The sequence below is a fragment of the Pelagicoccus sp. SDUM812002 genome, assembly GCF_031127835.1.
GTDB lineage: Bacteria > Verrucomicrobiota > Verrucomicrobiia > Opitutales > Opitutaceae > Pelagicoccus.
The window spans coordinates 114,687-208,615 of sequence record NZ_JARXHX010000009.1; the positions used below are offsets into that span (position 1 = coordinate 114,687).

Annotated in this window: 76 protein-coding genes (1 of these 76 only partly in view); 43 read left to right on the forward strand and 33 right to left on the reverse strand. The window is 54.0% G+C overall.

The features are described 5' to 3' along the window. On the reverse strand, positions 1–157 hold the start of the coding sequence (locus QEH53_RS14225) for a TonB-dependent receptor (protein ID WP_309023876.1). It extends 1,349 nt beyond the left edge of the window; the window shows 157 of its 1,506 coding nt (coding positions 1–157); it begins with the start codon at positions 155–157; the stop codon falls past the left edge of the window. Between the two features lie 208 nt (positions 158–365). On the opposite strand from QEH53_RS14225, the gene QEH53_RS14230 reads away from it, so the two are divergent. From QEH53_RS14230 to QEH53_RS14245, 4 genes are all read left to right on the forward strand, one after another. Then, complete coding sequence (locus QEH53_RS14230; RefSeq protein WP_309023877.1) at positions 366–2,246, forward strand: carbon starvation protein A; 1,881 nt, start codon at positions 366–368, stop codon at positions 2,244–2,246. A gap of 135 nt (positions 2,247–2,381) precedes the next feature. Beyond that, on the forward strand, positions 2,382–4,178 hold the full coding sequence (gene sppA / locus QEH53_RS14235) for a signal peptide peptidase SppA (protein ID WP_309023878.1): 1,797 nt from the start codon (positions 2,382–2,384) through the stop codon (positions 4,176–4,178). A 26-nt stretch (positions 4,179–4,204) separates the two neighbouring features. After that, the gene (locus tag QEH53_RS14240) at positions 4,205–4,738 is read left to right on the forward strand and encodes an iron-sulfur cluster assembly protein (protein ID WP_309023879.1); all 534 of its coding nucleotides are present in this window, start codon (positions 4,205–4,207) and stop codon (positions 4,736–4,738) included. A gap of 252 nt (positions 4,739–4,990) precedes the next feature. After that, positions 4,991–8,155 (forward strand): TonB-dependent receptor, encoded by a 3,165-nt coding sequence (locus QEH53_RS14245; protein WP_309023880.1) that lies wholly within the window; start codon positions 4,991–4,993, stop codon positions 8,153–8,155. Positions 8,156–8,283: 128 nt separating this feature from the next. Here the strand turns inward: QEH53_RS14245 and QEH53_RS14250 are convergent, their stop codons facing one another. After that, positions 8,284–9,336, reverse strand: coding sequence for a LacI family DNA-binding transcriptional regulator (locus QEH53_RS14250; RefSeq protein WP_309023881.1), 1,053 nt, complete (start codon positions 9,334–9,336; stop codon positions 8,284–8,286). Positions 9,337–9,560: 224 nt separating this feature from the next. On the opposite strand from QEH53_RS14250, the gene QEH53_RS14255 reads away from it, so the two are divergent. Genes QEH53_RS14255 through QEH53_RS14285 form a run of 7 tightly spaced genes read left to right on the forward strand, consistent with a single transcriptional unit; the run spans position 9,561 to position 19,259 of the window. Next, a complete protein-coding gene (locus QEH53_RS14255) occupies positions 9,561–11,318 on the forward strand; it encodes a sodium:solute symporter family protein (RefSeq protein ID WP_309023882.1) in 1,758 nt (585 codons plus the stop codon). Next, entirely contained in the window at positions 11,315–12,391 is a 1,077-nt protein-coding gene (locus QEH53_RS14260) for a class I mannose-6-phosphate isomerase (RefSeq protein ID WP_309023883.1), read from the forward strand. The genes QEH53_RS14255 and QEH53_RS14260 overlap by 4 nt, the downstream gene beginning before the upstream one ends. 10 nt (positions 12,392–12,401) lie before the next feature. Continuing rightward, positions 12,402–13,412 (forward strand): hydroxyacid dehydrogenase, encoded by a 1,011-nt coding sequence (locus QEH53_RS14265; RefSeq protein WP_309023884.1) that lies wholly within the window; start codon positions 12,402–12,404, stop codon positions 13,410–13,412. Between the two features lie 16 nt (positions 13,413–13,428). Beyond that, positions 13,429–15,375 (forward strand): DUF2264 domain-containing protein, encoded by a 1,947-nt coding sequence (locus tag QEH53_RS14270; RefSeq protein WP_309023885.1) that lies wholly within the window; start codon positions 13,429–13,431, stop codon positions 15,373–15,375. A gap of 20 nt (positions 15,376–15,395) precedes the next feature. Next, the gene (locus QEH53_RS14275; RefSeq protein ID WP_309023886.1) at positions 15,396–16,163 is read left to right on the forward strand and encodes an SDR family oxidoreductase; all 768 of its coding nucleotides are present in this window, start codon (positions 15,396–15,398) and stop codon (positions 16,161–16,163) included. Further along, positions 16,153–18,441 (forward strand): heparinase II/III family protein, encoded by a 2,289-nt coding sequence (locus QEH53_RS14280; protein ID WP_309023887.1) that lies wholly within the window; start codon positions 16,153–16,155, stop codon positions 18,439–18,441. Before QEH53_RS14275 ends, QEH53_RS14280 begins: the two co-directional genes overlap by 11 nt. Then, complete coding sequence (locus QEH53_RS14285) at positions 18,438–19,259, forward strand: sugar phosphate isomerase/epimerase (protein ID WP_309023888.1); 822 nt, start codon at positions 18,438–18,440, stop codon at positions 19,257–19,259. Before QEH53_RS14280 ends, QEH53_RS14285 begins: the two co-directional genes overlap by 4 nt. Here QEH53_RS14285 and QEH53_RS14290 read toward each other — a convergent pair. After that, positions 19,234–20,307 carry a LacI family DNA-binding transcriptional regulator gene (locus QEH53_RS14290; RefSeq protein WP_309023889.1) on the reverse strand — a complete coding sequence of 358 codons (1,074 nt, stop codon included), beginning with the start codon at positions 20,305–20,307 and terminating at the stop codon, positions 19,234–19,236. The two genes, QEH53_RS14285 and QEH53_RS14290, sit on opposite strands and share 26 nt — an antisense overlap. Before the next feature lie 338 nt (positions 20,308–20,645). Between QEH53_RS14290 and QEH53_RS14295 the strand changes: the two genes are divergently transcribed. The 5 genes from QEH53_RS14295 (at position 20,646) to QEH53_RS14315 (ending at position 29,600) form a co-directional block, all read left to right on the forward strand. Beyond that, positions 20,646–23,048 (forward strand): TonB-dependent receptor, encoded by a 2,403-nt coding sequence (locus QEH53_RS14295; RefSeq protein WP_309023890.1) that lies wholly within the window; start codon positions 20,646–20,648, stop codon positions 23,046–23,048. Between the two features lie 279 nt (positions 23,049–23,327). After that, positions 23,328–24,911, forward strand: a complete 1,584-nt coding sequence (locus QEH53_RS14300) for a DUF4955 domain-containing protein (protein WP_309023891.1) — start codon at positions 23,328–23,330, stop codon at positions 24,909–24,911. A gap of 5 nt (positions 24,912–24,916) precedes the next feature. Continuing rightward, on the forward strand, positions 24,917–26,674 hold the full coding sequence (locus tag QEH53_RS14305) for a sodium:solute symporter family protein (RefSeq protein WP_309023892.1): 1,758 nt from the start codon (positions 24,917–24,919) through the stop codon (positions 26,672–26,674). Positions 26,675–26,695: 21 nt separating this feature from the next. Next, the gene (locus QEH53_RS14310) at positions 26,696–27,706 is read left to right on the forward strand and encodes a hydroxyacid dehydrogenase (protein ID WP_309023893.1); all 1,011 of its coding nucleotides are present in this window, start codon (positions 26,696–26,698) and stop codon (positions 27,704–27,706) included. Between the two features lie 40 nt (positions 27,707–27,746). After that, positions 27,747–29,600 (forward strand): DUF2264 domain-containing protein, encoded by a 1,854-nt coding sequence (locus QEH53_RS14315; protein ID WP_309023894.1) that lies wholly within the window; start codon positions 27,747–27,749, stop codon positions 29,598–29,600. A gap of 47 nt (positions 29,601–29,647) precedes the next feature. On the opposite strand, the gene QEH53_RS14320 is transcribed toward QEH53_RS14315, so the two are convergent. Further along, a complete protein-coding gene (locus QEH53_RS14320; protein ID WP_309023895.1) occupies positions 29,648–30,709 on the reverse strand; it encodes a tRNA-dihydrouridine synthase family protein in 1,062 nt (353 codons plus the stop codon). Positions 30,710–30,756: 47 nt separating this feature from the next. After that, a complete protein-coding gene (locus tag QEH53_RS14325; RefSeq protein ID WP_309023896.1) occupies positions 30,757–31,173 on the reverse strand; it encodes a DUF1801 domain-containing protein in 417 nt (138 codons plus the stop codon). A 164-nt stretch (positions 31,174–31,337) separates the two neighbouring features. Between QEH53_RS14325 and QEH53_RS14330 the strand changes: the two genes are divergently transcribed. From QEH53_RS14330 to QEH53_RS14370, 9 genes are all read left to right on the forward strand, one after another. Continuing rightward, on the forward strand, positions 31,338–31,994 hold the full coding sequence (locus tag QEH53_RS14330) for a hypothetical protein (protein ID WP_309023897.1): 657 nt from the start codon (positions 31,338–31,340) through the stop codon (positions 31,992–31,994). Continuing rightward, entirely contained in the window at positions 31,928–33,025 is a 1,098-nt protein-coding gene (locus QEH53_RS14335; RefSeq protein WP_309023898.1) for an NAD(P)-binding protein, read from the forward strand. Before QEH53_RS14330 ends, QEH53_RS14335 begins: the two co-directional genes overlap by 67 nt. Before the next feature lie 18 nt (positions 33,026–33,043). After that, positions 33,044–34,129, forward strand: a complete 1,086-nt coding sequence (locus QEH53_RS14340; protein WP_309023899.1) for a 3-oxoacyl-[acyl-carrier-protein] synthase III C-terminal domain-containing protein — start codon at positions 33,044–33,046, stop codon at positions 34,127–34,129. A gap of 13 nt (positions 34,130–34,142) precedes the next feature. Continuing rightward, a complete protein-coding gene (locus QEH53_RS14345; RefSeq protein WP_309023900.1) occupies positions 34,143–34,733 on the forward strand; it encodes a YceI family protein in 591 nt (196 codons plus the stop codon). 322 nt (positions 34,734–35,055) lie between these two features. Continuing rightward, on the forward strand, positions 35,056–36,144 hold the full coding sequence (locus QEH53_RS14350) for an AI-2E family transporter (RefSeq protein WP_309023901.1): 1,089 nt from the start codon (positions 35,056–35,058) through the stop codon (positions 36,142–36,144). A 154-nt stretch (positions 36,145–36,298) separates the two neighbouring features. Next, positions 36,299–36,898 (forward strand): phospholipid scramblase-related protein, encoded by a 600-nt coding sequence (locus QEH53_RS14355; RefSeq protein WP_309023902.1) that lies wholly within the window; start codon positions 36,299–36,301, stop codon positions 36,896–36,898. A 190-nt stretch (positions 36,899–37,088) separates the two neighbouring features. Next, positions 37,089–38,801, forward strand: a complete 1,713-nt coding sequence (locus QEH53_RS14360) for a response regulator (RefSeq protein WP_309023903.1) — start codon at positions 37,089–37,091, stop codon at positions 38,799–38,801. Between the two features lie 56 nt (positions 38,802–38,857). Then, positions 38,858–39,409, forward strand: a complete 552-nt coding sequence (locus QEH53_RS14365) for a hypothetical protein (RefSeq protein WP_309023904.1) — start codon at positions 38,858–38,860, stop codon at positions 39,407–39,409. Then, entirely contained in the window at positions 39,402–39,587 is a 186-nt protein-coding gene (locus QEH53_RS14370; protein WP_309023905.1) for a hypothetical protein, read from the forward strand. The genes QEH53_RS14365 and QEH53_RS14370 overlap by 8 nt, the downstream gene beginning before the upstream one ends. 51 nt (positions 39,588–39,638) lie before the next feature. On the opposite strand, the gene QEH53_RS14375 is transcribed toward QEH53_RS14370, so the two are convergent. Then, the gene (locus QEH53_RS14375; RefSeq protein WP_309023906.1) at positions 39,639–40,847 is read right to left on the reverse strand and encodes a phosphoribosyltransferase family protein; all 1,209 of its coding nucleotides are present in this window, start codon (positions 40,845–40,847) and stop codon (positions 39,639–39,641) included. A 747-nt stretch (positions 40,848–41,594) separates the two neighbouring features. On the opposite strand from QEH53_RS14375, the gene QEH53_RS14380 reads away from it, so the two are divergent. From QEH53_RS14380 to QEH53_RS14400, 5 genes are all read left to right on the forward strand, one after another. Continuing rightward, positions 41,595–43,061, forward strand: coding sequence for an alpha-L-arabinofuranosidase C-terminal domain-containing protein (locus QEH53_RS14380; protein WP_345785726.1), 1,467 nt, complete (start codon positions 41,595–41,597; stop codon positions 43,059–43,061). 136 nt (positions 43,062–43,197) lie between these two features. Then, the gene (locus tag QEH53_RS14385; RefSeq protein ID WP_309023908.1) at positions 43,198–46,611 is read left to right on the forward strand and encodes a HEAT repeat domain-containing protein; all 3,414 of its coding nucleotides are present in this window, start codon (positions 43,198–43,200) and stop codon (positions 46,609–46,611) included. A gap of 221 nt (positions 46,612–46,832) precedes the next feature. Further along, entirely contained in the window at positions 46,833–47,552 is a 720-nt protein-coding gene (locus tag QEH53_RS14390; protein ID WP_309023909.1) for a sugar phosphate isomerase/epimerase family protein, read from the forward strand. Between the two features lie 110 nt (positions 47,553–47,662). Next, the gene (locus QEH53_RS14395) at positions 47,663–48,421 is read left to right on the forward strand and encodes a ThuA domain-containing protein (RefSeq protein WP_309023910.1); all 759 of its coding nucleotides are present in this window, start codon (positions 47,663–47,665) and stop codon (positions 48,419–48,421) included. 234 nt (positions 48,422–48,655) lie between these two features. Continuing rightward, positions 48,656–49,108 carry a glycine zipper domain-containing protein gene (locus QEH53_RS14400; RefSeq protein ID WP_309023911.1) on the forward strand — a complete coding sequence of 151 codons (453 nt, stop codon included), beginning with the start codon at positions 48,656–48,658 and terminating at the stop codon, positions 49,106–49,108. Positions 49,109–49,233: 125 nt separating this feature from the next. On the opposite strand, the gene QEH53_RS14405 is transcribed toward QEH53_RS14400, so the two are convergent. From QEH53_RS14405 to QEH53_RS14415, 3 genes are all read right to left on the reverse strand, one after another. Then, complete coding sequence (locus tag QEH53_RS14405; RefSeq protein WP_309023912.1) at positions 49,234–49,728, reverse strand: TspO/MBR family protein; 495 nt, start codon at positions 49,726–49,728, stop codon at positions 49,234–49,236. 110 nt (positions 49,729–49,838) lie between these two features. Next, the gene (locus QEH53_RS14410; protein WP_309023913.1) at positions 49,839–49,994 is read right to left on the reverse strand and encodes a hypothetical protein; all 156 of its coding nucleotides are present in this window, start codon (positions 49,992–49,994) and stop codon (positions 49,839–49,841) included. Between the two features lie 71 nt (positions 49,995–50,065). Next, complete coding sequence (locus QEH53_RS14415) at positions 50,066–50,575, reverse strand: DUF2062 domain-containing protein (protein WP_309023951.1); 510 nt, start codon at positions 50,573–50,575, stop codon at positions 50,066–50,068. A 211-nt stretch (positions 50,576–50,786) separates the two neighbouring features. Here QEH53_RS14415 and QEH53_RS24205 point away from each other — a divergent pair, with 211 nt between their 5' ends. Further along, on the forward strand, positions 50,787–50,999 hold the full coding sequence (locus tag QEH53_RS24205; protein WP_345785724.1) for a DUF2945 domain-containing protein: 213 nt from the start codon (positions 50,787–50,789) through the stop codon (positions 50,997–50,999). A gap of 53 nt (positions 51,000–51,052) precedes the next feature. Further along, the gene (locus tag QEH53_RS14420; RefSeq protein WP_309023914.1) at positions 51,053–52,309 is read left to right on the forward strand and encodes an ADP-ribosylglycohydrolase family protein; all 1,257 of its coding nucleotides are present in this window, start codon (positions 51,053–51,055) and stop codon (positions 52,307–52,309) included. Positions 52,310–52,415: 106 nt separating this feature from the next. On the opposite strand, the gene QEH53_RS14425 is transcribed toward QEH53_RS14420, so the two are convergent. Next, complete coding sequence (locus QEH53_RS14425) at positions 52,416–53,309, reverse strand: histone deacetylase (RefSeq protein WP_309023915.1); 894 nt, start codon at positions 53,307–53,309, stop codon at positions 52,416–52,418. Between QEH53_RS14425 and QEH53_RS14430 the strand changes: the two genes are divergently transcribed. Beyond that, positions 53,308–53,652: a YheU family protein gene (locus QEH53_RS14430; RefSeq protein ID WP_309023916.1), complete on the forward strand. Its 345-nt coding sequence runs from the start codon at positions 53,308–53,310 to the stop codon at positions 53,650–53,652. The genes QEH53_RS14425 and QEH53_RS14430 overlap by 2 nt on opposite strands. Positions 53,653–53,740: 88 nt before the next feature. Here the strand turns inward: QEH53_RS14430 and QEH53_RS14435 are convergent, their stop codons facing one another. Beyond that, positions 53,741–53,950 carry a hypothetical protein gene (locus QEH53_RS14435; protein WP_309023917.1) on the reverse strand — a complete coding sequence of 70 codons (210 nt, stop codon included), beginning with the start codon at positions 53,948–53,950 and terminating at the stop codon, positions 53,741–53,743. A 20-nt stretch (positions 53,951–53,970) separates the two neighbouring features. Beyond that, positions 53,971–54,555 carry a nucleoside hydrolase gene (locus QEH53_RS14440; RefSeq protein ID WP_309023918.1) on the reverse strand — a complete coding sequence of 195 codons (585 nt, stop codon included), beginning with the start codon at positions 54,553–54,555 and terminating at the stop codon, positions 53,971–53,973. 118 nt (positions 54,556–54,673) lie between these two features. On the opposite strand from QEH53_RS14440, the gene QEH53_RS14445 reads away from it, so the two are divergent. Then, positions 54,674–55,084, forward strand: a complete 411-nt coding sequence (locus QEH53_RS14445) for a hypothetical protein (protein WP_309023919.1) — start codon at positions 54,674–54,676, stop codon at positions 55,082–55,084. Positions 55,085–55,437: 353 nt separating this feature from the next. Continuing rightward, positions 55,438–57,912, forward strand: coding sequence for an ATP-binding protein (locus QEH53_RS14450; protein ID WP_309023920.1), 2,475 nt, complete (start codon positions 55,438–55,440; stop codon positions 57,910–57,912). Between the two features lie 82 nt (positions 57,913–57,994). Here the strand turns inward: QEH53_RS14450 and QEH53_RS14455 are convergent, their stop codons facing one another. The 4 genes from QEH53_RS14455 to QEH53_RS14470 all read right to left on the reverse strand — a co-directional run bounded on the left by QEH53_RS14455 (position 57,995) and on the right by QEH53_RS14470 (position 61,445). Continuing rightward, positions 57,995–59,137, reverse strand: a complete 1,143-nt coding sequence (locus tag QEH53_RS14455) for an endo-1,4-beta-xylanase (RefSeq protein WP_309023921.1) — start codon at positions 59,135–59,137, stop codon at positions 57,995–57,997. Between the two features lie 76 nt (positions 59,138–59,213). Continuing rightward, positions 59,214–60,134: a glutathione S-transferase family protein gene (locus tag QEH53_RS14460; protein WP_309023922.1), complete on the reverse strand. Its 921-nt coding sequence runs from the start codon at positions 60,132–60,134 to the stop codon at positions 59,214–59,216. 244 nt (positions 60,135–60,378) lie between these two features. Next, complete coding sequence (locus QEH53_RS14465; RefSeq protein ID WP_309023923.1) at positions 60,379–60,789, reverse strand: hypothetical protein; 411 nt, start codon at positions 60,787–60,789, stop codon at positions 60,379–60,381. Then, positions 60,780–61,445, reverse strand: coding sequence for a hypothetical protein (locus tag QEH53_RS14470; RefSeq protein WP_309023924.1), 666 nt, complete (start codon positions 61,443–61,445; stop codon positions 60,780–60,782). The genes QEH53_RS14465 and QEH53_RS14470 overlap by 10 nt, the downstream gene beginning before the upstream one ends. Positions 61,446–62,542: 1,097 nt before the next feature. Between QEH53_RS14470 and QEH53_RS14475 the strand changes: the two genes are divergently transcribed. Then, entirely contained in the window at positions 62,543–63,538 is a 996-nt protein-coding gene (locus tag QEH53_RS14475; RefSeq protein WP_309023952.1) for a S8 family serine peptidase, read from the forward strand. 1 nt (position 63,539) lies between these two features. Then, positions 63,540–64,115 (forward strand): S8 family serine peptidase, encoded by a 576-nt coding sequence (locus QEH53_RS14480; RefSeq protein ID WP_309023925.1) that lies wholly within the window; start codon positions 63,540–63,542, stop codon positions 64,113–64,115. A gap of 151 nt (positions 64,116–64,266) precedes the next feature. On the opposite strand, the gene QEH53_RS14485 is transcribed toward QEH53_RS14480, so the two are convergent. Together QEH53_RS14485 and QEH53_RS14490 are read right to left on the reverse strand one after the other, a co-directional pair. Next, positions 64,267–65,841 (reverse strand): hypothetical protein, encoded by a 1,575-nt coding sequence (locus QEH53_RS14485; protein WP_309023926.1) that lies wholly within the window; start codon positions 65,839–65,841, stop codon positions 64,267–64,269. Positions 65,842–66,337: 496 nt separating this feature from the next. Then, positions 66,338–68,044: an MATE family efflux transporter gene (locus QEH53_RS14490; protein WP_309023927.1), complete on the reverse strand. Its 1,707-nt coding sequence runs from the start codon at positions 68,042–68,044 to the stop codon at positions 66,338–66,340. Positions 68,045–68,135: 91 nt separating this feature from the next. Here QEH53_RS14490 and QEH53_RS14495 point away from each other — a divergent pair, with 91 nt between their 5' ends. Both QEH53_RS14495 and QEH53_RS14500 read left to right on the forward strand, forming a co-directional pair. Further along, positions 68,136–68,555, forward strand: a complete 420-nt coding sequence (locus tag QEH53_RS14495) for a hypothetical protein (RefSeq protein WP_309023928.1) — start codon at positions 68,136–68,138, stop codon at positions 68,553–68,555. Between the two features lie 92 nt (positions 68,556–68,647). Next, complete coding sequence (locus QEH53_RS14500) at positions 68,648–68,782, forward strand: hypothetical protein (RefSeq protein WP_309023929.1); 135 nt, start codon at positions 68,648–68,650, stop codon at positions 68,780–68,782. Here the strand turns inward: QEH53_RS14500 and QEH53_RS14505 are convergent. Continuing rightward, a complete protein-coding gene (locus QEH53_RS14505) occupies positions 68,779–70,143 on the reverse strand; it encodes a HAMP domain-containing sensor histidine kinase (protein WP_309023930.1) in 1,365 nt (454 codons plus the stop codon). The genes QEH53_RS14500 and QEH53_RS14505 overlap by 4 nt on opposite strands. After that, positions 70,136–71,002 (reverse strand): response regulator transcription factor, encoded by an 867-nt coding sequence (locus tag QEH53_RS14510; RefSeq protein ID WP_309023931.1) that lies wholly within the window; start codon positions 71,000–71,002, stop codon positions 70,136–70,138. Before QEH53_RS14510 ends, QEH53_RS14505 begins: the two co-directional genes overlap by 8 nt. Positions 71,003–71,026: 24 nt before the next feature. Here QEH53_RS14510 and QEH53_RS14515 point away from each other — a divergent pair, with 24 nt between their 5' ends. Then, positions 71,027–73,426, forward strand: a complete 2,400-nt coding sequence (locus QEH53_RS14515) for a TonB-dependent receptor (RefSeq protein WP_309023932.1) — start codon at positions 71,027–71,029, stop codon at positions 73,424–73,426. A gap of 118 nt (positions 73,427–73,544) precedes the next feature. On the opposite strand, the gene QEH53_RS14520 is transcribed toward QEH53_RS14515, so the two are convergent. From QEH53_RS14520 to QEH53_RS14535, 4 genes are all read right to left on the reverse strand, one after another. Then, a complete protein-coding gene (locus QEH53_RS14520; RefSeq protein WP_309023933.1) occupies positions 73,545–74,063 on the reverse strand; it encodes a YeeE/YedE thiosulfate transporter family protein in 519 nt (172 codons plus the stop codon). A 16-nt stretch (positions 74,064–74,079) separates the two neighbouring features. Then, entirely contained in the window at positions 74,080–74,664 is a 585-nt protein-coding gene (locus QEH53_RS14525; protein WP_309023934.1) for a YeeE/YedE thiosulfate transporter family protein, read from the reverse strand. Continuing rightward, positions 74,661–76,079, reverse strand: coding sequence for an MBL fold metallo-hydrolase (locus QEH53_RS14530; RefSeq protein WP_309023935.1), 1,419 nt, complete (start codon positions 76,077–76,079; stop codon positions 74,661–74,663). The genes QEH53_RS14525 and QEH53_RS14530 overlap by 4 nt, the downstream gene beginning before the upstream one ends. A gap of 342 nt (positions 76,080–76,421) precedes the next feature. Continuing rightward, positions 76,422–76,868 carry an STAS/SEC14 domain-containing protein gene (locus QEH53_RS14535; RefSeq protein ID WP_309023936.1) on the reverse strand — a complete coding sequence of 149 codons (447 nt, stop codon included), beginning with the start codon at positions 76,866–76,868 and terminating at the stop codon, positions 76,422–76,424. Between QEH53_RS14535 and fdhF the strand changes: the two genes are divergently transcribed. Both fdhF and QEH53_RS14545 read left to right on the forward strand, forming a co-directional pair. Continuing rightward, complete coding sequence (gene fdhF / locus QEH53_RS14540; protein WP_369426447.1) at positions 76,822–79,206, forward strand: formate dehydrogenase subunit alpha; 2,385 nt, start codon at positions 76,822–76,824, stop codon at positions 79,204–79,206. The genes QEH53_RS14535 and fdhF overlap by 47 nt on opposite strands. After that, positions 79,206–79,670, forward strand: a complete 465-nt coding sequence (locus tag QEH53_RS14545; RefSeq protein WP_309023938.1) for a DUF1641 domain-containing protein — start codon at positions 79,206–79,208, stop codon at positions 79,668–79,670. The genes fdhF and QEH53_RS14545 overlap by 1 nt, the downstream gene beginning before the upstream one ends. Before the next feature lie 688 nt (positions 79,671–80,358). On the opposite strand, the gene QEH53_RS14550 is transcribed toward QEH53_RS14545, so the two are convergent. The 9 genes from QEH53_RS14550 to QEH53_RS14590 all read right to left on the reverse strand — a co-directional run bounded on the left by QEH53_RS14550 (position 80,359) and on the right by QEH53_RS14590 (position 93,393). Next, on the reverse strand, positions 80,359–81,180 hold the full coding sequence (locus QEH53_RS14550; protein WP_309023939.1) for a hypothetical protein: 822 nt from the start codon (positions 81,178–81,180) through the stop codon (positions 80,359–80,361). Between the two features lie 16 nt (positions 81,181–81,196). Further along, entirely contained in the window at positions 81,197–82,081 is an 885-nt protein-coding gene (locus QEH53_RS14555) for a DUF488 domain-containing protein (RefSeq protein ID WP_309023940.1), read from the reverse strand. 235 nt (positions 82,082–82,316) lie between these two features. Next, positions 82,317–83,966: a MobV family relaxase gene (gene mobV / locus QEH53_RS14560; RefSeq protein ID WP_309023941.1), complete on the reverse strand. Its 1,650-nt coding sequence runs from the start codon at positions 83,964–83,966 to the stop codon at positions 82,317–82,319. A 365-nt stretch (positions 83,967–84,331) separates the two neighbouring features. Next, entirely contained in the window at positions 84,332–85,318 is a 987-nt protein-coding gene (locus tag QEH53_RS14565) for a DUF3644 domain-containing protein (protein WP_309023942.1), read from the reverse strand. 4 nt (positions 85,319–85,322) lie between these two features. Then, on the reverse strand, positions 85,323–87,164 hold the full coding sequence (locus QEH53_RS14570) for a DUF262 domain-containing protein (protein WP_309023943.1): 1,842 nt from the start codon (positions 87,162–87,164) through the stop codon (positions 85,323–85,325). 19 nt (positions 87,165–87,183) lie between these two features. Next, positions 87,184–88,488: a restriction endonuclease subunit S gene (locus QEH53_RS14575; protein WP_309023944.1), complete on the reverse strand. Its 1,305-nt coding sequence runs from the start codon at positions 88,486–88,488 to the stop codon at positions 87,184–87,186. Position 88,489: 1 nt separating this feature from the next. Continuing rightward, positions 88,490–89,929 (reverse strand): class I SAM-dependent DNA methyltransferase, encoded by a 1,440-nt coding sequence (locus QEH53_RS14580; RefSeq protein ID WP_309023945.1) that lies wholly within the window; start codon positions 89,927–89,929, stop codon positions 88,490–88,492. 299 nt (positions 89,930–90,228) lie between these two features. Then, the gene (gene hsdR / locus QEH53_RS14585; RefSeq protein WP_309023946.1) at positions 90,229–92,616 is read right to left on the reverse strand and encodes an EcoAI/FtnUII family type I restriction enzme subunit R; all 2,388 of its coding nucleotides are present in this window, start codon (positions 92,614–92,616) and stop codon (positions 90,229–90,231) included. 243 nt (positions 92,617–92,859) lie between these two features. Next, positions 92,860–93,393, reverse strand: a complete 534-nt coding sequence (locus QEH53_RS14590; RefSeq protein WP_309023947.1) for a hypothetical protein — start codon at positions 93,391–93,393, stop codon at positions 92,860–92,862. Positions 93,394–93,536: 143 nt separating this feature from the next. Here QEH53_RS14590 and QEH53_RS14595 point away from each other — a divergent pair, with 143 nt between their 5' ends. Next, positions 93,537–93,884 carry a CHC2 zinc finger domain-containing protein gene (locus tag QEH53_RS14595; protein ID WP_309023948.1) on the forward strand — a complete coding sequence of 116 codons (348 nt, stop codon included), beginning with the start codon at positions 93,537–93,539 and terminating at the stop codon, positions 93,882–93,884. Positions 93,885–93,929 lie beyond the last annotated feature (45 nt).

The window sequence follows — 93,929 nt, forward strand, 5'->3', positions numbered from 1 at the left end:
TGGTGCCGGCGGCACCACCTGCTTGGAAGAAATTGCGGCATGTCTCTTGTCCGGCTCCGATTTCGGCGAAGGTACCGTATTTGGCGTCGTCCAAGTTGATAGAAAGCGCCTTGCGGTTAGTAGTGAGGAATTCTTGTGGTTCCGAGTGGGTGTCCATGAGGGATGTCTTAAGTCGTCGAGTAGCTTGGTAAGAGGAGGGAATTTCTACTGGGGGTTGGGTTGAGTCAAACTGCGATCCGGAATGCAGGCTACAATTGAGCGACGCGGTGGCGTCCCGGCGGCTCTATTAAAGGATTGCCTACAGGACTGCTGGAGATTGGATAACTGGGCTTATCGCTTTTTGAACTAAGCCCCTTGTTTGCCCTATGTCTACGCTTCTGATCGCCCTTGGCGTCGGTGTTCTTTACCTCGTCGTCTACCACACCTACGGCCGTTTTCTCGCTCGCAAGATTTTCGAGTTGCGAGACGACGTGGAGGTGCCGAGCGTAGCTCTCAACGATGACGCTGATTTCGTACCCACCGACAAGTTCGTTGTGTTTGGTCATCACTTCACGTCCATAGCAGGAACGGGGCCGATCGTGGGGCCGGCGATCGCGGTCATATGGGGCTGGGTACCGGCTTTGCTTTGGGTTCTGTTCGGCTCGATCTTGATGGGGGCGGTGCATGATTTCGGCTCCCTCGTGGTATCCATGCGAAATCGCGGACAAACGGTGGGCGAAATCTCGGGCCGTGTATTGAACCCGCGAATACGGTTTTTGTTTCTATTCATACTCTTTCTCGCCCTCACGATCGTGCTGGCGATTTTCGGTTTGGTTATCGCGGTGGTTTTCAAGAACTATCCCGGAGCAATCTTTCCCTGTCTCGTGCAGATCCCTCTGGCTGTGGCGATTGGGGTATGGCTACATCGCAAAGGGATCGGATTGCTAGTGCCCTCTCTGTTGGCCCTCGCCTTGATGTATGTCTCAGTGGTCTTCGGTGACAGGGAAGGGTGGATACACAGTTTCAACATGACGCTTGCGGACTGGCCGATCGCTCATTGGGTGGCGATCCTGCTGCTGTACTCTTACATGGCCTCGGTGCTGCCAGTCTGGTCGCTGTTGCAGCCGCGCGACTTCATCAACAGTTTGCAGCTCGTAACGGCGCTGGCTTTGGTGCTCCTGGGGTTGGTAGTGGCGGCGTTTGTGGGCGGAAGTCCGCTTGGCGATTCCGAGTTACGTCCGAGCTTGGAGATCGCGGCTCCAGCATTTCGTAGCGGAGTCGAGGGCGCGCCGATGATGTTTCCTTTTCTCTTTATCACAATCGCTTGCGGGGCGATCAGTGGATTTCACTGTTTAGTATCCAGCGGAACTTCCAGCAAACAGTTGCGTTGCGAGACGGACGCGCAATTCGTGGGCTTCGGGTCGATGCTGCTGGAGGGCTTTTTGGCGACCTTGGTCATCCTTGCTTGCGTGGCCGGCTTGGGACTGGGGATTCAAGGGGGAGGAGGAGAGTTTTTGCTGGGCGAGGCAGCCTATACGGCCCGCTACGAATCTTGGGCGTCAGCAGGGGGCTTGGCTGCCAAGGTGGGTGCCTTTGTGGATGGAGCGGCGAATTTCCTGAAGGCCTTAGGGTTGGCTCCGCAATTCGCCATCGCCCTGATGGGGGTGCTGGTGGCTTCGTTTGCGGCGACTACCCTCGATACGGCCTGCCGCTTGCAGCGGTATGTGGTGCAAGAACTCGCTGGTACTTTCGTGGCGAAGAATGGCCGCGGGAAATCTACGCTGTCCGCCAATCCGCTTTCTTGGCTGAGCGACAAGCACGGGGCTACTATTTTTGCGGTGATCGTGGCGTTCTGGGTGGCTGCGGTTCCGCCGACCGGAATGGAGTGGACATGGGGCAATGTCGGCAAGGGTGGCTTGATTCTGTGGCCGATGTTCGGGGCGACGAACCAGTTGCTCGGTGGCTTGGCGTTTTTGGTGATCGCGTTCTGGATGTGGCGGCGCCGTTTGCCGGTGTGGTTCGTGGTGGTTCCCACTGTATTTATGCTGATCATGCCAGCTTGGGCGATGGGCTACCAATTGTTTTCTGAAGGCGGTTGGCTGTTGGCTGAGACGAAGAGCTGGCCTCTGATCTTGATCGCTGCCGCCACGATGGTTTTGGAAGTTTGGATGGTGGCAGAGGCTATTCTTTGCTGGCCGAAGGCAAAAGGCGTCTTGGAGGAGGCTCTCGAGCCTTTGGGCAGTGGCAAGTCGTCCGCGGGTGGGTGACTTGCGTAGGCATGGGGTGTAGCCAGCGAACCGGCCGGCAAGCGAACTGCGCGCGACAGATCGTGGAGTGGCAGTTTAGGTTTGCGGCGAGGGGTCGATGAAGGTGTCTAAGTTAATTGTAATCTGACTGTAGCTATGAAGGGATTTTTTAAGACGTTTTTCGCGTCCTTGTTGGCGATCGTTTTCGCCGCTGGTGGCTTGGCGCTTTTCGTGATGATCTTGTTCGGTGTGATCGCATCGATGAGCCAGCCTGTTCCGCAGGTGACGAAGGGGAGCGTGCTGGTGTTCGACATGTCGGCTTCGGTCCAAGATCGTCCGGTAGGCATGAGTCGTGACGCGCTTATCGACGAAGCGATGGGAGGCGGTCGCGCTCGCTCTCTTTCGCTGCTCACCTTAAAGAGGGGGTTGGAGGCGGCTGCTGAGGATGACCGTATCGAAGGGCTATTGTTGATCGGTTCGTTCTCTGCCGACGGCTATGGATCCGGATTCGCGGCCCTGAAGGAAGTGCGAGAATCGATTGAAATCTTCAAGGCCACCGGCAAGGCGGTGGCGGCTTACCTGGTGTATCCAACCGCTCGAGACATGTACGTCTCGTCGGTTGCGGACTCGATGTACATGAATCCAGAGGGTGTGATTTCGGATACGGGAATGTCGATGAGCTACCCGTATTTGGGTGGCTTTATGAAGAAGTACGGTATTGGCGTGCAGGTCACGCGGGCCGGTGAATACAAAGCAGCGGCAGAGAGTTTTGTGCTCGAGGGTATGAGCGATCCCTCGCGCGAGGCCAACGCGGCGGTACTGGAAGATTTTTGGGCGGAATACTTGGATGTCCTCTCCGAAGGTTCTGGTGTAGAGCCGGACCGATACGAAGCGAAGCTGAACGAACTCGGAATGCTGGTGGCCAAGGATGCCCAGGAGCTGGGCTTGGTTGACGAGCTGTTATACACTGACGAGCTGATTGCGAAGATGCAGGTGGTTTCAAGTGTGGATAAGGAGTCGAACTCTTTTGTGCAGACCTCGCTAGACGACTATTTGCTAGAGGCGGTTCGACCCGAGTATTCAAGCGATGGCTTCGTGGCGGTGATCTATGCCGAAGGCTCTATCGTCAATGGTGAGGGCAAGGACGGACAGATAGGCGGAAGCTCCTTGTCTCGCGAGATTCGTAAGGTGCGGCAGAACGACAAGGTGAAGGCGATCGTATTGCGCGTGAATTCGCCTGGGGGAAGCGCTTTAGCAAGCGAGGTGATCCAGCGCGAGTTGCGTCTGGCCAAGGAGAAGATGCCTGTGGTGGTGTCTATGGGCTCGTTGGCGGCATCTGGCGGGTATTGGATTTCTGCATACGCCGACAAGATCTACGCTCAGCCTAATACGCTTACTGGTTCGATTGGAGTGATTGGCGTTTTCTTCAACTACGAGGAACTGGCTTCCACGCACGGCGTAAATTTCGATACGGTCAAGACGACCCAGCATGCCGATTTGATGGGAATGTTTCGGGCTAAGACAGATCGCGAAATGGAGCTGGTGCAACGTCAGGTGGACATCGTCTACGAGTCTTTTCTCGCTAAAGTCGCCGAAGGCCGGGGCCTGGAGCTAGCTGAAGTGGCGAGAATCGCGGAAGGCCGGATATGGTCGGGTGTCGATGCCTTGGACCTCGGCCTGGTTGACGAACTAGGAGGACTGAGTGACGCGATTGCTTACGCCGGTGGTGAAGCAGGTCTGGGGCAGGACCCGGCTGTTATGGAATTGCCGAAAGCCAAGAACTTCCTGGATGAACTATTCCAGAACGTTTCCAAGAAAACTGCGGACGCGTCTACGAATGTCGCTATGCAGCCTTTGGTTGACCTCTATCGTGAAGCTAGTGAAATGACCTCTCGCTTTAATGATCCGAAGGGCGTGTATGCCGTATTGCCGTACACCGTGAAGATCGACTGACTTTTACCTGCTAGACGAATAATAGAATGGAAACGGTACTTACAAGAGACTGCAGCGCCACAGCGATCCCAGCAGGGAACGCAGTGACTCTGGAAAAGGGAACGGGCGTCTTGATTACGCAAACACTGGGTGGAAACGTTACGGTGCGCACCGATGGCGGTCTCTTTCGTATCGCGAGTTTTGATGTGGACGCTCTCGAAGAAGTAGAGCTCGGCGAATCGAAACCAGAAGTCAGCGAATCGGGAGAGTCCTTGGAGGACCAGGTTTGGGGCGCGTTGCGCCAGTGCTTTGACCCAGAGATTCCGATCAACATCGTCGATCTCGGGTTGGTTTACGATTTGCGTATCGAAAAGGCCGACTCCGGTCAGGCCGAAGTCTTTGTCAAGATGACGCTCACTGCCCAAGGCTGCGGCATGGGACCGGTCATAGCGGAAGATGCCCGGACGCGCATCCAACTCTTGGACGAGGTTTCGGAAGCTTCGGTTGATATCGTCTGGGATCCAGTCTGGAACCCGCAGATGATTTCAGTGGAAGGCCGCAAGATCTTAGGAATCACCTGAAGTTAGGGCAGTTACGTATTTTGAAAGCGTCTCATCGGAAGATGAGGCGTTTTTTTGCGTAGGAGCGGTATGCCCCAGAAATGGGTGAAATGCGTGGAAATCGACTAATACCTATAAGCTGTATGTGGTTATAAATATAATCTTTAATTGACATTCGCGGGTTGCTTATAGTTATTAGTTCCTGTTCCAGTCGGATTATGTCGCGTCCGGCTCTTCGGATTACCCCCCAAAGAACCCAAACCTTATCGACTTATGAAACTATCTTCTCGCATGAGAATTTCGCGAGTTTCTGCTAGCGCTCGTGCGTTGCCTCGCTTTTTAACCCTATTCGTCGCCGTATTGGCTTCGGGTATGAGCGCCTTTGGCCAGGAAACTGGCCGTATTACAGGGCGTGTGCAGGATGCCGCGACTGGGCGGTACATGGAAAATGTCACCGTTACGGTAAACGAGACGGGCGATTCCGTGCGATCGAGCCCCGACGGGACTTACCGGCTCACGGGATTGCCCGTAGGAACCGTTTCCCTCGACTTCGAGCACTTGGGCTATTTCACGCGTTCGGCGATGGTCGAGGTCGCTGCGGGGCAAACCGCTTCGCCAGCCACCATCGCTTTGAAGAGTAGCAACACCTTTGACGACGAGGACGAGGTTTTCGACTTGGACGCCTTCGAGGTCAAGAACGAGGTCGATGCCTATAGTCGCGCCATCAACCAACAGCGTACTTCCGACTACAACGTGAACGTGGTGGACGCGGGAACGTTCGGAGATGTGACGGAAGGCAACGTGGGCGAGTTCGTCAAGTTTCTCCCCGGCGTCAACATCAACTATGTCGCAGCGGACGCTCGTACGATCACGGTTCGCGGCATGGCGGACAACTTCACTACGGTAACGGTGGACGGCAACCGCATGGCCAGCGCCTCTTCGGGAGCCAAGGCCCGTGACTTCGAGCTGGAGCAGCTTTCCATAAACAATGTCGAACGCTTGGAGGTCGTGAAGGTTCCGACTCCGGACCTGTCGGCGGACTCGCTCGGTGGCGCAGTCAATCTCGTCAGCAAGAGCGCCTTCGAGCGTGACGGGCGCGAGATCAAGTATCGTGTATACGTGAGCGCCAACAGCGAGGACTTGACCTTCAGTTCCACGCCTGGGCCTGGCGATTTCAACAGCAGCAAGATAAAGCCGGGAATAGACCTCTCGTACTCGGATGTATTCAAGGAGGGGACCTTGGGAGTGATCTTCAACTACACTAGCTCGAATCAGTTCAACGAGCAGCACCGCGCTCGCTTGCGTTGGGTTACGGACAATGATTTCGATGACGAAGGGGTAGGGACTCCGATCTTGCGTCGATACCAGATTCAGGATGGTCCGAAAATCACGAATCGGGAATCGTTCCACCTGAAAACCGATTACAAGCTGGGAGAAAACACGATCCTCTCCGGCAGTCTCCAGTTCAACGATTACTCTTCTGAGTTCCGGAACCGGAATATAACATGGGATACGAATATCACTGAAGTTGATGACAGCGATGGAAACGACGCGGATGCTGTGATCTCTCCGACATATATGCTGGGAGACGTGGGACGTGGAGATATCGACTTGGGAGGCTCCTACCGCGACAAGTATGGCGACACGTGGCATGGGGACTTTTCCATCAAGCATTATGGTGACGTCTGGACCTACGAGGCTGGTTTCGCTTCCTCCACTTCGACCAACTACTATAGCGACTTCTCACGTGGAATGATCATGGCGGTTATCGGGGACGACGACTACGGGGGCCGTTTCGAATTCAGCGACATTTCGGATCCGATAAGTGGCGGCGTTCTTGAGTACACTCCGACGCTGACGCTCTATGATTCAGCTGGAAACGTAGATCCGACCTTCGGCGTCAGCAGCTTGACAGGGTTTGACCTGGACGAAGTGCAGACGCGCGAGCAAGACGCCCAGGACGAGTTTACCAGCGTAAACTTCGACATGAAGAGAAACATTCGAGTAGGCGAGTCCACCGGTTACATAAAGCTTGGTACGCGTTTGCAAAAGCAGGAACGTAGCGCGGACCGTGACCGTACTCGCATCATCCATGCGGCAAACGTATATGACGACACAGGGCTTCCGGCAGAGGAATACTATTCCGGAGAAGATGCGTTGCATATCGGACCGGGGGTTATCGCTTGGCCAGACTACGTCGATATATACGATTACTTCGCCGCGAATCCGGATAACTTTGATTTCAACCATCCGAGCCGATTTGAGGAAAATATCGTGGGCGCCGCGAACGACGTCTTCGCTGTGGAGGAAAAGATTTCAGCTGCCTATATCATGGCTCAGCTCAAATTCCTCGAGTCCAAGCTAAGGGTAACGGGCGGCGTCCGTTACGAAAAGACGGACGTTGTAGGCGAAGGCGGCTACTTCGATGAGAGTTTGGGTAATGGAATCGAAGATCCTGTCGAGCAGTTCGCTGCGCAGTGGAGCCAGAGAAAGGTCTCCGAGGCGTCCTACGACGATTTCCATCCGAGCTTGCATTTCGTCTATGATGTAACGGACCGCTTTACCGTTCGTTTAGCATACGCCAATACTATCGGCCGCCAGGATTTTGGCTCGATTGTCCCTTATCTTGATATTGACCGTCCCGGCGAAGAAGAAGGCGCGGCCTCTGGACAAATCGAGTTCAACAATACTGGCTTGCTGCCTCAGAGTTCCGACAATTACGACCTGACTTTCGAGTATTATCCGCAATCAGGTGGTTCGATCACCGCTGGTTTGTTTAAGAAGAAGATCAGTAACTATATCGAATCTTTCTCGGGAACGATCGACCAGCTATCCGCCGCGGAATTTGAAACGTTTGACCTTCCCGCCTTTCTGCTGGACGTACCGGAGTACGGCTATACGACTGACCTGAACTCTGGGACCGCTACGGTTGACGGTTTAGAGATTGGTTACTTCCGCTCCTTGGAGGGCGCTGGCCTGCCAGATTGGTTTTCGGCCTTTAGCATTAATGCGAACGTGACCTATCTGGATGTGGAGCGAATTGATGACGACGGGGTCGTCTTTGACGAGCTCGCTGATATGGTGGAGGAAAGTTATAACCTAGGTATCACTTACGACCGCAAGCCGCTGAAAATTCAGCTCAAGTTCAACAGCAAGGGCGAACAACTGTTGGAGAACTTCACTGACATGCGGACGTATCATGTTTTCGGAGAGCCAGAGTATACGGCATTCCAGCTCTACCGCGACAAGCTAGAGCAAGTGGACCTGAACGTAGACTGCAAGATAAACGAAAAAACCACGATCTTCGTGAGCGGTCGTAATATCTTTAACAAGGAACAGAAGCAGTTTATTGCCAACGCGGACCGCAGCATCGTGGTTCCTGAGCGTATCGAAGAATTCGGCGTGCAATGGGCCTTGGGCGTAAAGGGCAGGTTCTAGGTTCTCCGCTTCACCCGCAGGGAGTATCTCGTTTATGAATACAAGCGCGTAGCCCGAGAGGACTGCGCGCTTCTTCGCGATTTGAAGTGTTCGTGTAGTTCCGGCAGGCGCTAGCTTGACGAAACCGTTTACTCTTTCGGCGCGGGGCCAGTCGACTCGCGCACTATCAGCTGCGCCGGTAGGGTGAGGTCGGTTAGTGCGGCCGAGTTCGCTTCTATGGATTGGGTCAGTATCCTGCCTGCCTCGCGTCCCATCGCCTCGGGGTCAGCCCCGGCGGAGGTGAGGGTGGGGTGTTCCTCCTCGCAAATCCGCGTCATGTCGAAAGCTGCCACGCTAATGCGTTTGCCGATTTCGACTTGATGCTGCAGGAGTCGGTTTATGGCGCCTCGAGCCATGAGGCCGTTGAGGCAAATCCAAGCGGTAGGCACCTCCTGTTTTTGCTCGAGGATTTGCTTGGCCGCTAGGTAGCCCTCGTTGCGGTCCGCACCGTCGAGGGTCGCTCCTGCTGCATGTTCTAGCTTCAGGCTTCTTTTCGAAAGAGCCATTTCTACGGCTCTGAGTCGATCGTCGTGTCGTCCCTTGGGCTTGCCGCCGCCAAGCCAGGCAAATCTGCGGTGCCCGAGGTCATAGAGGTGTTTAACGAGCAGCTCTCCAGACTCATGCTCGTTAGACAGGATGGAGTGGCATTGGCCGGATGCTCGAGCGGAGATGTAGACGAGCGGACGGGCGGTTTCGAGGACTTTGCTCAGGAAGCTGGGGGCAACCTCTCCCATGATGGCGATGCCCCTAACGGAATTGGAAAAGTGGGATGAGAATGTGCTCCCTGGATCGCTTATGTCGTCCTCGGAGCCGAGATAGACCGTCTTGAGTTTGTGCTCTTGCAGATGTTCGTGGAGCCCTTGATGGATGTGGCTGAAGAAATTGCTCTTGTTGGCGAGCTTGAGCGGAGAGCGAAGGATGTACCCGATCGTGCGTTGCTGGAGCTCGCCGAGGCTCGCTTCGATTTTCATTCCCTTCGGCGCGTAGCCTTGCTGAGCAGCGAGTTCGCGAATCGCGTTGTAGGTCTTTTCGGAGATGCCTTTCGTGTGCCCGTTGAGGGCCATCGATACGAGGGCTTGGGAGCAGCCGATCTCCTTTGCTATTTGGGCCTGTGAGATGCGTCTCTTTTTGGGTGGGGTCATGGAAGCGGGAGCAATTTATCAGTTAACCCTTTATATGTATCAGAAGTGCGTAATGTGAAGCAACAAATTGGGTGATGCCCTACCCGATACTCTCTGATTTCGAGTAATTTGGTTGACTCATATAGGAGCTGATAATTATAAGTTTCTTGTTTTTAAGCGAAACCCCGATTTGACCTTTCGATTCAGCCTATGGCTGTCGCGGGGTCTCAATACTTATCAGCACTATGGACGTTACCCTTACTGATTTCGACTATGGCGTGGTTGCCTTCTACTTTTTGTTCATGCTGGCGATTGGCCTGCTTTTTCGAAAATTCATCGGAAATACCAGCGACTTTTTTCGCGGAGGGGGGCAGATGTCGTGGTGGATGGCGGGCAGCAGCGCCTTTATGGTGCAGTTTAGCGCCTGGACGTTTACGGGGGCGGCAAGCAAGGCCTACCAAGACGGTCTCTTGGTGCTAGTGATCTTCTTTGGCAACGCCGTCGGCTTCTTGTGCAACTACTGGTATTTTGCGGCGAAGTGCCGGCAATCGAGAGTGGTGACGCCGGTCGAGGCGATGCGTATCCGTTTTGGCAAGACGGCTGAGCAGGTCTTTACGTGGCTGCAGTTGCCGATCGGTACGCTCTATGCGGGTATTTGGTTAAATGGTCTCGGCGTGTTTTTCAGCGCCGTATTTGGATTCGACATCGAGACGACCGTCCTAGTAACGGGCTTGGTAGTGCTCATCCTCTCAGTAACAGGAGGGAGCTGGGCGGTCGTCGCTTCGGATTTCATGCAAGTTTTGGTGCTCATGCCGATCAGTGTGGTTGCTGCCTTTTTCGCGTTGAAGGAAGTGGGTGGCATTGGCGAACTGGTGGAGCGATTCCCTGCCGACCGGTTTCTGGGCGGCGACACGAACTACTCGACCCTGATTTGGATTTGGGTGGTAGTGATCTTGCTCAAGCAATTTGCGTCGACCAATAACTTGATGGACGCATCGCGCTACCTTTGCGCTCGCGATACCAAGGAGGCGAGGAAGGGAGCCTTGCTCGCTTCGGCCCTCTTCATTATCGGACCGGTAGTCTGGTTCGTGCCGCCAATGGCGTCTGCTATTCTGTATCCAGATCTTGGAGAGATGTTTCCTCAGCTTAAGAATCCGGAGGAAGCGAGCTATGTGGCAATTTGCATCATGACCTTGCCGGCCGGCATGCTGGGATTGTTGATGTCCGGCATCTTTGCGGCGACCATGTCGTCAATGGATAGCGGCTTGAATCGCAATGCGGGCATTTTCGTGAGAAACTTTTACTTGCCGATCCTCCGTCCTAAGGCCAGCGAGAAGGAACTGCTGCTGGCGGGCAAGATTTCTACGGTAGTGTTTGGTCTTTGTATCATCATGGCCGGCATCCAGTTCAGCCAGTTGAAGGATATCGGACTGTTTGATTTGATGCTGCAGTTCGGCGCCTTGGTGGCCATCCCCATGCAGGTGCCCCTGATTTGGGGTATCATAGTCAAACGCGTTCCAGACTGGGCGAGCTGGGTGACGATCTTGGTGGGTCTTTGTGTTTCCTTGGTCATTAAAACCTGGATGACGCCAGAGTGGGTGCAGGGCACTCTTGGATTGGATGCTGAGTTCTCAGGACGTGAGAGCAGCGACCTTTCGTTGATCCTAGGAGTGGTGATCAACTTGACGATCGGGTCGGCGGTCTATCTCGGGTCCACCGTTTTCTACAAGGATCAATCGGAAGAGCGAAAAAAGGAGGTCGATGCGTTCTTCGTCGATTTGAATACGCCGGTAGAGGCTAGCGAGACGGGGTCGGCCGAACGTGACTCGTCGCAAGGCAAGGCTCTCGGAATCTTGTCGATGATATACGGTGGCTTCGTGTTTCTCTTGGCGGCGATTCCCAATCCTCTGCTCGGTCGCTTCGCTTTCATGTTTTGCGGTTTGGTGTTGTTGGGAATTGGATACGCGCTGACGCGGCAAGGTAAGGGGAAGGCGCCCGCATGATAACGCAACGAAGCAGTCTCTTGCCGCTGCGGGCGAACCGAGTTTGGCGAAGTTATTTGGGAGGGCGAACGCTTGACCGCATCGCTGGCGAGTCTGAACCCACGGATAGCAATTTTCCCGAAGACTGGATCGCTTCGCTGACGCTAGCGAACAATCCCCTGCAGAACGATCCGTACGAGGGGGTGGCGCGGGTGCGCGGCGTTGACGGCGAGCTTGTGTTGTTCACGGATTTGGTGGAGAGCGAGCCGGAGTTCTACTTGGGCAAGGAGCATGTCGCTCGTTACGGCGCGGACATGAGGATCCTCGCCAAGTACCTAGATTCGGCGACTCGCTTGCATTTCCAGGTTCACCCAACAGCGGCCTTCTCGGCCAAGAAACTCGGCGTAAACATAGGCAAGACCGAAGCTTACGTCATCTTAGCTATTCGCGACGAGATCGAGATTCCCTACATTTATGCAGGTTTCCAGCGTCCACCGAGCAAGGACGATTTGAAGCGTTGGATCGAGACGCAAGACATCGCCTCCCTGGAAGCATGTTTTGACAAGATTCCAGTTAAGGTGGGCGACGTCTTTTTGATTCCTGGCGGTTGCCCGCATGCCTTGGGTGAGGGTATCTTGATGGTGGAGCTTATGGAAGCGAGCGATCTCGTGGTACGATTCGAATTTGAGCGCGGTGGCTTCGTGCTCCCGGAGGAGTCTCGCTTTATGGGCCGCGGGCTCGACTTTTGCCTGAACGTTTTTGATTTGGAGCCGAAGGCTGTTGAGGGTTTCGTCTGCCAGCCGCGTGTGCTGCGCGAATTCTGCGACGGTTCCACGCAAAAGCTGCTCGTGGGGTCGGACCGGACGAGTTGTTTCGAAGCCCGTTCGACGCGTATCGAAAATTCGGTTACGAAGAGCGAGAATGGATTCTACATCTTGGTAGTGACCGATGGAAACGGCTCGATGGAAGAGGGCGGTCAACTCTGTGAATTGAAGCCGTTTGACCGAGTGTTCGTTGCTGCAGAGGCGGGCGAAGTAACCTTCAAAACCCCAGATGGGCTCGAGTTCCTGGAACTTGCGGGCCCGGCGCTCTGAGACGTTTACGATGTCATCTACTAATCTAATTGTTGTGACGCCGGTCGAGCGAGACACCTTCCTGGTGGATGGTCGGCTCGAGGCGTTAAAGTCGTTGATCGCTCCCTGTCGCGTCGTCGATGTGGAATCTTATTCGGAGGCGTCGTGGATCGAGCTCTTGCAGGAGACGAATCCTAGGATTCTTGTTGCGGGTTGGAAGGTTAAGCCTTTGCCGGCTGACGTTCGCTCTGAGGTGGCTCCGGCTCTCGAGTACGTCTGCTACCTGCCTGGGTCGATTCGGCATTTTGTTCCGAGGGATTTGATCGAGCAAGGGGTGTTAGTTACGAATTGGAGCTCCTCGATCAGCCGCATCGTAGCGGAATGCGCGTTGCTGCTGAGCCTGGCTTGCATGCGGCGGGTGGCTCACTGGTCTCATCAGATGCACGACGAAGGCGGCTGGAAGGATCTCACGACGGTGACTCAATCCTTGTTCGACCGCCGCGTCGGCATCCATGGGTTTGGGGCGATCGCCAAGGAGTTGCTGCCTCTCCTGCGACCGTTCACGAATAAGATTTCGACCTATACGGAAGGGGTGCCGGAAGAGGTGTTCGAGGAGTTTGGCATTCGCAAGGCGGATAGCCTGCCGCAACTTTTTTCGGAGAACGACCTCATCATCGAATTGGAGGCCTTGACGCCAGCTCGCGAGATGATCGTAGACGAGGCGTTGCTCAGGAGCATTCCGGAGGGGGGCGCTTTTGTGAACGTAGCTCGTGGGGCGCTTGTCGACGAAGAAGCACTGCTTCGAGTCGCTCAGGAAGGGCGAATACAGGTGGGCTTGGATGTTTACACCGTGGAGCCATTACCGGCCGACCACCCGTTCCGCGGGTGCCGCAATATCAATATGCTGCCGCACTTGGGAGGACCCTCCACGGACCGTCGCCGTGACGCTGCTGATCACAGTTTGGAAAATGTTCGCCGGTTCAAACGCGGTGAGCCGGTCGAAAGTCCGATCACGCTAGAAATTTACGATCGCTCGACGTGAAGAAAATTACTGAAAAATGGATACGAAAGAATTGAAACCACGCTTTTTTGAGTTCGCAGGGCCGCGTCGGGATACGGTGCCGTCGACCTATCGGACTTGGCAGAACCATGCACGCTCCCTGATCGAGCCGTTGGTGGTATTGATGGAGGAGGGCAAGGCTCAGCTCGACATCGAAGGAATGGCCAGCGATCATGACGCCAATGCGGATCGATTGGAAGCGTTGGCCCGTCCTTTGGTGCTGTTTTGCCATTGGGAGCGATCCACGCAGGTTTACCAAGACGAGAGGGACGCTGCGTTGCTGGAGAAGTCGAAGGCTTGGTTCAAAGATGCGCTGCTACTCGGTAGCGATCCAGTATCGGATCAGTTTTTTGGATACTCGGCTAATTTTCATCAGCACTCTGTGGAGATGGGACTGATGGTGATCGGTCTGGAGCTGAGCCGCGACTGGTTTTGGGATGAGCTGCAGGATGCGGAACGGGAGAGGATTCTGTCTTGGCTCGAGTCGGATGTAGGCAATGGCCACCATTGGAACAATCACATGTTCTTTGGCATCTTTGTCTTGGAATTTCTGCAGCGTGAAGGTCGCCGCCGCGAGGCGTATCGAGGCGTGGTAAACCGCTGGTTCGAGGAACTGGAAGGCATGTACGCGGATGAGGGTTGGTACATGGATGGGATGAACCAGGCCTTCGACTTCTACAACGCCTATGCATGGCATTACTATAGCATGTGGTGGGTGGGATTGTATGGTGAATCGGATACGCGACGGTGCGAGCGCTTCAAGGCTCGCACATACCGCTTCCTGCAAGACTATCCCACTTTCTTCGCAAAAAGTGGAGAGCACCCAGCTTTCGGTCGATCGATAGCCTACCGCTTCAATGCGACGGCTCCGTTCGGCTTGGCCCAAGCCATGGGAGCTCTCCCCATGGAGGGTTCTAAGGCCCGTGGGCTTTGCCAAAGAAGTCTGGAGTTTTTCCTTTCGAAGCCGATTTCGCAGGACCAAGGCTGCTTGTCGCTCGGCTGGTACGACGAATTCTTGCCTATGGTGGAGGTGTACTCGACCGGTGGCTCTCCTTACTGGGCTGCCAAAGCGTTCTCGCCATTGCTGCTTTCGCCCGACGATACGTTTTGGCAGGAAGACGCTGCCGCTTCCGTAAGCGAGGAATCGAATCGCGTCGTAGCGCTGAAGGCTCCCTGCTTGATTGTGCGCCAGATCGATGGCGAGGCGGAGATCATTAATGCAGGTTCTCAGATCGCTTCTACGAACACGCGCTTCGGTCCGCACAAATGGGGCCGTTTGAGCTATAAGAGCGCTTGGGGCTTTGCCTTGGCGAAGGAACCTTCGATGTATCCATTTGATGGAGGCCTGACCGCTCAGAAGATGGGATCGGAGGTTGTTTACGGTCGCCATTACACGGCGCCGTTTGCGATCGAAGAAGAGCTCATGGGCTGTCTCTACAGCCTCGGTGGAAAGCTCGAGCAGTTTCAAGTCTCGGTGGAAACGCGGGTTTGGTGGAAGGGGAATTGGCATCTGATCGTTCATCGCGTGCTCGCCAAGGACGCCGCTACGCTGCGACACGGAAGCTATGCGCTTCCGATTTCGGCGGATCAGGAGGCAGAAATTAAGGATGGTTTTCCTTTTCCATCTGCGAGCAATGGCAAGCAATCGGTTGCCGTCCAGGCGGTTTGTGGATTTACGCGGAGCGCCTTTGACAAACGCCTTAACGACGAGGAGGGTCCACGTCGTCATATCCAAACCCCTTACCATGCTACGGCTCTTTTGGAAACGGAACTCGGTGCCAACGAAACGCGCGATCTAGCAGTTTTGAATTGGGCCGGTATACGCTCGGAAGAAGGGCAAGCATGGAGGTTAGACTCTCTCGAAAAAGGAGCCTGGGCTATGAGTCACCCTGTGCACGGCAAGTGGAACATCGAAGACGAGTCGCTGCGGAAAGTAAGTGAATAGCTGATACGCAATAAACGAGAATGAATTTCGAGAAACTAGAGAATAAGCGCGTTTTGGTAACGGCAGGCGCTCAGGGTATAGGTGAAGCGATTTCGCGACACTTCATCGAGGCGGGCGCCCATTTGGCGATCCACTATTTTTCCAGCGACACTGTTGCCACGTCACTTGTCGAGCTCGCGGAGTCGAGGGGCTTGAGAGCGGTAGCGGTTCAAGGGGACCTCTGCAAGCGAGAGGATGCCGAGAAGGTGGCGGCAAAAGTGGAGGATGCTTTGGGTGGCCTAGATGTGCTGGTAAACAATGCCGGTTCGCTAATGGGTCGTCGTGAACTGTCGGATATCGAAGACGCGTTTTGGAGGTCGGTTTGGGACGTGAATTTAACTTCAAATTTCCTCATTACCCAGGCAGTTCTTGATCTGCTGGTGGCAAACGAGAACAGTAGCATTGTGAACCTGTCTTCGCTCGCGGGCCGCAAGGGCGGACATGCCGGGTCCGTTGTTTACTCGGCCGCAAAGGGTGGAATTCTTACTTGGAGCCGATCGCTGGCGACGGAACTGGGGCCGAAGGGCGTTCGAGTGAATGCCATCGCTCCCGGTTTGATTTTGGGAACGTCGTTCCATAACACGCACACCACTGAGGAGTCGGCAGCGGCGACCATTGCTTCCCTTCCTCTCGCGCGAGCAGGTACCCCGGACGATGTTGCCCGTGCGGTACTGTTCTTGGCATCTGAATACGACGGCTTTATCAGCGGGGCGACCTTAGATATCAACGGAGGCGTTTATGGCTGCTAAATTTATGTCATTGGCGCTCGCCGGTGTGATTGTCGCAGGTGCGGCGTTCGGATTGGACGAACGCGAGTTCTATCACACTTACAATGGCTTCGAGCTTCCGAGCGAGGTAACCATGCCGTCGTCGGAGGTGCATCCGTCGCTTTGGTTTTCAAAAGGGGAAGTGGGTGCGTTGCGCGCTAAGAAGGACGCTGATTCCGTTGCGGCGGTTTATTGGCAAGATGTGCTTGCTAGCGAATTTGTCCTAGCAGAGCTTCCGCCGGTTCCGAAGCTCGATGACGACAAGAAGATTGTCCACAAGTACTACGGAACTCTCACTCAGGTGGCCGCCTATAACGCGTTTCTGTATCAGGTATCCCAAGACGGTAAGAAGTCCGCCTACCTCGAAAAAGCGGTTGAAGCCTTAAAGCGTGGATACGAGGGGCCACTCTACCAATTGGATCCGATCGTCAAGGGAAGCGCGGTGGACGAGATCTACCAAGGAGTTTGGGCGCAAAGCATGGCTGCCGCTTACGACTGGGTGCAGCCAGCTCTTTCCGATGAGGACGATGCGATTATTCGGGCTCATCTAGTGGAGCATGCCCAGTACATGCATGAAAACCTTTGGTCCTGGGCGGGCAGTCCGCACAACCATTTGTCCAAGCCCGCGTGGGGACTGGGCAGCTTGGCCCTTTGCTTGTCGGATCATCACGAAGCGAAAGCTTGGCTCGAGCGGGCGGTGGCCGCTTCGAACGCAAACACACGTTACTTTTTCAGCCGAGACGGCGTTTACCGAGAAGGTGCCTTTTACTTCCTTTTCTCCTTCATCAATTTTGTCCCGTTTCTTTACCACTATGAAAACACCACCGGTTTTGACGGCTTTTCGGTCTTTCAACCCGCCTTTGAATGGCCGATCGTGACTCGCAACGGCAAGGGGTGGACGCCGAACATCGAAGACAGTTTCATCAAGCCTTATCCGTCGCAGCTAGTTGCGGGAGCCTTCCGTGATAAGCCAACGAGCCTGCATAGGAGCGCCCCGTTCTCGGAGGTGCTGCAATGGAATTTTCTGAACACCGACTACTCCGTATTTGTTAAGGCTGAGGAGAAGACGGGGTACAACTACACGGGTGCTAGTTGGGATTATCCAAAGCCATTGATGGAGTACTTGTGCTATCAGCCTGATATCGTAGCCACGGAGCCCAATGTTGCTCCTGTACTGTTTCTTGAATCCGGGCAGAGCGTGTTTCGCAGCGATTGGAACTACAACGATCCCAAGTCTCGCACGCTTTTGTTTCAAGGGGTTGCGGAGGCCGACAATCACGAGCACTACGATCACTTGAGCTTCATCCTGCAGGCAGAGAACCAAATGATGTCATCGGACGCTGGATACACTCAAGCGAGTTATGGTCAAGCGATACGCCGGGAATGGTATCTGACCGCCGAAGCTCATAACGTTGTCCTAGCCGATGGCGAGGCGCCTAGCGACAAGGCACCGAACCTCGCTCCGTTTTCCCGTTCGCGTTTGTTATCGCCGTTTTTCTCCTGCGAGATCAAGGCCGCACCGTACGCTGGTGGCGGCGAGCACCAACGCTTGGTCGCGATGCTGGAAGGAGACCGATTCGCCATTTTTGATCAAGTCGACCTGCCGGTCGCCGGTGATCTGGAGATCGTGATGCACGGGGGGCGAGCGGATCTGGAGATAGAGGGTGACCTGTTAAGTTGGACGTATCAGGAAGATGATTACGGACCCGCTGCGGGACTTCGCCAATGGTTTTGGGGCAACGGCTTCGAGACGAATGAATTGTCGGGAGAGCTCACATACATAAAGGGCGACTTTGCTTCCTTTCCTTACGTGAAGCACACCAAGACCGGAGCGAATGCCCTAGGATTGTCCTTGCTTGATCCAGTGGCAGTTGGAGAAGCTGGCGAGGCGTACTCCTACGAGCGCAAGTCGGATACGGCTGTAGTGGTACGCAATAGCAGTGGCAGCGAATGGGTCGCTGCCAATCGTACGGGTAAGGCGATCAGCGAATCGAATTGGGAATCGGACGCTTTGTTTTCCTACTTCAAGATAGCTTCAGCCACCAGAGTGAGGGCTGCTGCAGTAGAGGGAAAAACGATGCGTGTCGGCGAGGATATCGCCTTCGAGTTCAATGGCTCTGTCACGTTTGCATTCGAAGCCACCAATAGCGGTATGTATCTCTACTTCACTACGCCTCTTCCCGTACAGGGGTTCGCTCGGTATGCGGGAAAAGTTTATCGACTCGATCTATCCGATAGTGGGATGATCGTTTTCCGATGAAGTTATCATTTACCACATTAGCCTGCCCTGACTGGGATTTAGAAACGATTATTCGGAAGGGCGCGGAGTTTGGTTTCGATGGTGTCGACTTTCGTGGAACGAGCGAAGGAGTAGACATAACGACGCAACCCGCTTTCACCTCGGCGATGGCGTCGACTCAAGCTCTGGTAGCTGAAAGCGGTCTACTGGTGAGCGGCGTAAGTTCCAGTATTCGCATTTGCGAGACGGAAATGTTTTTGGCTAACCTCGAGGAGGCGAAGCGGACTATCCCGGTAGCGCTTGCTTTGGGAGCCAAGCAGGTTCGGGTTTTTGGGTACGGTGACGAGGGCGCTACGCGGCGAGAATGGTTGGAGCAGGGCGCTCATTGCGTGCGAGCTATTCTGAAGTTGGAAGGAGCTGATCAGATCGATTGGCTCTTGGAGATGCATGACAATTGGGTGGATTCGGCGGATTGCCGTTTGTTGATCGATACGGTGGCCCATCCGTGTTTCAGGATTCTCTGGGATATCGGGCATACGACGCGGATCGGGACGGAGTCGCCGGATGAGACTTTTAAAGCTCTTGGCTCAATGACCCCTTGCGTGCACCTGAAGGATGCGGTTTTCGAGGAGAGCCATGAGTTCGCCATGAAGGACGGTTGGCGTTATGTGCTGCCTGGCAGAGGGCAATTACCGCTGGAAGATGCAGTCTCGATCTTAAAGTGCAGCGGCTTTGGTGGCTGGTATGTATTTGAGCACGAAAAGCGTTGGCATCCGGACTTGGAGGAAGCGGAGGAGGCTTTGCCGGCCTACGTCAAATGGATGCGGTCACTGGCTTAGCTGCAGCTGTGGTGTCGCGTACGCAGAGGTAAGTGGGGAGGGTTAGATCGCAGAGCGATTCTGTTTCCTCCTCGATCGCTTGCAGGATGATGCGTCCCGCTTCCCTGCCGATTTTCTCGGGGTCTGAACCTGCGGATGTGATTTCTGGGCGTTCTTCGGTACAGACCCGCGTCATGTCGAAAGCAGCGAAACTGATATCGCCCGGGATGCGGAATCCGTTTTGGAAGAGGTAGTTGATAGCGCCGCGGGCCATTAGCGCGTTGAAGCCGATCCAGGCGGTCGGCATGGGAAGTCCTTTCGATGTCACAGTTTCGTGGATACGTTGGGCAGCTTCGAAGCCTTGGTTTCGGTCGGCTTCGATGGTAGCGATGTCAAACTCCGGCTCGAGTCGCAGCTCACGTTGCTCGAGTGCGGTTTTCAACGCGCTCAAGCGCTCCTCCCGTCGCCCGCTTGGTGTGCCGCCGATCCATGCGAATGAGCGATGGCCCAGTTGGTGCAGGTGGTCGACTAGCAGTTCGGCGGAGTCGGCTTCGTTGGAGAGTACGGAATGGCATTTGCCAGTCGCTCGGGCAGAAATATAGATGATCGGTTTTCCCGTGAGACGGAGCTCTTCGAGAAGGTGTGAGTTGACTTGGCCCATGACTGCTACTGCTTTGATGGTCTTGGGTAGGTGTTCGCTGACCGATTGCGTATCGTTTTGGAAGTCGTCCTCCGAGCCGAGGTAGACGGTCTTGATTTGCCGTTCACTCAGGTGCTCGTGCAGGCCTTGGTGTATGTGGCTGAAGAAGTTGCTCTTGTTTGCGAGCTTCAGGGGAGATCGGAGTATATAGCCTACCGTCTTGATATGCTCGGAGCTGTTCAACTCGTCTAGCTTCATGCCTCGCGGCGAGTAACCATGCTGAGCAGCGATCCGTCTAACATTCTCGAGCGACTTTCGAGCGATGCCTTTCGTCCGGCCATTGAGTATGAGGGATACTAGAGCCTGCGAGCACCCCGCTTCTCGGGCGATTTGGGCCTGTGACACGCGTTTCTTGGGTTCGGGGCTCATAGTAGAGTTCTTATAATACCTATGAAATTATTAGAGGCAAGAAGTAGTTAATAAATCATTCCTGTAGGCGTAACTTCCAGAATGCTAGGAACTAGTGTTATTAACGATTAGCTTTTTTGAAAGGATCGTGTTTAATAATATGAACTAAAAATTAATAATTATGAATTTAGAATTGACGAACGAGGTTCTTCTCGACGAGTTTGGTCGAGTCGGCGCGATCAGTCCCGCCGTCGTCTTATCCTACAAGAGGAGTGGCTCGAATGCGCTACCTCGGTCGTCATCAGCAGGCGGGGGCCTGTTCGTCGACTCACTAGAATACCCCAACCCTATAGCTCATTATGAAATTGAGTCCCCTTGAGAACATCGCCCCTCGCGGGTCCACGCTAGGAGCGGCAGTTGTCGGTTCTATGATTGCTGCTTTGGCGGCTACTCCTGTATACGCCCAAGAAGGAGAGGAAGAAGTCTTTAACCTGAGTCCATTTTCAGTAACCTCTACCGACGAGAGCGGATATTCAGCAGCGGAGTCGATAACCGGTTCGCGTATTCGTACCCGCATCGCGGAGCTTCCTTATTCGGTGAATGTCGTGACAAACGAGTTTCTCGAAGACTTCAACGCGGATTCCCTCGATGACCAGTTTGCCTACGTAAGCTCCTTTGCGGGCGACGAAGTGGAAGGATGGTATCAGCTGCGTGGATTCAAGCAGCAGAACCAGCTACGCAACGGATTCTCCCGTCTAGGGCTCATCGACCGAGTGACAGTTTCTCGAGCAGAGGTGATCAAGGGCCCTGCCGCAGGTTCCTACGGTAAGATCAATCCGGGTGGTATTATAAACATCGTTACGAAGGTACCTTCAGCCACGCCTGAACAGGAAGCCTCGATAGAGCTGGGTACGGGCGACTACAAGCGTATCGCTCTAGGCACTACAGGTAAGATCACTGAAGATGAGAAGTGGCTCTATCGTTTTGACACCTCGTGGCTTGACCGTAACGACTTTGCCCACACAGGTCGCGACCAGACCGCGTTTTCAGGTGTGCTCGAGTTTAACCCGACGGAGAAGACGAAGATCACCCTGGAGAAGGAGTACCTCGAGCGTTCGCAGAATCGTGGGCGTGGCTTGCTGCCGATACGTGATGACCAACAGCCAGACGATTCCGAATACCTTCGCCTTGCGACCGAGCTGCACGACTTCAGTTTCCTCGGGCCGGGAGATTTGAACGAGCGCGACATCGACACCACGGACCTTCGCATTTCGCATCAGTTCAGCGACACGCTCTCCATTCGCGCCGCTTTCAACAAGTATGATCGCTACTACGACCAGTACACTGGCTACCCGGGAGAAGTCCGCATTCGTCTCGGCGACCGTACGCTCGATGATATCACTCCTGAAGTGGTCATGGAAGAAGGCGTCATTCGTGACGTCGATCCCCGCGACTATCAAATTTGGGAGCGCGGAGAATCATTCCAAGTGGACCTGCTCAAGGAGTACAACACTGACGCTTTCGAAGGCCGTTTTCTCGTGACCTTCGACAAGAACGAGCAACGCGACGTCCGTTATCGATTGCGTCTCAACCGCAACACGACGCCTGAGCAAATAGCTGCTCTGGAGGATCGCTTCGGTATCGAAATCAATCACAAGGAGCTGCGTCGCAATTCCTTTTTCAACTCCGCGAATAACACGGATGCTCGCACCTACCTCGTATCCGATCCGGACTACAGCTGGTTGGACGACTCTTCCCGCGAGCTTCTAAACGATGTCGAAGCAGGGATCGGAGAAGTCGAGGTTAACTCGGACCGAATCGTCGACGTGCAGGGTATCTACGTCGCTAACCAGTTGAAGATGCTGGATGGGGACCTAAACATCAACCTCGGCGTGCGTTTCGACGAGGTGACCACCGATGCAGCCAACCAAGTTTGGGGTTTGACCGATCCAAGTTTAGGAGCGGCTCTTAGCAACGAAAAGACGTCCCAGGAGACGTATCAATTCGGAGTAAACTACCGTCTCGTCGAAGGGCTGTTGGCATACGCCAATACGAGCACGTCTTTCAACCCGAGCCGTGACACGAACGATCGTGATCCGCTGACTGGCGAGCTGCTTCCGGCGATCCAAATCTTTGAAGCGGAGCAGGGCGAGGGGTACGAGTTCGGCCTAAAGGCAGATGGCCTCGATGGTAAATTGAGCTTCACCCTCGCTTACTTCTCGATCGACCGCGAGGACGTGGTGATCTCTCAGTCCGGAACCGACAGCGACGGCTTCGACTTCACCTACAAGAGCCAGAACGGTCTCGAAACTGCGTCCGGTTACGAGTTCGATTTCAACTACAACTTCAACAGGGAGTTCAGCATCTCCGGCGGAATAGGCTTTATCGATTCGGAAATCGTAGAGTCTAGCGATCCGGCTAATGCCCGAGGCCCGATTCTCGAAGGTCTCCCTGTGGCTGAAATTCCAGACTACAGCGCTAACGTGGTTATGAAATACGGCAGCGGCGATGGCATGTTCTATACCCTAGGGATCCGTAACGTGGGAGACTCTCGTTTCTCGAACTCCGACCGTGGTCGCTGGAAACTCTATCAAGAAGGCTACACAGTAGTGGAAGGCGGAGTGGGCTACAAGTGGGGCGAAGGTGCGAAGCAGACGCTGCAACTCACCGTGAAGAACGCCTTCGATGAAGAGTACACTCGTGCCGCGGCCAAGCGTGGAGATCCGCAGCGCTTGATCCTTCGTTACCGGATAAAGATGTAGGTAACTCTTTGACTCGGAAACGTTGAGGACGGGCGCACTTCCCGCCCTTTTTCGACCGCCCAGACTTTCTGATAAAACGTGATTCGTCTTCGCAATTCGAGGTTTGTGTTAGCCCAAGATCGTCGGGTCCCGACTTATCGCTGCAATAGCGAGGTTTGGACTGGCGGTCTCTCAACTTTAGATCGTTGCGCTTTCTCTCCCTTTGAGTGCTACATGCTCTTCTCAATTCCTCGAATGAGTGGCACCACATTACCCCTTCGGCGCTATGGCCAAAACAAAATGAAGTATCCCTTCCCGAAACTATCTCTATGCATTGCTCTCTTGCTTCCTGCCTGCTCGAGTTTTGGCGAAGAATCTGCCTTGTGGCAGGACTTTGTCTCTGCCAAGGCGAATGGAACGGATGCGATCTTGGCTGACTATTCCTACGCGGGCTATGACTTCATGGAGTCGCCAATTCCTGAGGGTCCAGCAACTGTTTTTGCGGTGGAAGAGTTTGGAGCGATCGCCGATGATGGGATTTCCGACCGCGATGCGGTACAGGCTGCATTGGATGCTGCTTCCGAGTGGGGAGGGGTGGTTCGATTCAAGGAAGGTCGTTATTTATTGAATACGATTGATGGCGAGGAAGCTCCATTGATGTTGAGTCGAGGGAATGTGGTGATCCGGGGGACGGGATCGGGCGAAACCGGAACTCACCTCGTTTTCGAGCGTCATCTGGAGCCAGAGTTTCCTGACCGTATGTATTCGACTCCGTTTATGCTGCATATCGAGCCTGTGGATACGGAAGAAAAATTCCTCTCCAACGTTACTGGTGTAGCTCGAAGTGGCAGTTTCGCGATAACGGTAGAGGATCCGGGCAGATTCGCAGCAGGGGATTGGATTACGCTTCGCCTTTTGGACCCTAAGGCAGTCCCTTCGTTCTTCGAGGAACGTCCGATACGTCCAGAATGGAAACGTTTGCACACATTGGGTATAGGAATCTCTGAGCGGCACCAAGTTGCATCGGTTGAGGGTAACACTCTCAACTTGCGTGCACCGTTGCAAGTAACGGTCGATTCGCAGTTCAATTGGTCTGTCTGCGACTATCCGGGGATCGAGGAGGTCGGAGTCGAAGCCTTGCGCTTTGTAGGTGGTTGGAAGGGTGACTTCGTACACCATCGGAGCGCCTTGGATGATGGTGGATGGAGCGGCATACGGGTGAGAAATGTTCGGAATGGTTGGATACGAGATGTCGTCATGAACGACTGGAATTACGGTATACGCATGGATGATTGCTCGGCCTTCAGTGTTCTTAGGTTGCGTCTAGGTGGAACCCTGGGGCATCATGCGGTCCACACTCGCGGAGGTTACGGCGTCTTGTTTGGGCTCGTTTCGGATACGGCGGGCCATTACCACGGGCCTGGAGTCGGATACATGAGCGCTTCGACAGTGTATTGGCGATGCAAGCACACTCCAAAAAATTCGTTCGACGCTCATTCGACTGGACCCTATGCAACCTTGCTCGACTCTTGTAGTGGCGGTTGGATGTATGGGCACAGCGGAGGTCCTTTGGTCGGGATGCCTAACCACATGCATGGTTTAACGGTATGGAATTTTGAACGCACGGGTGGTACCGAGAAAGTACTAGATTTCTGGAGACAAGGTTTTAATAAGCGTGACCTGTTTCTGAACGCGATTTTCGTGGGTCTCCACGGTATTGAAACTCAATTTAACGAGGCGAATCTCGGCGTGGTCGAGAGTCTAGGTACACCAGTCCAGCCGGAGTCCCTCTTCGAAGCTCAGCTTTCCCTGCGTAAAGGTGGGCTGCCTGATCATTTAACGCAGGAGCTCGAACGTTGGCGTGAGCTCTCGACGGAAAATTAAATCTAATGGATTTTTCCTTAACTCACTTCGACTTCGGAGTCGTTGCGTTTTATTTCCTGTTCATGTTGGCGATCGGGCTTCTCTTTCGGAAGTTCATCGGGAACACTAGTGACTACTTTCGCGGGGGAGGTCAGATGGCCTGGTGGATGGCTGGGAGCAGCGCTTTTATGGTCCAGTTCAGCGCCTGGACGTTCACGGGAGCGGCCAGCAAGGCCTACCAAGATGGGCTCCTCGTTTTGGTGATCTTTATTGGCAATGCGATTGGCTTCCTCGGAAATTACTGGTGGTTTGCGGCTAAGTGCCGTCAGTCGCGAGTAGTGACCCCCGTGGAGGCGATGCGTATCCGTTTTGGAAAGACAGCGGAGCAAATGTTCACTTGGCTACAACTTCCAATTGGTACGCTCTACGCTGGGATTTGGTTGAATGGGCTCGGGGTCTTTTTTGCTGCAGTTTTCGGCTTTGATATAGAAACGACTGTCTTGATTACGGGCTTGGTCGTGCTCTTTCTCTCAGTTACCGGGGGAAGCTGGGCGGTCGTCGCTTCGGACTTCATGCAAGTACTCGTGCTGATGCCGATCAGCGTGGTGTGCGCTTTTTTCGCCTTGAAGGAAGTGGGAGGAGTCGGAGCTTTCATAGAGCAATTTCCCGCTGACCGTCTATTTGGCGGAGTTACGAACTACTCTTCATTGATTTGGATTTGGGTGGTAGTGATTATCGTTAAGCAATTTGCGTCGACCAACAATTTAATGGACGCGTCACGCTATCTATGCGCTCGCGATTCAAAAGAGGCTCGAAAAGGGGCTTTACTAGCATCGGCTCTTTTTGTGATTGGACCTGTGGTTTGGTTCATACCACCTATGGCGTCTGCAATACTGTATCCAGATCTTGGAGAGGTGTTTCCACAATTGAAGAAACCGGAGGAAGCTAGCTACGTGGCGATCTGTATCATGACTTTGCCAGCTGGTATGCTAGGGCTCCTGATGTCCGGCATTTTCGCGGCCACGATGTCGTCGATGGACAGTGGATTAAATCGTAATGCCGGTATTTTCGTTCGCAATTTCTACCTGCCAATCCTGCGTCCTAACGCGGATGAGAAAGAGCTCCTTTTCGTGGGCAAGATCACCACCTTGGTCCTAGGTGGATGCATCATTTTTGCCGGTATCCAGTTTAGTCAGCTAAAGGACGTAGGCTTATTCGACTTGATGCTGCAGTTTGGCGCCTTGGTGGCGATCCCGATGCAAGTCCCTCTGATTTGGGGGCTCGTGGTCAAACGGGTTCCCGACTGGGCGAGTTGGGTATCCATCCTTCTAGGACTGTGCATGTCCTTCACCGTCAAGACGAGGATGACTCCCGGGTTTGTCCATGGGTTCCTAGGATTGGATACTGAGTTCTCCGCTCGGGAAGCTGGCGATTTGAAGTTGATTCTTGGAGTTGTGATAAACATTGGTTTCGGCTCTTTGGTTTACCTTGGATCCAGCATTTTCTACAACGAGTCGTCTGGAGCGAGAAAGGCTGAGGTCGAAACGTTTTTCGAGAACCTGGCTACGCCTGTTACAGCCGACGAAACGGGGTCAGGCGAAAAAGATGCTTCCCAAGGAAAGGCGCTGGGGATTCTCTCTATGATCTATGGCGGATTCGTGGCCTTGCTAGCCATCATACCTAACCCGTTAAGTGGAAGAATCGCTTTTCTTTTTTGTGGAGGTGTGTTGTTGGCAATCGGTTATGCGTTGGTCGGTACGGTTAAGCGCTCTAAGGAGTCTTAATTTGAAAATTAGCCTTACACTATGAGTTCTACGAATCTAATTGTTGTTAATCAGTCGGAAATCGAAACCTTCCTGAGGGAAGGGCGCTTGGCTAAACTAGAGCGGTTGATCGCTCCTTGCCGCTTGGTATCGGGCGACATCGCTTCGTCTTCTGATTGGGAAACCTTATTACGGGAAGCGAACCCGGAGATCATCGTGGGGGGCTGGTCTGTACCTCCATTGCCGGAAAACGCGATGACCGAACTCGCGCCAGCGCTGCGCTACTTGTGCTATCTGCCTGGCTCGGTACGGCATCTGGTATCGCGTGAACAGATCGAAGCTGGCTTGCTTGTCACGAACTGGGGAAACTCGATCAGTCGGACGATCTCCGAATGCGCTTTGCTCCTGACTTTGAGTTGTATGCGTCGGGTTACCTATTGGGCTCATGAGATGCATGACAAAGGCCAGTGGAAGGTTCATGACACGGAAACCCTTTCTCTCTTTGATCGACGAGTGGGTCTGCATGGTTTCGGCGCGATTGCGAAAGCCTTGGTCCCTCTTTTGAAACCGTTTACGTCCCGAATATCCGCCTATACAGACGGGATGCCAGACGAAGTGTATGAAGAATATGGAGTCACGAAAGCGAACAACCTGAAAGAGCTCTTTGCGAACAACGACGTCATTATTGAAGTCGAAGCCTTGACCCCCAGCCGTCACAAGGTGATCGATGAGGCGCTGTTGCGAAGCATTCCCGAAGGCGGTGTATTCATAAACGTCGCTCGTGGCGCATTGGTCGACGAAGAGGCTCTGGTGCGAGTCGTCAAAAGTACCGAGCTCCAGGTAGGCCTTGACGTATTTGCTTCGGAGCCGCTTGCGGAGAACCACCCGCTGCGCGGCTGCCGGAATGTCACCTTGTTGCCTCATATCAGCGGACCCACGACGGACCGTCGCTGTGACGCGGCAGATTATGCGATGGAGAATTTGAAACGCTACCTCAATGGCGAACCCGTAGTGGCCCCAATTAGCTGCGAGGTCTTCGACCGTTCTACTTGAACGAATGACGAGGGAGCTATCAAAGCCTCAAGTCTGCTCAGTGCCAGCGACCTTTCGCTACTGGCAAAATGCAGCTCGTACTCTGCTTGAGCCGCTCCTGCTACTTGGCGAGGAAGGCAAGGCTTACCTACCAATCGAGGGGAACGCGAGCGATCATTGTTTCGATGCGGATCGCCTCGAGGCCTTTGCCCGCCCGTTTCTTTTGTTCTGTCATTGGGAAACTTCCTTGCGAAGCTACCATGAAGACGAGGACGTGGAATTGCTAGAGAAAGCGAAGGCTTGGTTCCGCGAAGCTTTGCTATTGGGAACGAACCCCGTCTCCGATCAGTTTTTTGGATACTCTACGAACTATCGTCAGCACTCTGTGGAGATGGGGTTGCTGGGGATCGCTTTTGAGATGAGCCGATCTTGGCTATGGGATTCGTATTCAGAAACTGAGCGCGATCAAATTTTGGTTTGGCTGGAATCGGACGCGGGAAACGGCCACCACTGGAACAACCACTTGTTCTTTGGCGTATTTCTGTTGGAGTTCTTGTCAGCGGAACGGGGTGAGAACGAAAGCTATCGAGCTGCCATCGATTGGTACTTCGAGGAGCTCGAGAAGATGTACGCCGGCGATGGCTGGTACATGGATGGCAGCAACCAGGCTTTCGATTTTTACAATGCTTATGCATGGCACTATTATCCAATGTGGTGGATCAAGCTCTATGGCGAAAAGGACCGTGCCCGGAGCAAACGCTTTGCTGAGCGGACTCGTGTGTTCCTGCAGAACTACTCAATGTTCTTCGCAGAAAGCGGAGAGCACCCTGCGTTTGGTCGGTCGATCACATACCGTTTCAACGCTACAGCTCCCGTTGCTCTCGCTTACCAGATTGGGGTGTCGCCCTTGGGCGCGGCCGAATCGCGCGAGCTTTGTACCCGAAATCTTTCCTTCTTTTTGGAAAGGCCGATCGCACAGAGCCAAGGCTGCTTGTCGCTCGGTTGGGTCGATGAGTTTCCCGCTTTGACAGAAAGCTATTCCTGCGGCGGATCGCCCTATTGGGCGGCCAAGGGCTTTGCCCCTTTGTTGCTCTCGCCTAAAGACCCGTTTTGGTCAACGAAGCCAGATCCTGCCGAAAACGACACAAGTGTTACCCTGCAGGGGCCTAAGCTGATTGTTCGTAAGGTGAATGGCTCGTCAGAGATTATCAATGCAGGGACGCAGATCGGCTCTTCCAATACCCGCTTTGGCGCCCACAAGTGGGGCCGACTGAGCTACAAAACGGGTTGGGGGTTTACGCTTCCAGCAAGCTCAGACCAGTATCCACTTGATGGATCTTTGACGGCTCAGATGCAGGGGAGCGACTTGATTTACGGCCGCCATGGCACAGTGCCGCTCGTTCTCGAAAGCGACAGAATGGCTTGCATGTACAGCTTAGGTGGCAAACAGGACGGTCTGCAAGTGACGGTGGAGACTCGGCTCTACTGGAAGGGTGACTGGCAGCTCGCGGTGCACCGATGCTCCTCTTGTCAGGACGTCAAGCTTCGGTTTGGTTCATACCCATTGAGCTACTCGGAGGATCAATCGATCCTGTTCGACCGTGACGCCTATTTGGTGCAGGCCAAGACTTACGAAAAGGCGATCGTGCTGCAATCGGTAATGGGCTACGAAACGGTAGACTTCGACAAGCGATCGAACGAAGCGGATGGACCGCGCCGCAGTATTCAAGCGCCGCTGCACGTAACAGGTTTGCTGGTGAAGAAACTGGCTCCACATAAATCCGTTTCTCTTGCGAGCTTGAGCTACGCAGGAGCCAATTCGGAGGCAGCTAAGCCTTGGAAGATTCTGTCAATAGAAAGTGGATACCTCGAACTCGAGCATCCGTTATTGGGGGATTGGGAAGTGCAGGTGTAGGGACTTTTTCGAAGCGCTCAGAGCTACGGATCGGCGAGGGCTGCGGGTTAGCTTTCGCAGTTGGGACGGGCGATTACGCCGGCGTAGGGTTCGTCGGCGAAGAGTTGGTCGCCGTCTTCGGGCATGTGGCGATCGCAAATGTCGAAGAGCTGCTGTTTGGTTTTTGCCCTTCGCATCTCGTAGAGAAACTTGCCTTCGGGGTCCACTCCTTGGCCGACGAAGTTGAGGTACTTCTTCATTTTGTTAACTTGTGTTTGCTCTGGAGCGTGTGGTTTGGCGACAGCAGCGTAGAGCTCTTTAATGTAGCGATTTACTTGGTGGAGTGGAATTTTGGATACGGGAAGTCCAGCTTGGTCTTCGCGAATTTGGCGGAAAATCCAAGGATTGCGAATAGCGTGGCGACCGACCATCACGCCGGCGGCGCCGGTATAGTCGAGTACCCAGCGGGCTTTGGTGGCGGAGGTGACGTCGCCGTTAGCCAAGACAGGGCACTTGATGCGTTCGCAGGCACGTTTGATGAAGTCATAGTGGACTTCGCTGCGGTACATTTCCTTGACGGTACGTCCGTGCAGGCTGAGGAGGTCGACGTCGTGCTTGTTTACCAGATCGAGCACAGCGTCGAAATTATTAGTATCGGAAAAACCGATACGCATTTTGACGGTGAAGAGACCCGGGACGGTTTCGCGCAGGGCGCCGAGAACTTGGTCGACTTTTTGCGGGTCGCGTAGGAGTCCGCCGCCGCATTGCTTCTTGTACACAGTGGGGGAGGGACAGCCCATGTTGAGGTCGACGCCCGCGATAGGGTGGTCTTGCAGATCCTTTGCGGTACGGGTGAGGTGGTAGATATCCTCGCCGATCATTTGAGCGAAAACGGGGCGACCGGTATGGTTTTCCGTAACGGCTTCGAGGATGTGCTTCTCGAGGCGAGACTGGACGTGCACGCGGAAGTATTCGGTAACGAAATAGTCGGGAGCGCCGCAGCCAGCGATGACGGCCATAAACGGCTTGTCTGTGACGTCCTGCATGGGCGCGAGGGCAGTGAGCGGCTGGCCGGCCTCGATAGGGGCAGGCAGGGGTGTTTGGGCTCTGCTGGCAGTTAGTTCGCTCATGAAGGCGGGGGTGATGAAGTGGGAAGAGCGAAAAGTGAAGGGTGAAATTACGTTTCGGAGCAGATCGGAGCTTTGGCGGTTCTGGCAATGAGTTCTTGCAAGACGGTCTCGTCGATGTCGGCGAGGCGTTTAATGTTGAGGCAGCAGCTGCCGGGCTTGTACTTGCCGAGTTTTTGCAAGAGGCCTTGATGAGCGTCGAATCCAGCGTGGATGTAGAGGGACAGGTACTGTTTGCGGGGCGAGATGCCGATGCGGAACCAGTCGCCTTCGCGGCCGCTGGCGTAGCGATAGTGGTAGCTGCCGAAGCCGATGATAGAGTCGCCCCACATCGCTGGCTTTTGCTTGGAGGCTATTTTCATCCAGCGGCAGAGGGTTTTGGCGTCCTTTCGCTTTTGAGGATCTTCGATGGAGTTAAGAAAGGCGGTAACGCTTTTGGTGTTTTTCTGAGTTTTGAGCTCGGCCATCTGCTGAACTTACGAGGCGGAGGTCGTCGGTGGCGAGGGGAACTTGCTGGTGATCCACCAGCAACAGGCATTGCTTCCGCGTTGCGTATGCCGGGCCGAGTTTGCTTTTTGCTATCGCTCGAGTGGCGTTGACGGTAGCGCGAGACTTGCTACCGTGGGTCTCAATGTTGCGCGTTGTAAGACCCGAAATCCTGGATTCTCTTCCACACGATCATCCGGACGCGTTGCAAAACCGCAGGGAGTTGCGGACGATTAACTGGCTGATGGGAAATTACCGCTGGCTGGCGCATCAGGCACGCCGTCGGCTCGAACCTAGGGTTCGAGCTTTGGAGCTGGGGGCTGGTTCGGGTGATTTGGTGCGTCGATTGCGTAGGGGAGGCGTGCCAATCGAACTGGATGGACTGGATCTTTGTCCACCCCCCGAAGATTGGGATGATGGCCGGAAATGGATACGAGAGGATTTGCAGGTGTTTGATGGATACGAAGGTTATCATGCGATCTTTGGTAACCTCATCTTGCATCAGTTTCCAGATGAGGTTTTGGGGCAGATGGGGCGTCGCATGAGAGTTGCGGCAAACCAGTTGTTTTTTTGCGAGCCGGCACGACGAAATTGTCACGTAGCGCAGTTTCGAGCGCTTTCGTTGCTGGGTAGGATGGGGCATGTTTCTCGCAACGATGGGGAGGTGAGCATTCGTGCTGGCTTTTTAGGCGATGAGCTTCCGCATTTGCTTGGTTTGACGAAGGAAGACTGGCGATGGTCCTGCAAGACCGGCTTGCGTGGACAATACCTGATGGCGGCGTGGCGCGTCGGACCGTCATGAGGAAAGGGGTACGTACTATCAAGATCGTAGGTGGCGGGCTCGCGGGCCTTTCGCTGGGGATAGCACTGCGGCGCCATGATGTGCCGGTAGCCATTCTCGAAGCTGGGCGCTATCCGCGGCACAAGGTGTGCGGCGAATTTATCGCAGGATTGTCGAAAGGGACCATGGAAAAGTTGGGGATCGTCGAGGAGTTGGCTGACGCAATCCCGCATCGCAACGTCGCATGGCTGCTCGACGGTAAGGTCTTTCGCAGGGATCGGCTGCCGAGTGCCGCCCTCGGGATCTCACGCCATTTGCTCGACCAGCGGCTGGCCCTGCTTTTTCAGGATGCTGGCGGGCAGCTGGAAACAAAAAGCCGGGTGTCCGATCGAGCCGAAACGCGCGAGGGCTGGGTTTGGGCGACGGGTCGTCGTCGCGAGGGACGGCAATGGATAGGACTGAAAGCGCATTGCGAGGGGCTAGGGTTGGAGAGCGACCTAGAGGTTCACTTGGCCGAGAACGCCTATGTCGGCGCCTCTTGCGTGGAGGACGGGCGTGTTAACGTGTGTGGACTTTTTCGCTGTCGCGGGTTTAAGGGCGGGGGCCGCCAGTCGATCCTGGTCGACTCCTTGCGGGCGAGCGGGTTGGACCAGCTCGCTCAGCGCCTGGTCGAGTGTGAACTAGACGTTGAGAGCGCTAGTTCGGTGGCGGGACTCGGGTTTGGCGTGATGCCGAAGAAGGACCTCGGCTTACGAATCGGGGACGCATTTGCCCTAATCCCCCCTTTCACCGGCGACGGTATGGCGATGGCGTTCGAGGGGGCGGCTGACGCATTGTATCCGGTGCTACGCTACGCCCGCGGCGAGCTGTCTTGGATCGAGGCAGAGCGTTTGGTAGACCGATGCTTACGGCGTCGTTTTCGGCGGCGGCTTGCGACGGCGCGGGCGATGCATCCTTTTCTCTATCGTCGGATGGGCCAAGCGGCATTTCGAATTTCCACTTCCTCACGCCTGCTTCCTTTTGAGCGGATCTTTCAACTTCTACACACCTAAATTCACGCTGGGGAACGCATGGCGTACCCAATTATTGAAGACGTAAATATGTATCTACAATCGCTAGCCAACCACGTTCCACCCACGAGCTTTCGCCAAGCGGAGGTCTGGAATTTGTATCGAGATTCCAAAATGCCGCAGCTGCTGCGTCCTCGGTCCGCCTTTATCGTTGAGAAAGTTCTTACGGGGGAGAACGGCGTGGACAAACGTCACTTCGCGCTGACGGATTTGAACGAGCTTTTAGAGATGGATGCGCAGGGTTTGAACAGGGCTTTCGAGCGTGAGGCACCAAAGTTGGCGACGACGGCGCTGCTCGACGCGTTGGAGCAGGCAAGCCTGAAGCCGGACGAACTGGACGTTCTCATCGTGTGTACCTGCACTGGTTATATCTGTCCGGGAGTGGCGAGCCACGTCGCGGAACAAGCGGGACTGCGCGACGATGCCTACTTGCTCGATATAGTGGGGCAAGGCTGCGGGGCTGCGATTCCTTGTCTACGCAACGCGGCCGGTTTGATCGCAGGTGACGAGACCTTGCGCGTAGCGGTTGTAGCGGTGGAGATCTGTTCGGCCGCGTTCTATGTCGATGATAATCCAGGCGTCCTCGTGAGCGCTTGTCTTTTTGGGGATGGCGCGTCCGCCTCTATTTGGAACGGGAAGGCGAATGGCGGGCCAGGGTGGCGAGCGTTCGACTTCGATACGCTGCACCTGCCCGAACAACGGCAGATCCTGCGCTTTGAAAACCAGGGAGGGAAGCTGCGTAATCGGCTTCACCGCAGCGTGCCGCAAAAGGTAGGCGAAGCGGTCGAGAGGCTCTTCAGGCGTTCTCTCGAACGGCGGCACGACCGTCGGGTCCGACAAGTGATTACGCATACCGGAGGGCGCGACGTTCTATTGGCGATCGAGGAGAGATTGCCCGAGTACGACCTTTCGCCGAGCAAAGCGGCTTTGAGGGATTATGGCAACATGAGCAGCCCCTCAGTCATGTTTGCGCTGGAAGCGTATTTGAAGAATGGTGACGCGAAGGGCGAGGCGCCAGGCGATCTATGGCTGAGCTCCTTCGGAGCGGGGTTTGCGGCGCATAGCTTTCGTCTTACCTGCGACTGACCTCTGCTTCGCTATGATGCGTTTAACTGTTCGTTTTCGTTTCGCTTTGCTAGGGATCGCTGTTTGCCTGTCCCATTTCGGACTGGCCGAGAATGAGCGGTCTCTCGAGATCGACTACGATCGTTCGAAGATCGAAATCCGATCGGCGGCGATGGGGCTGGCTCCAGTGGCTTTCGAATTCGAGGAGTTCGCGGCTTGGGTATCTCTTTCCCCTGCCGAGCGGAAGCTTAGTGACGCACGATTTCGTTTCCTTTACTCGGACCTGACCAGCGGTCGAGAGAGTCGGGATCAGAGGACTTGGAAGTGGTTGGAGGTGGATAGGTTTCCCGATGGGGGCTTCGAGCTCGTGCGAATCGAGTCCCGAGGTGACGTCAAGGTAGCGGTGGGTACGCTGTTGTTGCACGGCGTCAGGCGGGAGGTGGAGTTTGTGTATTCACTGGAGGAAGACGGAGCGGGTAGTGCATTGCTAGCCGAGGCGACCATCGACTACCGCGATTGGGACCTGCCGCTATTGCGCGTTTTTTTCATACCCATCGGCCCGGAACTGACGATCACCATCGAGGCGCGAGGAGTTTTGGAGAGCGCGCCCGACGAAGAGGTGTAGAGCAGCGGGCAAGCCCTGATTTCGATAGGGGAGAGTGTGGCAATGTGCACAGTATGAACCACATATTGCACTCCGGTGCCCTGTCTCGCTTCTATGTTTGGGCCGATCAGAAACCGTAGCCTCGCCACTGGGGTTGCCGGCAATGAACTGGTTCCCAATCGGGATTGGGGCGATACTTGACTGCTCTTAGAGCTGCTTTCTCAGGCGCTAAGGAAGTGAATGATAGAAGGGGGGCAAGGAGTGGCACTTGCTATGCTAATCATCCTCGACCGGCTTGAAGGTAAACGATAGGATTGGGAAAGCTCGGTTGGCGGAATAACGAATGAGAGATAGTATTAAGAGCTCCGGCGATATCGATGCGTCGAATGTCGCGAAGACGACTATGATCGTCGCGAGTATCAGTGCACTTGTGCTATTGCTCGGTTATCTGTTTGTAGCCGCGCTGCACTACTTTCTGCTTTTGTTTGCTGGAGTTTTGATTGCGAGCTTCTGGACCGGTATGGCTCGGTGGATCGTTGCGAAAACGGGTTGGCCGCACCTAGTCTCCTTGACCTTGGCCGTGTTGGGCTGCTTTGCGGTGTTAGTGGGGATTTTCTGGTATTTGGGTCCTGCCATCTCGGGTCAGTTCGACCAACTGTTCGAACGGTTGCCTTCGATGCTGGATACGGTGGAGGGCAAGTTTCGCGAGTACGAGTGGAGTCGGGAGCTCGTAAACATGGTCGCGAATGGCGAGGGGATGTCAGAGACGCCTCAGAAAATCGCTATGCAAGCCTTGGGCTTTGTGGGCACGACCTTCGGCTTTTTGGTGGATAGCGTGCTGGTGATCGCGTTGGCGCTTTTCATTTCCGCGAATCCGAAAATGTATAGGGACGGTTTGGCTTTGCTTTTTCCGAAACGTAATCGTTCACGGATTAGCCATGCTTTGAATGCGTCGAGCTATACCTTGTTCATGTGGCTGGTCGGCAGGATCGTCGACATGACGATCTTGGGAGTCGCCACCGGTATCGGCCTCTGGGCGCTGGGTTTCGACCTCGCCTTGGCTCTGGCTATGCTGACGGCCTTGCTATGCTTTATTCCCAACATTGGCCCTGTCCTCTCGGTGGTGCCACCGGCTCTTGTCGCTGTATCGAATCCGGAACTACAGGTTTGGTGGGTGTTGGTTTTGTATGTGGTTATCCAGGTTCTGGAGAGCAACTTGCTGACGCCTTTGATCCAAGAGAAAGCAGTGGAAATGCCGCCTGCGCTGCTTCTCGTGATGCAGGTCGTGTTCGCCGCTGTCTTGGGTGGTTTGGGGTTGATGTTGGCGACGCCGATCGTCGCTGTGGCCCTTGTGCTGGTGAAGATGCTTTACGTGGAGGATGTGTTGGGTGAGCGGCTCGAACCAAAAGGTGAACTGGAAACCAATCCCTAGGGGTACGGCTTTTTGAACCTCTAACGCCGACCATGCGGAGATCGTCTCTTCGCCGAGATGGTTTTCCGAGGCAACTTTGATCGCACCTCCAGTTTGCTCTCGCATAGCAAATGCGAGTTGCGGGAAAGCAGGAGGAGCGTTTTCATGCGAGGGTATGGAACCCCAAGCGAGCTCTCCTCTCTCCCTTAACAGTTTCGTGGTCCAAGAGCATGTCGGCATGTTCAAGGCTGCGAACAATTTCGACATGTACGATCCGGCGACGGGCGCATTGGTGTTGGAGTGTCGCGAGGAAAAGCTGGGTGGCTTCACCAAGCTCTTGCGATTTACCGACTACAAGCGGATGACACCGTTTCACATTGAAATTAGAGAGCCGGGTGGAGAGACGGTCATCGAGATCAAGCGAGGCGTTTCCTTTCTCCTTTCCAATGTTGAGGTTTTTGATGGGAGCGGAGCTCTATTGGGTAGCTTCAAGCAGAAGTTTCTATCAATCGGCGGCAAGTTCGACGTGTTCTCAGCGGAAGGAGAGGTTCTCTGTTCGTTGAAGGGCAAGTGGACTGGCTGGGACTTTTCTTTTGGAATCGACGGTGTGGAATTTGGGCATGTGAGTAAAAAATGGTCTGGATTCGGAAAAGAGTTATTCACATCGGCTGACAATTACATGCTGCAAATTAACCCTTCGCTCGAGGCGGATCACCCGTTGCGCAGGCTCATCATTGCGGCGGTGATGTGTATCGATATGGTGCTCAAGGAGTAGGCGGTCCTAGGTCTTCGCTATCGCCGAGGGGCCGCTCCTTTCTTGATTCCCCAAGGGTCTGATAATAAGACATGGATTACTTCGTTTGAAAAACAGAGATTTTTTGTTATCAATAATTCACTCCACGAAAGTGGGCAGGGCGAGCAGGCTAATCGAGCTAGCGCCCGTTTGAAATTTCGAATCCACTCTCATGTCCGAGCAACCGTCGCTAGTCCAAGCTGTCACCTCCGAAAGCAGGTTGCTGGACACAGAACACGGATTGCTTGCTCGAAGGTTAGGAAAGCTACCCGGAATCGCTGCTATACTAGCTAAGTGTGTAGACATCGACGATCTGTTGCAGAAAGCAGCCATGCGCGCCGGAGAGAGTCTAGGCTTTCGCCGAGTGGCCGTTTGGTTGTTGGACAAGGACGGTACCTTTGCGGTGGGGTCTCTCGGAGATTGCTTTGGAAAAAACTCAGAGGCGGTGCAAAATTATCGGCTACTAGATAAATCGGGCTACCTCCGGAGTCTGAAGGATGCATGGATGGAGTCGCCGCACTATATCCAACTATCGTCGGATAGTTCCGGTTCTGCATCTCGGCTTTTGGGTTTGGGCATTTCGCTGACGGCTCCAATCTTGATGAATGCAGAAATCGTAGGGTTTGTTGGAGTGGCCGAGCCGGAAGGGACGGCGAGCGTCGACGAGGTCGCAGGTCCTTTGCTCTGTCAATTTGCCCAAGTTGTTTCTAGCGCAGTCTCAACTTTAAAGTTACGGGAGGAGCTGGAGCGTTCGAAGGCGGCTGTGGTGGAAGCTGAGCGGGTGCAGAGCGAATTTTTGGCAATGATGGGTCATGAAGTTCGCACGCCTTTAAACGCGATGATGGGTTACGCCCAGTTGCTGGCGAGACGAGAAGTCGGAAGCGAAATCAAAGGAATCGCCAACACGATCGAAGAAAGCGGTCAGCATATGAAAGGGTTGATCGACAGCGTGCTTGAGTATTCCCACCTATCGAGCGGCGATCTTCGACGGTGGTACAAGCCTGGTGATCCCTTTGCGGTACTGGAGTCGACGGTACGGAGCTTCAAGGAGATGTACCGTAAAAAAGGCTTGGATCTGGGGTTCAGCTGGGAAGGCGATCCTGTTTCGGTTTTCTTCGATCCGATCAGCTTGCGCCAGGTATTAAGCAATCTATTGCAAAACGCCCTCAAGTTCACGGAAAAGGGAGGTGCCCACGTCAGAGCCTTCTCGCGCGCAGACAGTGAGTCGTCTAAGCTATTTATTGATGTTACGGATACGGGAATTGGTATCGATGAGGCTCATCAACGATCGATCTTTCAGCCTTTCCGACAGGTTGCCAAAGATCGAGATGGGGGAAGGAGTGGTATTGGCATGGGACTCGCGATCGTAAAGCGATTGGTCGAGGCCATGGGAGGTGCCATCACCTGTCGAAGTGGCGGCGAATCTGGCACAGTCTTTTCTATCAGCCTCACTTTCAACAATGCGATAACCCCCACCCATTCAGCGGACGAACGGGTTTCGCCGGACGAGAAAGCCGCATCTCGAGTTCTCATTGTGGAAGACGATGAGATTAATTTAGAGGTGCTTCGCTCGATGGCAAATTGTCTTGGATACGTGAATACCGATTCTGCTCGAAATGGGATAGAAGCTCGTGAGCTCCTCTCGGAGTATCCTTACGATATCGTTTTGATGGATGTGCAAATGCCTCGGATGGATGGTATCAGCCTGACTCGCATCGTGAGGTCAGGCGAGGTCAGCTCAATCAACCGGGAGGTGCCGATAGTCGGTGTGACCGCGTACACGAGCGAGCACGACCGAGACGAGTGCTTGACGGTCGGGATGAACGACTACTTGCCCAAGCCAATCATGCTCGATTCGCTCCGCAAGGTGATGGAGTTGGCTTGAGCGGATTTCCCTTTCTCTTTCTAGGGAATGGCATTTTCTTACTTTCGATGGCCGGTGTGACGACAATAGAAGATGCGTATGACTTTATCCAAGAAGTTGGGATATGCGCGATCTTCAGCGATAAGGTGCCAGGTGTTCGTTCGTTTTGGGATGCGGTCGATTTGCCGGACCGTAGCGGTGGCCGCACCAAATGGGGAGCTCGCACCGAAGCCGTCTGGCAATGGAAGATCGAGTTGCCGACCTTGTATCCGGACGACGTATACTATGGCAAAATCAAGGGCGGACATGCAGCCTTGATGAGCATGCGTTATCTCAAGGAGATTCATCATCCTAGAAACGCGCGTCCAGTTTCTGCCTGTAAACCGCTCGCTCAGCAGGTATTTGAAATCGTTCGTCTGAGTCCCGGGACGACAGCGGAGGTCCGCCGCGAAGCGATGGAGCGGTTTGGTTGCACCAAGAGCCGCTTCGAAACCGCATTGAAGGAGCTGCAGGTCAGCATGAACATCGTCCGGCTCAACGAGCCCGATCTAGCGAACGATACTTGGGTTCCTTTCGATGAAGTTTACGGTGAACTTGATCTCGTAGGAGGCGACAATTCCAATGTTTGAAAACGTCGTGAGCTTTTTATTTTCCGCTTTGCTCGGGCTTGTTCTGATCGTTGTGGTCGCCGTGCTAGCTCGCAAGGAGATGATAAAGCAGACGAAAGACAGCGAGAAAGAGAAGGAACGGAAACAGTCGGGCGATGCGGAGAGCCGCGGCGCCTCAGACGGACCGAATCAAGGCTGAGCGAGTTTCTTTCAATCCACTCATTAAAGGAGGAGGCATTTGGAAGCGCACCTAGCTGTGCAGCGTACGCAGCTGTTCGCTGAGCCAGATCTTACGCTTCCAGCGGGAGTTTTTGGAAGACATATCGATTTGGTAGAGGCTCTCGTCCTCGCCTTTCGGTTCCGCTAGGTCGAGGATGCGGCAGAGATTGAGGGCTAGCCACTTCTCAATCTTTAGCACTACTAGCTTTTTGCGGAGGCGGCCCTGCACGTCTCTGTTGAGGATGGTCGGAATGGTGTTGAGGGTAAGGATCTCGTCGATCGCGGTGTTGGCCATCTTTACGCGGCCCTCCTCGCTGGCGTAGAAGTGGCTGACCGCGAACACGGTCTTACCCGGCTCGATCTGCTTCAGGAATTGGCAGGACTTCACCACGGTTGACCCTGTACGAACCATGTCGTCGAAGAGTAAGATATCGTGGCCGCGGATGTCCTCGAAAGTAGTTTCGCTTTCTGCGTGCAGCTTGATCTGCACCTCGCGTTCACCGGTGCGCTCCTTGTCAAGCAGGACAAACTTGGCTTTTGACAGTCCTAGGCGAGCAAACATTTCCTTCACGAATTCGCGAGCCCCCTTGTCCGGAGCGCAGAGGGCAAGGCCTTCGCCTTCGTGCCCGTATTCCACAATGTCAGAGTTGAGGAAGTAGTCGACGTAGATTTCGTAGGGAATGAGATCGTGGAAACGTCCGCCGAAGACTTCGGTGAACATGCTGCGGACCGATTTTGAGTGATTGTGAACGGTGACCACTGCGTCAATTCCGGAGAGTTTCAAGAGCTCAGCGTAGAGCTTGGCCGTGAAGGGCTGGCCGTCGAATTTCTTGAGATCCTTGTTGTCTCGGGAGTGGGCGGTGTTGCCGAGTTCGGGGCGAGGCCCGCGGTCTTGGGCGCTGTAAAAAAGGTCTGGCTCGACGAGGATAACTTCCGCGGCGCCGTTTTCCTTGGCGGCCCGAGCGATCATGAAAGTTCGCATGGCGAGGCTTTGTCGGCTCATGCCTAAGCTGCTGGCGCTGACGATGATGATGGACTTTCCCTCCATCTTGCGGCCGATATTCTCGAAGTCGGTTTCGTCGGAAATGAAGCGCGGGCAGAACTCGGTGTTAGCGAACCGCTTCATGCTGATTTTGTCAGCGACGTCTTCGATCTGGCCCATGCCATACGCGACGTCGATTGCGAAGGGGTCGTCCGATGAATTACCGACGACGATGTATTTCGGATCCAAGAATTTCACTACTAACTATCGAGAACGGGAGAAGGGAGAAAGTGGTCCGCGGAGATTGTCCGCGAAAGTCCAATGATCAAGCCTTGGATAGGGGCGAGTGCGAGTCTTTTTCTCGGATTAAAGGATCTTCTCTATCCGTGCGCGGCGGATGCGTGTTTTCAGCAACGAAGGTTTAGAAGGGCCTGACGTGTGTGTGCGCGTAGGGCAGAGGCATAGGCGATTTGATCGAATGATGGCCATAGAAGAGCAAACTTGGTAGACCTCGCCCTCACTAGGGCGTACAAGTGAAAGATAGGTAATTTGATTCTGGATACCCCAGATTGCGAGGGAACGGGGGGCGTCTGCTCACGGTTTGGCAAGCCCAGTTGCGCGCGGGTGAATTCGCGTCGAGAGGGGAACCCTTTGCGTTTCAGGGTTCGCTTGTTCCCTTGTTGGTGTAAATCTGACGTTACGAAGGGCTTCTGGTCGCAGTTGTTCAGTTATTTTGCTCAAAAGGTCCGTTTCGGCTTTTGAAACTCGCGAAAGCGGGGGAGCCAGTCAGATTTACTGATTTGTCATAGACCCTTTGGCACCAGTCCCAAAAGCTCTAACAAATTCTCTGGGAATTGATTTTTCCGGACTCCATCGTAACCACTTAAAGCATGTACATCGACGCGCTTCGCAGTCGTCGAACCCCATATCATTATGACCCTACCCAAATTATTGCTACCCGCCCTCGGCCTGGCTACTACCCTCGCCGCACAGCCCTCCCACGAAATGACCATCGACGCCACGGGCGACAATGGTCAAATCAGCCGTCACCTCTACGGGCATTTCGCCGAACATCTCGGTCGCGGCATTTACGACGGTTTTTGGAAGAAAGATTCGGCTGACCAGTACATCATACGGGACGATGTGGTTGCAGCGATGAAGGAGCTGGGCGTTCCGAACCTGCGTTGGCCGGGTGGATGTTTCGCGGACTACTATTTTTGGGAGCACGGCGTGGGGCCAAAGGATGAGCGCCCGACCGTCGTGAACAACCTATGGGGCGGCGTCACGGAAGATAATTCAGTGGGGACCCATGAGTTCATGGACCTTGTGGCCGAGCTCGAGACGGAACCCATCGTGGTCGGAAACGTCGGGAGCGGCACTGTCGAAGACATGGCCAATTGGTGGCAGTACCTGAATCACCCCGGTGAGAGCCCGATGGCGAAAAGGCGTGCGGAGAATGGCCGCGAAGAACCGTGGAATGTACGTTTCTTCGGAGTGGGGAACGAGAGCTGGGGGTGTGGGGGGCACATGCGTCCGGAGTTTTACGCGGACCTCTATCGCCAGTATTCAACTTTCTTGCACGGATATGGCGACGTGAGTCCTTTCCGAATCGCGACTGGTCCAGCTGGAAACGACTATGTATGGACGGAAGTTTTGATGGAGCGGGCTGGGGATCGGATCGACGGGATCGATTTGCACCACTACACCCTCGATGGCTCTTGGACCACTCACAAGGGACAAGCGGTAAATTTTGACGAAGGCGGCTGGTTTCGCCTGATGGAACGAGCGATGGAGATGGATGAGCTCCTGACCAATCACAAGGCAATCATGGACACCTATGATCCAGAAAAACGCGTCTGGCTCATCGTTGGCGAGTGGGGAACGTGGCACGAGCAGGAGGAAGGTTCCACCCCGGGCTTCCTTTATCAGCAAAACACGTTGCGGGACGCGCTTACTGCCTCGGTAACCCTCGATATTTTCCACCAGCATCTCGACCGTGTGAAGATGGCGAACATCGCCCAAACGATCAACGTGCTGCAAGCCATGATCCTCACGGACGGAGAGCGCATGCTTCGCACGCCGACCTACCACACATTTGACATGTATAAGGTGCATCGTGACGCGATTGCTTTGCCTTTCGAACTGGATCGTGGCGAGTACGAGCGCGATGGCGAAAGCTTGCCGGCGCTGAGCGGTACCGCCTCGATTGATGCGGAAGGACGTATCCATCTAAGCCTTACGAATATCGATCCGAATCAAAGCCGCACGGTTACAGTCTCACTCGGTGAAAACACTCTCAAGCGGGTGGTCTCTGGACGTATCCTGACCGCTGATGCCATGAACACCCACAACACCTTCGATGCTCCAGATACTCTGGTACCCCAGCTTTTTTCCGGTGCGAAGGTCAAGAAGGGGACGCTCACGATCGAGTTACCGGCCAAGTCGCTCGTGACCTTGGAACTTGCGGACTAAGTTCGCTGGTTTAGTTTTAGCTCCTCCCTAGACCGGTTCGACTCAGGTGCTCAGGTAATATTGAGCCCTTCCTGCTCTTGGCCTTGCGCGTCTTCAACGCGGGCCTAGGTTGGCTGCTGTATACCCCCCGATACCTATGAAGACATCGCTTGCCCATCTATTGCTTATCGCAGCTCTAACGGACTATTCCGTGGCCGCTGTTGACTCGACAAGCCTCTCTGATCGAGAGTCTGAGAAGCTCGCCCTCGAAATCGAGGCGAAGGCCCCGCTGTCCCTAGCGGATGGCCTTCAAGCTCGGCTTTGGGCACCAGATCAGATGCTGACAGATCCGGTGGCGATCGACGTTACCGATGGGGGCGAGGTTTGGGTTTCGGCCACCTTGCGAAGGAATAGCTCGATGTTCGATATCCGCAGCTTGGGAGAGTGGGTTCCTGAGAGTTGGAGTTGGGAATCAGTCGAGGAAAGAGCCGACTTCCTGAGGCGGGAGTTGTCCCCAAAAAACAGTGACAAGAATACGTGGCTGCGAGATTTCAACGAGGACGGCTCTCACGATTGGCGTGATCTTTCTACTGAAGCGGAGGAGGTGTACCGACTGCTAGATCAAAGCGGCGACGGACGGGCTGATCTTTCGGAGCGTTTCCAGTTTGTCCCGAGCACCTTGGAGACGGATATCGCCGGAGCCTTGCTTGTACATGACAATTCTATTTTTCTGGGTGTTATGCCTGATATGTGGCGTATTCAAGATTTGGATGGGGATGGCGAATACGAGAGCAAGGAGCCAATCAGTTCGGGGTATGGGATACACGTTGGATTTGGCGGTCACGGCATCTCCGGCGTCAAAATAGGACCGGACGGCCGTATTTACTGGGGAATTGGCGACGTCGGGTTCAATGGAGTGGACCAGGAAGGGAAACGTTGGAAATTTCCGCGGCAAGGCGTACTAGTGCGATCCGAACTCGATGGTAGCGGTTTCGAGGTATACGCTCACGGACTGCGTAATTTGCATGAGTTCGATTGGGATGCCATGGGGAACTTGATCGGGGTAGACAACGATGGTGATCATCCAGGTGAGGATGAGCGACTCGTGTATTTGATCGATGGATCAGATACGGGCTGGCGGAACAACTGGCAGCTCGGCAAGTACACTGATCCGAAGAACAATGCCTACAAGGTTTGGATGGACGAGCTTTACTTTAAGCCACGTTTCGATGGACAGGCTGCCCACATCTTGCCAGCTCTCGACAACTATCACACAGGTCCCGCAGGATTGGTTTTTCAGCCGGGGACTGCTCTGGGGGGGCGTTGGAAAGATCACTTCTTGGTCGCTTCCTTCACGGGGAATCCAGCCAATTCTCGAATTTTTGCCTATTCGCTTAAGCCTCAGGGAGCTGCGTTTGCATTAGATAACGACGAAGAGATTTTGAGCGGGATCACTGCCGTCGGCATCGACTTCGGCCCGGAGGGCGCTCTCTATCTCGCTGATTGGGGCGGCGGCTGGGATACTGATGGAGTAGGCCGTGTTTGGAAAGTCGATACGACTGACGAAATGACGGATGCTGCAATTGAGACGCAGGGTATGCTTGCGGAAGGATTAGCGAAAGTTTCGCCTTTGTCGTTGGTTAATCTCTTGAGCCACGAAGATCGGCGAGTGCGTTTGAAGGCCCAGTTTGAACTAGTGAAGCGCGACGAGGCTAGGAGCTTCTTGAAAGAAGCTTACGACGGTGCTAACTTGATCTCGCGGGTACACTCGATTTGGGGCTTCGGGCAACTTGCCCGCAAGGGGGAGGCAGAAGGTGAAAGACTTTTAGACCTTTTACATGATTCTGACGCAGAGGTGAGGGCTCAGGCTGCCCGAACATTGGGGGACATTCGCTGTGCTCCAGCCGCGGAAGAATTGCGAAAGCTGTTGTCAGATGATAGCCCGCGTATCCGGTTGATGGCTACGGAGGCTCTCGGACGAATTGGAGACTCGGAAGCCTATTCGAACATTATCGACATGCTGGATCGCAACGATGACGAAGAGGTTTACCTGCGACATGCAGGTGCGATCGCACTTGCTCGTGTCGACGATGGAGATCGATTGATGAATCTCGCGGGACATCGTTCGGCTGCCGTACGCATAGCGGCGGTGGTAGCTCTTGATCGCCTTGGCCATCCCGCTGTCATTCGTTTCTTGGATGATAGTGAAGAGATTGTCGCAACGGCTGCGGCTCGTGCGATCGGGGATGAGGAGCATCTTGCTGACGGGATTGTCGCGTTAGCCGGCCGACTTGCGGAGCGCTCTGACGCATCGGAGGCCTTCACACGTCGAGCGATCAATGCCAATTTGTATGCGGGAGACGAATCGAGTGCGATGAGGCTGGCCCGGTTCGCGGTGTCGGAGTCCGAGGATGTGAGAATGCGTATCGAAGCAGTTGATACGCTATCTGTTTGGGCGGATCCTTCGATATATGACAGAGTTTCGGGTAGGATTCTACCGCGACCGGATAACAAACTGCAACACGCTCAACTTGCTATAGGCTCAGCATTCGATGAGCTCTACGCCTCGGAGAACTTGGAGTTACGATTAGCGGCGATCGAGGCCTTGGGGCGTTTGGAAATAGACGAGTTTGAGCAAAGCCTAATAGGGATAGTTGAAGAGGGCAAAAGCTCTCGTGAGCGGATTGCGGCCTTAAATGCTCTGGTGACTTTAGAGAGCAGCAATCTTGTTGCCGCTATCGAGCGTGCTTTGGCGGACGATTCAGAAGCGGTACGTTCTGCTGCCCTCGAGAAGATTTCTCGACTCACGCTCGATGCTGAAAGGCTAGTTGGATTGTTGGAGATGGCTTTAGGCGTGGGTGGCGAGAGTGAAGTCCAAGCTGCCATCGAAACTCTGGGCCATCTGAACTCCGACGCAGCGAACGACCTTTTAGCTGAGCAGTTCGTCGCTTTACAAAGAGGTGAGTTTCCGCAGGGAGCGCTGCTGGAGCTCTTAGCTGCAGCTGAAAGCTCGGGAGATCCAGGATTGGAGAACCGCGTGGAAGCATATCGCAATCGGCGAGACACGAAAACCGGCCTCGCTCGGTATGATGCCTCGCTTTTCGGAGGAGATGCCGGTGTAGGCCGCACCGTAGTTTACGATGCTCCAGCTGCTCAGTGCATTCGTTGCCACGCAATTGGGGAGGAAGGCGGGGATGTCGGGCCAGATTTAGCGGCAGTTGCGGACCGCTTAGGTCGCGAGGAGTTGCTCGAGAGCTTGGTAGATCCGTCAGCGAAAATAGCCTTGGGATATGGTATCGTGGTTCTCACTACGAAAGAAGGTCAGTCCATCCAAGGGATACTGATGAAAGAAGATTCCAAATCCATGGAAGTGAAAGTGGGAAACGATCGGGTTGAAGTGGCGAAAGCTTCGATTGCGGAGCGGTTCGATGCACCCTCTTCCATGCCTCCCATGGGCGTATTGTTGAGTGATGCCGAACTGCGCGATGTTGTAGCATTCCTCTCCGAACTCAAAGAAGGAAGAGAAACCAACTCGACTTCCTCGGCTGCGAGCGGTGGACATGGCGAATAGCGCACCGACTGTGATCCACAGCCATGAATAGGCCTATTTTACGCCGCAGGTTTTTAATGGTAGGAGCCATTGCTCTGCTTACTCCTCAATTCCTTCGGGCAAGAGGTCCACTTGAACGCGATGGGCGAGCGCGGCTGCGACTTGCCCTAGCGGCGTATTCGTTTCGAGACTACTATTCTTGGTTCAAAGGAAAAGCGCAGAAGCCGCAGGAGGGAAGAGATATGGATCTTTTTTCTTTCATCGACTATTGTGCCGACCACGGCTGTGACGGCGCGGAGCTCACTGCGTACTTTCTTCCTCCGAATGCGGACAGGGACTATTTCAACCGCTTGAAACGGCACGCCCATTTGCGTGGAGTCTCGATTACTGGCACCGCGATCGGGAACAACTTCTCTCAGCCGAAAGGTGACTTCCTTGACGAGCAAGTGAGACAAGCGAAACAGTGGATCGATGTAGCCGCTCAGTTCAACGCTCCGCACGTCCGTTTTTTTGCGGGTGAGATGCACGAGTTTGCGGAAGGCAGAGATCGGGTAGATAATGCGATCGCAGCTCTCAACGAATGTGCTGACTACGCTGGGGAAAAGGGAATCTTTATCGGAGTTGAGAACCATGGAGGCATCACATCGGATTTACTGGTCGAAATTATCGAATCGGTCGATAGCCCTTGGATCGGTATCAATCTCGATACTGGTAACTTCTTTACGAATACACCATATAAGGATCTGGAGCGTTGTGCCCCGTACGCTGTCAATGTACAGGTCAAGGTGAGTATGCAGACACCTGAAGGGGAGAAGTATCCAGCCGACTTTGATCGGGTGGTCTCGATTCTGGAGTCCGCGAACTACCAAGGCTTCGTTACTCTGGAATACGAAGACAAAGACCCACTGGCGCACGTCCCGGAGCAAATCGAACGACTGCGAGCTGCGATTAACCATAGGTGAATTCTGTTCTATGGAGAGAGTGCCGGCCGTTTTTAGAAGTAAATATTATGGTATGGACGGGAACGCTAAGCGGATGCAGGTTTATTAGAAACCTCTGCCCTTTTTCAATCATGAAACTTAGATCATTGTTCGCAACCGTTTACCTTTTGATCGTATCCATTGCGTCTGTACAGGCAGAGCAGTTCTCCGCATTAGTCTTCTCTGATGCTTACGACAAGTACCACCATCGCAACGTGCCGGCAGTGAGGGAGACCTTCGAATTTTTGTCTAAAAAACATTTCTTTGAACTCACATGGGTGGAGCGGGATGAGGATTTTGCCAGACACTCCTTTGCTGACTTTGATGTGATCGTTTTTGTGAGCGCAAATCCGTGTGAGTTGGACGAGGAGAAACGGGTCGAGTTTCAGGAATACGTCGCTGCGGGAGGCGGGATTGTCGGGATCCACTCGGCCTCGGCTACTGCCAATGAGGAGAAGCGATGGCTGTGGTGGGAAGAATTAATCGGTCGGGTCTTTCTATCGCACCCACCGCGTCAAACCGGAACGATAGAAGTGGTCGACAAAGAATTTCCGGCATGTTTGCACTTAGACGATAAGTGGATTTGGACAGACGAGTGGTATACGTTTGCTAATCCTTTTCCCGAAGATCTTAACGTATTGCTGGAGGTCGACGAAAGGAGTTACTATCCACAAACGAACCATATCATGGGAGAGTCTCATCCCATCGCGTGGTATCACGAACCCTTTGGCGGGCGCGTATTTTACTCGGCTCTCGGCCACATCGAAGAAGGCTATGCAGATCCTGAGTTCCAGCAGCACATCTTTGGTGGTATCTTGTGGGCCGTAGGCGAACGGGAACCCGGTTGGTAGATTGTACATGGCCACTAGATAAGCTTTACCTGCTCGCGTTACCCGGAGGCAGATTATTTGAGTATTCGTATAGGGGCTTTGCTCATCACTGGTGATTTTGTAATAAATTCGCTCTGAGCTAGTCCGTTGTAGTTTGCACGAAGGGCTGCGTATTGCAGCGGTAGAACGGATCCACGACGATGAGCTTGGAGGGAAAACCCGCCGTGGCGCGAGAGCTGCGAGCAGAAATTCGTTATGAAAACGATATCTCGAAAAAATACTCTACTCGCAAAACCAGTGGCGGGAGCCTTCAGCGCCGGATTGCTTTGCCTAGGACTCTTGGGTTGCTCGTCCTCGGGCTACCATGAACGTCGGGGCACGGCGGCGGGTGCCACCGCAGGTGCGGTAATCGGCGGAATTGTCGGCCATCAATCCGGCGAGGAAGGTGAGGGCGCTGCCATTGGCGCAGCGGCTGGAGCCTTGGTTGGCCGCGAAATGGGTCGGTCCAAGGATGATTCAGATTACCCCGCCGGCAGCGCGGGAGAAGTAGATACCGCGGTGGACTATGGTTCGCTTTTGACGGAAGATGAGAAGGAGCGAATCAGAGAACGGGCTGGCAGAGAAGTGATCGTCAATTGGTCGGCGCACCTCACTAGGGAAGAAAAGCAAAGACTCGTTGATCGTGCCGGAGACTCTGTGGGTGGATAGTGAGATAGAATTCAGGGGCTAGGGGCTCACTCTAGAGTGGGCCTTAGCTACCTTTCACCGAGCCTGAATCTTCGCTTTAGTTGAGCGAACTTGATTCTCCTGAGGGAAAATTAGCATCGTTTTCGCTAGCCGAGTTCTTCCGGATTAAGCTGCCAGACTGCGAAGCACAAGGCGGCAGCGAAGGCGACCCAAGCGAGATAGGGTAAAAGGAGGAGGCCAGCCCACTTATTTAGTCTCCAGTACATGAATACGTTTAGTACAATCAGGCCGAGCAGTAACAGGATGTCTATAAATGCGGCTGGCCCAAGATTCCACTTGAAGAAAAGCCAGGACCAGAGGCCGTTGACCGCAAGTTGAGCACCGTACACGGTAAGTTCCTTGGAGACGGATCCCGTCTTGACTCGTCGCCACACGAGCCAAGTCGCAATCGCCATCATTGTGTAAAGAATGGTCCAGACAGGTCCGAACACGTAGGCGGGGGGAGCCCAGCCAGGTTGGTTTAGGTCTGAGTAGAACGATTTTGCAGATATTGAGGCAACAGCCCCTACGGCGGAAACTGCGTAGGTCGCACCGAGGCTTACGACGACCTTGTATATCTGCTTACCTTTTCCAGCGGCCATCCAAGTATTAATTTTTACAAGACTCAATCTAGGCCGGTTCGTCGATACGAAAGAGGGCTGCGATTACTAAGTAACAAAAGGATGGGTACGCTAGGACACGTCGATCTCGCTTACGGCTTCGAGCGGAAGCCGCCCATTAGGAAGACGATAAGAAGCACTAAGAGGGCGAGTCCGAGTCCGCCGCCTCCGTAGGTAGGGCCTCCGAAATAAAAACCGCCTCCGCCGAATAGGAGGAGAAGAATGACGATGATAAGAAGTAGTCGCATAGGTTTCAGTCGTTGTGTATGCCCGATCCGCTTGCATTTATTGTGCCATGGGTTCGTTTCACCTGATAGAGCTACCTTACTTTCGACGCCGCTCGACGTTTTGAATGAAGCCATGCTAACACGCGCCCTCGGAAACGGCTGTGAGCGAAATAGACGATTCCGTAGATTACCGCACCAGCGACGATCACGTTTATAGTGGCACCAGCTAGAAAGGTCTTTCCCATCACGAGAGCATCGATAGTTCGTTCGTCCACATCCTCCATCTTATCGACTCTGACGGGGGAGTGGTAGACGAGGCCTCCGGTCTTCATATTGAGGAAAAAAATAGCGGGCCAGAGTACGACGAAAACCGTGCCTCCTACGAAGCCGGCGAGGGCGTTGCCACCGGCCAGTCCTGCGGCGAATCCTCCCACTACGATTCCGAACCCGAAGGTAGGGAAAAAGTTGATCAGAGCCCCAATTGCGAAGCCGCGAGCCACACGCTCGCTCCCATCTCTCACGCGAAACAACGAGATGGTTTGGAAGCGTACCCAGCGTCGGATCTTTTTTAACGTAGTACGTATTGGAATGGCATTTCTAATATCTCCGTAGTCTGCACAAACCGATCCGAAAGCGAATGGGTTTTTTCTGCAGCTGGGATAAAGGTCACAGCGACACTATTTCTGACGGGTGAAAAGGTGCAGAATGCTTCAACCGATTGGTGCATCATGAAACACTGTCGGCAATTTTGCATGTGCGGTGAGTCTTGCGTCACGTGGCGCGAGGTTTGCAAACAGCTATGTCATGGGCACAATGATACGTAAAGGCACCGAGGTGAAGTGGACTTGGAGAGATGGTACTGCGAAGGGAAAAGTTCGGGAACGATTTACTTCAGCAGTCTCGAGAGTATTCGATGGAGCTAAGGTCAAAAGAAAAGCTACTCGCTCCAAACCTGCCTATTTGATCCAACAGGAAGATGGCTCAAGGGTATTGAAATCGAAGAGCGAGCTGTCTCGGTCGGACTAGCCGTGCCTAGTCCCTGAAAGGGCTACTCAGAATTATGATTCAACGAATTAAGTATGTCCGTAGGCAGTAAAGCGAAGAGAATTGAGAATGCGTTATGGGGACTGTTTTGCGGTGACTCCCTCGCGATGCCCGCCCACTGGATATACGACGTCGACAAATTGCAGGAAGTGTTTGACGGAGGTATATCCCAATTCGTGTCTCCGCCTCATCCGCACCCGGAGAGCTTTATGGTTGGTTCGGAGTACCAGCCCGATATAGAAACGGCGACGAAGCAAGGTCGTAAATTTGACATTTTGGGTGTGCACGCGAAGTACTATAAAACCAACTACACCGAGTTTGAGTTGAAAACAGAGGGTTCCGATCCGGAGCATGGAAATTCGGTTCCGCAAGAGGATGAAAGAATTCATTATCACCACGGACTTGAAGCTGGTGATGTAACGCTCGGCTCCGAACTGGTCCGATTGCTTCTGAAAAGCGTAGTCGCTGAAAAGCGTTACACTGAGGACGTGTTTTTGTCAGAGTTTATTGAATACATGACGAATCCCGACGAGCGAAAGGATCCGTATACCGAAATCTACTTGCGTCGCTATTTCGAGCATTATTCGGAAGGTAAGGACCTGCTTGACTGTGCGGCCCGTCAACGCGAGGTCTGGTCTATCGCTTCAATGGGGGGGCTGCTTCGCCCTATGGTACTATCGCTCCTCGTCGACGACACCTATCTCGGCATCGGTATCGCAGCTGGACATATGGAACTGACACACCGATCCGAAACGAATGTTGCTGTTTTGTCGCAAGGCGTGCCGCTGCTCCACTCGCTGGTACGAGGTGAAGACCCAATGGTAGCGACCAAGAAGCACTGTGCCGGGCTTCGAGCTCCTGTGATTTCAGGGGATGAGCTTTTTGCGAAATATCGGGAGGCTGGAGGTCCCAGTAACCTACCGGACGATGAGGTATGGGATCTTCACACGCGACTGGAGGATACTGCTATCGATTTCACGGAGCTCGGAAGACTGTCGCCTGTGGAGGTCGTCAACAAACGCTTAGCGACTGCTTGCTATCCCGAGCACGGATGGCCGTTGACTTTGTACTTTTCCTTGCATCACGGCTTTCAGATCGAACCAGCTCTGTTGGCAAATGCCAATGCGGGCGGGGACAATGTGCATCGTGGAGCTCTTTTAGGGCTGTTGCTAGGGGCGTCGTGCGACGATTTTCCGGAGCACTTGAAGGAGGGCTTGCGGGATAGGGACGCGTTGGCGAGCGAAATAGAAAATTTCGTCGCAGTCGCGTGCAACAATTCGAAAGCGTATTGAGAGCCTTGGAAATTGAGCAAGGCCGCGTAACAAGATTATAGATACGTTAATCCTACCCGGGTTGCCTACCAATGGGAGAAGGAGGCAAGGTAGTAACCTTTCTCGGTCAGCAATACTGGGCAGCGGTTGTGAAGAGGTCTTCGAAGGCGTCGATCGTACGGGCTATGGGTTTGGCGTAACCGCCTCCCATGAGGATTACGAGAGGGGTGTGGTTTCTCTCGTTGAGCTCGAGAGCGCGCCGGTTGCGTCGGCGTAATCCTTCGTGGCTGAGGCAGAGGTTTCCGAGCGCATCGACTTCCAAAGTATCCACTCCAGCTTGAAAAAGAATCAAGTCGAAGCGATCAGGCTGTATTTGCTTGAGCGTCTTTTCGAGGCAGGACATGTAAGCGTCGTCGCCGATGTTGTCCTCCAGGCCGACGTCGAGGTCGCTCTTTTGCTTGCGGAAGGGGAAATTGCTCTGTGCGTGTATGGAACACGTGAAGACGCCTGGTTCGTGGGCCAAAATGGATGCGGTGCCGTCGCCTTGGTGCACGTCGAGGTCGAGGGAAAGGACTCTCTTGATTTCAGGCCGTTGCAGAGCTGCAAATGCGCAAATGGCCACGTCGTTAAAAATGCAGTAACCAGACCCAAAGTTCCGGTAGGCGTGATGGGTGCCGCCGGCCATGTTGCCCGCGATGCCCCCGGTTTCTAGAACCTGTTCCAAGGCTTGCAGGCTCCCACCCGCGATGCGCTGGGTGCGTTCGACTATGGCAGGCGTCCAGGGCTTGAGACCGATGCGCCTCACCTCCTTTTCGGAAAGCTGGCCCCCTAAGAAAGCATCGATGTAGTCCGTATCATGGGCTAAGGCGAGCTCGTCTCGCATTGCCCGCCGCGGACTGCGAATTTCAATAGCGGGGTTTCCCTCCAGGCGCTCCGCTAGCAGGCGGTAGCGATCACGGGGGAAGCGTGCGGAAGGATGAATACCCTCGGTGTAGATTGGATGGTAATAAAGCGGTAACATGAAGCAGCACGTAGGGAATTACCTTTTTGCTATGCAGACGAGTGAAAGCCGCAAGGCGTCATTTCAGTGGCGTCTCTTTAATGTGTGGCTTCGTTCGTCGGAGTCGCTATTGACTGACTCTCAAATAGTCGACCCTATGGAGATTCCACACAACAAGCTTGAACCTGAGATCCTTCGGGCCGTAATCGGAGAGTTCGTTACGAGAGAGGGTACCGAATACGGAGACCGTTTCTTCTCGCTCGACGAGAAGATCGCAGCAGTCCGAGCACAGCTGGAAGACGGCAGCGCTCGTATCGTATTCGACACGGAAAGCGAAACCTGCAACGTAGTTACCGTCCAGTAGGGGACGGTCAAGCGTGGTACCGTTGAGAGGCGAGATGAGCTAGATTTGGTTGTTTGGCCTCTCTGTTTTTGTACATAATCTGTGGATACTAAATGTCCTTGGAAGCAATGATTAATCCTGGTCGTTCGCCTAGTCCGGGCTCGTATCCAGGTCGCCAAGACAGAGTGTCACCGTAGCTCGGGCTGAAGTTCGTGTTATAGTCTACGAAGAGGTTCTCTTGGTGGTTTACGATATCGGGGTCGAGCCAGACGCCAGCGGATATTTCGTCCCAGAGAGGGAACCCTGCGGGCCAGGTCACGAGCTTCCGCGCAAGCTCAGCTAGTGCTTCGCTTTGGATGCGTTTCTGCAAATCTTCAGATAGTTGAGTCCCAGTAGAGGGATCGACCGGCACCACTGTGATTTTTTTCCAAGGGCTGCGAGCGGCGATAATGGCAGCCTCGGGATCGACGCAGATCTTGAACTCGCGGCGGGGCGAGTTGGCCAGAACTCTCTGGCAAACTCGGCAGCGACTTGGTTGTCGAGAACTTGGCGAGGGTTGAAGCTGCCGCCCATGTAAACCAGCTCCTTTGCGAGGCTGGCGAATTCGGGGTCGAGGCGTTGAGCGAGGGCGAGATTGGTGAGTGGTCCTCCCTCGAGGATGGTAACTTCGCCGAGGACCTTACGTACCATCTTGATCATGAAGAGGACCGCGATTTCGGCGGCCGGCTGCAACTGGGGCATTCCCCACTCGATTTCTACCGGATCGTTTAGCCCGTAGTAATGTGGAGCGTTTTGCCCGGTTTCCTCGACCCACTCTTTCATCCAAGCACCTTTCCAGGTCAACTTGCCGTACAGGGTCTCCCAGCGCTCGGTCTCGGCTTCGAAATTGAGCAGTGAGGGGCGGATTTTTCGCAGCGTTTGCATGACCGCTCTACAGGCTGACGAATCAGTTTCGAACGAAGTTACATCCTAAGTCGTTCCGACAGAAGTAGCGTAGTATTTGACTAAGCGTGCTTTCTCGAAGAGAGTCTCACTTCGCCTGATGCCTGTCTCCTACCGCTATAGCTCTGAGAGTAGAATCGTTGAGATCACCTGTTCTGGAGAGCTAACGATCGACGAGATCATGAAGTACTTCAGTGACTTGCGGGATGACACATCGATACCTCCTGGAGCAATCGAGCTGGTCGACCTCTCGTTGATCGGGCACTTCAACGTGGATTTTCAAGGGGCCTCTGCTATGCCATCTGGATACAAGTCGGCACAGGAATCGAAGGAGATTCGGGCCACCATCCTTTTTGGCATGAACCGGCTCAATCAAGGGTTAGCCAGCCTGATTCAAGCTCACTTTTTGCACACCCTACCTCATCACCCGTTTCACTTGGCTGTGAACGAGCGTGAAGCCCGTGCTCTCGCTGACAAGTTGCATGCTGACTGCGAAGAGGAAACGGGCTAGCAGCGAGTGGGAGGCGGCTTTGAGTCGTTGATTCTGAATAGCGCTACTTTTAGAGGACAACGAAAAAGGAGTCGCCTCACTGAGCACTTTGGGCAACCGCGGATGCACGTGAATGTCACCGATCGATTTGTTTTTTGAATACGGGCTCGGTGAACAGAGAGAAAATGGGGACTCCTGACTAGGAAGGGCGCTGTTTAACGCCGCTGAAGAGGCTTAGTTTTTCTTGAAGCATTAAAACCTCTGCAAGCTATAGCCTTTCTCTGGAATTCGACTAGAGTTGCTTTTTCAGGGAACAAAACGACTGTGTCGCTGCCTCCGTCGACCGGCGGCGTACTGCTCGTCTCTTTCCTCTGATGCCTGTTATGACGATTCGTCGGAAGTTTCTCTATAGGGTAGTGCCACTGGTGCTAGCTCCTGGTATTTTGTTTTGGCTGACATTTCAGTTGGCGATCGTACCGCCGCTAGAGGATACGGAGTATCTGGAATCGAGCCTCGACGACTTGGCGACGCTCTCGGAAACGACACAGAGTGAAGCACGCTCTCGTTTCGAGTCGGCTATGAAGGAAGCCTATTCTTTTGCCCTAGCAAACATCGGGGCAAACATGGATGGGAAGCTGGATTCCATCGAAAAGTCTCTCATATTGTCGGCCCAACGCAATGATCTGAAAGGGCTGCTCAGCAGCGGAGGGTCCAAAGAAGACCGAGAGAGTTCAGGTGAGTATTTTAGAGACCTGATCGAAACGCATGGACTGGTACGGGCTGCTTTGGTCGATGACAATGGACGGACAGTAGCTGGCTTAGAAATGCGAGATAGCGCCACCAGTTTGCTTGAAAGCAAGGCGGGGGCAGGACGAGGCGATCGGCGGAAGACGTTGTCCGAGCCTTGGTTCATCAAGGCGCTGGGGTCGGAGTTAGGAGCGACAAGTTGGCAGGCGTATTCGATGGGGGGTATGGGGGCGAGCTCCTCCCGCTCCGTCATCTCGGGAACTGTTCCGATTCAGAGTCAATCGGAAGGGGCTCCTGTCGTCGGCTACCTGCAATTGGTACTTCCGGTGGAAAGCCTAGCAGACGTGATACATGGTCCTGACGAGCTCACTTCGGGGATTCGTTTGGTCGATAAATCTGGAGTGGTGCATTGGCGGCGGGAAGGCACAGGACAAGCGGACGACGGGAAAGAAGCTCTGTTTATCTCTCAATCGGTCCGGGATGGAGTTTTGAGCGCCGAGGTCTCGATACCCCAAGAGCTCGTTAGCGCGAATCTAGCTCCTTTTAATACGCTTTCCGCAGCTATGGACGCGGACGTTAGCCGTATTCGGGCGCAGACCGAACACTTGCATAAAACCATTGGCAGCATGTCGGTGGTGATGCTTACCACTAAACTTGTGCTCCTAGCCATAGCCGTGACGCTGGCTTGGAGGTTACTAGGTGGCATCGCCTCGCGGATCGAAATTCTGAATCAGGCCACGGTGAGGATTCATGGGGGAAATCTGGATACTCAAGTCGCCGTCGACGACCAAAGTGACGAGCTCGGCTCGCTTGCTAAAGGGATCGAGGAGATGCGCCAGCGTATCCAGCAGAACATCGCCGAGCTCGACAAAAAGGTGGAAGAACGAACTACTGAGCTAGCGTCTGCCAACGGCTTGCTCGAGAAGGAGATCGTAGATCGGCGTCGGGCGGAGGAAGCCGCTTGCGCGGCAAACAACGCAAAGAGCGAATTCCTCGCTACCATGTCTCACGAGATTCGAACGCCTCTTAACGGGATATTTGGAGGCATAAGCCTGCTTTCGAAATCCGGATTGGACGAAGAGCAGAAAACCCTGTGTGAGATCGTGGGGAATTCGACCAAGTCCTTAAACTCGCTGGTGGACGACATATTAGACCTAGCGAAGATCGAGGCTCGTAGGATCGAGTTATCGGACGAGCTCTTCGACGTGGCGAGTACGGTGCGCGAGGTTTGCGACACTTTTCGTTTCGGCGTCAAGGAGAAGGGCGTAGAACTGGTTGTCGAAAACAAGCTTGAAGATCTTTTGCTGCGCCAGGGTGACCCAGGGCGGGTCCGGCAAATAATCTATAACCTTGTCGGAAACGCGGTTAAATTTACCAATAGAGGGAGCATCAATATTCAGATTTCTCCAGTCTATACGGATCCCGATTTCGTATGTATCCGTATCGAAGATACAGGCATCGGGATGAGCGACGAGCAGGTCGAACGAATATTCGATCCCTTCACCCAGGCTGATGAAACAATAAACGAGCGCTTTGGCGGAACGGGCTTGGGCTTGGCCATTTCCAGTCGATTGGCTGAGCAAATGGACGGCAAGATTCTCGTCGAAAGCAAAATCGGAGAGGGATCGATATTCACCCTGGTGATCAAGCTGCCGCGCGAAGGCGAGAGAGCTGCGAAAAATAAGGGATCTTCGCAATTCGCGTTCGGCAATCCCCCGAACCCGGGAGGGAGCATTTTGCTAGCAGAGGACAATAACTCGAATCGCGTAGTGATGGCTAAGGTACTCACTCAAGCCGGGTTCTCGGTCCATGCGGTTCGGGATGGCAAGGAGTGTCTGGATGCTTACGAAAGCGGTAAGTTTGACTTGGTGTTGCTGGACTGCGCCATGCCCGTGATGGATGGGTACGCAGCAGCTCGATCAATTCGATCTAAGAGTGAAGGGGCTATCTTGGCACCAATCATGGGGATCACCGCCCATGCAACCAGTGACCAGCTGCAACGCTGCGAAGCGGCAGGCATGGACGAGGTGCTTTTCAAGCCTCTAGATGGCGAGATGCTCGTCGAGGCCTGTCGCAAACTCGTGAGAGAGCGACGGAACTAGGAAAGCTGGCAGAGAGAGTCCCTAAGGTGGATACCGTCATTAGCCAAACCCTTCAGCGAGCGATAGCTATAATTCCAGCGGCTCAGTCTTGACTAGGCACTTTGAGCACCGCTTTCAGGGCGGGTTTGGGCGACAGATCCCGATTCCAAAGCAGCGGGTAGTTTGTACGACCGGGAATGGGGTATCCGTTCTTCCACGACATGTTGTCATGGATGCCCCAAAGCGTGACGCGGTCGATCTTCTCACGGTTACGATAGAATATCTGGAAAAGTTCTGCGTAGCGGTCGGCAAGCTCCTGTTCTACAGATTCGGGAAGTCCGTCCGCGTAGGGGTCAAGGTAGTCCTTGAACTCCTCCAGCTGGAATTGGGGGTGAAACATCCCTCTGCCGATGATCTGACCTTCTCTAGTGAGCGGCAGCACGTCCACATCGAGCTCGGTGATCATCACTTTGACGCCAAGCGCAGCATAGGCGTCGATGGCTTCTTGGATGTACTCGTTCTTGGGATAATTTAGCCCCCAATGCGCTTGGATGCCGATGCCGTCGATGCGAATGCCCTCGTCTTGGAGCATCTTGACCATGCGCACAATCCCGTCGCGTTTGGAGGGCCTCCAGGCATTGAAATCGTTGTAGTAGAGCTCCGCGTCGGGTGCGTACTGGGACGCGTATTTAAACGACAACCGCACGAGCTCGTCTCCGTCGCCAATGCTATTCACCCAGGTGGTGGGGCGGTAGGAGCCATCGTCAGCAATTACTTCGTTGACGACGTCCCAAGCGTGGATGCGTCCGGCGTAACGCCCGGCGACGGTTTCGATGTGTTGGCGCAAGCGCTCCTTTTGCTGCTCGGCGGTATTTGGCTCACCTTCTTCGTTCTGGAAAAACCAGTCCGGTGTCTGGTTGTGCCACACCAAGGTATGGCCGATGATTTGCTGGTCGTGTTTCTCTGCGAAGTCGACGAAGGCATCGGCTTGCTCGAAGGTAAAAACGCCTGACTCTGGGTTGACCGACTCCGCTTTGAGCGAGTTTTCTGCGGTCACTGAATTGAACTGCTGCAACAGAATGTCCTGCACTTGGCTATCGCGACCGTCCACCACCCAGTGGCTGAGTGACGCTCCAATTTTGAACGCATCGGTGTATGCTCCTTTAAGCGTTGGGTCCGTATCTTCCGCGAAGGAGTGTACCGCAGTCACGGCAACGAGAAGGGTAGAGGCGATGAACTTAGGCATGGGTGGGATAGACGTATGAAACATAGTTCCAGAATTGAGGGAGTTCAGAAAGTTGGCAATGTGAAGATTTTGGAGGTCAGGTCCAGATCGATCGGGGTCCTGCTGGAAGGATTCCGCTAGGGTTGAGTTCGTCGTGGGTCAAGTAGTAGTGGCGCTTGATATGGCTGAAATCGACTGTTTCGGCAATCCCAGGTTCGTTGTACAAACGCTGAGTGTAGTTGATGAGATTTGGGTAGTCTACGAGTCGACGTATGTTGCACTTGAAGTGTCCGTGATAGACCGCGTCGAAACGGATCAGCGTCACCCACAACCTCCAATCAGTTTCGGTGATGCTATCGCCAATAAGGAACGGGCTTCGACTCAAGCGGGATTCGAGCATGTCAAGTGTGTCGAAAAGTGGATACACTGCATTTTCGTAAGCTTTTTGGCTGGAGGCAAAGCCCGCTTTGTATACCCCGTTGTTGACAGTTTCGTAAATCAACTCGTTGAGGCGATCGATTTCGGGGAGCAAGACCTCTGGACAATGTTCATGTCGCTGGCCCGTCAACGACGAGAAGGAGTTGTTAAACATCCGCATGATTGCGTCGTCGTTGTTGCTGACTATGCGCTTGGTTTCCTTGTCCCAAAGCACCGGCACGGTGATACGTCCTTTGTAGTCTGGATCGGTAGCGTGGTAGGCTTCACTGAGGAATTGGAAGCCATTGACGGGATCGGCTTCGCATCCGGGGACGTCTTCGACGAAACGCCAGCCTTTATCGTCGCGGATCGGGTCGACTACAGTCATGCCGATATGTGGGGCGAGACCTTGCCGCTCACGCATGATTATAGTGCGGTGGGCCCACGGGCAGGCTAGCGACACGTAGAGGTGGTAGCGCCCGGAGACGGCGGGGAATTGGGCGTCGGGTTTGTCTTCTATCCAATTATCGAAGGCGTCCTTTTGGCGCTCGAAGGCCCCATCCTCGCCTTGTTCGTCAGGGAACTGTGCTTTCTTGCTCATCGATAACGGAAACGGATCATGTGCGGATTTTATTGCATGGTACAGGTAACCGCAAAATGAATACCTTCTTAGTTCGAAGGCATCGGTAGGTGTCTCCCCAGAAGGAATGATGGAGCATCGAGGCAGCCGAAAACGGGGACGGATTTTGGTTTCTTGGAACCGTTAATAGCTGTGGTCTATAGTCCGGTCCTACTTAAGCAAGATGCCCACCTTGCTTAGGATTTGCCCTTCCTGTTTCGCTGGCTCACTCGTTGGTGGTTGATTCTGGAACGATGCGGTAGAATTGGCTCTTGGTGTCGGGAAGGCGGATTCGACGCGTTCCGTTAGCGTATCGATCAAGGTTGGAGTAGTCATCTAGGAAATCGTCCGGCCCAAGCTCTCGCCAGCTCTCACTTGCGAGGTCGTCGGAGACCTCCACGCGGATCCCCGTACGCAGCCCTTGAGCGGGGAGTTGAAGGGATACGATGAGAGAGTCGGCTTCAGTAGCGAAGCTCCAAGGCATCCCCGGGTGTGTGTCTGGGGCATAATTGAAGGCATACAGAACAGCAAGGGAGATGCCACGCGAGTCGATGGATTCCGTGTCATCGAGATTGTATCCAGTCTCTAAAAGCCAGTGCCCGAATGGGTTCGGAGCTGAGAAGGTGGCTACGGCCAAGGTGGAGCCGACAGAAGTGCTGGTGAGGGTGGTATCCGTGTTTGTGAAAGTTTCCGAGCGACTTGCGTTAAGGGTGGCTCGGTAGGTGATCTTGAATTCACTTTCACCGCGCGTTTCAGTGTTTCTTGAACGATCAGTCGAATATCGGTGCCGATAGCAGGGTCAATCCGGTCTGGAGGGTTGGTGGCTACGTCGATGCTCTGGGTCTGCGTTTGGCCGTCGATGGTGAGCGAAGCGGTGAGGGTCCCTGCAGTTGGGTAAGATTGCAGCCTATTCTGCTCCAGCAGCATTCCGTCGTAAGCTACCGGGTGGGCGTCGCCGAGAGTGTTTATCCTCATCCGCAGCCCACTGGCGCTTTGCACGAAGACAACCTTTTTGGTGCCCTGGCCGTTGAAGTGTATGTCCGCTGTATTCCGAAACGAGTAGTTCGACTCTTTGATGTCGCCTCCGGTGAAGCGGATAGCTGTTACTCTCTGGGTTTGCGGTTCGAAGGTGAGCACCGCGTTCATGGTGCCGTCGTGTTGAGTGTCCTGCGTTGCGGTGTCGCCAGTGGAATAGCTGATCGTACTGGTGCGCGAGCTTTCGACGATAACGAACTCAATCGGGATCTCCATGCCGTTAGCGAAGCGAAATGCCAACAGCGCAATTGCTGCCATGTACAAAATACGAAATCCAGTCACACGGCTAAGGCAAAGTAGTTAGGGGTAATAGTCAATTAAGTGTGTTCGCCAAAAAACCGGTTGCTAGGTGGTCTCCGCGCAATGGTTACCCGACAGGTTGTTGATTTTCCAAGGGGGGAGGCTGATTGAGGAATCGGTTCTCGTCAGTCCCAGATTTGCGCAGAGCGAAATCCGCAGGTAGCGGGAATTTGCTTATCACGGGCAAAGGGCCTCAGAGAATGAGAGCATGAAAAGGGGATCACTTCTGAGAAGTGGTTTCACTGCAGAGATCTAAGGCGTAGTCGGAGTCATCTTAAGAAACGATAGCTTTCTCTAGGTGGTATGCTCGTATAATTAGCATAGTCGTTTGACCGTAAGAATCGATTGATCGCTATCGTTGTCGGCTGAAATAAGCTAAATATATCCGAAATGTAGATACAAAAGGATCCTCCTGTCGTGGCTTAGATGTTGATGTTTGATTAGCTTTTGCGGCTCTCATTGTTGGGAAGTTGAGTGTAAATAACTATTTGGAAATGAAAAGTGAAGATGGATCCCTTTTCGTTTTATCATTCCGGGTGGCCTTGATCTATGTATTAGTATTAAGAATTAGGATACGATTTTTCGTATTGTCGTCCATGCGTTACTATTTTGAGCGTTTCTCGTCTTGGATTTTCTTGAGTTTTTCCGATTAAGAGATTCTTATGACTAATCCCACCCCTGCTTTTGGCGAAGATCTTGAATCTGAGGAGCGGATCTTGAGAGGCTTTTTGGCGTAGTGGTGGGGAGGTAAGCATTATGTTGAGGTCCCTTATTCAGCGGGTTGTATCGGTACTTTTCATTTTTGGTATAAACTCCTGCGTGCCGAGGGTGCTCGCTCTTGATAAGGTTCGGGAGGAGACAAGAGTGGACGAAGTGCACGCGTCTCTGGGCATCGATGGCGAGGGTGTCGTCGTTGCCATATTAGATCGCGGATCGATTGGGAAAACGAAGATTTTCGAAACGAAGATGGCACGACGCGCATCAAGTACATACTCGACTTCACAGAAGACAGAACCGACGGCATTATCTATACAGAGGCTCAAATCAACGCAGCCCTGGCAGGCGGATCCGATCTAGCAACCCGCGATGCGGTAGGCCACGGAACCACGACGACGGGTATCGCGGCGGGCAACGGCAGGAATTCTGTTGATGGAAAGTATATGGGAATCGCTCCAAAAGCTTCGATCATCGCGGTGAAAGTGACTTCCGATGGAGTGCCAGCCCACGACGATCAACCTGCAGAGGCTTCGTTTTACGATGGGAATTTAGTTTTCAAGGGCATGGATTTCGTGGTGGCGAAGGCGGCCGAGCTCAAAATGCCGGTCGTAATGCTACCCAATATCGGAAGCAACGGAGGTCCAACCGATGGTACGAGCCAGTTCAGCAGGAAAATTGATGAAATCGTTGGCTCGGGAATTAAGGGAGTCGCTTTTCTGAACGGGCCGGGTGACGAAGGGGGAGCAGCTAACCATGCTCAAGGTACCATTGCCCCAGGCGAGACAGCATCGCTCAAAGTGGAAAAGGCGCGGGCTGACGGGATCGTTGTCGATCTTTGGTATCCAACAATTGGAGCAGGTGAAAGCGGATTGGAATTTACAATTACGACGCCTTCGGGAGAGAGTTTTGGTCCTTACGCTTCGGTGGCTAATGAAGGCGCTCGTGACAGTAGGAATAACGATGGCGATCCCTTTACTTATTATCACAATGGTCGGGACGTTGATTTTAGCCTGTCGACGAGCCAGAAGAGGCAAGTTTGGATATCCATAACAGGCGAGACCGGCACGTATACGATTGATATTAAGCGCGGCGACACTGCCCCCACTTCGACGACGTTTCAGGCTTCTCTGAATTTCGCCAACTATTCGCAGAGTCCAGCAAACGGCTTTACGACGTACGCTAGTTCGGGCAACATCTGGGACGGAGCGACCGCATTTAACAACATTTCACCGACGAACTACGTCCTGCAAAACGCCTGGACTGATATCGATGGAGTCGCTCGGGTAGCCCCAGCTGCAGCGGGGGGCAATAGGAGACATTTGGAGCGGCAGTAGCGTGGGGCCGACTTTTGATGGAAGGTTGGGGGTAGACGTTGCGGCGCCGGGAGAGTTTTTGATAACGGTTTACGCACCTGATTCTCATTGGGCGACTTTCGGCTTTAACAAGGTTCAAGATGGCAATGGCCATTACGGCAAAGCGAATGCGGTGAGCGCAGCGGCTCCGATCGTGACTGGCATCGTAGCGTTAATGTTGCAGGCAAATCCGGAACTCGACCAATTGCAGATCCGCGAGATCCTTCGCTCCACAGCCCGTTCAGACGCCTTCACTGGCGATGTTCCCAACGCGGTCTGGGGTTACGGGAAGGTCGACGCTTACGAAGCTGTGATGGCAGCTCTTTTGACGAACGCTGGAACAATTCACGCTTCGATTGTTGTTTCGGGAGAAGTGCCCTTGCTCAGTTTTGCAAGCACTGCAGGGCTGACTTACAAAATCGAATACAAAGATGAGGTCGACGATCCCGCATGGAGTTTGCTGGAAGATGGGCTCGTCGGCACGGGTTCGGAAATCGAGTACTTTGATGAAAGCTTCGGAGACAGTGCCAGGAGATTCTATCGAGTAGGAATCGACTAGGGCTACTCTGTACTCCAGCTGGCATGGATTTGCTTAACGAACGAGCGGGTACAGTCCACTCCTTTTCAGGGGATTCAATGTTACTACAGTGAATTGCGTGAATCGAACGCGTGATAGGTACGCTGAATCCAGCCTTGCAGACGACTGTAGCCTATTGTGCGATTTTCTGCCTGAGCGTGAGGACGGTGAACTCCGCTGGACGAGTCAGCGAGATGCCGACTATTACAATCAATTCACCGTTTGTTATATCCTGAGAAGTCATCGAGGTATTCAAACCGCAGCGGACACTGAACGCTTCCGATGCCTTGGATCCTGCTAAACCGCCTTGCCGCCATATCATCAGAAGGAAGTTTTCTATCACCGTCTCGATGTTTTTCCATGTGCTTGGGACGTTCTCCTCGAAGGCAAACCCTCGGATCGCTGGGGTGCAGGAGCTTTCAATGAACTGTATGGTACGTCGGGCCGAGATGTATCGCGATTCGGGATCATTGCTATCGAGCGTGCGAGCACCCCAAGGGATTACACCTCTTCTGGGGATGGAGCGAATCGCGTTCACAGATCTGCCGCTCGTCGGATCGATGTTCATATACTCTTGGGTAGGCTGGTCCACCTGTATGGTCGGTTTGGATACGCCCGTTAAAGCTATATTTGCAGGTGCCTTCCACACGCCTGTTCTCTCGTCGTTGGCTACGAAGACTCCGGCCAACGCGCCGCTTGGCGGCAAGCGGTTTACCTCTTGGAGCATTGAATCCATTATTGCTTGATAGGCAGAGCTGGCGCTGAGGAGTTTGTCATGATACTGTTTGAAGGATGTTTTCCGTTTCGATGACCTGACAATATCCTTCAGGATTCTTACGACCTCTGGATTGGGATCGTTAGCGGGGCTGAGGATGTCGATGAGCTTTTTGACGTCTCCGCCAAAGAGGTTATTGTAGCTCAAGTCTTCACGGTCCAGGATCGTCGTATCCAGAAATGGATAATAAGCAGCACCGTTTCTGAGCCCGTTAGACCCAATACGATTACGAAAGCTGTCAATGTCGGTTTGGGAATTCTGAGGGTTGCGACGTGCTCCTTCAGCCACGTCGATGATGCTCATGCTATTTCCGAGTCGCTCGTTTTGGGCGAGCGCTTCTCTGATGATGATCCCGTTTTCGGCTGAAGGAAGAAGGCTCGCGTCAGGGAAGGCGTAGAGGGTTACTTGTTTCTCTGACTCTAGGATTTTCAAGCCTTTTTGTAGTGCCTTTATGCTTACGTTGCAGTTAGTTATGGTTGCCCCAGGACTTGCTGAAGCGCCTGACGCGGGGCCGTAGGTGCCAATCGATACAATGTAAGCTGTTTTGCCTCCGTTTTGGAAAAAGAGCCTTATACTGGGGTAGAGGTAGTAGACGGTGTCCGGGTCTGGCTGGAGCAGATAATGTTTGCCGGCGATCGTTAGGGTTGGTTGGCTCGGCCGCTGGCCGGCACTCTCCACTAAATAGTATTGTGGGTCTTGTCGGCTATTTGGGTCACTGGCGTTGGTATTCGATGCGTAACCGAAGATCGTTTCACATTCCAACAGGGAGGTGATCCGCTTTGCCTTGTTTAGGACGGAGATTCCGCGGTCGCTGGCTTGTGGCGTATAGCCGACAAAAGCTGGAATGGCGGTTTCGACGGGTGCGACCGCGGGTGGAATGGAACCTATCTCCTCGATGTATACGCCGGGTGTTCTGAAGGTTCGTCTAGGCATAGCGAGTGGGCTTTGTATTTGGGATGGTTCGGTAGGGTTCTAGTATGGATAACGCTTCCGACACTGTTTCGCAAGGCTGTTGAATGGAGAAGGTCTTAGGTGCGCCGTTCCATCATAGCCACCGAATATAACGAAACCATTGCTCACGGCGGAGACTTAGTGGGGTGGGGATTTGGACGATTCGCTGGCATTTACACCCTTTGAAACCTTCCTGCAAAATGTGAAACCTCTTAGGAAGACTGGCCCGCATCCAGGCCTGAGACGTCAAATCGCAGCCTCGAACGCTCGCGCCTCAGCATGTACTCCTGGACTCTCAATGCTGCTTTCGGCTTGTCTAGATTGCTCCAATGATCGCAGTGAGTCCGAGTAGAGTGAGTGCTGCTTTTGCTTTCACACCTGTTCTCTGACTGAATGGCACGCACCGTTTGAGGGCTCGAGCAGCTACGGATAGAGTTTCAGCGACGTGGAGATCTGGACGCGATTGACGCCACGTGCTCTAACCGACCGTATTGCAGCCGCACTCTGTGGCTGGGACGAGTCGTTCGGGTTTCACCAGATTGCGTATCCATTTTTTGCTGCTAAAACGGTAGACGCATAGAAATAGCTTCACGAACTCTTCCGAGTTGATGGCCAAGAACACGATGTATAGCGGCATATGCCAGACAAACGCGGTCAGGTAGGTCAGCAGGATCCCGACTGCCCATTGACAAAACAGATCCAATCCCAGGCAAAAACGGGTATCGCCGCCGCTGCGCAGCAACCCGACAATCACCGTTATATTAACGGAGCGAAAACCGCTCACCAAGGCTAAGGCCGTTAGCACTTGGGTCGCGTCCGTCAAGGTATCTCCCTCGATCGCTGGATAAAAACTCAATATAAGTCCCCTCGCACTCCAGATGAGAATACTCGAAAAGATTGCGCAGAGAACGGACCAAACAAAGAACGCCTTACCCTCGCTCCACGCGTCCGAATACTCCTCCGCTCCAAGCCGATGCCCGGTGATCACGGAAGCTGCTGTCGCGATGCCTACGTAGAGAGCCACTATTATCGACTCGATGGGTGTGATCATCGACAAAACCGCTAGCTCGCTCGTGCCCATTCGACCGACCAGTATATTGTAAACCAAAACGCCGAATGACCAGACCACGCCATTGATCGCCAAAGGAATAGCGACATTTGCGATCTTTCTGCACAGCCCGCTTCTTATTCCCTCTCGAATGTCTGCTAGGGAAAAGGCGAGGGAGCTTTTTCTCATATATATATAGGCTATCCCGCATCCGGTTTCCAACAGAGAGCTGATCAGCGTTGCGTATGCGGCGCCCTCTAGGCCTAGGCGAGGCATGCCCCAAGCTCCGAAGATGAGCATGTAGTTGAGAAGCAAATTGGAGCCCACCCCCACGATACTCAGCCGCATGCTGATCTTTGCTAAGCCGATGCTGCGTAGGGCAACCGAGAATACGGTCCCGATCGTCAAAGGAAACGCCATCAGCCCCGCTATTCGGAGATACGTGGAACCCAGTTCGATTACGCTCGCATCCGTACTCGCCAAGCCGACAAGCGCATCGGGAATTAGAGCGCAAAGCCCCACAAAAACCGCGGCAAACGGAAGGCCCAGCAACAAGGCAATGCCGGTAGAGCGCCGCGCTTGGTCTCGGAACTTCGCTCCCCATTGCTGGCTTATGATCACACCACCTCCGCTCGCGATCCCGAAAATCGCTAGGTTCATCACGAAAATGATGCGGCCAGAAAACCCGATTGCCGCGACCTCCGACAAGCCCAGGTGCGCTGTCATCATGATATCCGCGAGCGATCGCGAAGAAAACATGAGCGTTTGCAAACATACCGGTATCGCGGTGGCCAGCAGGCGTCTCACGAAGACTGGTTCAAAACTGAGCTTAATACTTTCCCTAAACATAACCATGAATTCCCATTTTCCCAAAAAACGGAATTGAGGCGGATGCTCGAAGCCCAGGAGTCTCGCAAGCATTTTTAGAATAGAATCGCCTCGTGTGTAAGAGTAGTCGGATCGGCCTCGACAATCAGGTAGATGCGCCGAGTGAGTCGTACCTAAGCCAATCTTTAAAGCGGTGCCGGAACTCAAGTGTCGCAGTATCGAGAAACTGGACTGCGGCGAGATAGCTAGCGTTTTAACCGAAGTAATCGTGAGAAGGCTCTCGCTTCTCTGCCGAACGTTGACGCTCATTCCGGCCCGAAAAGGTGAAGATCGTTTCGTTGTGGTGGAACTATTCTCCTGAGTCGATTGACGGAACTGGAAACCTAACTTCACAGGGACTATGAAAAGGATCTTAGAATTCGTTTGTTTGGGCGCGGCATTGTCGGGCTTGGCGGCTTGCGCGGGACCAAATTTGGCGAGCCGTATCGACGCGGGTATGCCAGAGTTCGATTCCTGGCCGGAGGAGGTCCAGGAGACGGTAAGCGACGGGCAAATCGATATCGGTTTTTCCGAGGAACAGGTCGAGATGGCTTGGGGCAAACCTGACTACGTAGTGCGCGAGACCTTAGCGAGCGGGGAGACCGGGGAGCGCTGGGTTTGGGAAAAGAAGTCGCCTGCGATCGGTATTGGTATCGGCCTTGGGACTGGAGGCAGCCGGGGGGGAGTGAGCGGAGGCGTGGGCACCACGGTAGGCGACAGGGATCGCGTGAAACGTAGCGTGGTTTTCCAAGATGGCGTGGTTCAGTCCTACAGCGAATAGTTCCCGCAGTAATCATTCTCCATTTTGGGTGTTGGTTGAGAAGTCGATTTCGGTTACGACCGGCAGGGGAAGGACTTGTCAACCATAGGGAAATGCGGGCTCTTGGCTTGAGCTTTGAGAATACCGAGTTGTTCCTTTTTGGCGGAGAGAATGCAGCTCTCTGCATCAAAGTGTCGATGACACTGCTGCAGGTTGATGGCAGCTTTTACGCCATCGACTTGGCCTAATGGTTGCCTGGTGCACCAGCGCGAGGGAAGGCCACTTCGATGCACGTGCCTCCCTGCTCTCTTGGCACCTTATTCAACCGCCAGTGATGGGTGCGGCAGAGCCGTTCAACGAGCGTCAATCCATACCCGTGCCCGGGAGCCGAAGCCGCGGCGATATCTTTGAATTCAGGCAGCCCCGGCCCGTCGTCCTCGATCCGAAGTCGCCCGGCGCCATCAATCGAATCCACGCGCACGCACAGCTCGCCACCCGGAAGATGGTTGAATGCGTTGCCGATCAGGTTGTGGCACAAGACTGCCAGTACTTCGCGGTGGCAGTCGACCGTCACCGTTTGGTCGGCGAACCATTGGATCCGCAGCGGGTGTGTGGGATAGAGCGCTCGGATTTCGTCCACCACCTCAGAGACGACCTCGGCCGCGTCGACCGCCTGCGTTGGCTTCTGTTGTCCGCCTTCCCGGGCGACCATCAAAAAGATCTCGATCAAACGTTCCATGCGATGCACGGAACGTTCGATTCGCCCGAAATAGCGTTTCTGTGCAGCATCATCACCGCTAGTCTGAAGCAAAGAGATCGCTCCTTTCAAGGTGGCGACGGGTGTGCGCAACTCGTGGCTACAATCCGCGAGGAAGTCGCGCTCTCGGGCTAGCGACTCGTGCAGACGCGCTTCGTAGGCTTCCAAGGCGCTCTCGAGAACACCCACTTCGTCCTGGCCAATGCGCACCGCTCGTCCCAAGGGAAGCGTATCGGCCTTAACGTCCGGATTCCGTTTTTGCACACGCTCGGCGAGGACGACTATCGGCTTCAATGCCCACTGGGTGATCAGCGAAGCTACGGAAAGCGCCGCCACAATGACGATAAGTACCACAATCAGGAGCGCTAATTGAAGCCAGCCGACAATCGCGTCGGTGTACTCATCTGCTGGGCTGACGAGCCAAGTCAACGCTTTCTCTGAACCTAGCGAATCGACCCAGATCACATACTCCTCTTCCCAGTCCGACCCCTCAGGCACGAGCATGTAGTCGAAAAATCCATACATCACTTCGGTTCGGTGTCGCTCACTGTCGCGGAATGCTGAATACAGCCCGCGTTCTGTGGGCGGATTCGCAAGCCCGAGCTCCTCGCTGATCGATTCGCTGGACGTATAGCGGACCACGCCGGGCGGGAGCGGCGCCGTAGGCCCGGCCTGAGCCGCGTATTCGAGGAGGTGCTCATAGTACTTGTTTCGAATGAGCTCCTCTGCGGTGAGCAACAGCATCCATCCAACCGACGCGAACACTACGGCCTGCAAAACAGCTAGGCCCACGAGCAGCCAGCGAATCCGAGAGGCCAGGCGGCTGGGCGGCCGTTTTTTCGATTCAATCATGTCGGGGCTCGGTCACGGCCATCTGGTAGCCTACTCCACGGTGAGTATGCAGCAGCGCGATGCGTTCCGCTCGATCCACTTCAGCGCGGAGGGTCGCGATGTGCGTGCGCAGCGCGTCGCTCCCGGGCGGTTCCTCCGCCCAGAGATGGCGTTCCAGTTCTTGGCGGGGGACGACGGCCGGGGATCGCGCCAGCAGGTATTCGAGGATCGAGTAGTCCATGGGCGTGAGGACGAGTCGCCGCGCGCCGCGGCGAACTTCCCGGGTAGAGGGATTCAATTCTAGGTCGTGCAGACGGAAAACAGAGGATGGAGACAGCGCTGAACTGCGGCGCACGAGGGCACGCAGTCGGGCAAGCAATTCCGGCAATGCAAATGGCTTTACCATGTAGTCGTCCGCGCCTGCCGCGAATCCGGTCAGTCGGTCGTCGAGCAAGTCTGCGGCGGTCAACATGAGCACGGGAATCCGAGGTGCGATGCTGCTCCGCAAACGACGGCAAACCTCCAGCCCATCGATGACAGGGAGGCGAAGATCCAGAATGACCGCCGCGTGCGTCTGCTCGTTCACGCGATGCAAGGCAAGGGCTCCGTTGGGTACGTAGTCGACACTCCACCCCCGTTGTTCGAGGTAGTCCTGAATATTGCCGGCTAGGTCGAAATTGTCCTCCACGAGGAGAACGGGAGTGTTGGGGGCGTCGTTCATCTTAAGAAGCGCACGCGGCCAAGAAGTGCCGTCGTCCGAGTGGTTTCCAACTTGCTGGCCGAAACCCGCCACCCTTTCAACCTGTTTGTACTGCAACACGGAGTTAAGAAGCGCGATTTTGCGTTTCCTTAACGTTCGCCTCACAACGCGTTCACGCATGCTCGCGTAGACTCCCGAATCTATATGAGCAAGATTTCGAGACAGGTATCAAGGTTCACTCTATCAGCGCTGCTATTTGGCTTTCCAATTATCGCCCACGCCGCGGAGGCGCCCGGTGGGATGACGATTCTTGTAAAGGACCAGATTACGGAGCGGCCGCTCTTAGACGCGAAGATCACGATCACGGAACGGGAAACCAATTCCACGCAATCGGTTGAAACCGACGCGCGAGGTCGCATCGTCATTGAAGCGCTCGACCCCGGCCTCTACTCGGTGAACGTAGCCAAAAGCGGGTTCGCTTCATCGTATGAGCCAAGCGTACGCGTGATAACGCGCAAAAATATACAGATTGAGTTCGAACTACTCGAACTCCTTGGAGAGGCGGTGACTCTTGAAGGAGTGGAAGTTCGAGCGCGACAGGCCGATGCATTTGCTTCAGCCTCCAGCGCCTATCGCAATAGAGAGGAGTTGCGAAGCTCCGTTGGAGGCGGCGCCGATCCGCTCCTTTCATTGGACGGGTTGCCAGGCCTGGCTTCCACCAATGAATTCGCGAACTTCAGCGTGCGCGGCCGCGGCCCGAGAGATAATCTGATATTCGTAGATGACTTTCCCTTTGATAAAGCGGTGCACTTCGATGCGACGCTGGGCGAAGAAGAAGATGTCGGCGGCGGCGGACGCTTCTCGATCTTCGCGCCGAATGTTATAAGCGGAGCAGAGTTCTCACCTGGAGGATGGGGTCCGGCTTATGGCGGTCGAGCAGCATCGCTACTAAAATTAGAAGTCGCCGGTGGCAACCCAAGTCCATCCGCAAGTCTGCGCATTGATATTGCGGGGAATGAATTTGGTTACGACGGCCCTGCCGGTATAGCAGAAGGCTCCACTTTGCTCGTTTCTGCCCGAGATCTGGATTTTGGCGATTTTTTCGAAGATATCGAAGAGCTAGACATTGGGAATCCTGTCTTGAGTGACATTATCGTAAAGTCGGTCATACCGATCAACCAGAACCACACGTTCGAAGCGCTACTGATAGATACGCAAGAAGACTATACCCGCGACGTGACACACGTCTTTGCGTCGCCAAACTTCGAAGACGTCGCGCTGCTAGATTTCGAACAAGACAGTGATTTATTCGGTTTCACGTTGCGGTCATTGATCGGCACAGAAGCTGTTTGGACCAACAAGGTTTACTACCGCAAAAGCGATAAGATCAGCTCAGAGGGTGAAGCCTTTCCTGATCTCGTACCCCCAGGAACGCCCGCATCCAGTTTTCCCGTACGGGAAGACATCATAACCGTCGGTGAAGGCGAGAAAGAGACCGGCTGGCGTAGCGACTTCACGACCGTGAATCAATGGGGCGTGTTCAGTGCAGGTATTCATGCAACGCAAGTTGAACTGGACTACGACACGGTCTTGGATGACGATTGGAACCGATTTATATACGACGCCGATGACTTTAGACCAGACCCCAATCAGCGTTATATTACGCTGACGCCAGCCGACACCAACGCTTCGCTCAATCAGAAAGAAACAAGCTATGCAGGCTACGTAGATCAGGTTTTTGAGCGGGGCGATTGGGACATTCGCACAGGCCTGCGGTTCGAACGAGACGGCTTTGCCGACGAAAGCTTCGCATCGCCTAGGTTCAGCGTCAATTGGCGGCCTAGCAATACGGTCAGATACTTTGCGACCGCTGGACTCTTTCATCAGTCGCCACGGTATCTAGACCTTGCCGCTGACACGTCGAATACACTCGAGAACGAAGAAATCACACACGGCAGTTTCGGTGTTCAATTTTTCCCTAACGAAAACTGGTCGGTATTGACTGAAGCCTACTATCAAAACCTCGACAACCTCGTGGTCGACCTCGATCGAGTAAGCGGAACGTATTCAAACATTGGAGACGGAACATCGTACGGACTCGATATTGTGGTCAACGGCACGATTCGCCAAGGCCTTTATACTACCGCCACCTACTCTTACAATGATGCCGTAGTCGACCAGAAGGACGGTCGCGGTGACGTAGCCACCGACTTCAGCCGCGAGCATGTCGCTACCCTCGGCATGACCTGGGAAATCAGCGACCGCTGGAAGGTTGGAGCGCGCTACAAATACCTTTCCGGCCGGCCATACGACGACTTTATTATTCACTCAGACGTGCTGGGAGCTGGGCAACCTCTCCGTTTCTCGAAAGAGATCACCGAGCGCAATGTGGGTCGCAACAGCGGTTACGGCTTGTTGAATGTTCGCGTTGACTATCGGCGCTCATTTGGCCCCATAGACGTGACGACCTTTCTTGACGTGATCAACGTGACGGCAGCGTCGTCGAGCGACGACACCGAGTTTGACTACCGCCGAGGCGTTCAAGTGGAAGACGAAAGCGAAGCCGAACCGCTAATTGGTATACGTCTGGATTACGCTTGGTAACGGGATCGTAGTGGATGGTGCATGTGCTGCCATTAAAAGAACGAGGTGATATACTGGTTCTGGATGTCGTGCGCAGTGGAGGCTTGGGAGCATTCTCAGTTCGGAGATAGGAGACTAGCTATTTGGACAGTACCAATGTGACGATCGCTAGTAGCGATGCTATGGCTAACGCTGGCCCAATCTCCCTGAGCCCGGAATCGCCGACGAGGCGTTTTTTGGGTGGCTCCCTTGCGTCAGCAGCTTTCACCTGACCTGATACCAGAGCATAGAGATAAGAGCCCGCGATCATCCCGGCGATCATGTAGAAAGCGTCGGCATTGAGCTGGCCTGCAGCGGCGGCCCCGGTTCCCGGACAGTAGGCGCTGAGGGCGAATCCGGCTCCGAATATCAATCCTCCGACAATATTCCGGGCTGGACGCAGAGGTTTAATTGAGAGCTCGACTAACCCAGCTCGCTTCAAGAAGACGACGCCTACGATTCCCACTACTACCGCTGAGAGCATGATTTTAACCACGGTGAAGTCTTCGAGCAGCAAGGCCCCGAGCAGAATGTGGAAATCGGCTACTCCTCCTTTCTGTAGTAGAAAACCGAATACCGAACCGAAGACGACGGCTTTCAAAAGTTTTAGAGTATTCATGACAACCTTCGTTTGTTTACGGGTAGAGCAGGTGAGCAGTCGCGACACCTCCTACGAAGAAGCACCCCAGCGCAATCCAGGACGCTGCGCTTAGCTGCAACGCGCCACTGATCCCATGGCCACTCGTGCAACCGCCTGCGGTTCGCGCGCCGAAGGCGAGCAATACTCCGCCCGAAAGCGCCCATAGGATACGTTGCCCATGGGAATCCTCTCCGAACATGTCTATCCAGAAAGCGGGCAGGGGTTGCCACGCTAGTGCGCCTCCATGCCAAGCGGCGAGTAGGCTGCCAACGGCGATCGAAGCTAAAAAGACTATGCTGTATCCAAACTTTGGCGGATTGTCCTGATAGTAACTTAGGGACTTCGTCTTGCTAGGAGCGACCGTTCTTCCTAAGAGTCCGGCTATCGCGGCATAGGCCGACGAAGCTCCGATGGGTTTGCGCACGACGAGCATACTCATTAGGACCAGTGCCCCTATAAGTGCGCCCACAAGCATTGGCGGCCAAGCAGGTTCGCCGTAGCGGAGGGCAAGTTCGGAAGGCTCACCACCGTATGCCAGCGGCGTGACCGCGACGACTGGTGAAGCGATCAAGTGTCTCATGCGGGCTGCATCTCCTTCTCTGGCCTCGCTATCGGAAGGCTGGCGCTCTTCCAAGCCATCCAGCTTCCCGGCAGCGTTCCCACATTCTCGAAGCCCATGCGTTTGAGGATGCTGGCGGCGATGCTAGCCCTGAAGCCGCTGGCACAATAAGTGACAACTGGCTTTTGGGGGTCCAAGCTGTCTTTCGCTTCCGCTTCAAGGTCGGGCACGAAGATGTGTTTGGAACTCGGGATGAATCCCGCCTGGTGTTCGCTCTCCGAACGGACGTCCAGCACTTGTACTTCGTCGAGTGCTTCGTGAAGTGCCCCGGGGTCGTACACTTTCACGCAGGAGACGGGCTTTCCCTCCATGATCCAATTCATGATACCCCCTGAGAGGTAGCCTATAACGTTAGCGTGAGCGGTACGCCAAAGTAGGGCAAGAGTTGATTCGAGGTCGGTGTCCCGTTCCAGCACAAGGACGAGAGGTTGGTCGAACTCCAGAAGCCAACCCGACCATACCGACATCTCGCCTTGAGCTGCGATATTAAGCGATCTGGGTATGTGTTCCGCGGAAAACGCAATCGGGCTTCGGCAGTCGAGCACCGTGAAACTTCCGTCGGAGACGAGGGATTCCACTTGTTCTGGGCTGAAAGCCTTGGGGAATCCGAGTTCCATCCTCGAATCCGCGGCGGATGCATTTAGCTTTTTCATGGGGCGGTAATGCCTAGGTTCCTCTGGAGCCTCTCCTAATACCTTGTCGATGAAATCTTCTTCATCGGTGAGTGAAAAGTAAACGTTGTGGACTTTCTCGTATCCGATTGTTGAGTACATTCTGTCGCCGATATCGGGTCCACATGACGAACCAGCTCCGTGTCCGGGGTACAGCATGGTGCCATCCGGGAGTTGCGCAAAAAAGCCGTGTATGCTTTCGAAGAGTTCCTTTGCCAGTGCGTTCGTTTCGTCATCGCCCAGCAAGTCCGGTCGGCCCACCGATTCTACGAAAAGCGTATCGCCCGAGAATACCGCGAACGGGTCGTCTTCGTCCCCGTGGTGCGCGAGGTAGCTCAAATGCTCTGGCGTATGCCCGGGAGTGTGCCGGGCCACCAACCGGAGTTCGCCGAAGAGCGATTCATCTCCGTCTCTAGTCGGTTCGTAATCGAAGCTGTAGTCGGGCCCACTTTCGATGCTAACCCGTACCGGGACGTCGCCTCCCAGTCTTTTTCGCAAAGCTAGGGAGCCACTCATGAAATCCGCATGGATGTGGGTTTCGTAGATTGCGATGATCCGCAACCCCTTTTCCTTGGCGAGCTCCAGATATATATCGCAATCAGGGCGTGGATCGATTACCGCTCCAACGCCCGCCGAGTCGTCGCCGACGAGGTAGGATAACTGAGCGATTCCATCGGCATAAACAGGTTCTATAACAATAGCCATTTTTTCAGATTCTCCGTTAGGTTGTTCAGAATGCGTTCGGCATCAGCCTTAGCTACGAGCCGCAGCCTTCGTTGCATATGAAATGCCAACGAGTTTATCCGGAGCGGGCGCCTCGAACACGCGCCGAACCATGCATATTGCCATTCTGCGCTTTCAATATGCAACCCTGGTAAGTCATCGCGACTCCGATAATTTCGATTATGGATAGCTCTGAGGTAAGGGGCACAGCCCTTAGCTGGACCTTGTCGCTTACCGACTCATTTCCGCCGACTGAGGCTTTGATCGCGTGCAGATGTGGATGCGGTTTCACTGCGACCGGTCAAACGCCAGTGAACGGTCGGGCTAACCTTTTTGACCCTTGGCCCAGCTCAGGGCTTCTTCTCTCTCAGCGAGGGCGAAGTGTTTGAATTGCGCTGAGCTAATTGGCTTCATCGCCTGCGTTATTAGATCAACCCACTTGCTATCGGCGGCGAAGGCGATGCGCGTGAAGTCGTTGGCGTGTGTAACGTCGAACTTCGTGTCGGCCCAAAGACCGGCCGGTGTCCAACCGTCGAAGTCTATCATCTCGCAGTAGAGGCTGATTTTGCCATGCTGGGAAATTCGCTCTTTCAACATCGAGACATATTCATCGCAATCGCACGCACTGATCCGGATCGTAACCGAGACCTTGAGCATCGACTGGACATCGGAGCAACCGCGCGTCCTATGGGATGGGGGCAGGCCGATCAATGAATCGTCCTGCGTGAGTTGCGGGCATTGCGTGACCGTTTGCCCGTGCAACGCACTCATGGAGAAATCGATGATCGGCGAGGCGGGGCATTTCACCGGAGCGCCCAAGCCGGTTCTGAGAAAATCGATCGACCTCGTGAAGTACGCGGAAACCTTCACCGGCCTCGGCCCGCTTTTCGCTACTTCGAAGGCGGAGGCGGCGATGCGCGACGAGACGATCAAGCGGACCAAGACCGTGTGTACCTATTGTGGCGTAGGCTGCGCGTTTGAAGTGTGGACGAAGGGCCGGCATATCTTGAAGGTCCAGCCGCACAAGGATGCTCCAGCGAACGGGATTTCCACGTGTGTGAAAGGAAAATTTGGCTGGGATTTCGTGAACAGCGATGAGCGTCTTGTGAATCCGATCATCCGCCGCGACGGAAAGTTCGACATGGTGGAGTGGGATGAAGCTTTGGAGTATACAGCGAAACGGTTGCGAGCGATCGTGGACGAACATGGTCCGGACAGCGTGGCCTTTATTTCGTCCTCAAAGATCACGAACGAAGAGTGCTATCTGGTGCAGAAACTGGCCCGGGCGGTGTTTGGGACGAACAACGTCGACAATTGCGCTCGCTATTGCCAAAGCCCAGCGAGCAAGGGTTTGTCACGAACAGTTGGATACGGAGCGGACGCGGGATCGATGGACGATATCACGAAAGCGGAGCTTGTTTTCATCGTAGGGTCGAACACAGCGGTTTCCCATCCTGTATTGGCGGCCCGCATCAAGCGGCAAGTAAAGGTGCATGGACAGCGCTTGATCGTATCCGATTTGCGTTCCCACGAAATGGCGGACCGGGCGCAAATCTTTCTGCAGCCCAATCCTGGCACCGACTTAGTCTGGATCAATGCAGTCGCGAAGTACATTTTGGACCAGGGATGGGAAGACCGAGACTTTATCGAGCGACGGGTCAAGGACCTCGAGAAGTATCGCGATAGCTTGCAGAAGTTTACGCTGGAGTTTGCAGCGGCGCGGACCGGGCTGACGAAAGAGACACTAAAGCAGGTAGCCAAGGAGATTGCCTCCGCCAAAACGGTTTGCGGGCTTTGGGCAATGGGCGTGACGCAGCATATGGGCGGGACCGATTGTTGCACCGCCATCTCGAATCTCCTGCTCCTAACGGGCAACTTCGGCAAGCCCGGCACAGGAGCGTATCCGTTGCGCGGACACAACAACGTCCAGGGCTCCTGCGATTTCGGGGCTCTCTACAATTATCTGCCCGGCTACGCCTCGGTCGGCAGCGACGAGGCCCGCAAGCCCTTTGAAGACGCCTGGGGAATGAAGTTGCCGAGCGCGAAAGGGCTCAACAACAAGACGATGATCGACGCCATAGAGGAGGGAACGCTCAAGGCGCTGTACGTCGTGGGAGAAGAATTGGCGTTGGTGGACTCGAACGCGCGTCGAGTTCAGGAGCAGCTGGAGAAATTGGAGTTTTTCGCGGTCCAAGAGATTTTCTTTTCCACCACCGCTCGCTTTGCTGACGTCGTGCTGCCCGGAACGCCGTCGCTTGAGAAGGAAGGAACCTTCGTTAACACGGAGCGCCGCGTGCAGCTACTCAACGAAGCGCTGCCGCCGCTGAAGGGGTGTCGCCCTGACTGGAAAATCCTCCGGGACCTCGCTCGTCACCTTGGCCATGACTGGAACTATGAAAGCCCCAGCGACATTATGGACGAAGTTGCCGGGATCGTTCCGGAGTTCGCTGGGATTCGCTACGATCGGCTAAAGGGCTACAACTCACTCTGTTGGCCGGTGGACAAGGACGGAAACGACACGCCTTTGCTATACGAAGAGAAGTTCCATACGGCAGATGGCAAAGCCGCTTTTTTCCCGGTCGACTTCGCGGAGCCCGTGAACCAGCCGGATGAGGAGTATCCGCAGCATCTGAATAATGGCCGGGTGCTCGAGCACTTTCACGAAGGCAACATGACCTTTAGAGTGAAAGGCTGCGTGGAGAAAATCCACGAAGCGTTCGTGGAAATGAACCCGGCAGACGCGAACGAACAGGGCCTTGAGGAAGGCGATTGGGTCGAAGTGCGTTCGCCGTTTGGTAAAGTGACAACGCAGATCGTCGTGTCGGATAGTCTTCGCAGCGGCGAGCTCTATATGCCAATTTGTTCGACTGAGCAGCGTGTGAATCATTTAACATCTACTAAGGCGGACCCTGTGGTCGATACGCCCGCCTACAAGGAAATGTCCGCGAGCGTTAAGAAGCTTGGCAGGCGTTCGGCGTCGCCGATTCCGAAGAGCAATCCAAGGAACGGAAAGCCGACGCCGCTGCGCAGCGTCCGCGTGGAGGACAAATGGCGGCGCGACGATTACCACGACCCTGAAACGAGCAGGCCAGATGGAGGGAACGTTTAATGGCGGAAGAACTGAGTTATACCACCGAGCCAGCACCAAAGCCGACGGCCCGCGACGAGCTGGAAGGCTTGATCGAAACGCTCAGTGAGTCGGGCACGCTACGCGCGTTGCAGGGCTTCACAGGACAGTTTGCAGGGGTATCGGGCGCTGCTTTGGAACACCTCACCGGTCCGGCAGGGCGGCGTCTGATCGGATCGGTGGCTTTGCTCGCCGAAGTACTGTCGAATGTCCCGGCGGAAAAGCTCGAAGGCGTGGCCAGCGGGTTCGGCAAAGGGACGGAACGAGCCAGCGAAATGCTGGGCAAGGAACCGCCTGGCACATTGCAGGTACTCAAGTTGGCGCGTGACCCGGACGTGCGCCGTGCCATGGCTTCGATCTTGATAATTCTAAAGTCGATAGGCGAGGGACTGGGCGAAGGCGATCGATCTCGAGGCCAGCAGGATGGTATCGCTACGTCATTGTAAGTTGAATACCATGCGTGGCGAAGGGGAGGAGCCGGCACGAGACAGAGCAGAACTTCGCAGAGGAGGGGGCGGGCAACGAGGAGTTCACGACGACACTCGGGCGTAAGTGAAACGTCGAACCGTTTGGGTTCGACGGCTGGAACTGGATACAAAAAAAGCCCCGATATCGGGGCTTAAATTGGTGGAGGTGGCGGGAGTCGAACCCGCGTCCTATAATGTCGATAAATTATTGATAATAAGATATAAGTATATGTTTAACAGGTATATGAGAGTTTTTTGCTCGATTGGGTTTGTTTCGAATTTTGTGCTTTTGTTTCAAATTTTGCGATAAAAATGAAATGTATATGCGAACCTGAAATTGCTCCAGTAGTGCCAGATCGGCAGAGTATTGGTAATTCTGTTGTTATTTTTTTGGTGGGTGAGTCTCGGAATTTTCTTGGGGTCGATTTGAACTTAGGATTATCGCTCTTCTTCATTTCTAAACTTGGTAGAAAGCAAGATCGCGGTGCTTCTGCACCTTTTCGGTCGTGGTTAGGTCACTGTACTGAGTTGAGCGGCTGAGAATTGGATCAGCGGTAGCTTCGCGGTAAGCGAGTCATTCGAACGTATTGGAAGTAGTGGAGAAAGCTGAGCGCGGAGAATCACTCGCATCGTATCAAATGGGATCATCCTATCGTGTATGGTGCGTTCAGATCGCTAGCGACATTTGTCTTTCAATCGGAGGAGGGAAAACTCCGATTATCATCCAAGGATTAGGACCAACGTTGTGCCATTGCAAACTGGTTCCAAGAAACAGGTGAATGTCCTTTTGAAGGAATTCTTCACCGTACTTCTGGTAGACCTTGGAGAGTGCTGTTTTTTCGTCTCCGTTGGCAGTCTTCAAGCAGTTCCAGTACAACATGCCGATTTCCCAGTCTAATATTTTGAGTGTGGATACACGTTCGTCGTCGTCGGTTATTTTGTAGGAGAAATCGTAGGGTACTTTGTCTGCGATGCGAAAGTTGTCGGGAACCGCATCATCTTCGAACAACCCCTGCTGACTCATTTGGTTCTGGGCGGCTGCTAGCTTGTTTTCGTCCCACTCTCTCTCGCACCCCTGATACTGAAATTCGATTTTCGTTGGTTTGAAGGTAGCAAGAGAGCAGTCGTTTCGCTTTGCGGCGCAGATGAGTTCCGTCATGTTCGTCCAAACTTTTCCCTTCTCTAGGATCAGCTCCTTTCGCTGGCGCCAATTGTCATGAGTCCCGACTTCTTCCAAGAGGTCGATCTTGTGCCGGTCCACTGGAGAATGAGACTCCGGTCGAGCGTCTTTCTCTCTTTTGATGAGAGGGAGTTCGACCCAGTGCCATTTGCTGAATTTTCGGTCTCCGTCCAGGAACCGGAAGGGGACTGGATATACCCTTACCCAAGAGCCGTCCTCCCTAACGCCAGCCGTACAAACTAGCTCTATGTGAGTGGATGAAAGAGTTGGATAGGTTTTTACTGCTACAAGGATTCGTTCATTCTTCATTTAATAGGGCAACAGGCTATAAATGGCATAAATCTAAAATTCCTCCTATTTGATGTTCAACAGCTTCGGCGACGCAGTGTCGATGACATTGATGCGGAGCATGTTCATAGCACGTCAACGCGACGCGTTCTCCTTCTTTGATCCAAGATGAAATCGTTTCGACCGCATCAGTCTGACGTGGGAGATTGTCTCGTTCGTATTCTTCGAAGAGTGCGTCGTAATCGGCTTGCGTGTGTAGTTCTCGGCGCTGATCTGAGGCGATTCCCAATTGAGGCAAATGCTCATAGCGGATTCCAAGACTTTCGCAGGCTGAAGATAGGGCTCCTTTGGAAAAACCGTACTTTCGGCTCAGCGGGTTTCGCCTCACGTCACAAAGAGTTGTGACCCCATCTTCAAGCAATAGGTTTAAATAGCCTTCCAATGTTTTTCCTTCGTATCCGATAGTCGCAAGGCCTGGCCCACTTCTAGAGGGTCGAGCATTTCTGATCCGTCTCCGAAGGCTTGGGTCATCAATTACCTTGTCGATGATTTCGCTTCTCCAAGCGGTCTCCGGGTAGCGGGTGTAAACTTCGCTCACGAGGTCGGAACCTCGTTTGCTTCCATAGTTCTTGTTTAACCTAAACAAACCTTGTCGCTGGGCAAATGAAGCCAGTTTAGGGCCTTCTTTGGCCAGTTTCCAGCCTTCGCAGTCTTCGAGATAACCTTTCTCTGTTAACTTCCTTTTGTCAGCGTAGGAAGTGAAAGAGAAACATCCGAATTTGTAGGGTACGAACTCATAGGACGGTTCCTCTTCGTGTTCCTTGGTGAAGAGAAAAAGCAGTTTTTGGAAATCGGTACTCTTCACCTCACCACCTAGCGTTTTTAGGAGGGATAGGAGAAGCTTTTGTCGTTGGTAAATCATTGGGAGTAAATAGTTGCGAGCGCATGAACGATATTCATCGCCCCAATTCATAAGGTTGGGTTAGATGACTGAAATTGGCAAACCTGGCAAGCTGTAGCTCATCGGGTGTCTTTCGATCCGAGAACATCTTCTTCGTTGGTTGATCTGCTGAATATAACTTTTAGTATCGGACATTCGTTGTCCTAGAAGGTGGGTTGTTGTCGCCTTTTGGTTTGTCCAGCAGTTGCTGGATCGGCTACGGGTCTATTCGTTTTCCGATGTCCTTGTTGTCTTTTGAATCCGGTTTGTGCTCTTTCTTTTCAGGATTGATCTTCTTTCGTTTCTTTCCACGAGCGGCTAGGGATTTCTGAACTGAGTCCCAGCCCTGTTTTGAGAGGGCCATTAGCCAGGATTCGAAGCCTCTTGGAGGGCGAATGGGTTGCTCCTTTGGTTTTTTGATTCGAACCGGTTCGCCGCTTGCTCCTAGGACTAGAGCGTCGAGGTGATTTTTAGCGATGAGTGGCCCATTTGTTTGGGAATTAACGTTGCCGTCTAAAGCTGGGATTGTGAACCCCGCTTTACCTATGCAGTACTCATACTCGAATTTTCGGGATTTGAGCGTTGCTCCTATGAGCTTGCCGGCCTCGTAGTTCTTAAAAACAATCAAATCCCGCTCGCCAGCCCGAAGGAGCTTTTTGTCGGCTAGATCATCGATGAAGTCGGGTGGTAATCTCAAATAGTCTATCAACCATGAACGGGCTTCTTTCCAACGGGATGGATCCTCGTCGCCGAATAGCTTGAATTCCTCATCGGCGCTCAATCGCTTTGGCGGAGGCAGATTTATTACATGTTGGCTGTAGGCTTCCAGTGATGGCTCTGGACCAAAACGATTGTTGAGCCAACGGAGGGCATTGTTGTTATTGAGTTGGGGCATTAGCGTCTGCAACAGGTTGAAGGTATTGCTCTCCTGCATTTTGCCATCGACTTTGATTTGTTTGGTGGTCTTCGAGTTGCTGACTCGTATCGTGCCAATGTGGGTCGTGTAGGTCTTCGACGAATAATCCTTGGCCGTGGCTGAGTAGCCCAATGCTTCGATCACATCTTGGAGTGGGGGTGGCTTGATGGCCGTTTCTCTCTCCTTCTCGACCTTCGCAATCTCGGCTCGAGCTTGTTTGAGTTCCTTTTTCAAAGCTTCGTTTTCCTGTTCGAGCTCGAGGATTCGGTCTGCGTGTTGGTTTATGATATTCTGTGCGTTTTCGCGATAAGCTTCGCGGTTTACGTAAGGAGGCGTGTCGAGCTTAGGTGTGGATGCCAGTTTTTCGGCTAGGAGCCGTTGGAATTCTTTAGGAGGAGTGTGCTTCCGTTTGCTTCCTGGGTCGCCTCTTTCTAGCCCGTATTTTTTTCCGACATCTTCCCAAATCGAAGTCTGTAGGTTCTTCAGCTTTGTGGGCGATCCGATGAAATCGTCGGCGCTGAGGATCGTTTGTTCTATTCCTCGCTTGTTGGTTTTCTTAAGAATTGGGACCACGATGATTTGTACGTGCGGAGTTTTCTCGTCCACGTGTAGCGCTGCTTGGAGGATGTTATTTTCTCCATATTCCGCTTTTGCCCAATCGAGTGCGTCCTCGAAAAATGCTTCTGGATCGATGGTGCTGGTGGCCTCAGGCGAGAAGCCGATCAACAGTTCTAGGGCACGGACGGCGTTCTTCCGTATGTTCTTCGTTAGCGTTTCTGTCCTATCCTCCCAAGCTTGGAAAGCGTCGAGCTCGCCAACTACTCGGTTGAACTTCTCCTTTGAGGGATCATAGATTCCCTGCGGTTTGATGCGGCGCGTGTTGTGGTCGCTTGCCCTGCGGATTTTTGCCTTTGTTTTGAGTTTGGTGACTCTTAGTATCGTCTTAGCCATATTTGGCTTGTTTGATCTAAGGAGCTTCGCGCAAGGGGTTGGCCTCACTTTTTTGAACTTCTCTCATGGAGGCGACCTGTGGGGTGTGGGTTCCTGATGGAGGCTGGGCCGAGATCGGGTGAGGTATTTGGGAAATACCGTACACTCACTACGGGTTTTTTTCGTGCCTCAAAAACCCAGTGAGCGCTCTGCGGGCTCTGCGAGGCTTTCTTCTTGGAGCTTCAGGCTACCTGGCCTGGAAGCTGGATCGGGCTATGTTTAGGCGAATTGGCCGTTGGGTCGGCTTTCTCTCTGGCGCCTCACAGGTAATCGACGACAACGAACCAGCGGGTTCGTCGGGTAAGGTTCAGGTCCCTACCCCGCCGCTATTTTCGTCGCTTCCTATCGTAGTGCTTGTCTAGCTCCTGGAGAATGTTGGGGCTGAAGAAAGGCTTCTTGGAACTCTTTGGGTTTCCGGGGTCGAGGAAGCGGATTTCGCCAAAGCGCTTGTCCTTAAGTAGAGACTTGCGGATGTCGTGATACTTCTGTGCCGCTTTGAAATCGGAATACCGCTTGCGGCATTCTGTAGTGAGACGGTCGTAGTCCCATGGGTACCGTTCGCGGATTTGCTCTTCGGTCAGTCGGACTGCGGGAGCGTTCGGGTCGTTGGTGAATTGGACACCGAGCGCCTCTTTGGCTTTGGAGCGGGTGAACTTGATGTCGATGTTTACCGTCACGGAATAAGGCGAATCTGCGTCGTCGTTGGCGGGTTCGAGGCTTTCGACGAAGTTGAGGAATTTCTTTTCCTCGTGGTTTAGAACGACGGCATCCGTCTGCTGCGGCAGCGCGATGAAGGACAGTGGCATGAGGTAAAAGTTAAACTCCGACATGTCGCGCCCGAACCATGCCTTGGTGGTGGCAACGAAGTTCTTCAGGCTGGCGGTGCCGATTTCCTGGAGGCGAACGGGAAACGCTCCGGAGCGGTTGTAGAAGTGGATTGAGGAGTTTCGCATCTCCAGCAGGGCTTGGATGTTGGCCCAGGCGTTTGTGTCGAAGGCTTTCGACTCTACGAGCTTCTTGGCGAGGAAATCGAGACTGTGGGTGAATGGGTTGCCGGATGCAGTCGGCTTGATCTGCAGCTTCTTGCTTTTGGTGCCATCCTTCTTTGTGCGCGGCTCCATAACGTAGAGCGAACTGACCTTGTTGCCGTGGTCGGCTAGCCATTTGGCTTTGAGGAGTAGTTCCCATCCGTTGATGGCGAGGACGGCGAAGGCTTCTTCGCGATAGAGGAAATCCGGTTTATTGTAGATCTCGATGGCTGCCACCGTCGCGGCAACTGCTCGATCCAGGAGCTCTTTGGAGCGGGCCTTCATCGCACTACTTCCAGATGATGCCGATAAGCTGAAAGAGGAGTTTGTGACGGGCCTCTAGCTCGTTCGGACCGAATGCTTCTAGATGAACGAGGTCGAGGCCGAAGGTGGATTTGAGAGCTTTCAAATCGAGCTTCGACTTGTAGCTGTCCTCCCGGAGAGTCTCATTCCAGTAGAGGGTATTCGCATAAGACTTAAGCTTCTCCGAATAAGGTTCGTTGTTGCTAGAGATGTTGTCTTTACCCTTGAGGAGCAGGATGCCGCCGAGCCGGTTTCGCTCCTGTTCGAAGCGTTCCTCGTCGTTATCGAAGAGTGCTTTATTCTCAGTGTTCCACGATAGGATGTGTTCGACGTGGAAGCCAGTTTTAGCACCTGTTTTGGTGACCAGATCGGCGATGGGATGCTTCGCGTTCAGGTTCATGTGCATGGCGAGGAACTCGTCGATGCGAGCGAAGAAGTAGCGTTTAAAGCGGGTGTTCAGATTGATGCCGGTCTGCTTGAACGCGGCGTAACTGAGCGGTTCAGCCTCGGATACGTTTCGTCGAGCGGCGATGGCGGCGATGAGTTCGGCGTCGAAGGCAGCACGATAAGTTTCGGGATCTGTCTCGCGTATTGCCGTGGCAATGCGGAAGAGCGAGTCAGCGAACTCGTTGCTGTCGTATGCATTCTGTAGCTGAAGTAGGGAGAAGTATCGGTCGGCTTCTCCGGTCACAATCCGGATTTTCTCATCCTCTCTCGGGTCGTCCTTGGAGCAAGCGGCGATGGCGAGTAGGAATGGTGCGTCTAAGTCGAGGAGGTAATTGTAGTAAACGCCTCGGAGGTTTTGCTGATCGCAGCCGTAGGCAGCCCGTAATTTGATGAAGAGATTTGAGTAGTACGTGAACTCACCTTTCAGGAAGGCTTTGACCTTGGCTGGATTGTGGAGGAGCTCGAGCTTCTCATCCATGTCGAAGCTGAACATGGCTCGATGGTAGTCACCGTCGAACTTTGCTCCCTCGCTGCGCTTGTTTGCGTATTTGGCCTTGAGGTAAAAGCGGAAAAAGACGTCCAGTTCGTCTTCTTTAAAGCTATTGATGGCACTGGCCTGCTTCTCCCAAAGTTCGTTGTAGCGGTCCTTGTCGAGCTCGATTTTGTCGATTTGACCGAGGAGCTTGCCTTTGAGGATTTCGTAAGGTCGTAGTTTTACCCCTCGGTCGTTGATGACTTCGAAGACCATGGATACGTCGGTCTGCTCAACCTCAAGGTTGATGAGGACGAGCCGGTAGAGGAAGTAGAAGACGAAGGTCTCGAAAATGTGCTTCTCCCTTAGTACCTTGTCGATGAAGGCGCTGATGATACCGTAGTTGGAGACCATGTTGGCGGCGGTGATGCCGCTGGAGATGTCGATCTCCTTGGCATCCTTGCCATCGAAGAGCCCCTGTTGGGCAGCCTTGTGACCGATGTGGTTCATCCAGAAATGGCGCTCGAATCCCTGCTGTCCGCCGATCTTGGTCTCTATCCAGCCCTGCAATTCCGATTGATGCTGTTTAGCTAGGTGGCGCAACTTGACGAGAATAAGGGACAAGGTGGTTAGGCGCTGCTGGCCATCCACAATGTAAGTCCGCCCGTTCACAACGTTGGTGACGTAGGTGTTCAGGTAATACCATGGATAGTGCGCGGTGATCGTCTCCATGGACGGGTCGCGGTCGCTGGTGCGAGCATACTGTTCTTTGAATTTGAAGAAGATGTCATCGAGCAGCCGCAGCACTGGCTCATCCGTCCAGCGGTAGTCGCGTTGGTAAAAGTCGATGTAGTAGGCTGTGTTCGAGAAGACACGGTCGATGTTCTGCTTGTCAGGTGAGATGTCCATGGGGTTGGTTTCCTTGAAATTAGGTGGTGGCGGGGGCGAAGGCTTCTTTGAGGACGGCTTGGAGGAGTTGGTTGGCGTGGGCTTGGGAGTGCTCGATTTCAGCTTCCAGCTCGCGGCAGGTTTCCATCAGAGCTTCCACGCGTTCGACGATGACGGCTTGCTCGGCTAGGGGCGGGAGGGGGATCAATAGCTGTTTCAGTTTTGATCCGCTAACATTTGGTTGTGCTCCTCGAGCGGCGTCGACGATTTGCGACCAGTAGCATGGGCTACCAAGGTAGAGCTTCGTGAAAATCGCTATTTCCAGTAGGGATGGGATAATTCGGACCAGATAGGAAGCAAAGACGGATTGAACTGGCAACGAATCTACAAGAAACGATTTTCCAACAGTTCCGCCTGTTCGGGCTATCAGGATATCGCCTATGGTGAGGCTATATTTCTTTCGGTCCTTTTCCATGCATTGACAGCCAGGGACTGACTCCCAATCCACTTTGTCATCCTGAATATCAGTGATTCTTAGTAATCGTGTTTCACTGAGACTTGGGTCGGCTGATGCTGTGTAACCGTAGTGGATGGCGTTTGCAACCTCCGCAAGCCTACACCACTCCCAGCTCTCCGGTATTTCAAAAAGGATGTCTTCGTTAGTTATCTTTGGTAGTGGTTTCTCTTTGCGGATTTTCTTTTCGGCGACGAGGCCGGCTTTTTCGGCTTGGATGCGTTTGAGAAGTTCGCTGGCAGCTTCGACGTCGGGATTTTCAGCCCGCCAGTCGTCGGTGAGCTTTCCCTGAATCGCTTCCTGCAGGATGGCTTGCTTGAGCTGCGGCAGGTCTTGGGTGTCGCTGTTCTTATCTCGGATGTAGCGAATCGTGTTCGAGATGTTTTCGATTCTGGATACGGCTGCAGCCTGTTCTCTTGGACTGGGAATATGGAGCTCTATCTCCGAAAGTCCGGAAAAGTAGAGACGCTTGCGGACGGCTCCAGAGCTGTTGCGAGCGATGGCTTCGAGTCCGTAGTCGCTTTTGAGAAAATGGAGCAAGTAGCGCGGGTCGAGACCTTCGCGGCAGGAGAAGACGGTGTAGTCGGGACTGGTGAAGCCGACTTTAGACTCGTCATCGGATAGGCCGATAGAGCCTACGTTGATCCTCATCGGGTTGTAAGCGAACCAACCTTGTTCGATTCGTTTGTAGCGGGATAAGTCCGCTGAGGTTCTCTGGGAGGATGGGTGTAAACCGTGTTCGTTGCTAACACCGATCAACTGGAGGCCATTGGCTTCAGGGGTGCCGATCGGATTGTTTTGCTCTTCGATGTAATCGCCAAGTCGAGCCATCTTAGTCTTTGTCTAGGGACGCTTCGAGTTTCGCGATTAAGGAGGTGATCTTCTCCTGTCGCTTTGTCATTTGAGCGAGAAGTCCATGCACGGTGTGGTCGTTCTCCTCGACGGTCGAACTTGGGTTTTTCATGTCCAAGTCGAAGCCTCTTTTGAGGTCCTTGACCTTAACCTTCCAGGCGACGTCTGACTTTTTGCGTTTGGCCCACCACTTGATCAAGGAAGCGAATTCGTCGAACTGGATTGGTTTGGTTTTGGAGTAGCTCTTTTGGCCCTCGGGGAGGCGGTGCTCGTAGTACCAGATGTCTTTGGTGGGGGTGCCTTTTTCGAAAAATAAGAGATTTGTGGATACGGTGGCCGGATGGAAGGTGGACTGCGGGAGGCGGACGATGGTGTGTAGGTTGCAGTCGGTGAGCAGCTTTTCGCGAATGCGTTCCTTGTAGCCATCTCCGGTGATGCAACCGTCGGGTAGAACGATGGCGCAGCGTCCTCCAGGCTTGAGTAGCTGCAGCATGAGGATGACGAAGAGGTCTGCGGATTCGCGGCAGCGGAAGGATGCGGGGAAGTTGGTTTCGACGCCTTCGGCGATGCCGGCTCCGAAAGGGGGGTTGGCGAGGATGACTTCGACTTGGTCGCGCGGGCCGATGGAGGCGTACTCGGTTTTGAGACTATCGCGGTAGTGGTAGTCGGGAACGTCGACGCCGTGTAGGATGAGGTTGGTAAGGCCGAGGACGTAGGCGACGGGTTTGTATTCCCAGCCGGTGACTGTCTCTTGGAGTTTGGCCTCATCTGGCAGGTCATGAACTTCCTTGTCTCGGATGTAGTCGATGGCGGCAGTGAGGAAGCCGCCGGTGCCGGCTGCTGGGTCGAGCACACGTTCGCCGAGACGTGGGTTGGTCATCTGAGTCATCAGCTGGGTGATGGCGCGAGGGGTGTAGTACTCGCCCTTGTTGCCTGCGTCGCGCAGCTCGAGGAGGATGGACTCATAGATGGTGCCGAAGATGTGGCGGTCTTCGCTGTTGTTGAAGTCGAAGCCGTTGAGCTGGTTGATCACCTTGCGCATGGCGTAGCCGGACTTCATGTAGTTGTTCAGTCCGTCGAAGACCTCGCGAACGAGGGCGGCACGTTCTGGGGCGTGGGAGGATTTTAGCTCCTTGAGCTTCACGAAGAGGCCTTCGGTGGGGTGGTCGATGAAGAGGCGGAGGGGTTCGCCGGTGATGCCCTCGGGATCGGTAGCCCACTTCCGCCACTGGAACTGCTCGGGGATGACGGACTTGTAGCCTTTGCGGATGTACTCGAGCTCCTGATCCTTTTCGTCGAGGATCTTGAGAAAGAGCATCCAGCCCAGCTGCTCGAGGCGTTGGGCGTCACCTGAGATGCCTTGGTCTTCGTTCCGCATGATGTTGCGGACGTTTTTTACGATGGAGGAAATGTTTGGCATGAAAGGGATGTTTGGGGAAAGGCTAGGATTTCTAGCGGATTCCGAGGATGGGAAAACTGTAGAGTGGCTAGAGGCTGTCGATCTGTTTCAGCCAAGGGCCGAGCCCGGCGGATTCAATTTGTGTAAGTCGCGTAGGAGTCATTCAAGGAGGGTCTACTTACGAAATTGCAATTGACTAGACGGTCCACCGGCCGCTGGTTGGGAGCGTACACCTCGGACACCCTTCCTTCGTTGCTTGCAGCGAATAGGCGCCGGGGTTTCTTTTTGCCCGGATGACACGAAGCGAATTCCTCTAGGAATCATGAGGCTTCGTAGAGAGAGGTCGCGAGCTCATGTACTGCAGCATCGTAGGCGTCTCTGCCGCCAAATGCTTTTATGATCTCGGGTACGGTTCCAAGACTGTTGATCGGGCGGAGCGTGATGACGGCGGGATCCTCCAAATCGGACAAGCCCTCGTCGGCATACTTATCGAGTAGTTTGTCGAGCACGGTTCTGGCAAGCTCCCCGTAGCGGGAGAAGTAGTCTCGTTTGCGAACGTTGTTGGCGCGTTCACGGCGAGTGAGGGGCTTTTGTTCAAAGGCGACGTGGCAGATCAGGTCGAATGGCTCGAAATCCGCTCCCACTTCGTCCTGCAAGGCGGAGAAGAAAATGCCTTTGGCTTCTAGTTCTTCCAAGATGGCTCGCTTGCGGTCCGCCGTTTTCCAGGAGGTGAGAAAGTCGTCGAGGGATGCGTAGGCGTTCCGGATGTTTTTGCGGGTGTAGTCGAGAAGGCGTTCGGTGATGATCTTCCCATCGGGGCCCATGTACATGACGCGCTCCTTGATGACCATAACTTCGATACCGTTCACCGTGACTTTGCGGCGGCGCGGGTAATCGCCGGCTTCTTCGTCGAGGATTGATATGTCAGGGCGCTCGGCATCTCCGAAATCGACCGTCTCGCCAGATACATCGTCGATGATCTCTTCGTCGTTTGCTTCGGTGTCGGCGTTTGAAATGTCGTCTTGCTCGGTGGTCGCTTTGATGCGGACGGGGTCGCCATCGAAGTCGGGGTCCGCGAAGAGGGCGGTGACGTTCCGGAAGTCCATGATGGTGAAGTAGTGTTTGCCGAAGTCTTCGTTGATACGGGTGCCGCGTCCGATGATCTGCTTGAACTCAGTCATCGATTTGATCTCGGAATCGAGCACGATGAGCTTGCAGGTCTGAGCATCGACGCCGGTGGTCATGAGCTTGGAGGTTGTTGCGATGACCGGGTAGCGTTCGGATGGACTTGTGAAGGCGTCTAGGTGGGCTTTGCCGATGGCGTTGTCACCCGTGATCTGCATGATGTATTTAGAATTCTGAGACACGAGGTCTTGGTTGGCGTTCGCCAGCTCCGCTCGCATGCCTTCCGCGTGCTCGATATCGGTGCAGAAGACGATGGTCTTGGAGAATCGGTCGCTGCCTTTTAGGAACTCGGTGATCTTCTTAGCTACGGCTTGGCGGCGTTCTTCGACGACGATGTTTTTGTCGAAGTCAGTTCGGTTGTAGATGCGGTCTTCTACTTCTTCGCCGTCCTTGTCCTTGAAGCCTGCTGGAGGTCTCCAGCCTTCGGCGTCAATGTCGAGAGTGACTTTGACTACCTTGTATGGAGCGAGAAATCCGTCCTCGATGCCTTGCTTCAGGGAATAGGTGTAGAGCGGGTCGCCGAAGTATTCGGAACTGGATACTTCTTCGGTTTCTTTAGGGGTGGCGGTCAGACCGACGTGGGACGCGTTTGAGAAGTAGTCTAGGATCTCCCGCCACTTGCTGTTTTCCCGAGCGCTCCCGCGGTGGCACTCGTCGATGACTACGAGATCAAAGAAATCGGGGCTGAATTGCTTGTAGGCGTCGGTGTCGTTGTTGTCCGAGAGGCCCTGGTAGAGGGCGAGGTAGATGTTGTAGGCGGTGTCGATCTGCTTGTGCTTGATGACCGTCATGGCCTCCTTGAAATGGCGGAAGTCGCCGCGTGCGGTTTGGTCAATGAGTGCAGTGCGGTCGGCTAGGAAGAGGATACGTTTTTTGAGTCCACTCTTCCAGAGGCGGTAGATGATCTGAAACGCGGTGTAGGTTTTGCCGGTGCCAGTGGCCATAACCAGCAGGTGGCGGTTGTCTCCTTCGTCTCGAGCGATCGCGTTGACGGTTCGGTTGACTGCGATCTGTTGGTAGTAGCGGGGCGAGCGTTTGGGATTGTCGATGTAGTAGTCTTGGGCGGCGATCGGCTCGACCTCTGGAGTAATATTCTTCGCGAGACAGTATTTTCGCCAAAGGGCTTCGGGAGAGGGAAACGAGTCGAGGGACAGCTCGGTCTCGATGGGGGTGCCCGATGCTGTCTTGTCGTGGAAAGCGAAGGCGTCGCCATTACTGCTGAACACAAATGGGATGTCCAAGGTGTCAGCATATCCGAGAGCCTGTTGGAGACCTGATTTGACGGAGTGCTTGTTGTCCTTCGCCTCTACCACGGCGAGTGGGATATTTGGTTTGTAGTAGAGTATGTAGTCGGCTCGTTTGCGTTCTCCCCTGGTGTGGAGTTTGCCGCGAACGTAGATGCGACCATCAGTGAAACCGACTTCCTCGCGGATTTGCGAAGCGTTGTCCCAACCTGCTGCAACAATACTTGGGGTAATGAACTTGGTGCAGATGTCGCGTTCGCTGAGGGACTTTTTGTTCATCGAATTAGAGGGAAAAAGGGGAGAGGAGCTCAGAGATTTGCCGCCCCTAAGTAAGATTGCGAGGGCAAAATGCCAGGGCTTTTGGGTGGTCAACGACAAGAGGCTCCTGCTCTTCGCGAAGGAGCCTCTTTCCTTGAGAGATCTGTTCGGTGTGCTCTCTTGGGTGTTGATTTAGGATCTGGTTCTATCCTTTCAAAACCGTTGCTGGCAGGGCTGCTTTTAGCAGCCGCTGCGGCAATCGTACTAAGCTATCTTTTGGGTTGGATTGTGGGCTTCGATGATGAGGTCTTGGAATATCCATGCGGGTACGAATAGGTGGTGTGACTCGTAACTTTGGCCGTAGTGGTTAATCGTCGTTTGGGTTTGCGTTGGCAAAGTTCTGAGAAGCATTTTGCGCTTTTCGGCAACGCGCTTCCTGTAGGCGTGAAAGGGTACTGCCACGGCGCGATGGGTGTCTTTGAAGATCCAAATAAGGACGTCTGTTTGCTTACCGCGATAACCGGGTATCTTCTTTTCGAATACAGACCAAGTCTCGACCGCAAGGTCATCGTTGCCGAACCGACGAGGATCCAAGGTTCTGAATTTTAAGTCAGTTTTTAGACGCTGATCGTCGCTAAGTCGAATCAGGGCATCGGTGCCGCTAATGTCTTCTCGATCCGTCACCGAAGTTTGAAGACTGATGAGGTCTGGAAAGAGACCGCGAATGATTTGTTCGAGCGGGAGCTCCTGCGTGTCCTGTCGTGACCGGCGAAGGTCTTGTGAAAAGTAAGTGGCCATATGACCACTATGTTGGATCGGACGAAAAGTACAAGTTTAAAGTATTCAAATGAAGGATACTACTCACTAAAAGTGTAGCGAGACGTGCAAGCTCTGGCACTCGTCTACTCTCCTAAAAAACAGAGCCAGAAAGGAAAATCCCAATGGGTAAATATGTTAATAAGGACTCTGTCCTTCGAATAAAGAAAGCGGTGGAGATCTGCGATCACATCCAGTCTCAGTTTCCGCTTAGGCGGGATGGTGAGCTGCTTCGCGGTTGTTCGCCGTTTTGCGGTGATCCAAGGAACCAGTGCTTGGCTGTGGATAGGACGAAGCAGCGTTTCCGCTGCGAACGCACGGGCATTGCCGGCGATGTCATCGAGTTTGAGATGCGATCTAACGGCATCGAATTTGTCGAGGCTGTCGAAATGCTAGCCTTGGAATACGATGTTTACATCGAATACGGCCGCACCCGCGGCTTCGAAAATCGAAGGAGGCTCAACCGCCAGTAAACCCAATCAAGGATTAACCAGAAAGGGCCGCCGGATTTCTCCGGC

What these genes read in the sequence shown, in the direction of transcription:
- QEH53_RS14390 (WP_309023909.1), top strand. Translation starts at nt 46,833, where the DNA reads ATGGATCTTTTTTCTTTCATCGACTATTGTGCCGACCACGGCTGTGAC.
- QEH53_RS14385 (WP_309023908.1), top strand. Translation starts at nt 43,198, where the DNA reads ATGAAGACATCGCTTGCCCATCTATTGCTTATCGCAGCTCTAACGGAC.
- QEH53_RS14325 (WP_309023896.1), bottom strand. Translation starts at nt 31,173, where the DNA reads ATGGCCGAGCTCAAAACTCAGAAAAACACCAAAAGCGTTACCGCCTTT.
- QEH53_RS14260 (WP_309023883.1), top strand. Translation starts at nt 11,315, where the DNA reads ATGATAACGCAACGAAGCAGTCTCTTGCCGCTGCGGGCGAACCGAGTT.
- QEH53_RS14330 (WP_309023897.1), top strand. Translation starts at nt 31,338, where the DNA reads ATGTTGCGCGTTGTAAGACCCGAAATCCTGGATTCTCTTCCACACGAT.
- QEH53_RS14505 (WP_309023930.1), bottom strand. Translation starts at nt 70,143, where the DNA reads ATGATTGAATCGAAAAAACGGCCGCCCAGCCGCCTGGCCTCTCGGATT.
- QEH53_RS14250 (WP_309023881.1), bottom strand. Translation starts at nt 9,336, where the DNA reads ATGACCCCACCCAAAAAGAGACGCATCTCACAGGCCCAAATAGCAAAG.
- QEH53_RS14270 (WP_309023885.1), top strand. Translation starts at nt 13,429, where the DNA reads ATGGATACGAAAGAATTGAAACCACGCTTTTTTGAGTTCGCAGGGCCG.
- QEH53_RS14420 (WP_309023914.1), top strand. Translation starts at nt 51,053, where the DNA reads ATGTCCGTAGGCAGTAAAGCGAAGAGAATTGAGAATGCGTTATGGGGA.
- QEH53_RS14230 (WP_309023877.1), top strand. Translation starts at nt 366, where the DNA reads ATGTCTACGCTTCTGATCGCCCTTGGCGTCGGTGTTCTTTACCTCGTC.
- QEH53_RS14405 (WP_309023912.1), bottom strand. Translation starts at nt 49,728, where the DNA reads ATGGCCGCTGGAAAAGGTAAGCAGATATACAAGGTCGTCGTAAGCCTC.
- QEH53_RS14380 (WP_345785726.1), top strand. Translation starts at nt 41,595, where the DNA reads ATGACCATCGACGCCACGGGCGACAATGGTCAAATCAGCCGTCACCTC.
- QEH53_RS14550 (WP_309023939.1), bottom strand. Translation starts at nt 81,180, where the DNA reads ATGAAGAATGAACGAATCCTTGTAGCAGTAAAAACCTATCCAACTCTT.
- QEH53_RS14450 (WP_309023920.1), top strand. Translation starts at nt 55,438, where the DNA reads ATGCCTGTTATGACGATTCGTCGGAAGTTTCTCTATAGGGTAGTGCCA.
- QEH53_RS14275 (WP_309023886.1), top strand. Translation starts at nt 15,396, where the DNA reads ATGAATTTCGAGAAACTAGAGAATAAGCGCGTTTTGGTAACGGCAGGC.
- QEH53_RS14310 (WP_309023893.1), top strand. Translation starts at nt 26,696, where the DNA reads ATGAGTTCTACGAATCTAATTGTTGTTAATCAGTCGGAAATCGAAACC.
- QEH53_RS14570 (WP_309023943.1), bottom strand. Translation starts at nt 87,164, where the DNA reads ATGGACATCTCACCTGACAAGCAGAACATCGACCGTGTCTTCTCGAAC.
- QEH53_RS14300 (WP_309023891.1), top strand. Translation starts at nt 23,328, where the DNA reads ATGAAGTATCCCTTCCCGAAACTATCTCTATGCATTGCTCTCTTGCTT.
- QEH53_RS14525 (WP_309023934.1), bottom strand. Translation starts at nt 74,664, where the DNA reads ATGAGACACTTGATCGCTTCACCAGTCGTCGCGGTCACGCCGCTGGCA.
- QEH53_RS14460 (WP_309023922.1), bottom strand. Translation starts at nt 60,134, where the DNA reads ATGAGCAAGAAAGCACAGTTCCCTGACGAACAAGGCGAGGATGGGGCC.
- QEH53_RS14485 (WP_309023926.1), bottom strand. Translation starts at nt 65,841, where the DNA reads ATGCCTAGACGAACCTTCAGAACACCCGGCGTATACATCGAGGAGATA.
- sppA (WP_309023878.1), top strand. Translation starts at nt 2,382, where the DNA reads ATGAAGGGATTTTTTAAGACGTTTTTCGCGTCCTTGTTGGCGATCGTT.
- QEH53_RS14520 (WP_309023933.1), bottom strand. Translation starts at nt 74,063, where the DNA reads ATGAATACTCTAAAACTTTTGAAAGCCGTCGTCTTCGGTTCGGTATTC.
- QEH53_RS14565 (WP_309023942.1), bottom strand. Translation starts at nt 85,318, where the DNA reads ATGAAGGCCCGCTCCAAAGAGCTCCTGGATCGAGCAGTTGCCGCGACG.
- QEH53_RS14285 (WP_309023888.1), top strand. Translation starts at nt 18,438, where the DNA reads ATGAAGTTATCATTTACCACATTAGCCTGCCCTGACTGGGATTTAGAA.
- QEH53_RS14575 (WP_309023944.1), bottom strand. Translation starts at nt 88,488, where the DNA reads ATGGCTCGACTTGGCGATTACATCGAAGAGCAAAACAATCCGATCGGC.
- QEH53_RS14425 (WP_309023915.1), bottom strand. Translation starts at nt 53,309, where the DNA reads ATGTTACCGCTTTATTACCATCCAATCTACACCGAGGGTATTCATCCT.
- QEH53_RS14500 (WP_309023929.1), top strand. Translation starts at nt 68,648, where the DNA reads ATGCGGGCTCTTGGCTTGAGCTTTGAGAATACCGAGTTGTTCCTTTTT.
- QEH53_RS14340 (WP_309023899.1), top strand. Translation starts at nt 33,044, where the DNA reads ATGGCGTACCCAATTATTGAAGACGTAAATATGTATCTACAATCGCTA.
- QEH53_RS14345 (WP_309023900.1), top strand. Translation starts at nt 34,143, where the DNA reads ATGATGCGTTTAACTGTTCGTTTTCGTTTCGCTTTGCTAGGGATCGCT.
- QEH53_RS14350 (WP_309023901.1), top strand. Translation starts at nt 35,056, where the DNA reads ATGAGAGATAGTATTAAGAGCTCCGGCGATATCGATGCGTCGAATGTC.
- QEH53_RS14495 (WP_309023928.1), top strand. Translation starts at nt 68,136, where the DNA reads ATGAAAAGGATCTTAGAATTCGTTTGTTTGGGCGCGGCATTGTCGGGC.
- QEH53_RS14240 (WP_309023879.1), top strand. Translation starts at nt 4,205, where the DNA reads ATGGAAACGGTACTTACAAGAGACTGCAGCGCCACAGCGATCCCAGCA.
- QEH53_RS14320 (WP_309023895.1), bottom strand. Translation starts at nt 30,709, where the DNA reads ATGAGCGAACTAACTGCCAGCAGAGCCCAAACACCCCTGCCTGCCCCT.
- QEH53_RS14470 (WP_309023924.1), bottom strand. Translation starts at nt 61,445, where the DNA reads ATGGCAGCAATTGCGCTGTTGGCATTTCGCTTCGCTAACGGCATGGAG.
- QEH53_RS14455 (WP_309023921.1), bottom strand. Translation starts at nt 59,137, where the DNA reads ATGCCTAAGTTCATCGCCTCTACCCTTCTCGTTGCCGTGACTGCGGTA.
- QEH53_RS14510 (WP_309023931.1), bottom strand. Translation starts at nt 71,002, where the DNA reads ATGCGTGAACGCGTTGTGAGGCGAACGTTAAGGAAACGCAAAATCGCG.
- QEH53_RS14545 (WP_309023938.1), top strand. Translation starts at nt 79,206, where the DNA reads ATGGCGGAAGAACTGAGTTATACCACCGAGCCAGCACCAAAGCCGACG.
- QEH53_RS14280 (WP_309023887.1), top strand. Translation starts at nt 16,153, where the DNA reads ATGGCTGCTAAATTTATGTCATTGGCGCTCGCCGGTGTGATTGTCGCA.
- hsdR (WP_309023946.1), bottom strand. Translation starts at nt 92,616, where the DNA reads ATGAACAAAAAGTCCCTCAGCGAACGCGACATCTGCACCAAGTTCATT.
- QEH53_RS14305 (WP_309023892.1), top strand. Translation starts at nt 24,917, where the DNA reads ATGGATTTTTCCTTAACTCACTTCGACTTCGGAGTCGTTGCGTTTTAT.
- QEH53_RS14530 (WP_309023935.1), bottom strand. Translation starts at nt 76,079, where the DNA reads ATGGCTATTGTTATAGAACCTGTTTATGCCGATGGAATCGCTCAGTTA.
- QEH53_RS14580 (WP_309023945.1), bottom strand. Translation starts at nt 89,929, where the DNA reads ATGCCAAACATTTCCTCCATCGTAAAAAACGTCCGCAACATCATGCGG.
- QEH53_RS14290 (WP_309023889.1), bottom strand. Translation starts at nt 20,307, where the DNA reads ATGAGCCCCGAACCCAAGAAACGCGTGTCACAGGCCCAAATCGCCCGA.
- QEH53_RS14430 (WP_309023916.1), top strand. Translation starts at nt 53,308, where the DNA reads ATGAAGCAGCACGTAGGGAATTACCTTTTTGCTATGCAGACGAGTGAA.
- QEH53_RS14515 (WP_309023932.1), top strand. Translation starts at nt 71,027, where the DNA reads ATGAGCAAGATTTCGAGACAGGTATCAAGGTTCACTCTATCAGCGCTG.
- mobV (WP_309023941.1), bottom strand. Translation starts at nt 83,966, where the DNA reads ATGGCTAAGACGATACTAAGAGTCACCAAACTCAAAACAAAGGCAAAA.
- QEH53_RS14440 (WP_309023918.1), bottom strand. Translation starts at nt 54,555, where the DNA reads ATGCAAACGCTGCGAAAAATCCGCCCCTCACTGCTCAATTTCGAAGCC.
- QEH53_RS14490 (WP_309023927.1), bottom strand. Translation starts at nt 68,044, where the DNA reads ATGAGCGTCAACGTTCGGCAGAGAAGCGAGAGCCTTCTCACGATTACT.
- QEH53_RS14295 (WP_309023890.1), top strand. Translation starts at nt 20,646, where the DNA reads ATGAAATTGAGTCCCCTTGAGAACATCGCCCCTCGCGGGTCCACGCTA.
- QEH53_RS14360 (WP_309023903.1), top strand. Translation starts at nt 37,089, where the DNA reads ATGTCCGAGCAACCGTCGCTAGTCCAAGCTGTCACCTCCGAAAGCAGG.
- QEH53_RS14400 (WP_309023911.1), top strand. Translation starts at nt 48,656, where the DNA reads ATGAAAACGATATCTCGAAAAAATACTCTACTCGCAAAACCAGTGGCG.
- QEH53_RS14535 (WP_309023936.1), bottom strand. Translation starts at nt 76,868, where the DNA reads ATGAGTGCGTTGCACGGGCAAACGGTCACGCAATGCCCGCAACTCACG.
- QEH53_RS14395 (WP_309023910.1), top strand. Translation starts at nt 47,663, where the DNA reads ATGAAACTTAGATCATTGTTCGCAACCGTTTACCTTTTGATCGTATCC.
- QEH53_RS14265 (WP_309023884.1), top strand. Translation starts at nt 12,402, where the DNA reads ATGTCATCTACTAATCTAATTGTTGTGACGCCGGTCGAGCGAGACACC.
- QEH53_RS14355 (WP_309023902.1), top strand. Translation starts at nt 36,299, where the DNA reads ATGGAACCCCAAGCGAGCTCTCCTCTCTCCCTTAACAGTTTCGTGGTC.
- QEH53_RS14255 (WP_309023882.1), top strand. Translation starts at nt 9,561, where the DNA reads ATGGACGTTACCCTTACTGATTTCGACTATGGCGTGGTTGCCTTCTAC.
- QEH53_RS14595 (WP_309023948.1), top strand. Translation starts at nt 93,537, where the DNA reads ATGGGTAAATATGTTAATAAGGACTCTGTCCTTCGAATAAAGAAAGCG.
- QEH53_RS14590 (WP_309023947.1), bottom strand. Translation starts at nt 93,393, where the DNA reads ATGGCCACTTACTTTTCACAAGACCTTCGCCGGTCACGACAGGACACG.
- QEH53_RS14555 (WP_309023940.1), bottom strand. Translation starts at nt 82,081, where the DNA reads ATGATTTACCAACGACAAAAGCTTCTCCTATCCCTCCTAAAAACGCTA.
- QEH53_RS14410 (WP_309023913.1), bottom strand. Translation starts at nt 49,994, where the DNA reads ATGCGACTACTTCTTATCATCGTCATTCTTCTCCTCCTATTCGGCGGA.
- QEH53_RS14370 (WP_309023905.1), top strand. Translation starts at nt 39,402, where the DNA reads ATGTTTGAAAACGTCGTGAGCTTTTTATTTTCCGCTTTGCTCGGGCTT.
- QEH53_RS14245 (WP_309023880.1), top strand. Translation starts at nt 4,991, where the DNA reads ATGAAACTATCTTCTCGCATGAGAATTTCGCGAGTTTCTGCTAGCGCT.
- QEH53_RS14335 (WP_309023898.1), top strand. Translation starts at nt 31,928, where the DNA reads ATGGTCCTGCAAGACCGGCTTGCGTGGACAATACCTGATGGCGGCGTG.
- QEH53_RS24205 (WP_345785724.1), top strand. Translation starts at nt 50,787, where the DNA reads ATGATACGTAAAGGCACCGAGGTGAAGTGGACTTGGAGAGATGGTACT.
- QEH53_RS14445 (WP_309023919.1), top strand. Translation starts at nt 54,674, where the DNA reads ATGCCTGTCTCCTACCGCTATAGCTCTGAGAGTAGAATCGTTGAGATC.